Annotated in this window: 103 protein-coding genes and 1 pseudogene (1 of these 104 running past the window's edge); 39 read left to right on the plus strand and 65 right to left on the minus strand. The window is 73.4% G+C overall.

Translation table 11 applies throughout. From position 1 onward, the window contains the following. Nucleotides 1–228 precede the first annotated feature (228 nt). The 3 genes from CLV34_RS15660 to CLV34_RS15670 are packed head-to-tail and all read right to left on the minus strand — an operon-like array spanning nt 229 to nt 2,629. Nucleotides 229–1,083, minus strand: coding sequence for a 5-oxoprolinase subunit C family protein (locus tag CLV34_RS15660; protein WP_100351256.1), 855 nt, complete (start codon nt 1,081–1,083; stop codon nt 229–231). Next, nucleotides 1,080–1,847, minus strand: coding sequence for a 5-oxoprolinase subunit B family protein (locus tag CLV34_RS15665; RefSeq protein WP_245859298.1), 768 nt, complete (start codon nt 1,845–1,847; stop codon nt 1,080–1,082). The genes CLV34_RS15660 and CLV34_RS15665 overlap by 4 nt, the downstream gene beginning before the upstream one ends. Next, entirely contained in the window at nt 1,844–2,629 is a 786-nt protein-coding gene (locus CLV34_RS15670; RefSeq protein WP_100351257.1) for a LamB/YcsF family protein, read from the minus strand. Before CLV34_RS15670 ends, CLV34_RS15665 begins: the two co-directional genes overlap by 4 nt. Nucleotides 2,630–2,703: 74 nt before the next feature. On the opposite strand from CLV34_RS15670, the gene CLV34_RS15675 reads away from it, so the two are divergent. Together CLV34_RS15675 and CLV34_RS15680 are read left to right on the plus strand one after the other, a co-directional pair. After that, nucleotides 2,704–3,273 carry a GNAT family N-acetyltransferase gene (locus CLV34_RS15675; protein ID WP_100351258.1) on the plus strand — a complete coding sequence of 190 codons (570 nt, stop codon included), beginning with the start codon at nt 2,704–2,706 and terminating at the stop codon, nt 3,271–3,273. Further along, nucleotides 3,270–4,151 carry a dihydrodipicolinate synthase family protein gene (locus CLV34_RS15680; RefSeq protein ID WP_100351259.1) on the plus strand — a complete coding sequence of 294 codons (882 nt, stop codon included), beginning with the start codon at nt 3,270–3,272 and terminating at the stop codon, nt 4,149–4,151. Before CLV34_RS15675 ends, CLV34_RS15680 begins: the two co-directional genes overlap by 4 nt. Before the next feature lie 25 nt (nt 4,152–4,176). Here the strand turns inward: CLV34_RS15680 and ligA are convergent, their stop codons facing one another. Further along, nucleotides 4,177–6,714 (minus strand): NAD-dependent DNA ligase LigA, encoded by a 2,538-nt coding sequence (gene ligA / locus CLV34_RS15685; RefSeq protein ID WP_100351260.1) that lies wholly within the window; start codon nt 6,712–6,714, stop codon nt 4,177–4,179. Between the two features lie 174 nt (nt 6,715–6,888). Between ligA and CLV34_RS15690 the strand changes: the two genes are divergently transcribed. After that, nucleotides 6,889–8,970, plus strand: a complete 2,082-nt coding sequence (locus CLV34_RS15690) for a prolyl oligopeptidase family serine peptidase (protein WP_245859299.1) — start codon at nt 6,889–6,891, stop codon at nt 8,968–8,970. A 24-nt stretch (nt 8,971–8,994) separates the two neighbouring features. On the opposite strand, the gene CLV34_RS15695 is transcribed toward CLV34_RS15690, so the two are convergent. From CLV34_RS15695 to CLV34_RS15715, 5 genes are read right to left on the minus strand one after another with little or no spacing between them, the layout of a single operon-like run. Further along, nucleotides 8,995–10,017 carry a squalene cyclase gene (locus CLV34_RS15695; protein ID WP_100351341.1) on the minus strand — a complete coding sequence of 341 codons (1,023 nt, stop codon included), beginning with the start codon at nt 10,015–10,017 and terminating at the stop codon, nt 8,995–8,997. Beyond that, nucleotides 10,014–10,541 (minus strand): hypothetical protein, encoded by a 528-nt coding sequence (locus CLV34_RS15700; RefSeq protein ID WP_100351261.1) that lies wholly within the window; start codon nt 10,539–10,541, stop codon nt 10,014–10,016. Before CLV34_RS15700 ends, CLV34_RS15695 begins: the two co-directional genes overlap by 4 nt. Nucleotides 10,542–10,591: 50 nt before the next feature. Further along, a complete protein-coding gene (locus CLV34_RS15705; protein ID WP_100351262.1) occupies nt 10,592–11,641 on the minus strand; it encodes a uroporphyrinogen decarboxylase/cobalamine-independent methonine synthase family protein in 1,050 nt (349 codons plus the stop codon). Then, the gene (gene mnmA / locus CLV34_RS15710) at nt 11,638–12,789 is read right to left on the minus strand and encodes a tRNA 2-thiouridine(34) synthase MnmA (protein WP_100351263.1); all 1,152 of its coding nucleotides are present in this window, start codon (nt 12,787–12,789) and stop codon (nt 11,638–11,640) included. The genes CLV34_RS15705 and mnmA overlap by 4 nt, the downstream gene beginning before the upstream one ends. Then, the gene (locus tag CLV34_RS15715) at nt 12,789–14,000 is read right to left on the minus strand and encodes a cysteine desulfurase family protein (protein ID WP_100351264.1); all 1,212 of its coding nucleotides are present in this window, start codon (nt 13,998–14,000) and stop codon (nt 12,789–12,791) included. Before CLV34_RS15715 ends, mnmA begins: the two co-directional genes overlap by 1 nt. A gap of 72 nt (nt 14,001–14,072) precedes the next feature. Here CLV34_RS15715 and CLV34_RS15720 point away from each other — a divergent pair, with 72 nt between their 5' ends. Further along, nucleotides 14,073–14,954 (plus strand): LLM class flavin-dependent oxidoreductase, encoded by an 882-nt coding sequence (locus CLV34_RS15720; RefSeq protein ID WP_245859300.1) that lies wholly within the window; start codon nt 14,073–14,075, stop codon nt 14,952–14,954. 7 nt (nt 14,955–14,961) lie between these two features. Here CLV34_RS15720 and CLV34_RS15725 read toward each other — a convergent pair whose 3' ends face one another. Further along, complete coding sequence (locus CLV34_RS15725) at nt 14,962–15,597, minus strand: nucleotidyltransferase family protein (protein WP_100351265.1); 636 nt, start codon at nt 15,595–15,597, stop codon at nt 14,962–14,964. Continuing rightward, on the minus strand, nt 15,594–17,039 hold the full coding sequence (locus tag CLV34_RS15730) for an amidohydrolase family protein (protein WP_245859301.1): 1,446 nt from the start codon (nt 17,037–17,039) through the stop codon (nt 15,594–15,596). Before CLV34_RS15730 ends, CLV34_RS15725 begins: the two co-directional genes overlap by 4 nt. A gap of 295 nt (nt 17,040–17,334) precedes the next feature. Between CLV34_RS15730 and CLV34_RS15735 the strand changes: the two genes are divergently transcribed. Genes CLV34_RS15735 through CLV34_RS15760 form a run of 6 tightly spaced genes read left to right on the plus strand, consistent with a single transcriptional unit; the run spans nt 17,335 to nt 22,456 of the window. After that, a complete protein-coding gene (locus CLV34_RS15735; protein ID WP_100351266.1) occupies nt 17,335–18,375 on the plus strand; it encodes an ABC transporter substrate-binding protein in 1,041 nt (346 codons plus the stop codon). Between the two features lies 1 nt (nt 18,376). Continuing rightward, nucleotides 18,377–19,198, plus strand: coding sequence for an ABC transporter ATP-binding protein (locus tag CLV34_RS15740; protein ID WP_100351267.1), 822 nt, complete (start codon nt 18,377–18,379; stop codon nt 19,196–19,198). Then, complete coding sequence (locus CLV34_RS15745; RefSeq protein ID WP_245859302.1) at nt 19,195–20,052, plus strand: ABC transporter permease; 858 nt, start codon at nt 19,195–19,197, stop codon at nt 20,050–20,052. Before CLV34_RS15740 ends, CLV34_RS15745 begins: the two co-directional genes overlap by 4 nt. Further along, nucleotides 20,049–20,906 (plus strand): ABC transporter permease, encoded by an 858-nt coding sequence (locus CLV34_RS15750; protein WP_100351268.1) that lies wholly within the window; start codon nt 20,049–20,051, stop codon nt 20,904–20,906. The genes CLV34_RS15745 and CLV34_RS15750 overlap by 4 nt, the downstream gene beginning before the upstream one ends. Beyond that, nucleotides 20,906–21,958, plus strand: a complete 1,053-nt coding sequence (locus CLV34_RS15755; RefSeq protein ID WP_100351269.1) for an XdhC family protein — start codon at nt 20,906–20,908, stop codon at nt 21,956–21,958. Before CLV34_RS15750 ends, CLV34_RS15755 begins: the two co-directional genes overlap by 1 nt. A gap of 9 nt (nt 21,959–21,967) precedes the next feature. Continuing rightward, the gene (locus CLV34_RS15760) at nt 21,968–22,456 is read left to right on the plus strand and encodes a DUF6941 family protein (RefSeq protein WP_100351270.1); all 489 of its coding nucleotides are present in this window, start codon (nt 21,968–21,970) and stop codon (nt 22,454–22,456) included. A gap of 31 nt (nt 22,457–22,487) precedes the next feature. Here the strand turns inward: CLV34_RS15760 and CLV34_RS15765 are convergent, their stop codons facing one another. After that, nucleotides 22,488–23,765 (minus strand): MFS transporter, encoded by a 1,278-nt coding sequence (locus CLV34_RS15765; protein WP_211289499.1) that lies wholly within the window; start codon nt 23,763–23,765, stop codon nt 22,488–22,490. A 65-nt stretch (nt 23,766–23,830) separates the two neighbouring features. On the opposite strand from CLV34_RS15765, the gene CLV34_RS15770 reads away from it, so the two are divergent. Continuing rightward, entirely contained in the window at nt 23,831–24,508 is a 678-nt protein-coding gene (locus tag CLV34_RS15770) for a GntR family transcriptional regulator (protein ID WP_100351271.1), read from the plus strand. Between the two features lie 43 nt (nt 24,509–24,551). Here CLV34_RS15770 and CLV34_RS15775 read toward each other — a convergent pair whose 3' ends face one another. The 9 genes from CLV34_RS15775 to CLV34_RS15815 form a co-directional block, all read right to left on the minus strand. Then, nucleotides 24,552–24,788: a P-loop NTPase family protein gene (locus tag CLV34_RS15775; RefSeq protein ID WP_100351272.1), complete on the minus strand. Its 237-nt coding sequence runs from the start codon at nt 24,786–24,788 to the stop codon at nt 24,552–24,554. Nucleotides 24,789–24,796: 8 nt separating this feature from the next. Then, a complete protein-coding gene (locus CLV34_RS15780) occupies nt 24,797–27,658 on the minus strand; it encodes a molybdopterin-dependent oxidoreductase (protein WP_100351273.1) in 2,862 nt (953 codons plus the stop codon). After that, nucleotides 27,655–28,491, minus strand: coding sequence for an FAD binding domain-containing protein (locus tag CLV34_RS15785; protein ID WP_100351274.1), 837 nt, complete (start codon nt 28,489–28,491; stop codon nt 27,655–27,657). The genes CLV34_RS15780 and CLV34_RS15785 overlap by 4 nt, the downstream gene beginning before the upstream one ends. 230 nt (nt 28,492–28,721) lie before the next feature. Next, a complete protein-coding gene (locus CLV34_RS15790; RefSeq protein ID WP_100351275.1) occupies nt 28,722–29,699 on the minus strand; it encodes a molybdenum cofactor biosynthesis protein MoaE in 978 nt (325 codons plus the stop codon). Then, nucleotides 29,696–30,220, minus strand: coding sequence for a cyclic pyranopterin monophosphate synthase MoaC (moaC, locus tag CLV34_RS15795; protein ID WP_100351276.1), 525 nt, complete (start codon nt 30,218–30,220; stop codon nt 29,696–29,698). Before moaC ends, CLV34_RS15790 begins: the two co-directional genes overlap by 4 nt. After that, nucleotides 30,217–32,391, minus strand: a complete 2,175-nt coding sequence (locus tag CLV34_RS15800; protein WP_100351277.1) for an ATP-binding cassette domain-containing protein — start codon at nt 32,389–32,391, stop codon at nt 30,217–30,219. Before CLV34_RS15800 ends, moaC begins: the two co-directional genes overlap by 4 nt. Beyond that, nucleotides 32,388–33,320 carry an ABC transporter permease gene (locus tag CLV34_RS15805; protein WP_100351278.1) on the minus strand — a complete coding sequence of 311 codons (933 nt, stop codon included), beginning with the start codon at nt 33,318–33,320 and terminating at the stop codon, nt 32,388–32,390. The genes CLV34_RS15800 and CLV34_RS15805 overlap by 4 nt, the downstream gene beginning before the upstream one ends. A 10-nt stretch (nt 33,321–33,330) precedes the next feature. Beyond that, nucleotides 33,331–34,194, minus strand: coding sequence for a molybdate ABC transporter substrate-binding protein (gene modA, locus CLV34_RS15810; RefSeq protein WP_100351279.1), 864 nt, complete (start codon nt 34,192–34,194; stop codon nt 33,331–33,333). Then, nucleotides 34,191–34,589, minus strand: a complete 399-nt coding sequence (locus CLV34_RS15815) for a TOBE domain-containing protein (RefSeq protein WP_100351280.1) — start codon at nt 34,587–34,589, stop codon at nt 34,191–34,193. Before CLV34_RS15815 ends, modA begins: the two co-directional genes overlap by 4 nt. A 135-nt stretch (nt 34,590–34,724) precedes the next feature. Between CLV34_RS15815 and moaA the strand changes: the two genes are divergently transcribed. Then, nucleotides 34,725–35,798 carry a GTP 3',8-cyclase MoaA gene (gene moaA / locus CLV34_RS15820; protein ID WP_100351281.1) on the plus strand — a complete coding sequence of 358 codons (1,074 nt, stop codon included), beginning with the start codon at nt 34,725–34,727 and terminating at the stop codon, nt 35,796–35,798. A 1-nt stretch (nt 35,799) separates the two neighbouring features. Next, nucleotides 35,800–36,105: a MoaD/ThiS family protein gene (locus CLV34_RS15825; protein ID WP_100351282.1), complete on the plus strand. Its 306-nt coding sequence runs from the start codon at nt 35,800–35,802 to the stop codon at nt 36,103–36,105. 33 nt (nt 36,106–36,138) lie between these two features. Here CLV34_RS15825 and CLV34_RS15830 read toward each other — a convergent pair whose 3' ends face one another. Together CLV34_RS15830 and CLV34_RS15835 are read right to left on the minus strand one after the other, a co-directional pair. Then, nucleotides 36,139–37,470: a phosphotransferase gene (locus CLV34_RS15830; protein ID WP_100351283.1), complete on the minus strand. Its 1,332-nt coding sequence runs from the start codon at nt 37,468–37,470 to the stop codon at nt 36,139–36,141. Between the two features lie 70 nt (nt 37,471–37,540). After that, nucleotides 37,541–38,701: a winged helix DNA-binding domain-containing protein gene (locus CLV34_RS15835; RefSeq protein WP_100351284.1), complete on the minus strand. Its 1,161-nt coding sequence runs from the start codon at nt 38,699–38,701 to the stop codon at nt 37,541–37,543. Nucleotides 38,702–38,825: 124 nt separating this feature from the next. Here CLV34_RS15835 and CLV34_RS15840 point away from each other — a divergent pair, with 124 nt between their 5' ends. The 3 genes from CLV34_RS15840 to CLV34_RS15850 all read left to right on the plus strand — a co-directional run bounded on the left by CLV34_RS15840 (nt 38,826) and on the right by CLV34_RS15850 (nt 41,190). Then, nucleotides 38,826–39,155, plus strand: coding sequence for a VOC family protein (locus tag CLV34_RS15840; RefSeq protein WP_100351346.1), 330 nt, complete (start codon nt 38,826–38,828; stop codon nt 39,153–39,155). A 113-nt stretch (nt 39,156–39,268) separates the two neighbouring features. Then, entirely contained in the window at nt 39,269–40,447 is a 1,179-nt protein-coding gene (locus CLV34_RS15845; RefSeq protein ID WP_425436260.1) for an IS30 family transposase, read from the plus strand. Nucleotides 40,448–40,584: 137 nt separating this feature from the next. Beyond that, nucleotides 40,585–41,190, plus strand: coding sequence for a recombinase family protein (locus CLV34_RS15850; RefSeq protein ID WP_100351286.1), 606 nt, complete (start codon nt 40,585–40,587; stop codon nt 41,188–41,190). Nucleotides 41,191–41,578: 388 nt separating this feature from the next. Here the strand turns inward: CLV34_RS15850 and CLV34_RS17245 are convergent, their stop codons facing one another. Beyond that, the gene (locus CLV34_RS17245; protein ID WP_281255213.1) at nt 41,579–41,707 is read right to left on the minus strand and encodes a hypothetical protein; all 129 of its coding nucleotides are present in this window, start codon (nt 41,705–41,707) and stop codon (nt 41,579–41,581) included. Between the two features lie 16 nt (nt 41,708–41,723). Here CLV34_RS17245 and CLV34_RS15855 point away from each other — a divergent pair, with 16 nt between their 5' ends. Together CLV34_RS15855 and CLV34_RS15860 are read left to right on the plus strand one after the other, a co-directional pair. After that, nucleotides 41,724–41,909 carry a hypothetical protein gene (locus CLV34_RS15855; protein ID WP_100351287.1) on the plus strand — a complete coding sequence of 62 codons (186 nt, stop codon included), beginning with the start codon at nt 41,724–41,726 and terminating at the stop codon, nt 41,907–41,909. A 34-nt stretch (nt 41,910–41,943) separates the two neighbouring features. Next, the gene (locus CLV34_RS15860; RefSeq protein ID WP_100351288.1) at nt 41,944–42,519 is read left to right on the plus strand and encodes a VanZ family protein; all 576 of its coding nucleotides are present in this window, start codon (nt 41,944–41,946) and stop codon (nt 42,517–42,519) included. Nucleotides 42,520–42,990: 471 nt separating this feature from the next. On the opposite strand, the gene CLV34_RS15865 is transcribed toward CLV34_RS15860, so the two are convergent. Beyond that, nucleotides 42,991–43,998 (minus strand): electron transfer flavoprotein subunit alpha/FixB family protein, encoded by a 1,008-nt coding sequence (locus CLV34_RS15865; protein ID WP_100351289.1) that lies wholly within the window; start codon nt 43,996–43,998, stop codon nt 42,991–42,993. 11 nt (nt 43,999–44,009) lie between these two features. After that, nucleotides 44,010–44,843, minus strand: a complete 834-nt coding sequence (locus CLV34_RS15870; RefSeq protein WP_100351347.1) for an electron transfer flavoprotein subunit beta/FixA family protein — start codon at nt 44,841–44,843, stop codon at nt 44,010–44,012. Between the two features lie 158 nt (nt 44,844–45,001). Here CLV34_RS15870 and glgX point away from each other — a divergent pair, with 158 nt between their 5' ends. The 3 genes from glgX to CLV34_RS15885 all read left to right on the plus strand — a co-directional run bounded on the left by glgX (nt 45,002) and on the right by CLV34_RS15885 (nt 49,699). Continuing rightward, the gene (gene glgX, locus CLV34_RS15875; protein ID WP_245859303.1) at nt 45,002–47,227 is read left to right on the plus strand and encodes a glycogen debranching protein GlgX; all 2,226 of its coding nucleotides are present in this window, start codon (nt 45,002–45,004) and stop codon (nt 47,225–47,227) included. 72 nt (nt 47,228–47,299) lie between these two features. Continuing rightward, complete coding sequence (locus CLV34_RS15880; protein ID WP_100351291.1) at nt 47,300–47,956, plus strand: Type 1 glutamine amidotransferase-like domain-containing protein; 657 nt, start codon at nt 47,300–47,302, stop codon at nt 47,954–47,956. Nucleotides 47,957–48,013: 57 nt separating this feature from the next. Beyond that, entirely contained in the window at nt 48,014–49,699 is a 1,686-nt protein-coding gene (locus tag CLV34_RS15885) for an FAD-binding dehydrogenase (RefSeq protein ID WP_100351292.1), read from the plus strand. Nucleotides 49,700–49,772: 73 nt separating this feature from the next. Here the strand turns inward: CLV34_RS15885 and CLV34_RS15890 are convergent, their stop codons facing one another. Beyond that, a complete protein-coding gene (locus CLV34_RS15890) occupies nt 49,773–51,407 on the minus strand; it encodes a hypothetical protein (protein WP_157803888.1) in 1,635 nt (544 codons plus the stop codon). A 266-nt stretch (nt 51,408–51,673) separates the two neighbouring features. Here CLV34_RS15890 and CLV34_RS15895 point away from each other — a divergent pair, with 266 nt between their 5' ends. From CLV34_RS15895 to CLV34_RS15905, 3 genes are read left to right on the plus strand one after another with little or no spacing between them, the layout of a single operon-like run. Then, entirely contained in the window at nt 51,674–53,998 is a 2,325-nt protein-coding gene (locus CLV34_RS15895; RefSeq protein WP_100351294.1) for an alpha-1,4-glucan--maltose-1-phosphate maltosyltransferase, read from the plus strand. Continuing rightward, a complete protein-coding gene (gene treS, locus CLV34_RS15900; protein ID WP_100351295.1) occupies nt 53,995–55,821 on the plus strand; it encodes a maltose alpha-D-glucosyltransferase in 1,827 nt (608 codons plus the stop codon). The genes CLV34_RS15895 and treS overlap by 4 nt, the downstream gene beginning before the upstream one ends. A gap of 26 nt (nt 55,822–55,847) precedes the next feature. After that, entirely contained in the window at nt 55,848–57,278 is a 1,431-nt protein-coding gene (locus tag CLV34_RS15905; protein ID WP_245859305.1) for an aminoglycoside phosphotransferase, read from the plus strand. 25 nt (nt 57,279–57,303) lie between these two features. Here the strand turns inward: CLV34_RS15905 and CLV34_RS15910 are convergent, their stop codons facing one another. Further along, nucleotides 57,304–58,146: a LacI family DNA-binding transcriptional regulator gene (locus CLV34_RS15910; RefSeq protein WP_245859306.1), complete on the minus strand. Its 843-nt coding sequence runs from the start codon at nt 58,144–58,146 to the stop codon at nt 57,304–57,306. Between the two features lie 30 nt (nt 58,147–58,176). Further along, nucleotides 58,177–60,750 carry a glycoside hydrolase family 2 protein gene (locus tag CLV34_RS15915; RefSeq protein ID WP_100351297.1) on the minus strand — a complete coding sequence of 858 codons (2,574 nt, stop codon included), beginning with the start codon at nt 60,748–60,750 and terminating at the stop codon, nt 58,177–58,179. A gap of 140 nt (nt 60,751–60,890) precedes the next feature. On the opposite strand from CLV34_RS15915, the gene CLV34_RS15920 reads away from it, so the two are divergent. From CLV34_RS15920 to glgB, 9 genes are all read left to right on the plus strand, one after another. Then, nucleotides 60,891–63,116 (plus strand): alpha-galactosidase, encoded by a 2,226-nt coding sequence (locus CLV34_RS15920; protein WP_100351298.1) that lies wholly within the window; start codon nt 60,891–60,893, stop codon nt 63,114–63,116. A gap of 1 nt (nt 63,117) precedes the next feature. Then, the gene (locus tag CLV34_RS15925; protein WP_245859307.1) at nt 63,118–65,148 is read left to right on the plus strand and encodes a beta-galactosidase; all 2,031 of its coding nucleotides are present in this window, start codon (nt 63,118–63,120) and stop codon (nt 65,146–65,148) included. Nucleotides 65,149–65,303: 155 nt separating this feature from the next. Next, complete coding sequence (locus CLV34_RS15930) at nt 65,304–67,016, plus strand: ABC transporter substrate-binding protein (protein WP_100351299.1); 1,713 nt, start codon at nt 65,304–65,306, stop codon at nt 67,014–67,016. Between the two features lie 31 nt (nt 67,017–67,047). Next, on the plus strand, nt 67,048–68,037 hold the full coding sequence (locus tag CLV34_RS15935; RefSeq protein WP_100351300.1) for an ABC transporter permease: 990 nt from the start codon (nt 67,048–67,050) through the stop codon (nt 68,035–68,037). A 27-nt stretch (nt 68,038–68,064) separates the two neighbouring features. Beyond that, a complete protein-coding gene (locus CLV34_RS15940) occupies nt 68,065–69,042 on the plus strand; it encodes an ABC transporter permease (RefSeq protein ID WP_100351301.1) in 978 nt (325 codons plus the stop codon). Next, nucleotides 69,039–70,016, plus strand: a complete 978-nt coding sequence (locus CLV34_RS15945) for an ABC transporter ATP-binding protein (RefSeq protein ID WP_100351302.1) — start codon at nt 69,039–69,041, stop codon at nt 70,014–70,016. Before CLV34_RS15940 ends, CLV34_RS15945 begins: the two co-directional genes overlap by 4 nt. Then, nucleotides 70,013–70,822 carry an ABC transporter ATP-binding protein gene (locus CLV34_RS15950; RefSeq protein ID WP_100351303.1) on the plus strand — a complete coding sequence of 270 codons (810 nt, stop codon included), beginning with the start codon at nt 70,013–70,015 and terminating at the stop codon, nt 70,820–70,822. Before CLV34_RS15945 ends, CLV34_RS15950 begins: the two co-directional genes overlap by 4 nt. A gap of 27 nt (nt 70,823–70,849) precedes the next feature. Continuing rightward, on the plus strand, nt 70,850–72,139 hold the full coding sequence (locus CLV34_RS15955; RefSeq protein ID WP_245859308.1) for an ROK family transcriptional regulator: 1,290 nt from the start codon (nt 70,850–70,852) through the stop codon (nt 72,137–72,139). Nucleotides 72,140–72,201: 62 nt separating this feature from the next. Then, nucleotides 72,202–74,421 carry a 1,4-alpha-glucan branching protein GlgB gene (glgB, locus tag CLV34_RS15960; RefSeq protein WP_100351305.1) on the plus strand — a complete coding sequence of 740 codons (2,220 nt, stop codon included), beginning with the start codon at nt 72,202–72,204 and terminating at the stop codon, nt 74,419–74,421. Between the two features lie 19 nt (nt 74,422–74,440). On the opposite strand, the gene CLV34_RS15965 is transcribed toward glgB, so the two are convergent. Genes CLV34_RS15965 through CLV34_RS15975 form a run of 3 tightly spaced genes read right to left on the minus strand, consistent with a single transcriptional unit; the run spans nt 74,441 to nt 77,603 of the window. After that, nucleotides 74,441–75,379, minus strand: coding sequence for a co-chaperone YbbN (locus tag CLV34_RS15965; RefSeq protein WP_100351350.1), 939 nt, complete (start codon nt 75,377–75,379; stop codon nt 74,441–74,443). 20 nt (nt 75,380–75,399) lie between these two features. Further along, nucleotides 75,400–76,452 carry a DUF8094 domain-containing protein gene (locus CLV34_RS15970; RefSeq protein WP_100351306.1) on the minus strand — a complete coding sequence of 351 codons (1,053 nt, stop codon included), beginning with the start codon at nt 76,450–76,452 and terminating at the stop codon, nt 75,400–75,402. Then, a complete protein-coding gene (locus tag CLV34_RS15975; protein WP_100351307.1) occupies nt 76,449–77,603 on the minus strand; it encodes a hypothetical protein in 1,155 nt (384 codons plus the stop codon). Before CLV34_RS15975 ends, CLV34_RS15970 begins: the two co-directional genes overlap by 4 nt. A 358-nt stretch (nt 77,604–77,961) precedes the next feature. Between CLV34_RS15975 and CLV34_RS15980 the strand changes: the two genes are divergently transcribed. Together CLV34_RS15980 and CLV34_RS15985 are read left to right on the plus strand one after the other, a co-directional pair. Further along, nucleotides 77,962–79,380 (plus strand): coiled-coil domain-containing protein, encoded by a 1,419-nt coding sequence (locus CLV34_RS15980; RefSeq protein WP_100351308.1) that lies wholly within the window; start codon nt 77,962–77,964, stop codon nt 79,378–79,380. Nucleotides 79,381–79,534: 154 nt separating this feature from the next. After that, nucleotides 79,535–79,816: a hypothetical protein gene (locus CLV34_RS15985; RefSeq protein ID WP_211289504.1), complete on the plus strand. Its 282-nt coding sequence runs from the start codon at nt 79,535–79,537 to the stop codon at nt 79,814–79,816. 57 nt (nt 79,817–79,873) lie between these two features. On the opposite strand, the gene CLV34_RS15990 is transcribed toward CLV34_RS15985, so the two are convergent. The 3 genes from CLV34_RS15990 to CLV34_RS16000 are packed head-to-tail and all read right to left on the minus strand — an operon-like array spanning nt 79,874 to nt 81,871. Further along, nucleotides 79,874–80,680, minus strand: a complete 807-nt coding sequence (locus CLV34_RS15990) for an alpha/beta fold hydrolase (protein WP_100351309.1) — start codon at nt 80,678–80,680, stop codon at nt 79,874–79,876. Then, nucleotides 80,677–81,546, minus strand: coding sequence for an alpha/beta hydrolase (locus CLV34_RS15995; RefSeq protein ID WP_245859309.1), 870 nt, complete (start codon nt 81,544–81,546; stop codon nt 80,677–80,679). Before CLV34_RS15995 ends, CLV34_RS15990 begins: the two co-directional genes overlap by 4 nt. A gap of 31 nt (nt 81,547–81,577) precedes the next feature. Then, the gene (locus CLV34_RS16000; protein ID WP_100351310.1) at nt 81,578–81,871 is read right to left on the minus strand and encodes a hypothetical protein; all 294 of its coding nucleotides are present in this window, start codon (nt 81,869–81,871) and stop codon (nt 81,578–81,580) included. A 145-nt stretch (nt 81,872–82,016) separates the two neighbouring features. Between CLV34_RS16000 and CLV34_RS16005 the strand changes: the two genes are divergently transcribed. From CLV34_RS16005 to CLV34_RS17145, 3 genes and pseudogenes are all read left to right on the plus strand, one after another. After that, a complete protein-coding gene (locus CLV34_RS16005) occupies nt 82,017–83,021 on the plus strand; it encodes an FKBP-type peptidyl-prolyl cis-trans isomerase (RefSeq protein ID WP_245859310.1) in 1,005 nt (334 codons plus the stop codon). Between the two features lie 133 nt (nt 83,022–83,154). Next, a pseudogene (locus CLV34_RS17140) lies at nt 83,155–83,637 on the plus strand (DinB family protein); the annotation flags it as partial. A 108-nt stretch (nt 83,638–83,745) separates the two neighbouring features. Beyond that, nucleotides 83,746–84,255, plus strand: a complete 510-nt coding sequence (locus CLV34_RS17145; protein WP_157803889.1) for a phosphoribosyltransferase — start codon at nt 83,746–83,748, stop codon at nt 84,253–84,255. Between the two features lie 260 nt (nt 84,256–84,515). Here CLV34_RS17145 and CLV34_RS17295 read toward each other — a convergent pair whose 3' ends face one another. From CLV34_RS17295 to rpmE, 25 genes are all read right to left on the minus strand, one after another. Beyond that, complete coding sequence (locus tag CLV34_RS17295; protein WP_157803890.1) at nt 84,516–84,764, minus strand: 3,4-dihydroxy-2-butanone-4-phosphate synthase; 249 nt, start codon at nt 84,762–84,764, stop codon at nt 84,516–84,518. Nucleotides 84,765–84,973: 209 nt separating this feature from the next. Continuing rightward, nucleotides 84,974–85,495, minus strand: coding sequence for an SLATT domain-containing protein (locus CLV34_RS16020; RefSeq protein WP_100351312.1), 522 nt, complete (start codon nt 85,493–85,495; stop codon nt 84,974–84,976). A 76-nt stretch (nt 85,496–85,571) separates the two neighbouring features. Continuing rightward, entirely contained in the window at nt 85,572–86,066 is a 495-nt protein-coding gene (locus CLV34_RS17370) for a type II CBASS E2 protein (RefSeq protein ID WP_483869220.1), read from the minus strand. Then, nucleotides 86,041–87,240 (minus strand): nucleotidyltransferase domain-containing protein, encoded by a 1,200-nt coding sequence (locus CLV34_RS16030; protein ID WP_100351314.1) that lies wholly within the window; start codon nt 87,238–87,240, stop codon nt 86,041–86,043. Before CLV34_RS16030 ends, CLV34_RS17370 begins: the two co-directional genes overlap by 26 nt. A 627-nt stretch (nt 87,241–87,867) precedes the next feature. Beyond that, nucleotides 87,868–88,848, minus strand: a complete 981-nt coding sequence (gene nrdF / locus CLV34_RS16035) for a class 1b ribonucleoside-diphosphate reductase subunit beta (protein WP_100351315.1) — start codon at nt 88,846–88,848, stop codon at nt 87,868–87,870. A 185-nt stretch (nt 88,849–89,033) separates the two neighbouring features. Continuing rightward, nucleotides 89,034–91,190, minus strand: coding sequence for a class 1b ribonucleoside-diphosphate reductase subunit alpha (nrdE, locus tag CLV34_RS16040; protein WP_281255214.1), 2,157 nt, complete (start codon nt 91,188–91,190; stop codon nt 89,034–89,036). Next, nucleotides 91,187–91,618 carry a class Ib ribonucleoside-diphosphate reductase assembly flavoprotein NrdI gene (gene nrdI, locus CLV34_RS16045; RefSeq protein WP_100351316.1) on the minus strand — a complete coding sequence of 144 codons (432 nt, stop codon included), beginning with the start codon at nt 91,616–91,618 and terminating at the stop codon, nt 91,187–91,189. Before nrdI ends, nrdE begins: the two co-directional genes overlap by 4 nt. Nucleotides 91,619–91,712: 94 nt before the next feature. After that, complete coding sequence (gene nrdH / locus CLV34_RS16050; RefSeq protein WP_100351317.1) at nt 91,713–91,958, minus strand: glutaredoxin-like protein NrdH; 246 nt, start codon at nt 91,956–91,958, stop codon at nt 91,713–91,715. A 628-nt stretch (nt 91,959–92,586) separates the two neighbouring features. Continuing rightward, the gene (locus CLV34_RS16055) at nt 92,587–93,855 is read right to left on the minus strand and encodes an N-acetylglucosamine-6-phosphate deacetylase (RefSeq protein ID WP_100351318.1); all 1,269 of its coding nucleotides are present in this window, start codon (nt 93,853–93,855) and stop codon (nt 92,587–92,589) included. Nucleotides 93,856–93,921: 66 nt separating this feature from the next. Next, complete coding sequence (gene nucS, locus CLV34_RS16060; RefSeq protein WP_100351319.1) at nt 93,922–94,617, minus strand: endonuclease NucS; 696 nt, start codon at nt 94,615–94,617, stop codon at nt 93,922–93,924. 81 nt (nt 94,618–94,698) lie between these two features. After that, entirely contained in the window at nt 94,699–95,115 is a 417-nt protein-coding gene (locus CLV34_RS16065) for a DUF2550 domain-containing protein (protein WP_100351320.1), read from the minus strand. A gap of 44 nt (nt 95,116–95,159) precedes the next feature. Further along, on the minus strand, nt 95,160–95,459 hold the full coding sequence (locus tag CLV34_RS16070; protein ID WP_100351321.1) for a F0F1 ATP synthase subunit epsilon: 300 nt from the start codon (nt 95,457–95,459) through the stop codon (nt 95,160–95,162). A gap of 44 nt (nt 95,460–95,503) precedes the next feature. Next, nucleotides 95,504–96,985 carry a F0F1 ATP synthase subunit beta gene (atpD, locus tag CLV34_RS16075; RefSeq protein WP_100351322.1) on the minus strand — a complete coding sequence of 494 codons (1,482 nt, stop codon included), beginning with the start codon at nt 96,983–96,985 and terminating at the stop codon, nt 95,504–95,506. Between the two features lie 99 nt (nt 96,986–97,084). After that, the gene (locus CLV34_RS16080; protein ID WP_100351323.1) at nt 97,085–97,981 is read right to left on the minus strand and encodes a F0F1 ATP synthase subunit gamma; all 897 of its coding nucleotides are present in this window, start codon (nt 97,979–97,981) and stop codon (nt 97,085–97,087) included. Between the two features lie 4 nt (nt 97,982–97,985). Then, nucleotides 97,986–99,611: a F0F1 ATP synthase subunit alpha gene (gene atpA, locus CLV34_RS16085; RefSeq protein ID WP_100351324.1), complete on the minus strand. Its 1,626-nt coding sequence runs from the start codon at nt 99,609–99,611 to the stop codon at nt 97,986–97,988. A 92-nt stretch (nt 99,612–99,703) separates the two neighbouring features. Continuing rightward, nucleotides 99,704–100,531, minus strand: a complete 828-nt coding sequence (locus CLV34_RS16090; protein WP_245859311.1) for a F0F1 ATP synthase subunit delta — start codon at nt 100,529–100,531, stop codon at nt 99,704–99,706. Beyond that, nucleotides 100,531–101,133 carry a F0F1 ATP synthase subunit B gene (locus CLV34_RS16095; RefSeq protein WP_100351325.1) on the minus strand — a complete coding sequence of 201 codons (603 nt, stop codon included), beginning with the start codon at nt 101,131–101,133 and terminating at the stop codon, nt 100,531–100,533. The genes CLV34_RS16090 and CLV34_RS16095 overlap by 1 nt, the downstream gene beginning before the upstream one ends. Beyond that, nucleotides 101,133–101,381, minus strand: coding sequence for an ATP synthase F0 subunit C (gene atpE, locus CLV34_RS16100; RefSeq protein WP_100351326.1), 249 nt, complete (start codon nt 101,379–101,381; stop codon nt 101,133–101,135). Before atpE ends, CLV34_RS16095 begins: the two co-directional genes overlap by 1 nt. Nucleotides 101,382–101,451: 70 nt before the next feature. Continuing rightward, nucleotides 101,452–102,261, minus strand: a complete 810-nt coding sequence (gene atpB, locus CLV34_RS16105) for a F0F1 ATP synthase subunit A (protein ID WP_170044724.1) — start codon at nt 102,259–102,261, stop codon at nt 101,452–101,454. 244 nt (nt 102,262–102,505) lie between these two features. Further along, entirely contained in the window at nt 102,506–102,949 is a 444-nt protein-coding gene (locus CLV34_RS16110; protein ID WP_100351327.1) for a Cg1360 family ATP-synthase-associated protein, read from the minus strand. Next, entirely contained in the window at nt 102,946–104,079 is a 1,134-nt protein-coding gene (locus CLV34_RS16115; protein WP_100351328.1) for an MraY family glycosyltransferase, read from the minus strand. The genes CLV34_RS16110 and CLV34_RS16115 overlap by 4 nt, the downstream gene beginning before the upstream one ends. Then, entirely contained in the window at nt 104,076–104,741 is a 666-nt protein-coding gene (locus CLV34_RS16120; RefSeq protein ID WP_100351329.1) for an L-threonylcarbamoyladenylate synthase, read from the minus strand. Before CLV34_RS16120 ends, CLV34_RS16115 begins: the two co-directional genes overlap by 4 nt. A 71-nt stretch (nt 104,742–104,812) precedes the next feature. Then, nucleotides 104,813–105,745 carry a peptide chain release factor N(5)-glutamine methyltransferase gene (gene prmC / locus CLV34_RS16125; protein ID WP_100351330.1) on the minus strand — a complete coding sequence of 311 codons (933 nt, stop codon included), beginning with the start codon at nt 105,743–105,745 and terminating at the stop codon, nt 104,813–104,815. Beyond that, nucleotides 105,738–106,838, minus strand: a complete 1,101-nt coding sequence (gene prfA, locus CLV34_RS16130; protein WP_100351331.1) for a peptide chain release factor 1 — start codon at nt 106,836–106,838, stop codon at nt 105,738–105,740. Before prfA ends, prmC begins: the two co-directional genes overlap by 8 nt. A gap of 102 nt (nt 106,839–106,940) precedes the next feature. After that, nucleotides 106,941–107,156, minus strand: a complete 216-nt coding sequence (gene rpmE, locus CLV34_RS16135; protein WP_100351332.1) for a 50S ribosomal protein L31 — start codon at nt 107,154–107,156, stop codon at nt 106,941–106,943. A gap of 161 nt (nt 107,157–107,317) precedes the next feature. Between rpmE and CLV34_RS16140 the strand changes: the two genes are divergently transcribed. Next, nucleotides 107,318–108,586 carry a glycosyltransferase family 4 protein gene (locus tag CLV34_RS16140; protein WP_100351333.1) on the plus strand — a complete coding sequence of 423 codons (1,269 nt, stop codon included), beginning with the start codon at nt 107,318–107,320 and terminating at the stop codon, nt 108,584–108,586. Nucleotides 108,587–108,683: 97 nt separating this feature from the next. Here CLV34_RS16140 and rho read toward each other — a convergent pair whose 3' ends face one another. The 5 genes from rho to lysA all read right to left on the minus strand — a co-directional run. Beyond that, nucleotides 108,684–110,831, minus strand: a complete 2,148-nt coding sequence (gene rho, locus CLV34_RS16145; protein ID WP_211289512.1) for a transcription termination factor Rho — start codon at nt 110,829–110,831, stop codon at nt 108,684–108,686. A 241-nt stretch (nt 110,832–111,072) separates the two neighbouring features. Then, entirely contained in the window at nt 111,073–111,990 is a 918-nt protein-coding gene (gene thrB / locus CLV34_RS16150) for a homoserine kinase (RefSeq protein WP_100351355.1), read from the minus strand. After that, the gene (thrC, locus tag CLV34_RS16155; RefSeq protein ID WP_100351335.1) at nt 111,990–113,072 is read right to left on the minus strand and encodes a threonine synthase; all 1,083 of its coding nucleotides are present in this window, start codon (nt 113,070–113,072) and stop codon (nt 111,990–111,992) included. The genes thrB and thrC overlap by 1 nt, the downstream gene beginning before the upstream one ends. Beyond that, nucleotides 113,069–114,376 (minus strand): homoserine dehydrogenase, encoded by a 1,308-nt coding sequence (locus tag CLV34_RS16160; RefSeq protein ID WP_100351336.1) that lies wholly within the window; start codon nt 114,374–114,376, stop codon nt 113,069–113,071. The genes thrC and CLV34_RS16160 overlap by 4 nt, the downstream gene beginning before the upstream one ends. A 69-nt stretch (nt 114,377–114,445) precedes the next feature. Continuing rightward, a protein-coding gene (gene lysA / locus CLV34_RS16165; RefSeq protein ID WP_100351356.1) for a diaminopimelate decarboxylase crosses the window boundary here: on the minus strand, nt 114,446–115,343 show its 3' portion. Its footprint extends 479 nt past the window's final position; the window shows 898 of its 1,377 coding nt (coding positions 480–1,377); its start codon lies beyond the right edge, outside the window; it ends in the stop codon at nt 114,446–114,448.

A 115,343-nucleotide genomic window follows, 5' to 3' on the forward strand; every position in this document is an offset into this window, starting at 1 on the left:
GGCCGTCCAGCTCGTCCGTTCCTCCCTGCCGGGGCAACAACGAGTACGTTACACACCCCCCGACCCCACCGTCAAAACGCCCCGTCAGCGGGCCGCCCGGACCCGTCCGCCGCCACCGAGCAGTCGCCGGGCCGGCCTCGACGGTCCCCGGCGACGGGCCTCGCCGCCGCGCGCGGGTGCCCGGGACGGTTCGCTCCCGGCCTCCTCCGCTGACGCGAGCCAAAGCATTCACTCGAGCTCGAGAAAGACCTCGTCGCCCGGGCGCGCCTGGGCGAGCCGGTCCACGTCGTCCTCCCCCACCACGCCGAGCACGGGGTATCCGCCGGTCACGGGGTGGTCGGCGAGGAACACGATCGGCATCCCGTCCGGTGGGACCTGGACCGCTCCACGGACGACGCCTTCGGAGGGGTACTCGTCGTGGCGCCGACGCGGGACGGGCCGCCCGGTGAGACGGACGGCGGTCCGGTTGCTGTCCTGCCCGACGACGTAGGGCGCGGAGCGCAGGACGGCCGCGACGTCCTGCGCGAACCACTCGTCCCGTACACCGCGGGCGAGGCGCACGGACGCCGACGCGCTCCGAGCGCGCCCCGGGGTGGGGACCTGTGCGACGACCGGTCCGTCCGGCGACGGCACACCCACCGGGAGCAGGTCGCCGGTCCGCAACGGGTCAGGGCCCAGGCCTGAGAGCAGGTCCGTCGACCTCGAGCCGAGCACGGGCGGGACCGCGATACCGCCCCGGACGCCCACGTAGGTCCGCAGCCCGGTCGTCGGCAGACCGAGGACGAGCTCCTCGCCCGCCCGCGCCAGGAGGACGGCCCACGTCCCGACCGGCACTCCCCCGAGGTGCGCCGCGGCAGGCGCACCGGTGAGGACGAGCACGTGGTCGTCGAGGAACCGCACCCGGAGACCGCCGAGGGTCACCTCGATCGCGGCGGCGCCGTCCGGGTTGGCGAGCACCCGGTTCGCCAGCCGCAAGGCGCCCCGGTCGGCGGCACCGGAACGCGGCACGCCCCAGGCCGCGGCCCCGGTCCGACCCAGGTCCTCGACCAGGGCGAGCGGTCCGGGCGCCAGCACCTCGATCATCCGGGCCGCCGCCCCGCCGCGCCGCCCCGCGCCACCGAGCGGTGGTCGTCCACCGGGACGAAGCGGACCGGTCGCCCCGGCTCGACCAGCGCGGGCGGTACCCGCGCGACGTCGAAGAGCTCGAGCGCGGTACGCCCCAGCAGGCGCCACCCGCCGGGGCTCACCCGGGGATACACGGCCGTCATGCCGCCGGCCACGGCGACGGCGCCGGCCGGGACCTTCGCGCGCGGGGAGTCGAGGCGAGTCGCCACGATCCGCGGGTCGAGGCCGCGCAGGTACGCGAAACCCGGTGCGAACCCCACGAACGCCGCCATGTACGTCCGCGCCGCGTGCCGCGCCACGAGCTCGTCGACGGTCAGCTCAGAAGCCTGGGCCACGTCGACCAGGTCCGGGCCGTCGTAGACCGTCGGCACCTCGAGGACGTCGGGGCTCCCCGCGGCCCGCTCGACGGTCCGCGTCACCAGACCCGTCGGGGCACCTGTCGTCGCGCCCGCCGCGGGAGCCGATGTCACGGAGAGGAGCGCCGCGCGAGCCGCCGCGGCGACCGCCGCGACGTCCACGTCGGCCGCACGCCGACCGTCGGCGAAGATCACGAGGACCGTGCACGCGGCCGGGACGACGTCCGCGACCGGGAGGCCCGGGAGCGCGCGGACGGCCGCCGCGACGGCGACCACGCGCGCCGGGTCGTCGGAACCGACGTCGACCATGACCGCACCGGGGCCGAGGCGGCGCGCCGTGGCGTCCACCGCCGGTCCGCGGGTCACCGGGCGACCTGGACCGCCGGGCGGACCAGGACGCCGGTGTCGTCGAGCGCCGTGCGGACGGCACGCAGGACGTCCAGCGCGCCGGGCGTGTCCGAGTGCACGCACACGCTGTCGACGGCGGCGCGAACCGGCGAACCGTCCGAGGCGTCGACCACCCCGTCGGTCGCCAGACGCACCACGCGTGCCGCCACCAGCGTCGGGTCCGAGATCACGGCGCCGGGCCGGCCGCGCGGTACGAGCGTCCCGTCGGGCCGGTACCCGCGGTCGCCGAACGCCTCCGTGAGCTTGCGCACGCCCAGATCGGCCGCGAGGCGCAGCACCGCCGAGCCCGGGAGACCCATCAGCGGGAGGGTGGCACCGAGGTCGACGACCGCGTCGACCACCGCGGCCGCGTGCACCTCGTCGTGGACGATCCGGTTGTACAGCGCACCGTGCGGCTTGACGTAGGCGACCCGGGTCCCGGCCGCTCGGGCGCAGGCGTCCAGAGCACCCACCTGGTAGACGACGTCGTCGCGCAGCTCGGTCCGGGACGCGGCGACGTAGCGCCGGCCGAAGCCCACCAGGTCGCGGTACGCGACGTGCGCACCGACCGCGACGCCGCGCGCGGCCGCCGCCTCGCACACCCGGCGCAGCAGGCTCGGGTCGCCCGCGTGGAAGCCGCAGGCGACGTTCGCGCTCGAGACCAGGTCGAGGAGGGCGACGTCGTCGACCAGGCTCCACCGGCCGAAGCCCTCGCCCAGGTCCACGTTGAGGTCGACGACAGGTCCTTCGTGCTGTGCCACCCGCCCATCATGCCGGTCGCGGACCGTCGCGTCCGGTGCGACGGCGCGCGACCGGACGCCGGTAGGTTGGCCGCGTGACCGCTCCCGACCCGCAGCCCGTCGTCCGTCCTGCCACGACGGACGACCTGGAGGCCCTCGCCGACGTCGCCGCCGCGACCTTTCCGCTCGCGTGCCCGCCGGGCACCACGCCCGAGGACGTCGACGCGTTCGTCGCGGCGCACCTGAGCCGCGAGCGCTTCACCGCCTACCTCGGGGACGAGCGGCGGGACGTGCTCGTCGCCGTCGAGGGCGGCGGGGACGGTGGCGAACCCGGCACCGTCATCGGGTATGCCATGACCGTCGCCGGCGAGCCCGCGGACGCCGACGTCGGTCGCGCCGTCCGGGCCCGTCCCACGCTCGAGCTCAGCAAGCTCTACGTGCTGCCCGGCCACCACGGCGCCGGCGTGTCCGCCGAGCTGGTCGCTTCCGTCCTGGAGTGCGCGCAGGTGCGCGGGGTCGCATCCGTGTGGCTCGGCGTCAACCAGCTCAACGTGCGCGCCCAGCGGTTCTACACGAAGTCCGGGTTCGCGCGGGTGGGCACCAAGACGTTCCAGGTCGGCGACCAGCTCCACGACGACTACGTGATGGAGCGGGTCGTCCGGTGAGGGCGTTCACCGGCCTCCTGGCGTACCCCATCACCCCGCTGAGCGAGGACGGGGGCCCGGACCTCGACGGTGTGGTGGAGCTCGTCGGCCGGGCGGGTGCCGCCGGGGTCGACGCCGTGACCATGCTCGCGTCGAGCGGCGACGGGCGGGCGTTCGACACGGGTGAGCGCGACGCGGTCGTCCGCTCCGCCGTCGCCGCCGCGGGCCGCATGCCGGTGCACGTCGCCGTGAGCGCGGTGGGCACCCGCGAGGTGCTGGCCCACGCGCGTGCGGCCGAGAGCGCCGGTGCGAGCGGGCTGCTGTGCGCCCCCTTCGCGTACGCGCCGCTCCTCGACGACGAGGTGGTAGGGCTCGTCCGCGCGGTCGGTACCGTGTCGGCTCTCCCCCTGTGCTTCTACAACAAGCCCGTGCAGACGCAGTACGACGTGCCGGCGCGGGTGCTCGGGGAGCTGCACCACTCGACGACGCTCGTGGCCGTCAAGGACCCGGCGGCGACGGCCGCGCGACCGGGCGGACGCGTCGCCGCGCTGCACGCGAGGGTTCCCGGGCTCGTCGTCGGCCTGTCGGGGGACGCCGCGCTCGCCGGCACGGCCGAGCCGGCCGACGCCTGGCACACCGGGCTCGCGGCGCTCCTGCCTGCCGAGTACGCGGCGATGCGACGCGCGCGGGTCGCCGGTGATCCCGGGCCGGACGAGACCCGGTCGTGGCTGGCGTCGCTCGTCGCCGAGGTGCTGACCCTGCGGCCCGTCCCGGCGCTGCACGTCCTGGCGAACCTGCTGGGCGTCCCGACCGCGCCTCCGCGCGGGCCGTGGCTGCCGGCGACGGACGACCAGGTGGCGCGGCTCCGCGCGGTCGTCGAGCGGCGGCCCGTCGGCTGATCCGGTCGACGGGCGACAGCGTCGGTCAGGCGTCGGAGTCGGGGAGGACGGCCGACGGGCCGCCCTCGAGGAGTCGGACGAAGCCCTCCTCGTCGAGGATCGGCAGACCGAGGTCGCGTGCCTTGGCCTCCTTGGAGCCCGCGTTCTCGCCGACGACCACGAAGTCGGTCCGCTTCGAGACCGAACCCGCGGACTTGCCGCCGGCCGCGAGGATCGCCTCCTTCGCGCCGTCGCGCGTGAACCCTTCGAGGCCGCCCGTGACCACGACCGTCAGGCCCGCGAGCGGACCCGTCGGCTCGACGCCCGCCGCCGCGCGCTCGGCCATCGCCTGGGGGCCGGGGTGGCCCGGGGTCGCGAACCGCACGCCCGCCGCGCGCCACGAGTCGACGATCTCGACGTGCCAGTCCTCGGTGAACCAGCCGAGCAGCTCCTCGGCGATGACCGGGCCGACGCCCGCCACCGCGGACAGCTCCTCGAGCGAGGCGGCCCGGATCGCGTCGAGCGAGCCGAACCAGTCCGCGAGCGCCCGCGCGGCGACCGGACCCACGTGCCGGATGTTGAGGGACACGAGCTGGCGCCACAGGTCCTTGGTCTTGGCGCGCTCGAGCTCGTCGAGCAGGGTCTGCGCGTTCTTCGTGGGGCCGTAGACGGGGTGGTCCTTACGGACGCCGGCCGCACGCCGCTCCGCGGCGGTCATCGACTCGGTGCCGGGCGGGTAGGTCCTCTCGACGACGCGCTGGAACGGGCGCACCACCTTCGCCGTGAAGGACGCTCCGTCCGCGGTCTCCAGCTCGGCGCACTCGCCCACGCCGTCGTGCGGGCGCGGCAGACCCGTCTCGAGGTCGCGCACCACGACGCGGATGGGCAGGAGCTGGTCGAGCGTCAGGCCGAACAGACCGGCCTCCGTGACGAGCGGGGGCGTCGCCGGCTCGAGCGGCTGCGTCAGAGCCGCCGCCGTCACCTCGCCCAGCACCTCGACGTCCAGGCCGCCGCGCGAGCCGATGTGCTCGACCCGCCCGCGGACCTGCGCCGGGCACGACCTCGCGTTGGGGCAGCGCAGGTCGACGTCGCCCTCCTTCATGGGCCGCAGCGGCGTGCCGCACTCCGGGCACTCGGACGGCATGACGAAGTCGTGCCGCGGGTACCCGTCGTCGGCAGCGGCGAGGACTGGGCCGAGGATCTCCGGGATGACGTCGCCCGCCTTGCGGAGCACCACGACGTCCCCGACACGGACGCCCTTGGCGCGGACGACGTCCTGGTTGTGCAGCGTCGCCTGGCGCACCGTCGAGCCGGCGACGAGCACCGGCTCCATCACGGCATAAGGGGTGGCGCGGCCCGTACGCCCCACGCCGACCTGGATCGCGACCAGGCGGGTGTTGACCTCTTCCGGCGGGTACTTGTACGCGATCGCCCAGCGCGGCGCGCGGCTGGTCGTGCCGAGGCGCCGCTGGTCCGCCAGGGCGTCGACCTTGACGACGATCCCGTCGAGCTCGTGCTCGATCGAGTGCCGGTGGACACCGAAGTGCTCGATCATCGCGACGACGCCGGCGACGCCCGGCACGACGCGGTTGTGCGGCGACACGGGCAGGCCCCACGCGGCGAAGTGCTCGTAGGCGTCCGACTGGCGCTCGAGGACGGTCGTCTCGCCTGCGGTCCACTGCAGCGCGCCGAGACCGTGGACGTAGAGGCGCAGCGACTCGACCCGGGCGAGGCCCGCCTCGAGGTCGAGGCCCTCCTTCTTGTCGAGGAGCTGGCGCAGCCCGCCGGCCGCGGCGTTCCGGGCGTTCGCGAACGTCGGGAACCGGCGCTCCGCGGCCGTCCGGGCGCGGGGCTCGTCGAACGCGCGCGACCCCGCACGGTCACGCGCGTGGGCGAGCGCCCTGTCTCGCAGCTCGACCTGGAGCGCGTTGAGCCGCTCGAAGGACGCGGTCGGGATGAAGATCTCGCCGCGCACCTCCACGACCGCGGGGTGTCCCGTGCCCGCGAGCCGCTGCGGGACGTCCGCGATGCGCAGCGCGTTCACCGTCACGTCCTCGCCCGTGCGCCCGTCGCCCCGCGTGGCGGCACGCGTGAGCCGTCCGTCCTCGTACACCAGGGCGATCGCGAGACCGTCGATCTTCACCTCGGCCAGGTAGCCCACGTCGGCCGGGGCGCCGGGCGCCGCGTCAGGCCCGTCTGCACCCTCCGTGGTGCCGCCGGACAGGCCGAGGTCGCGCGCCACACGCGCGTCCCAGTCGCGCAGCTCGTCGACCGAGAAGACGTTGTCGAGCGACAGCATCTGCTCGAGGTGCTCGACGGTCGCGAAGCCGGCGGCCGCCCGGCCGCCCACGCGCTGCGTCGGGGACTCCGGGCTCGCGAGCGCCGGGTGCGCGTCCTCGAGCGCGGCCAGCTCGCGCATCCGCACGTCGTACTCCGCGTCGGACACGAGCGGCGCGTCGCTCTCGTAGTAGGCGCGCTGGTCGGCCTCCACCAGGTCGCGCAGCTCGGCCCAGCGGCGCTGAGCCGCCTGCTCGTCGAGCTCCGCGGGGGACAGAGGGGTCGCCGGAGTGGTCGTGTCGCTCACGGGTCCATCTTGGCGGACGTCGCCCACACGCGGACGACGAAGAGTCCCGTCCGTGTGCGGGACGGACGGGACGCGGTCCGCCCGCCCGCACGGCCGCCGTGGTCGCAGACCGCGTGCGCGAGCCGTGGCGTCGACGATCCCGCTGCTGTCGACCCGGCGCAGTACGTTGTGGGCGTGACCACGACACCCTCCGACGACCCGTACCGCTGGCTCGAGGACGTGGACGGGGAGCGTGCGCTCGCCTGGGTCCGCGAGCGCAACGCGCACGCCGAGTCCGTCCTCGCGGCCGACGACGACGCCCGACACCTCGAGGCCGAGATCCTCGCCGTCCTCGACTCCCCCGAGAAGATCCCCGACGTCTCCTGGATCGGCGGGCGCCTGTACAACCTGTGGCGCGACGAGGAGCACCCGCGCGGGCTGTTCCGCCGCACGACCCCCGCGTCGTACCGCACCGAGCACCCCGTCTGGGAGACCGTCCTCGACCTCGACGCCCTCGCGTCCGCAGAGGGCGAGAGCTGGGTCTGGCACGGTGCGAGCGTCCTGCGCCCGCACCACCGGCGTGCGCTCGTCGACCTCTCGCGCGGCGGGTCGGACGCCGACGTGACCCGCGAGCTCGACCTCGAGACGGGCGAGCTCGTCGCGCCCGAGGACGGCGGGTTCTACCGCCCGGAGGCGAAGGGCGGGCTCAGCTGGGTCGACGAGGACGCCGTGTTCGTCGCCACGGACTTCGGTCCCGAGCCGGACGGCACCCCCACCGTCACCGAGAGCGGGTACCCGCGCGTCGTCAAGCGGTGGCGGCGCGGCACACCGCTCGCCGACGCCGAGACGGTCTACGCGGGCGAGACGAGCGACCTGTACATCTCCGCGTACCGCACGCACGACCCGGGCTTCGAGCGCGAGTTCGTGTCCCGAGCCCTCGCGTTCTACCGCGCGGAGCTGTACTGGCTGTCGCCGGGCGGGCTGGTGCTCGTCGACGTGCCCGAGTCCGCCGAGGCGGCCGTCCGTCGCGAATGGCTGCTCGTCGAGCTGCGCGACCCCTGGGAGACGGGTGGCCGGACCTACGCGGCCGGCTCCCTGCTCGCCGCCCGGTTCGACGACTTCATGGCGGGATCCCGGGACCTGACCGCCCTCTTCGAGCCGACGCCGACGACGTCGCTGGCCGGCGCCACCTGGACGCGGCACCACCTCGTCGTGAACGTGCTCGAGGACGTCGTGAACCGGCTGCACGTGCTCACGCCGCCCGGTGCCGACGCACCCGCCGGCCAGGCGTGGGACCGACGGGACGTCGCGGGCCAGGTCGAGCTCGCTACCACAGGCGTCCGGGCGGTCGACGCCGTCGAGCGCGACGACGTCTGGCTCACCACCACCGGATACCTCACGCCGACCACCCTCGCGCTCCTCGACGTCGCCGCACCCGGTGCGGCCCCTGAGCCGCTCAAGGCCATGCCGTCGTTCTTCGACACCGCCGGGCTCACGGCGAGCCAGCACTTCGCGACGTCGGCCGACGGCACCCGCGTGCCGTACTTCCAGGTCGGCCGGCGCGACCTGCCCGCGGACGGCACCGCGCCCACGCTGCTCTACGGGTACGGCGGGTTCGAGATCTCGCTCACGCCCGGGTACTCCGGCACGCTCGGGCGCGCCTGGCTCGCACGCGGCGGCGTCTACGTCGTCGCGAACATCCGCGGCGGCGGCGAGTACGGGCCGGCGTGGCACCAGGCCGCGCTGCGCGAGAACCGGCACCGCGCCTACGAGGACTTCGCCGCCGTCGCACGCGACCTCGTGGACCGCGGGGTCACGACGCCCGACCACCTCGGCGTCCAGGGTGGCAGCAACGGCGGGCTGCTCACGGGGAACATGCTCACGCAGCACCCCGAGCTGTTCGGCGCGGTGGTCGTGCAGGTGCCGCTGCTCGACATGAAGCGGTACACGCACCTGCTCGCGGGGGCGTCCTGGGCCGCCGAGTACGGCGACCCCGACACGGACGACTGGGAGTTTCTCCGGACGTTCTCGCCCTACCACCTGCTCCGCGACGACGTCAGCTACCCGCCCGTCCTGTTCACGACGTCGACCCGCGACGACCGCGTCCACCCCGGCCACGCCCGCAAGATGGCCGCAGCGATGCTCGCCGCAGGCCACGACGTGACGTCCTACGAGAACATCGAGGGCGGTCACGGTGGGGCGGCGACCAACGCGCAGGCCGCGCACATGGCCGCCCTGGCGTACCGGTTCCTGCACGACCGGCTCGCCCAGGACTGACCGCCGGCTGACCGCGGCCGCTGCTCAGGCGGTCGCCGCGTCCCACCAGCGCAGCACCCGCAGCGCCTGCATCGTCAGCCACCGCGACGGCTCCCCCACGCCGTCCTCGACGCCGAACCACGTCCGCCCGCGCAGCTCGCGCTCGAGCGCCCAGCGGCCGTCGGGCCGCCGCTTGCCGCGCAGGACGTCGACCGCCCCGGCGAGCCGCGGGTCGGGTCGCGGGTCGGGCACGGCGTGCGACGCGCCGTCCGGCGCCGCGCGGTCCAGGGCCGCCGCGACCCGGAAGTGGTCCAGACCGCGCAGCACGTCGTGGTGGAAGCGCGCCGGGTGGTGCAGCAGCAGGTACGAGGGATCAGCCGGCTCGCCGGTGCTCGCGCGGCGGAACAGGCCGCGCGCGAGGAGGAACTCCTCGCCGCTGCGGCGCGCCGCACGCGTCGCAGCCGTCCCCCCAGTCGCCGCCTCGAAGGCTGCGAGGCCCTCGAGGACGTTGATCGTCGAGTCGAACGACGAGCGCACCGACCCCTCGGCCCGCTCGCAGTTCCATCCGCCGTCCGGCTGCACCTCGCCCGCGAGGCGCTCGGCCAGCGCCGACATGTCCACACCGAACCAGCAGCCGTCGGCGAGCGTCCGGCCGTTGATGCACTCCTCGACCTCGCCGTCCCAGAACGGCTGGTCGCCCTCGTCCCAGCGGGCGTTCGCTCCGACGAGCCGCACCGTGCGCCGCGCCGCGTCCGACGCCGGGTCGAGGCCCAGGTCGCGCAGGTCGTGGACCGCCCAGGCGGTCGCCGTCCACGGCTGGCCCTCGTCTTCCCACTGCCGGCGCGTGAAACCGCTCGGGAAGAACGCGCCGCCCGCCCACAGCCCGTCGTCGTCCTGGAGCGCCAGCAGGCGCGCGCCCCAACCCTCGGTCGCGACCCGCGCTCGCTCCGCGCGCCACACGTCCTCCGGGGCGTCGAGCAGGTCGCGCAGCACCTGCCAGCGCACCGCCGGGTCTCCCTCGAGCAGCCAGCCGACGACCTCGTCCGGTACGGGCGCGGGGGCGGTCACGACCAGCCCCGTGGGAGCGGACGTGCCGACGGACGACGCCGCACGATCCCCAGCGGCGGAGCCGTCCACGCGGCCAGGAGGAAGCACAGCGGGAGCTGCAGGGTCAGGACGCCGAGCAGCAGCGCCACCAGGCCGTACTGGACGGGCGACCGGGTCTCGTCGACGAACCCGTTGCCGAACGCCAGCAGGACGGTGACGACCCCGAACACGACCGTGCACAGGATCGCGACCGTCCACCGGGACTCGAGCGGCGTCGCCCAGAGCCACACCGTGACCAGCGCACCCACGACGAACGGCAGGACGAACGACGACGCGAGGAACCAGTCGTCCGCGAACGCCACCCACCGCGCAGGGGCGATCCCGAAGAACCCGCCGCCCGTGAGCGGGAACCCTTCGCGCCACCGGGTGAGGACGGCGGCGCCGCCCCCCAGCAACCAGGGGCCGAACGCGACGAGGGCGGCGAACAGCACGATGCGCAGCGCGCGCGGCAGGCCGCCGGTGGGCTCGTGCCCCGTCGACACCATGGGCATAGCGTCCCCCGGTGCCGCTGCCTGCGCCTGCGGAACGCCCGGCCTCACCCGTCGGCCCGCTCCGCGACGACCGCCGCGACGCGGACGAGGGTCGCCAGGTCGCCGCGCGCATCCTGCAGCGACCGTGCCGTCGGCGACGGGACGGGCCCGGCGAGCGAGGGCGCGCTCTCGGTGGCGCGCACCACGACGTCCGCGAGACCGGCGAGCGGCAGCCCGACCCGGCGCCACGGCACCGTGAGCGCGTCCGCGACGCGTCCCACGTCCGGCCCCGCGCACTGCGACACCACCGCGCGCGGCAGGCCGGCCCAGAACGTCCGGCCGCGCTCGACGAGCCGCGCGACCGTCTCCCAGGTCCGTTCGTCCCACCGGCCGACGTCGAGCCCCACACCGTCTGCGCCGGCGAGCACCGCGGGCGCGACGCCCGTCCATGCCGCGCCGACGTGCACGGCCGACGTCGCGCCCGCGGCCGCGACCGCGCCCAGTACCGGGCGCAGACCCTCGACGAGGTCGGGCCCGGGCACGGCCCGCAGGCGCGCATAGCCGGAGAAGGTCGGCAGCGCCCCGGCGCCCACCGGGGCGAGCAGCGGCTCCTCGACCTGCACGACGACGTCGACCACCCCGGGCACCTGGGCACGGACGTCCGCGACGAGCTCGCGGACACCTGCTCCGAGCGCCTCCGCGACCTCGGCGGCCGCGCCCCGGTCCGCGAGGACGCGGTCGCCGCGCGCCAGGTACAGGGTCGCGGCCGTCGTCCACGGGCCGAGGACCGACAGGGTCAACGGGCCGTCGTAGCCGTGGGCCGCGACGGACAACGCCGTGAGGTCGTCGCGCAGCGCGTGCCGAGCGCGCCGCTGGTCGGCGCCCGGTCGGTCGGCCAGCTTCCAGCCGTGGGGGCCGAGCTCGACGGCCAGCTCGCCGAGCAGTGCGGCGGTGCGGCCGACCGCGTCGGAGCCCGCTCCGCGCGCCGGGAGCTGGACGACGAACGGCAGCCCGTCGACCCCGAACGGCGTGTCGACCAGGTGCTCGAGGACGGCGAGCTGCGCGTCGAGCGGCTCCGTCCCGGGGAACGGGCCGCCACCGGTGACGCGGGTCATGCGGTGCGGGCCGGCGCGGTGCGGGCCGGTGCGCGTCGGGCCGACGCGACGGTCGCCTGGCCGAGCACGCGCGTCCCGGAGTACACGACGAGGGACTGGCCGGCGGCGACGCCGCGCAGGCGCTCGCCCGTGAGCTCGCACTCGAGCGCGGGGGCGGTGCCGGCGGCGTGACCTGACCGGACGCGGACGCGCGCCGGGACCGGCGCGCCGTGCGCCCGGACCTGGACCTCCGCGTCGAGCCAGTCGTCCGCGGGGACGTCCGCGGCGAGCCACACCGTGCGCTCCCCCGCGATCTCGTCGACCGTGAGCAGCTCGGCCGGTCCGACGACGACCGTGTTCGTCGCAGGCTGCACGTCGAGCACGTAGCGGGGCCGGCCGTCGGGCGCGGGCCGGTCGATCTTCAGACCCTTGCGCTGGCCGACCGTGAACGCGTAGGCGCCCTCGTGCTCGCCGAGCACCTCGCCGTCGGGCGTGACGATCTCACCGGGCCGCTCGCCGAGCCGGTCGCGCAGGAAGCCGGGGGTGTCCCCGTCGGCGACGAAGCAGATGTCGTAGGAGTCGGGCTTCGCGGAGACCGACAGGCCGCGCTCCGCCGCAGCCGCGCGGACCTCCGCCTTCGACGCGAACCCGCCGAGCGGGAACATCGCCCGGGCGAGGCGCCCGGGACCCATCACCGCGAGGACGTAGGACTGGTCCTTCTCGGTGTTCGGCGACCGGTGCAGCTCGTGGACCGTCCCGCCCGCGGCCTCACGGGCGACCAGCCGTGCGTAGTGACCCGTCGCGACGGCATCGAAGCCCAGCGCGGTCGCCTTGTCGAGCAGCGCCTCGAACTTGATGTGCTCGTTGCAGCGCACGCACGGGTTGGGCGTGCGGCCCGCCTCGTACTCGGACAGGAAGTCCGCGACGACCGTCTCCTCGAACCGCTCCGACAGGTCCCAGACGTAGTACGGGATGCCGAGGACGTCGGCCGCGCGGCGTGCGTCGCCCGCGTCCTCGATCGAGCAGCAGCCGCGCGAGCCGGTGCGGAACTGGTCGCGGCTGCGCGACAGCGCCATGTGGACGCCCACGACCTCGTGGCCGGCCTCGACCGCGAGCGCGGCCGCGACCGCCGAGTCCACGCCGCCCGACATGGCGGCCAGGACGCGCATCACAGCCCCCCGGCCGACACGAGACCCGCGGCACGGGCACGCTCGACGACGCCCGGGAGGACGTCGAGCACGAGGTCGACCTCCTCGTCGGTGCTCGTCGCGCCCAGCGAGAACCGCAGCGCACCCCGCGCGTCACGCTCGGGGACGCCCATCGCGAGCAGGACGTGCGAGGGCCGCGGGACGCCCGCCTGGCAGGCCGAGCCCGTCGAGACCTCGACGCCCGCGGAGTCCAGGAGGTAGAGCAGGGAGTCGCCCTCGCAGCCCGGGAAGGTCAGGTGCGCGTTGCCCGGCAGGCGGGCGGCGGTGCCGTCCGCGGCGAGCGACAGGTCGGCCGGTCCGCGCAGCACCGCGTCGGGGACCCGCTCGAGGACGCCCGCGACGAGCCGGTCGCGCAGCGCGGCAAGCCGTAGCGCCCGCTCGGGCCGGGCCGCCACCGCGTCCTCGACGGCGACGGAGAACGCACGGATCCCGGCGACGTCCAGGGTGCCGGAGCGCACGCCGCGCTCCTGCCCGCCGCCGTGCAGCACCGGGGTCAGGTCGAGGTCGCGGCGCGCGACGAGGGCGCCCGTGCCGACCGGGCCGCCCAGCTTGTGGCCCGTGACCGTCATCGCGTCGAGGCCCGACGCCGCGAAGTCGACGGGCAGCTGCCCGGCCGCCTGGACGGCGTCGGCGTGCACAGGGACGCCGTGCCGGTGCGCGAGCTGGACGACGTCGCGCACCGGCTCGACGGTCCCTACCTCGTTGTTCGTCCACATGACGGAGACGAGCGCTGTCTCGTCCGCGTGCGCTGCGAGCTCCTCCCGGAGGGCGTCGAGGTCCAGAACCCCTGCGGCGTCGACGGGCAGCAGCACGATCTCGGCGCCCGCGTGCTCGGCCATCCAGAACGCAGGGTCCAGCACCGCGTGGTGCTCGACCGCGGACACGAGGATGCGTCGGCGCTCGGGGTGGGCCGTCCGGCGCCCCCAGAACATGCCCTTGACGGCGAGGTTGTCGGCCTCCGTGCCTCCGCCCGTCAGGACGACCTCCGACGGGCGCGCGCCCAGCGCGGCGCCGAGGCGCTCGCGCGACTCCTCGACCGTGCGCCGGGCGCCGCGTCCGGCGGTGTGCAGCGACGACGGGTTGCCGACGCGCGCCAGCTCCTCGGTCATCGCCGCGAGGGCCGCCGGGGACACCGGCGTCGTCGCGGCATGGTCGAGGTAGGCACGGGTCACGGCACCAGTCTACGAACCGCGCCGCGACGCTTCGGTCCGGCCTGTGTCGGAGGCGGCGTGCACGATGGCTCCATGACCGACGTCGCGGTGATCTTCCTCCCGTCGTGGCCGCCCGAGCGGCTGCTGCCCGTCGCACGTGCCGCGGAGGCGGCCGGCGTGCAGGAGCTGTGGCTCTGGGAGGACTGCTTCAAGGAGGCGGGGATCGGTGCGGCGGGCGCGGTCCTCGGGGCGACCGAGCGGCTGCGCGTGGGCATCGGCGTCCTTCCTGTGCCCCTGCGCAACGTCGCGCTGACCGCGATGGAGGTCGCGACGCTCGCGCGCGCGTTCCCCGGACGCCTGGTGCCGGGCGTCGGGCACGGCGTCCAGGAGTGGATGGGCCAGGTCGGCGCGCGCGTGCCGTCGCCGCTGAGCCTGCTGCGCGAGCACCTGACCGCGCTGCGCGCCCTGCTGGCCGGCGAGCGTGTCACCGTCGACGGACGCTACGTCCACCTCGACGACGTCGCGCTCGACTGGCCCCCGACGACCGTGCCCCCGGTGCTCTCCGCCGCGACCGGCCCCCGCACGCTCGAGCTCGTCGGGCAGGTCGCCGACGGGGTGGTGCTCACCGGCGACCACTCCCCGGGCTCGGTGCGGCGGCTGCGCGACGCGGTGGAGGACGCGTGGCGGGCCGCGGGCCGCGCCGGCTCGCCGCACGTGGTCGTGAACGTCGCGACCGTCACCGGGCCGGGTGCGCGGGAACGTCTGGCGAAGGCGACCGACGGCCCCGACGCCGACCTCGAGGCCGGCGCGGGCGCCGCCGGCGACGTGACCCAGATGGTCGAGGCGCTGGCCCGCTACGTCGACGCGGGTGCCGACACGCTCGCCCTGACGCCCGCGATGGACATGCCCGCGGAGGACGCCGAGGAGTTCGTGCGCTTCGTCGGCGAGGAGGTCGCGCCGCTGCTCGGCCGGTAGTCCGGGGCTACCCCGCCCGACTGTGGTCGGTCTGGCCGCTCTGGTCGGTCTGACCGTCGACGTCGTGGCCGTGCCACAGGTCGTCGCACGGGACCTCGAGCACACGCCGCGTCACGAGGTACGGCCGGGCGCCGACGTCGCCCGCGACCGAGGCGAGCAGGGGCGCCCAGTGCGCGCGACCGATCAGCACGGGGTGGCCCGGGCGTCCGCCGTAGGTGGCCTGGCGCAGGCAGCCGGGCGTCGCACCCGCGACGACGCGCCCGACCGCCTCGGCGGCCAGGTCGGGGACGTCGACGGTCGCGACGACGACCGCGCGGGTCGCCGCCCCGAGCCGCCCGCCCGGGTCGAGGCCCACCGCGGACAGCGACGTCAGCGCCCGGCGCAGCGACGCCGACACGCCGTCGGGCCAGTCCGGCACGTGCACGACCTGCGCCCACCCGGGGACGAGCGCGGCCGCCTCGTCGCGCCCCGCGCCGAGGGCCACGACCACCCGGTCCGCTCCCCCGCCGCGCAGCGCCCGGGCCACGCGCTCGACCCACGGCGTCCCGTCCGCTGTGCGCGCGAGCGCCTTCGGGCCACCGAACCGGGTCCCGGCACCGGCGGCCAGCACCACCCCGACCACCGCGCCCGCCGCCCGGCTCACGCGCTGACCTTCCGTCCGCGCACGTACACGGCCTCGATCGACGCCTCCCGCATGCCCAGGAGCAGGGTGAACAGCGTCTGGGCGGTCGCCTCGACCGGGTCGTCCGACCGGACGCCGTGGCGCAGCGCCCGCGCGAGCGTGGGCTGCCGGTCGGGGTCGACGAGCACCAGGTCGGCCTCCTTGCCGACGTCGAGGTTGCCCGTGAGGTGCTCCTGGTCGAGGGCACGCGACCCGGCGAGCGTCGCGAGGAACAACAGCTCGGCGGGCTCGATCGCGACGCCGGCCTCGCCCTGCTCGCTCATGTGGACCTTGAAGCAGTCCGACGCGACCCGTGGCAGCAGCCACTCGTCGCCCGCCCCGACGTCCGACGCGAGCGCGACGTGCACGCCCGACGCGGCCGTCCGGCGCCACGGCATCGTGCCGGACCCGAGGAACAGCTGGGACGTCGGGCAGTGCGCGATCGACGAGCCGGTCTCCGCGAGCCGGGCGAGCTCGCCGTCCTCGCAGTGGACCCCGTGCGCGAACACGCTGCGACGCCCCAGCAGACCGGGACGCCGCGGCACGTCCGGGCCGTGGTGGCCGCCGTCGTACGCGTCGAGGTAGCGCGCGACGCCGAACTGCTCGCGCACCGCAGCGCACTCGCCCCACGGTCCGCCGTCGTTCTCCGACAGGTGCGTGTGCACGTAGACGCCGCGGCGCGACACGTCGGCGTAGAGGTCGCCGAGCGCGTCGAGCGTGCGTGGCGTGACCGACAGCGCGAAGCGCGGGACGAGCGCGACCTGCAGCATCGCGTCCCGCTCGGCCGTCCCGGGCCGGGGGTCGACGCCGTGCCAGCGCTCGATCTCGACGCGGGCCAGGCCGCTCACGGCGTCCTCGCTCGTGAGCAGCGGCTTGGCGGAGTCCGGGCCGACGGTCTGGATGCCGCGCCCCGAGACGGTCCGCAGACCGTGCTCCAGGCTCTGGGAGAAGAGGGCGTCCTGCGCGTGCAGGAACGCCGACCCGAAGACCATCGCGGACGTCGTGCCGGCCGCGACCCGCTGCTCGCAGAAGTCCGTCGCGATGCGGTCGGCCACCTCGGGGTCCTGGAGCCGCGCCTCGGCCGGGAAGATGCAGCGCTCGAGCCAGTCGAGGAGCTGTCCGCCGCCGTACGCGTCGACGGAGTACGTCTGCGCGAGGTGCAGGTGCGTGTCGACGAAGCCCGGCAGGACGAACCCCGTCCGGCGCCGCGGCCGCGCGGCGTGCTCGGCTGGCAGGTCCGCCCGGTGCCCCACCCAGCCCACGCGGCCCGAGCCGTCGACCGCGACCGCGCCGTCGGGCAGCGACACCAGGGCGTCGTGCACCTCGGGGGGAGCCGGGCTGCCCGACACGTGGAGCACGTGACCCTCGACCACGAGCCCGTCCACGGGGCCGTCCACCGGCCCCGGACCACTCTTCTGCTGCACGGTGCGCACCCCTTCCCGGGGAGCCCGCCACCGGTCCGCTCCCGCCTGCGCGCCACGGTAGACGCGTCGTGTTACGCGCCGATGCCGTTTCGCGCCCGGTTCGTTACGCCCGGGAAACGCCGCCGGTGGACGGCCGGAAACACGGGCTGCCTAGCGTCTGGCACGTCGACCACGGCAGCCCCTGGGCCCTGCCGGTTCGGCCCTCACCCGTGGCCTGCGGCACCCGCAGCCCACCGACAGACAGGAGTGCCCGGTGCAGAACACCCTCCGTTCCCGCCGTTCCCACCGTTCCCGCGTGCTCGCCCTGACCTCCGTGGTCGCCGGCGCGGCGCTCGCCCTGAGCGCCTGCTCGAACTCGTCCGACGACGACGCCGCGGCCGGCGGCAGCACGGCCTCCGGGCCCGCGGACTACGGCGACCTCGCCGTCCAGCTCTCCTGGATCAAGAACTCCGAGTTCCTCGGCGAGTACATGGCCGACACGAACGGCTACTACAAGGACGCCGGCTTCTCGAAGGTCAACCTCGTCGCGGGCCCGTCGACCGGCGTCGCCGAGCTCGTCTCGAAGAAGGCCGACGTCGCCCTCTCGGACGCGGTGTCCGTCGGGACGGCCGTGGCCAACGAGGACGCGCCCGTGAAGATCATCGGGACGACCTACCAGAAGAACCCTTTCACGGTCCTGTCCCTCAAGGACGGCGCGAACATCTCCACGCCGCAGGACCTCGTCGGCAAGAAGATCGGCGTGCAGGACTCGAACCTGTCGCTCTTCCAGGCGCTGCTCGCGGCCAACGGGATCGACAAGAGCAAGGTCACGGTCGTGCCCGTGCAGTACGACCCGTCGGTGCTCACGAACGGCGAGGTCGACGGGTACATCGCGTACCTGACGAACGAGTCGATCATCGTCGAGAACGAGGGTCACGCCGTCACGAACCTGCCGTTCGCGGACAACGGCCTGCCGTTCGTCGCCGAGACCTTCACGGTCACCGACGACTCGATCAAGAACGACCGGGCCGAGCTCGAGGCGTTCCTCACGGCCGAGATCAAGGGCTGGAAGGACGCGCTCAAGGACCCCGCCGGCGCGATCGCGGTCGACCAGAAGTCGTACGGGCAGGACCTCAAGCTCGACGCGAAGACCGAGGCCCAGTCGGCCGACGCGCAGGCGAAGCTCATCGAGTCGGACGACACCACGACCAACGGCCTGTTCACGATCTCCGACGAGCTGCAGCAGGAGACCCTGAAGTCGCTCGAGGGCGCCGGCCTCAAGCTCGAGGCGTCCGACCTGTTCGACATGTCGCTGCTCGACGACGTCTACAAGGCTCACCCGGAGCTGAAGGGCTGACATGACGACCGACGTCACCACCGGTGCCCAGGGCGTGACCGCCCTGGGCACCGGGGTCCAGATCTCCGGGCTGTCGAAGGTCTTCAGCATGGGCGCCGGGGGGCGTCGCAGCGTGACGGCCCTGCAGGACACCGACCTGCACACCGAGCAGGGCAGCTTCCTGGCCCTGCTCGGCCCGTCGGGCTGCGGCAAGTCGACGATCCTGCGGATCCTCGCCGGGCTCGAGAAGCCGACCAGCGGCACCATCCGCGTCGACGGGAAGTCGCCGACCGAGCTCCGCAGCGGCCACGAGCTCGGCATCGCGTTCCAGGACTCCGCGCTCCTGCCGTGGCGCAGCGTCCTCGCGAACGTCCGGCTGCCGTTCGAGGTGGCCGGCGTGCCCGTCGACCACGCGTACGTGCGCGAGCTCATCGCGCTCGTCGGGCTCGAGGGCTTCGAGAAGGCGAAGCCGGCGCAGCTGTCCGGCGGCATGCGGCAGCGCGTCTCGATCGCCCGCGCGCTCGTCCTCAAGCCGTCCGTGCTGCTCCTCGACGAGCCGTTCGGCGCGCTCGACGACATGACCCGGCAGCGGCTCAACCTCGAGCTGCTGCGCATCTGGACCGAGAAGCCCGCGACCACCCTGCTCGTCACGCACGGCATCTCGGAGGCGATCTTCCTGTCCGACCAGGTGGCCGTCATGAGCCCCCGGCCGGGCCGCGTCAAGGAGGTCATGACGATCGACCTGCCGCGCCCCCGCCTGCCCGAGATGCAGCGCACCCCGGAGTTCCACGCGTACGTCGACCAGGCGTCGGAGCTGCTGTTCGGCACCGCGGAGGACGCGTGAGCGCCGCCGCCGAGCCCGGCCCGGTCCGGCCGGCCGCCGGAACGCCCGGACCGCGCGAGCGGCGCCACCTGCCGCCGTGGGCCGTCGGGCTGCTCGGCGCCGTCGCGCTCGTCGCGGTCTGGTGGATCGGCGCGCTCACCGTGTTCGCGGACGTCGGTCCCGGGCACGCGCAGGCCATCCCGACGCCGTGGCAGGTCGTCCAGCAGTGGGCGGACGACGGCTGGGAGTTCTACCGCCGCAACTTCCAGGTCACGCTCGCCGAGGCCGGCCTCGGGTTCCTGTGGGGCAACGGCGCGGCGCTCGTCCTGTCGGCGCTCGTGCTCGTCGTCCCGCGGCTCGAAGGGGCCGTCACGCAGATCGCGATCATCACGTACTGCGTGCCGATCGTCGCGATCGGGATCCTCGTGAGCATCATCATCCCCGCGCCCGAGGTCGGTCACCCCGCCGGGACCGCCGTGTTCCTCGCCGCGCTGAGCTGCTTCTTCACGACCGTCGTCGGGACGCTGCTCGGGCTCAAGGCGGCCGACCGGTCGTCGCTCGACGTCGTCGCCGTCCTCGGCGGCGGACGCCTGCGCCAGCTCGTCAAGGTCCGGCTGGTCGCCGCCCTGCCGTCCGTGCTCACGGCGCTGCAGATCGCCGTGCCCGCCGCGTTCCTCGGCGCGATCCTCGGCGAGTACCTCGGCGGCGTGGACGTCGGGATCGGCCCCGCGATGACCAACGCGCAGAACACCCTGAACGCCGCGCGCGTCTGGGGCCTGGCCCTGGCGTCCGGCGCCGTCGCGATGATCGGGTACCTGCTCCTGGGCCTCGTCGCCCGGTTCGTGACCCCCTGGACCCGCGGGAGGACCGCATGAGCAGCTCCGCCACCTACGAGCTCGCGCTCGTGCGGCGCCGCGTGCGGCGCCAGGCCGCCCGGTCCGTCCTCGGGGCCGTCGGACGCAGCCTCCTGACGTTCGTCCTCACCGTCGCCCTCGTCCTCGTGATCTGGTGGGGCGTCCTCGCGGTGTTCCACGTCGACCCGTTCGTCGCGAAGAGCCCCGCCGACGTGTGGGAGTACCTCGTGACGTCACCGCGGGCCGCCGAGCACCGGGCGGACGTGCTCGACCCGCTCGGCACCACGCTCGTCGACGCGCTCATCGGGTTCACCGCCGGCCTCCTCGCCGCCCTGGTCGGAGCCACCGTCTTCCAGCTCTCGAAGGGCGTGGAGAACGCGCTCATGCCCGTCGCGATGCTCCTGCGGTCCGTGCCGCTCATCGCCATGGCGCCCGTGATCATCATGATCTTCGGGCGCGGGACGGCCGTCGTCGCCGTGATCGGCGGGATCGTGGTGCTCTTCCCCGCGCTGGTGACCATCGCGTACGGGCTCAAGCAGGCGCCGCCCGCGTCGACCGACCTCGTGCACGTCTACGGCGGCGGGTCGTGGTCCGCGCTGCGCAAGGTCGCCCTGCCCGCGTCGCTGCCCTCGTTCTTCGCCGCCGTCCGCATCTCGGTGCCCGGCGCGATCACGGGAGCCCTGCTCGCCGAGTGGCTCGCCACCGGGACGGGCATCGGCCACGCCGTGAGCGAGGCCAAGACCCAGGTCCAGTTCTCGTTCCTGTGGTCGTCGGTCGTGGTCGTCACCGCCGTCTCGCTCGTGCTCTACAACCTCGTCGCCCTGCTCGAGAGCATCGCGCTCGCTCGCGCCGGCATGAAGCAGACGCAGGTCTGATGCTCGAGCTCGCCGCCCCGGTCCTCGAGCGTCTCCGACGCGGCGAGCCCGTCGTCGTCGCGACCGTCGTGGGGGTCCACGGCAGCGCACCGCGGCCGGTCGGGGCGGCGATGCTCGTCGACGCGTCCGGGGCCGTCGTCGGGTCCGTGTCGGGTGGGTGCGTCGAGGCGGCCGTCCACCAGGCGGCGTGCGAGATGCTGGCGACCGTCACCGGGCCGGGCGCGGGGCGAGCGCCCGAGCAGGGCGCCGGGCAGGTGTGCGGGTTCGGGTACGACGACGAGCTCGCCTGGACCGTCGGGCTCTCGTGCGGCGGGCAGGTCGACGTCGCCCTGACCCCCCTGGGGGTCACCGGTCCCGTCGACCCGGGCGTCGTCCGGGCCTTCGAGCTCGCGGCCGCGGGAGAGGCGGCCGCGGTGGACGTCGTCGTGCGCGGGCCGGGAGCCGGAACCGTCCGGTCCGCGCACGCGACGGACGTCCCCACCCCGGGCGACGCCGTGCGCGTCGCCGTCGAGGCGGCGCCGCGGTGCGTCGTCGTCGGCGCCGCGGACGTCGCCGGGGCCGTGTCCGAGCTCGCGGCGTTCGCCGGCTTCCGCGTGACCGTGGTCGACGCCCGGGCCACGTTCGCGACGCCCGCACGGTTCCCGGCCGCGTCGGAGATCGTCGTCCGGTGGCCGCACGACCACCTGCGCGCCGAGCAGGACGCGGGCCGGCTGGACGCGCGGACCGTCGTCGTCGTCCTCACGCACGACGCACGGTTCGACGTCCCCGCGATCGAGGCGGCGCTCCGGTCGGACGCCGGGTTCGTCGGGGCGCTGGGGGCGCGCGCGACGTGCGCGCGGCGCCGCGACGCGCTCCTCCGGGCCGGTCTGACCGCCGCCGAGCTCGACCGGTTGCACGCCCCCCTCGGCCTCGACCTCGGCGGCCGGTCCCCGCAGGAGACGGCCGTGTCCGTGCTCGCGGAGGTCGTCGCCTGGCAGCACGGCCGCTCGGGAGAGCCGCTGCGGGAGACGTCGGGCGCCCTGCACGGCGCGGTCCCGGAGGCCGCGCGCTAGGGTCGGACGATGAAGCCGTCATCGCCGACCGAGCTCACGTCACCCGTGCTGTTCCTCGCCGACCACGCGGCGGTCGAGAGCGGCAAGCTGTACGTCAACGGCGGGTGCTGGAACCGCCTGACGTTCCCCGACTTCCCCGCGAGCGTCACCTTCAGCGTGGTCGCCGTCATCCTCGTGCCGTGGCGCGACACGTCCTCGCACGAGTTCACCGTCCGGTTCGAGGACCCCGACGGCAGCCCGCTCGGCGCCGTGCTGAGCGGTGAGCTGACCGCCGGCACCCCCGACGACGCCCACGCCGGCGACCCCACGCTCGTCCCTATCACGGCCGTGATCGACCACTTCACGGTCGAGCGGCCCGGCGACTACACCGTCGTCCTGGAGGTCGACGGCGAGCGCAAGAACGACTGGTCGTTCCGGGTGCTGCACCTCGTCGAGGACGACGGCCACGGCGGCGCGTTCCCCGACCCCAGCGACCCGACGAACCTGCCGTTCGGCTGACCGCCCCGCGCCGCTCGCACGGCATCACGGCTCACGCATCGTCGCGGTCGCGCCGCGGGATCAGCCGCCACGCCGTCGCCGGGGCGAGGGCGACGAGGGCGAACGTCAGCGGGAAGCCCATCCCGGCGACCCCCGCACCGACGACGGGCCCGACCGCCGACGCGGCGAGGAACTGTCCCGTGTTCTGGATGCCGAGCGCCCGCCCCGACCACGACGACCCCGCGGCCTCCGCCACCGACGTGTACGCGAGGCCGTTGTCGGCGACGCTGACCGTCGTCGCCACGACGAGGAGCGCGGCGCCCGCCGCGGACCAGCTCAGCGCGCCGGCGAGCGCCAGCGACGCCATGAGCACGACGCCGCTCGCCGCGACCCAGCGCAGCACGCGCACACGGCTTCCGACGCCGTCGCTCAGGGCGCCGACGCCGATGCGTCCGACCGCGCCGACGACCTGGGCCAGCCCGATGACGACGCCCGCCGCGGAGGTCCGCCAGCCGAGCTGCGTCACGAGCCACACCATCCCGAACGTCGAGAGCGTGAACTGCGGCAGCACGAGCAGTGCGGACAGGGCGTGAACCCGGACGAGGAACGCATCGCGGCGGTAGGGGTTGGCGGGTGCCGGGTCGGCCGTCGCGCGGGCAGCCGCCCCGGGAGGCGCGCTGCGCGGCGGGTTGCGCACGACGACCGCGCACGCGACGGCCAGCACCGCGAGCACGGCGGCCGCGACGACGAGCGGTCCGGCGACCCCGTGCGCGGACGCGAGCGCGGGCACCGCGAGCGCCGCGGCGGCCGCGCCGAGCGGCTGCGACATCTGCCGGATCCCCATGGCGAGGCCGCGCCGCGACCGGGGGAACCAGCCGACGACGACCCGTCCGCTCGCCGCGTTGGTGCTCGCGGCGGCTGCACCGGCCAGGCCGAACATCACGCCGAGACCCGCGAGCCCGTGCACCGGGAGCGTGGCGGCGGCGACGACGGCCGCGAGCGCCAGGCCTCCGGCGATGACGCCACGCTCGCCGCGGCGGTCCGCGAGCGCACCCCACGCGACGAGCGTCAGGACCATGCCGAGCGTCGGCGCGGACGCGAGCAGGCCAGCGCGCACCAGCGGGACGCCCTGCTCGACGTGCAGCAGCGGGATGAGAAACACGGGGATGCTCACGAGGAACGTCCCGGCCGCCTGCGCGGCCACACCGAGCGCCAGCATGGCCCACGCGGCGCCGGCGACGCGGTCGCGTGCCGGCTCGGGCGTCGCGCCGAACCCGGCGGGCTTCTCGTGCGGTGAGGGGGCTGTGGTCGGGACGGCCGGGGTCGTCATGGCACTCCTTCGCCGGTGTACGATCTGGGATACCACATTGGTATACCACCAGTCGGAGGAGCCCGATGAGCCCGTCCGCCCAGCAGTCCGCCTACGACGCGCTCCGGGCCGCGATCCTGTCGCTCGACCTCGCCCCGGGCGAACGGCTCAGCGAGCGCGGGCTCGAGGACCGGCTCGGCGCGTCGCGCACCCCGATCCGCGCCGCCCTGCTCCGCCTGCAGAGCGAAGGCCTCACACGTCGCGACGGCGGCTGGCAGGTTGCGCCGATCGACGTCGCCGAGGTGCGCTCCGCCATGGAGTACCGCGAGGTCGTCGAGGCGGGCGTCGTCGCGCTCGCCGCCCGGCGGGCGTCCGACGACGACCTGCGCGCGCTGCTCGCCGTCGCCGCGGGCAGCGGGGACGACGGCCAGAGCGCGGTCCTGCAGGACGGCACCGAGTTCCACGGCGCGCTCGCCGCGCTCACCGGCAACGCGTTCCTCGTCGCCGCGATCACCGACGTCCTCACGCGCCTGCACCGGACGCGGTGGCTCGAGGCACGCAGCGCCGCGGCACGCGCCACCGCCCGCGCCGAGCACACGGCGATCGTCGAGGCGCTGCTCGCGCGGGACGGCGCGCTCGCCACCGAACGGGTCGTGGCGCACAGCCGCGGGACCCGTGACCGCCTCCTCGCGATGCTCGACGCGGAACGGCAGCGCCTGCGCGGGACCGGGGTCGCGATCGTGGAGAGCACCGCGAGCCCGTGAGGACAGGAGCGACGGACCCCGCGACGAGCTCGCTCGCGGTGCGTCAGGGACGGACGACGACCGGACCCAGCCGCCGCTGGATGCTGCGCAGCCGCCCGAGCGTGCCCGCGTCGTCGTAGCCGGTGGTGGTCTGCCAGTCGGTGCCCGAGCCGTGGACGTCGCTCACGAACGCGATCTCGGCGGCCACGAGAGCCGACGCGGTCAGCCCGCGCAGGCCCGGGCCCACGATCTCCAGGTCGCGCAGGAACCAGGTGAGCCGCGCGGCCGGCCGGGGGGCCATCCTGCCAGTCAGCCCTGCAGCATCCGCCACACCCGGTCGCGGCTGAACGGCGACTCGGTCGGCCGCACGCCCACCGCGCGACGGATCGCGTTCCCGACCGACGCGACCACGGGGTTGAACGGCGACTCGCTCATCGACTTGGCGCCGAACGGTCCGAGGTCGTCGGACGTCTCCGCGAAGTAGACCTCCGTGTGCGGCACGTCGGCGAGCTGCGGCACCCGGTAGCCGCGGAAGGCCGCGTTGACGACGCGTCCCTCGTCGAGCAGCACCTCCTCGAGCAGCGCGCTGCCGAAGCCCTGCGCGACGCCGCCCTCGACCTGCCCGCGGCACTGCTCCGGGTTCATCACCGTGCCCGCGTCGGCGGCGTGCACGGACTGCAGGACCCTGACCTCGCCCGTCCGGACGTCGACCGCGACCCGCACGGCGTGGACATCGAACGCGAGCGAACGCAGGACGCCGTCCTCGCGCCCCTCGGCCAGGATGCCCGGCGCGTCGCCCACGTCGTCGCCGAAAGCGCCCACGAGCGTGCCGAGGACGACGACGCCGACCGGCGTCGCGACGCCGTCCGGCCCGAGCGTGCACTCGCCGACCGGGACGCGCATGAGGGACGCCGCGTGCTCGACGAGGCGGGCGTGCAGCGCGAGCGCGGCTGCGTGCACCGCCTTACCGGCGACGGTCGTGCCCGCGGACGCGAACGCCCCGGTGTCGTACGACGTGGCGTCGGTGTCCGACTGGTGCACGCGCACCCGGTCGGGCGTGGTCGCGAGGGCCGTCGCGGCGATCTGCGTGTGGACGGTCGTCGTCCCGTTGCCGAACTCGGCGGTCCCGACGCCGATCTCGTAGGTGCCGTCGCCGCGCAGGGTCACGGACGCGACGGCCCGGTGCCCGAACGGCGCCATCGTCGCGATCATGGCCGCCGCCATGCCCTCGCCGACCCGCCAGTGGTCCCCCGCCGGGACGGGCAGCGGGACCGACCCGTCCGGCGCGGGCTCGCCGGCACGGCCTCGCGCCAGGGCGTCCTGGGCGAGGTCGAGGCACTGGTCGAAGCCGTACGAGCCCCAGGCGAGGTCGACCTCGTGGTCCTCGTCGGTCGTGCGCACCGGGTCGCCGGGCCGCACGGCGTTGCGGCGCCGCAGCTCGAACGGGTCGAGGTCGAGGCGCAGCGCCAGCTCGTCGAGCGCCGACTCGACACCCAGCGCCACCTGCCCCAGCCCGTACCCACGGAACGCGCCCGACGGCGGGTTGTTCGTGTACACGGCGGTGCCGTCGACGCGGACGTCCGTGAACCGGTACAGCGAGATCGACTCCGCGACCCCGTGGAACAGCACGCCGCGCGAGTGGTTCCCGTACGCGCCCGCGTCGCTCAGCACGTCCACGTGCAGCGCCGTGAGGGTGCCGTCGGACCGGGCGCCCACCCGGACGCGGACCCGCATCGGGTGCCGGAACGTCGTCCGGACGAACTCCTCCTCACGCGTCATCTCGTACACGACCCGGCGCCGCAGCCGCAGCGCCGCCGCGACCACGACGTCCTCGGTGAGCATCTCCTGCTTGCCGCCGAACCCGCCGCCCACGCGCGCCGTGAGCACGCGCACCGCCTCGGGTTCCAGGTCGAACACGCGGCACAGCTCGTCCCGCACCAGGAACGGCACCTGCGACGACGTCCGCACCACGAGCCGGCCGTCGTCCGCGAACCACGCGACCGACCCGTGCGTCTCGAGCTGGGCGTGCGCCACGCGCTGCGTGCGCCAGGTCCCCTCGACCACGACGTCCGAGCCCGCGAGCGCCGCGTCCACGTCCCCGCGCTCGGCGTGGTGGTCGACGACGACGTTGCGGGCGGCGTCGTCGACGCGGTCGGCCGGGGTGCGGTCCGGGTGCAGGACGGGGGCGCCCGGCGCGCGGGCCTCCTCGGGGTCGAACACGGCAGGCAGCACCTCGTACTCCACGTCGACCGCGGCGCACCCCGCCTCGGCCGCCGCCGGCGACGACGCGACCACCACCGCGACCCGCTGACCCACGAACCGGACGGTGTCGTCCAGCAGGACGGTGTCGTCGGGGTCGTCGACGCGGTGCTCGTGCCGCCCCGACGAGTACCGGAACGCGGGCGCGTCCTTGTGCGTCAGGACGAGCTCGACGCCCGGTACCCGCTGCGCGCGGCTCGTGTCGATCGCCGTGATGCGCGCGTGCGGGTGCGGGCTGCCGAGGACCTTGACGTGCAGCGCGTCCGACAGGTCGAGGTCCATCGTGAACGGCTCCCGGCCCGCGACGACGCGCCGCGCGGCGGGCGGGTGCACCGATCGGCCGACCGCGGCGTCGGGCGCCGCCGTCGCCGGACCCCCGCCCGGGCCGCGGGGCGTGGGCGCCGCGTGGGTGCACGCCAGCCGCTCCCCCGCGCACGACGCCTCGACGCCCGCCCGCACCGCGTCCTCGACGGACCGGTACCCGGTGCAGCGGCACAGGTTGCCCTTGAGGCGGCGGGGCAGGTCGTCGAGGTCCTCCGGGCCGAGCGTCGACGCCGTGACCACCATGCCCGCGGTGCAGAACCCGCACTGGAACCCGAACCGCTCGACGAAGGCCTCCTGGACGGGGTGCAGGTCGTCCGGCTTGCCGAGCCCCGACGCCGTCGTGACCTCCTTGCCCGCCGCGCGCGCCGCCGGGAACAGGCACGAGTGGACCGGCAGCCCGTCGACCAGGACCGTGCACGCGCCGCAGTCCCCGGAGTCGCAGCCCTTCTTGACGTCGTCGTAGCCGTGCTCGCGCAGCAGCGTCCGCAGGCACTGGCCCGGGCGCGGGGTGACCTCGCGCGTCCAGCCGTCGACCGTGACGCGGAGGCTGCCCGGACCTGCGCCGCGCCGCCCGCTGCCGCCGGTCACGCCGCCACCTGCGAGCCGTCGGGCTCACGGAGCTCACGGAGCTCGCTCAGGACCTCGTCCGCGAGGACGGCGCTCACCCCGCGCCGCCAGTCGGCCGGGCCGTGCGGGTCGGTGAAGTAGGCGTCCACGGCCAGCACGTCGTCGCGCACCGCGCCCGCCTCGGGCAGCGCCGCGTACCGGAGCACCACCGGGCGGCTCGTCGCGGCCGTCACCGTGAGGACGAACGCGCCGTCCTCGTCGAGGCGCCCGATCACGACCGCGCCCGAGCGGCCGTGCGCGCTCAGCGCGATCTTGCGGAACGCCGTGCGCGCCCGCAGGGCGCGTCCCGGGATCTCGACCGCCCGCAGCACCTCGCCGGGCGCGAGCGTCGTCACACCGTTGCCGACGACGAGGTCCGCCACCGCGACCCGGCGCTCGCCGCCCTCGGCGGGCCACAGCACCGCCTCCGCGTCGAGCGCGGCGCACAGCGACACCAGCGCACCCGCCGCGAAGCCGTTGCAGACGTTCCCGCCCACGGTCGCGAGGTTCCACACCTTGAACGACGCCAGCAGCGCGTGGCAGCACTGCCCGAACAGCGGGTGCGCCCGCCAGTCGTGCGCCGCGGGCATCCGTGCCAGCTCCCCGACCCGGCACGTCGCCGCGACCCGCAGCCCGTCGAGCGTGCCCTCCCACGGGACCCAGCCCATGCCGGTGACGTCGACCAGTCCGGTGACACCGGGCTGCGGCTCCGAGAACATCCACGTGCCGCCCGCGACGAACCGCTCCCCCGGCGCGAGCACGAGGTCCGCGCGCTCGTGCGCCCGCCGGTACGTCTCGACGGTGACCAGGTCCACGCCGCCTCCTCGCTCCGCCGATCCGGCGGGCAGGAGCGCCGGTCCGGGTGCGCCCAGTGAAGCGCGCCGACGTGTCAGGGGTGTGACGCGGGCGTCACGGGCGCTGGTCGAGAACGTCTTCCAGGCCCCGCGAGCACGTGTTCCGAGCCCGTGGATCGTGGTGTAGGGGCCCGGATCACAGGTTCGGCGAAGGGGGTGGGGCGCGAGCCGACGGGAGACGGCCGTGGCAGTCAGCCCAGCGAGCCGACCCACTCCGCGGAGCCGTCGTCGAAGAACTGCTCCTTCCAGATGGGCACGCGGTGCTTGACCTCGTCGACGAGCGCCTCGACGGCGTCGAACGACGCGCCCCGGTGCGCGGACGCGACCGCGGCGACGATCGCGACGTCACCGATCCCGAGGTCGCCGTACCGGTGCACGACGGCGAGCCGCACGTCCGGGTGCGCGCCCGCGACCTCGGCCGCGACGTCGGCGATGACGGCCGTCGCGTCAGGGTGCGCCTCGTAACGCAGGCGCTCCACACCGCGCCCTTCGTCGTGGTCGCGGACCAGGCCCGTGAACGTCGCGACCGCGCCGCACGTGGCGTCGGCGACCAGCGCGACGAGCTCGTCGAGGACGCCCGTGAGCGAGGCGTCGACCACCTCGGCCCGCAGCACCCGTTCGGGAGCCGGGACGAGCCCCGCGGCGTCGGACGGGCGCTCGTGGTCGCCGCGAGCGCCCCCCGCGACCTGGTCGACGGCGTGCCCGAGGACGTCGTCGAGCACGGCCAGCCCGTCCCGCACGCCGCCAGGCGACCCGGGCAGGTTGACGACGACCGTGCGTCCGGCGACGCCGGCGAGGCCGCGGCTCAGCACCGCGGTGGGGACGACGTCCGCACCGCGCGCACGGATCGCCGCGGCGAGCCCGGGGAGCTCGCGGTCGAGCACCGCGGCGGTCTGCTCGGGCGTCGCGTCGGTCGGTGAGACGCCCGTCCCGCCCGTCGTGAGGACGACCTCGACCCCCTGCGCCACGAGGTCGCGCAGCGCCGCGCCGACGGCGTCGCCGTCCGCGACCACCCGCACGGGACCGACCTGCCAGCCGCGCTCCACGAGCCAGGCCGCGATCACCGGGCCGGTCGTGTCCACGGCGAGGCCCTGGGCGCCGCGCGTCGACGCGACGACGACTCCCGCCGCCCCGCGCGCCGGGGGCCCGGCGTGCGCCGCGCCGCTCACGCCTGCTCCTCGCGGACCCACGTGCCGGTCGTGCCGCCCGACTTCGCGACCACCTGGACGTCCGTCAGCACGGCCGCCCGATCGACGGCCTTGATCATGTCGTAGACGGTCAGACCCGCCACGGTCACGGCGGTCAACGCCTCCATCTCGACCCCCGTGCGGGACGTCGTGCGGACCGTCGCGGACAGCGCCACGTGGTCGCCCGACGGGACGACGTCGACGTCGACGCCCGAGATCGGCAGCGGGTGGCACAGCGGCACGAGCTCGTGCGTCCGCTTCGCCGCGAGGATGCCCGCGACCCGCGCGACCGCGACCGCCTCACCCTTCGGCAGGTCGCCCGTCGCGATCCGCGCCACGACATCGGGGCGCGTGCGCAGCACCGCAGTGGCGGTCGCCTCGCGGGCCGTGACGTCCTTCGCGGACACGTCCACCATGTGCGCTGCGCCGTCGGCCCGGTAGTGCGTCAGGCCGCCCGCACCGTCCCTGTCGTCCGCGTGCGTCGCGCGCGTCTCGTCCGTCATGCGATCTCCCAGACCTCGACCTCGTCCCCCGCCTCGAGGCGTCGGACGCCGACGGGGACCTGCACGAGGAGCGTAGCCGCGGCGTAGCGCGCCACGAGGTGCGACCCCGGACCGCCGACGAGCACGACGCGCCCGTCCGCGTCCAGCGCGCCCCGGCGCACCTGGTGCAGGTGCGGCGGCGAGTCGAGCGGCTCGGCGAGGGTCGCCGTCCACCGCCGACGCTCGGCCGGGACGAGCCCCGCAGCGCGGGCGAGGACCGGCCGCAGGAACGTCTCGAACGAGACCAGCGCGCTCACGGGGTTGCCGGGGAACGCGACGACAGGGACCGCGGTGCCCTCCGCGTCCGCGGCGACCCGGACGGTGCCGGCGCCCTGCGGGCCGCCCGGCTGCATCGCGACGTGCCCGAACCAGACGTCCCCCGCCCCGAGCGTCTGCCGCACCACCTCGTACGCGCCCGCGCTCACCCCGCCCGACGTGACGACGACGTCCACGTCCGCTGGCACGTCGGCGAGCGCCCGGGCCAGGGCGTCGTCGTCGTCGGGCACCACAGCCGTCGTGACCCGCGCGCCGACCTCCCGGAGCGCGGCCGCGAGCGCCGCGCCGTTGACGTCCGGGACCTGCGCGGGACCGAGCGACGCGCCGGCCGGGGCGAGCTCGGACCCCGTCGAGACGAGCAGGACGTGCGGCGCACGCCGCACCGCGACCTCGGCGACGCCGGCGGCGACCAGCGCGCCGAGCCGCGCCGGACCGAGCCGCTCCCCCGCCCGCACGACCACGTCGCCCGCCGCGAGATCGCTGCCCGTGGGACGCACGTACGTGCCCGGGGCGAGCGGGTCGCGGACACGCACCACGGACCCGGGATCGACGAAGCGAGCGGGGTCGGCATCTTCCACGCGCAGCACCACGTCGGCGCCGGCGGGGACGGGCGCACCCGTCATGATCGGCGCGGCCGTGTCGGGCTCGAGCGGCGCCGGGACCGTGCCCGCGGGAACGGGGTCGACGACCCGGAGCGCGACCGGCCGGTCCGGCGTCGCGCCCGCCACGTCGGCGGCGCGGAGCGCGTACCCGTCCATCTGCGAGTTCTCGAACACGGGCGAGGGCAGGGCCGCGACCGCGTCGCGCGCGAGCACCGGGGAGCCGTGGGCACCGGTGAGCAGGTCGGCGACGGCGACCACCTCGTCGCCGCGCGTCGCCAGGGCTGGCTCGACGAGCGCCGCGACGCGGTCCGCGTGGTCGGCCACGGTGCGGGGACGGTCGACGTGCTCCTGCTCGTCCTCCTGCTCGTGCGCGGGGCGCGCGGCGGACGGCTGCGGCCCGGGGGCGTGGGAGTCGGTCACATCGACGATCGTGCCAGGTGCACGGTCGGGCGTGGTTGCGGCGCCGTGCCGGGGGCGGTGCGGCGGGTCGTGCGGGTCGGCCACGTCGAGCCACGGCATCCCGGCGAGGAACGCGCTGTGCCGGGCGCCGAGCACCGCCCGGACCGGCCCCTGGTCGACGGCCCTTCCCCGCTCGATCACGACGACGTCGTCGGCGAGCGCGAGCACGTCGTCGAGGTCGTGCGTCACGACGACGGCGGTGAGCCCGCGGAGCACGTCCGCGACGACGCGGCGCAGGCGCGGCACGGACGGCTGGTCGACCGCCACGAACGGCTCGTCGAGCAGCACGACGTCGGGCGCGGCGGCGAGCGCCCGGGCGAGCGCGACGCGCTGGGCCTGCCCGCCGGAGAGCGAGCCGGGGCGGCGGCGCGCGAGCGTCCCCGCGCCGACGACGTCGAGCCAGTGGTGCGCCTCCGTGCGCGCCGTCCGGCGTGACGTCCCGGCCGACCGCGGGCCGAACGCGACGTTGCCGGTGCACGTGAGGTGGCCGAACAGGACGGGACGCTGCTCGAGCAGGCCCACGGCGCGGCGGTGCGCCGGGACGAGGACGCCCGTGGCGGTGTCGGTGAGAGCGCGCTCGCCGACGGCCACGCGCGCGACCGGGGGCACGTAGAGTCCGGCGACGGTCTGCAGGAGGGTCGACTTGCCGGCGCCGTTGGGCCCGACGACGGCGAGCGTGCGCCCCGCGGCCACGGTCACGTCGAGCCGGACGTCGCGACCGGCGTCGTCGATCGTGACCACGAGCGCGGACGCGGCGGGCGAACCGGACGGCGCGGCGGGCGAGCGGGGGGTCATGCGCGGTCCTTCGGTGCGGGGGCGTCGGCGGCGTGGGCCGAGGGCGGGTCGTCGGACAGGGTGTCGGACGAGGTCTCGGCGCCGCGCAGGCTCGTGCGCACGCCCGCGCGCAGCGACGACGTGCCGCCCGCCGCGTACACGACGAGGACGATCACGACCGCGACCCCGACGAGCAGCATGGACAGCGCGACGGCGGCGTCGGGGTCGACCTCACGCTGGAGGTACACCTCGAGCGGCAGGGTGCGGGTGACACCCTGGAGCGAGCCCGCGAACGTCAGGGTGGCCCCGAACTCGCCGAGCGACCGGGCGAGCGCGAGGAGCGCACCGGCTGCGAGGCCGGGCGCCATGGCGGGCAGCGTGACGTGCGTGAACACGCGCCCTGGCCGCGCACCGAGGGTCGCGGCGGCGCGCTCCTCGCGGTCGCCGCGCACGCGCAGGGCTCCCTCGACGGACAGCACGAGGAACGGCATCGCGACGAACGCCTGGGCGATCACGACCGCCGTCGTCGAGAACGCGACGGTGATCCCGAGGTGGCCGAGCAGCTCCCCCACCGGGCCCCGGCGCCCGAACGCGGCGAGCAGCGCGAGGCCCGAGACCACGGGCGGCAGCACGAGCGGGAGCAGGACGACCGCACGCACGACCTCCTTGCCCCAGAACCGCGACCGGGCGAGGACCACCCCGACGGGCACGCCGAGCACGATGACGACGGCCGTGGCCACCAGCGCCGTCTCGACCGAGAGCCGCAGGGCCGCGCGCGAGCTCTCGTCCGTCACGAGCGACCAGAACTGTCCCCACCTGACGCGCGACGCGAGCACGACGACGGGCAGCACGAGGTACGCCACCCCGAGCGCCCCGAGCACGAGCACCCAGGCCGGGGCGCGCGGTCCGACCACGCGCCCCCGGCCCTGCGGCGTCGGCGGGCGCGTCACGGTGCCGTCGTCACTTCGCGGTCGCACCGGGCGTGACGTTCGGGGTGCGCGGCACCCCGCTCCTCGTCGGCTCGCCGAACCCGGCGTCGGCGAGCACCTGCTGGCCCGCGTCGGACAGGACGTACGTCTCGAAGTCCTCGGCGAGCCCCGTCTTGCCGCCCTTCACGGGTGCGATCGGGTACGTGTTGACGACCGACTTCGACTCGGGGAAGTCGACCCGGGTGATTGACCCGGGGTCGGCCGCGAGCGCGCCCTGCGCGTCGGTCACGTAGACGAGACCGGCGTCGGCCTCGCCCGAGGTGACCTTGGCGAGCACGTCGGTGACCTTCGACTCCTCGCTCACGGGCGCGATGGTCACGCCCGTGACCTGCTCGAGCTGCGTCGCGGCCGCGCCGCACGGCACCTGCGGCGCGCACACGACGACCTTGAGGTCGGGGTTCGCGAGGTCTTGGAACGAGGTCACGTGGCCGGGGTTGTCGGACGGCGTCACGATCGTCATGGTGTTCGACGCGAACGCCTGGGGGGTCTGCGCGGTGAGGCCGGCATCCGCGAGCGTGTTCATGTTCGCCTCGTCCGCCGACGCGAAGACGTCGGCTGGCGCTCCCTCGCTGATCTGCGAGACGAGGTCCGACGAGCCCGCGAACGACAGCTGGACGTGGACGCCGGGGTGGTCCTTCTCGAACCCGTCGGCGATCTCGGTGAACGACGTCGTGAGCGAGGCCGCCGCGAAGACCGTGAGCGTCTGGGACGAGCCCGCCGTCTGCGTGCCGGACGCGCTCGAGCCGCTGTCTTCGGAGCTGCTGCAGGCGGCGGTGAGCACGAGCGCCGCGGCGCCGCCCAGAGCGAGGACGCCGCGCAGGGTGGGGGTGTTCATCCGAGTCCCTTCGGGGTGTCGATCATGACCGACGTCGCCTTGACGACGGCCGTGGCGAGCGTGCCGACCTCGAGCCCCAGCTCGTGGGCCGACTCCGCGCTGATGAGCGAGACGATGCGGTGGGGTCCGGCCTGGACCTCGACCTGCGCCATGACGCCGTCGACGGTGACCGCGGTGACGAGGCCGACGAACCGGTTGCGGGCAGACCCGGCGCCGCCGTCGCCGGGTGCCCCGGACCGGTCGCGGAGGTACGTCGCGAGCGATGCACCGTCGAGGACGAGGTGGCCGGAGGCGTCCGTGGAGCCGTCGATCGACCCCGCGGCGACCTGTCGTCGCACGGTGTCGTCGCTGACCCCGAGGAGGCGTGCGGCCTCGTGGACCCGCAGTTGCGTCATGAGGAGGACTCTAGCGTCGCACCTGCGGCTTGGAAGCAACTTCCCGCATTGCGAAGAGGCGACGTTCCGCCGATCGACGCCCGCTTTGCCCCGACCCGCGGCCGGAGCATCCGTGATCCGGGGCACAATCGGTCCATGGCCGCCGTCGTCTCGCTCGGGATCCCGCAGGTCGCGGGGCGCACTCCCGCACGCCCCGCCTCGGTCACCGACCCCGGGCTCGTCGACCGGTTCGGCCGCGTCGCGACGGACCTGCGCGTGTCGCTGACCGATCGCTGCAACCTGCGCTGCACGTACTGCATGCCCGCCGAAGGGCTACCGGCCCTCCCCCGCGACCAGGTCATGACCCGCGACGAGATCGTCCGGCTGGTCCGCGTCGCGACCCGCGACCTCGGCGTCCGTCAGGTCCGGTTCACCGGTGGCGAGCCCCTGCTGCGCGGCGACCTCGTCGAGATCGTCCGCGGCTGTGCCGAGCTCCCCGACCGCCCCGAGATCTCCCTGACCACCAACGCCGTCGGGCTCGACCACCGCGCGCAGGCGCTGCACGACGCGGGCCTCGACCGGCTCAACATCTCGCTCGACTCGCTCGACCCCGGCACGTTCGAACGGCTCGCCCGACGGCCCTTCCTCGACCGCACCCTTGCCGGCATCGACGCCGCCGCACGCGCGTTCGACCAGGTCAAGGTGAACACCGTGCTCGTCCGGGACGTCAACGACCACGAGGCCGCCGACCTGCTCGCCTGGTGCCTCGCACGCGGCCTCGAGCTGCGCTTCATCGAACAGATGCCGCTCGACGCCGACCACGCGTGGTCGCGCGGCACGATGATCACCGCGGCCGAGACCCGCGACCTGCTGTCCGCGCGGTTCGGCCTGACGCCCGACGAGGAGCCCCGCGACGGCGCGCCCGCCGAGCGGTACCGCGTCACCGCCCCCGACGGCACCCCGCTGGGCACCGTCGGCATCATCGCGTCCGTCACCGAGCCGTTCTGCGGCGACTGCCGCCGCACGCGGCTGACCGCCGAGGGCGCGGTCCGCGCCTGCCTCTTCGCGCACACCGAGACCGACCTGCTCGGCCCGCTGCGCGCCGGTGCGAGCGACGCCGAGATCGCCGACCTCTGGCGCGCCGCGATGTGGGGCAAGAAGCGCGGGCACGGCATGGACGACGCCGGGTTCCACCAGCCGGAGCGCACCATGAGCGCGATCGGCGGCTGAGATGACGACCGTGCCCATCGTGCCGAGCGCCGCGACCACCCGCGTCCACGTGCGGGCGTTCGCCGCCGCTCGCGCCGCCCTCGGCGCACCCGCGCTCGACCTCGACGTGCCCGCGCGCGACGCACGCGCGGGACACGTGCCCGCGACCGTGCACGACGTGGTGGCCGCCCTGCTCGCCCGGGTGCCGGACGCCGCCGACGTCGTCGCCCGCTGCTCGGTGCTCGTCGACGGCACCCGCTCGGACGCCGACGCCCCCGTGCCCGCCGGTGCGGTGATCGACCTGCTCCCGCCCTTCGCGGGCGGGTGACCCGTCCGGCGGCCGTCCGACCCGTACCGGCCGTCAGCCCCCCGTGACCTCCAGCAGGCGCTTCGACCAGAACAGCACGCCCCCCGCGAACAGCACGCGCTCGTCCTGCTCCACGGCGCGCAGCAGCCACGCGGACGTCACCAGCTGGTACGCGGCACCGAGCACCAGCGCGTGACCGAACAGGGCGTCGACGTCGACCGCGTCGGCCAGGTCCCACGCCTCCGCAAAGGTGCTCCGCGCCGCCGCGAGCTCGTCCGGCTCGACGTGCGAGAGCCACAGGTCGGCGTCGACGAACGGGTGCCCGACAGCGGCGTCGGACCAGTCGAGCAGGCACGCCGTACCGTCCGGGCGCAGCCCCGCGTTCGCGGGGTGCAGGTCGCCGTGCACGACGGTCTCCGGGATCCCGGTCGCGGTGATCGCCGCGGCGGCGTCCTCGACTGTCGGGGCGACGACCCGGAGCCTGTCGAGCGCACCGGCCCCGAGGGCTCGCGACGGGACGAGCCGGCCCGCGGCCCCCACCACGTCGAGCACGTCCGCGACGTCGTGCGCCAGCGTGCTCGGGCCGCGCACCGCGGCACCCGCCGCGACGACCTCGTCCGTCCGGCCCGCCCACGCCCGCTGGACGGCCGCGAGCGCGCGCAGACCTGCCGTGTTCGCCGCACGGACCTTCGCGTCGACCGGCCCGATGCCCGCGTCCGCGAGCAGCAGCCACCCGCGCTGCGGGTCCGCCGCGAGGGGGGACGGCAGGTGGTCGGGTGTGCGCGCCGCGAGGAGGGTGGTGAGCGCCGGCTCGGCGCCGAAGTAGGGCGTCACCGCCTTGGCGAACAGCGCGCCCCGGTCCGTCGGCACCCGCAGCACGAGCGAGATGCTCCACTGCTGGACGACCTCCGGCGCGCCCGTCGGGACCGCTCCCGACGCCCGCACCTGCGCGTCGACCCACGCGAGGAACGGCACGATGCCCCCCGGTCGCGCCCAGGGCGCGCGCTCCGCCGGGACGGGCGCCCCGCCGAGCTCGGCGAGCCACCGTCCGACCGCGCCACGCAGGCCCTCGGGCACCGCGAGAGCCGCCGGGTCGACGTCCCGAGCCGGGAGCCAGACATGTCCCGCCGGCGGATCGCCCGGCAGCGCGTCGAGCACACGCAGGACGTACCGGTCGCCGTCGTCCCCCTCCGCGCGACCCGCGCTGCGCAGGTAGCGGACGTCGCCGAGGAGCTCGGCGACCGGGCGGAGCACGTCGGGGACCTCGGCCCCGCCGTCCGTCGTGACGACGGGCAGACCGGCGCGGCCGTCGGTTCCGGGCCGGCGCACGAGCACCGCCTCGCCGGACGGTGCGGGCACGAGCAGGAGCTGGACGTCGTGGGGCACGCTCGGACGCTACCTGCTCGGGTGGGGGCGGGCGCCGCGCGGGCACCACGAGTGCTCCGGGCCGGGCGCCCTACGCGTCGTCCGCGGGGACCGCCAGCAGCGCCTCCACCCGGTCCACCTCGTCGGCGAGCTCGTCGACCTCGGCGCGGGTCGGGGTGCCGAACAGGTCGAGGTCGACCTTGCCCTGCGGCGTCGCGCGCCACAGCCCGGCGAGCGTCCCGTCGAGGAACACCGTCGCCGCGGTCCCGCCGTTGCTCCCGGCCCACCGCGCCCGAGCCTCGGGCGTCGTGGCGCGGTCCCGGCCCGCGTGCGCGATGAAGACGTCGTCGTAGGTGCCGAGCAGGCGCGCCGGCGCAGGGAGGTCGGGGTCTGCGAGCGGCAGGCCGGCGAGATCGTGGACGGTCTTGCCGTCCTCGGTCCGGTACGTGACGACCTCGTCCCCGAGCGCTTCGACGAGCGCCCGCGCGCCCGTGATGCCCGACCACGCGGTGAAGTCGGCGGCTGACGCCGGGCCGTACGCCGCGAGGTAGCGGCGCACCACGCCGGCGCCCGCGGCCCGCGTCGCGTCGGGATCGGAGTGGGATGCGTCGGCGCCGGGTGCGTGGGAGCCGGCGAGGGCGAGCCCCGTCCACCGGTCGAGCGTCTGGTAGACGACGCCACCGGAGCGCGCCCACAGGGCGCGCGGCGGCACCTGGACGAGCGGCTCGACGTACCGCAGGACGTTGACCAGGGCGCTGCCGGGCACGTCCGGGAAGCGCTCCTCGAGCGCCCGACCGAGCGCGCCCACCCGCAGAGGCCCGTCCTCCAGGACCTCCCGGCCCGCCCCGCGGACGGACGCGACGGGCAGGTGCGCGGCCGCGTGGGCGTTCCCGGCCGTCCGACCGGCGCGGTCGAGCAGCGGCCGGACCAGCGGGCGCAGCAGCACGGCGTCCTGCGGGGTGACGAGCCGGATCGTGCCGCGCTGGAGCAGCACCCGCACGAGCCGCCGGTCCGCGAGCGCCGCCGACGCCGTCCGCGGGTCGAAGCCGTCGAGCCGGGCGGCGAGCCCGAGGTAGGGCGGCAGAGGGTCCTGTGCCTGGAGCCCGACGAGGTGGCGCGACATCGACTCGGCGTCCGCGGACGGGTGGCCCGCGGGGACGCGTTCGTGCAGGTGCTGGCGCTGCCAGAGCGTCCGCCGCAGGACCCGCTCGGACACCGTGCCGGGCCTGCCGACGTGCTGGATCGGGGTCACCCGTCCAGGCTAGGTGGGATCACCGACACGCCGCCGTCACGGCGGGCCGTCACGTCCTGTGCGCGCGGCGCGTCACACCTTCGACAGGGTGGCCGCCGGCCGCCCCCACCCCAAGGAGACGAGCATGAGTCCCACGATCCGCGCCCAGGTCGTCCCGGTGTCCGACATCGCCGCCGCGAAGGCCGTCTACACCGCGCTCTACGGCGAGCCCCACACGGACACGCCCTACTACGTCGGCTTCGACGCCGGCGGCTTCGAGGTCAGCCTCGCCCCGGGCGACACGTCAGGCGGTCCGGTCGCGTACGCGGACGTCGACGACCTCGAGGCCGCGCGGCAGGCGCTGCTCGACGCGGGCGCCACCGAGCGCACGCCGCCCCAGCCCATCGGCCCGGAGGCGCGCGTGTGCGTGCTCGACGACGCCGACGGCAACGCGATCGGCCTCCGCGGCAAGTAGCGCGCGAGCGGGCGCCTCTTCCCGCCGAACGGGCGGTGATCCACCGGAAACGGTGGCGGTCTCAACCCACCAACGCACCGGGTCCGGCGAGGATGGCGTCTGTGGAGGTGGGCGTGGGTTTCACGGTCGAGCAAGAGCACGTGTTGTGGGAGCGGTGGCGGGCGGGTGACTCTGCGAGGCTGATCGCGCGGACGATCGGGTCGAACCTGGATGCGGTGCGCCGCTTCCTGAGTGCGACGGGCGGCGTGCGTCCTGCGGCACGTCGCCGTAGTCCTCGGCATCTGAGCTCTGCGGAGCGCGAGGAGATCTCGCGTGGGATCGCGGCGGGTCTGTCGGCGCGGGCGATCGCGGAGCGGATCGGGCGGCCTTCGTCGACGGTGTCTCGCGAGATCTCCCGCAACGGCGGCCGCGAGGCCTACCGCGCGGCTACCGCTGACGCGGCGGCTTGGGACCGTGCGAGAAGGCCGCGTCCGTCGCGCCTGGCCTCGAGCCCCGCACTGCTCGCGCTGGTTCGCGGGAAGCTGGACGCGGACTGGTCGCCCCAGCAGATCGCGATGTGGTTGCGGCACCAGCATCCCCACGATGCGTCGCGCCGGGTGTCGCACGAGACGATCTACCGCAGCATCTACGTCTCCGGGCGGCGCGAGCTCGGGCCCGCGCAGGCCAGACGGTTGCGGTCTGGGCGCTCGGTGCGTCGCCCGCGCGGGAAGCAGCAGTCGCACGGACGCGGGCGGCTGCGGAACATGGTCTCGATCCATCACCGGCCAGCCGTCGTCGCCGAGCGGGCCGAGGTCGGGCACTGGGAAGGCGACCTCGTGATGGGATCGCGTCCCTCGGCCGTCGCCACGCTGGTAGATCGCAGCACGAGATTCGTGCGGGTCGTGCCGCTACCAGACGGCATCAAGGCTGACGCGGTGCGCCGCGCACTCATCCGGAACCTGTCAGACCTTCCACCGGCCTTGAGGCGTTCGCTGACCTGGGACCGCGGCCGCGAGATGGCAGAGCACCAAGAACTGGCCGCAGAGCTCGGCATGGACGTCTACTTCTGCGACCCCCGGAGCCCGTGGCAGCGTCCGAGCAACGAGAACACGAACCGGTTGCTGCGCCAGTACCTACCCAAGCGCACCGACCTGCGCCCCTACTCCGCACGCGACCTGGACGACATCGCCCACCGGATCAACACCCGACCCCGCCAGGTCCTGGACTGGTCGACCTCGCACGACCTGTTCTGGCCGTTGCTGCTCGCCGCACGCGGGGCGGACGTGAACGCGTCACCGGCGGGTGTCGCGTAAGGCGATCCCTCACTGGGACACCGGGCGGGTGCCGCCCGCCATGGCTCGTCCCGCGAGATCGCGCCATTCTCGGATTCCCGTAAGACCCGCCCTTAAAACTGCCCGTTTAAGGGGTGGCAAACGCTACAGTCACGCTCATGCTCATCGGCTACGCCCGCGTCTCGACCCTCGTCCAAGACGTGACTGCGCAACGCGACGCTCTGCGGGCCCTTGGCGTGGCCGACGACAGCATCTATGTCGATCACGGCCTCACCGGGACGAATCGCGCACGCCCCGGCCTGCGTGAAGCACTCGCCGCGGTCCGGGCCGGCGACACGCTGGTCGTCACCAAGCTCGACCGCCTTGCCCGCTCGCTGCCCGATTCACGAGACATCGCCGACGAGCTCACCCGCAAGGGAGTCGCTCTCTCACTGGGCGGCAGCGTGTATGACCCGAGCGACCCCGTGGGTCGCCTGCTGTTCAACGTCCTCGGCATGGTCGCCGAGTTCGAAGCCGACCTGATCCGCATGCGCACCCGCGAGGGCATGGCCGTCGCCAAAGCGAAAGGCCGACTCCGGGGCAAGAAGCCCAAGCTCAGCCCCGCGCAAGCCCGGCACCTCGTCGCCCTCCACCAACAAGGCAGCCACACCAGCGCTGAGCTTGCGGAGCTGTTCCAGGTCGCACGGTCCACCGTGTACCGCACCATCCAACGCACCGGCGGACCCGCAACGACGCCGACCAGCCAGCAGCCGTCCACGACATAGATCCGTCCCTGGCGGGCGGCGCATCCACCCTGCTGCGTCGCTGCCCCTCACGCTGCGGCGCGCGCGGGGCTTTCGTCAGGAGTGAGTGCGCTCTGGCTTCTGGCGCCGCCCCCACACTTGTCGCCACTGGTCTAGGTGTGGTGGCTCATGAGGTGTCACGGTGACGGGTGAAGTTCACGGGGTTACGGAAGTCCGCGACCAGATTTGCCCTACTGAGGGCACGACCATGATAGAACTTCCTCGCCGGGGGCCAAAGGGTGCATTCCGGTTCGGGGCCCGGGGCGTTCCCTGGCCTGAGCTCGACTCTCACAAAGGAGTGTCAGTAGATGCGCAATACCAAGCGGGCAACTGCGATCGCAGGTGTGGCCCTGATGCTGTTCGGTATCGCCTAGCCGGCCTTCGCCGCCGACCCGAAGTACGACTTCACCGCGAAGTTCAAGTACAGGCTCACCTCGGACGGCTTCCACTCTGGCAAGGGAACGAACACGTTCTCCTTCACCTGCACGGCAGGGAACAAGCAGCAGTACTCGGTCGTGTTCTACCGCGAGAAGGTGCTCGGCGACGACAAGGCAGGGACGCTCACCCTGACCTGCGACACCAGCAAGCCTCAGAGCGGCACGTGGACTGCTCCGGCGAGCGACGACTACCACTTCGTGATGACGAAGTCGGACAACGACGTCTATATCGTCGGGAGCGGCTACGACCAGCACCCGAGCTGATCCCAACTCCGGTCGATAGGTAGGAGGTCACCCAGTGACGCAGATTTGGCGCATCTACAACGGCTACATACCTTTCATGCTCGTCGGGCTCGCCGTGTGGGCCGCGACCGGCTATGTGGTATATCGGGTTCGGGTGCGACGAGGTCAGCCGCGAGCTGCGGAGCGGACGGTTGGCGACTTCCTGCTTTCGGCGTACATCCTTGGGCTGCTGGTAGTCACCATGGGGCCATCGTCGGGCGCGGAGCGCTCGGTTGAACTGATGCCGGGCAGCAGCTTGATGGATTTTGTCCACAAGCCCGACATCACTGCACCGCTGGTCGAGGTTCTCCTGAACATCGCCATGTGGATCCCTCTGCCAATGCTCGTGGGCTACCGGTTCCCAAAGCTAGGGGCATGGCCGCTGCTTTGGGTCGCGGTCGTCGGCGCCACAACGCTTGAAGTGCTGCAACTGATCCTTGGCATCGGGCGTGCAACGAGCGTGGACGACGTGCTCGCCGCAGCCCTCGGGGCTGGGATTGGGCTGGGCTTGCGAGCGTTGTTTCGCTCCGGGCGCGGACGGAGAGCTGGCCACGACGAGGTGCGGGGCGAGGGTGCTACCGCGTCGGCATAACAACCGAGATTCGAGCACCTGACACCAAGTCGAAGGAGGAAGGTGACGCCCCCGCGGGCATCCGCAGGGGCGCCACCTCGCCGTGTGCCGCGACGGCCCAGACCTTCGGCACACCAGCGCCGTGGGTTCCGTCGGTGGCGAACAATGGTCCGGCCGGACTTCCTCCCTTGAACAGCCCGCGAGACGCGCACACCTAAGGGCCGAGCAACCCTCTCAAGCGGCCAATAGATCGGGCGCAAATTCCGTCCGGACCCGCCGCGGAGGCTCGATCACACGCCATTGACGTTAGTAGCTCTCCAACCAGGTGTCCCCCGTTGGCGACTTCAGCGTCGGACCATTCACCGGAACGCAAGACATGTCGGCAACGACGGTAGTGAACCGACCTGGTCTCCAGCGATGCGTTGGTGGGTTGATGCCACCGTCGTTTCGGGCGGATCACCGCCCGTTCGGCGGGGAGGGGGGAGGCGGGGACTACCGGCCCTGGTGCTCGCGGATGCGGGCCGCCGCCTGCGGCAGCACCTCCGCGAGGTCGCCGACCACCGCGAAGTCGCTGATCTCGAAGATCGGGCACTCGGGATCGGCGTTCACGGCCACGATGACCTGCGACGCCTGCATGCCGCCGCGGTGGTGCGGCGCGCCCGAGATCCCGGCCCCGACGTAGAGGCGCGGCGCGACGGTCACGCCGGTCTGGCCGATCTGCGCGTCGTGGCCGATCCAGCCCTCGTCGACGCAGTCGCGCGTCGCACCGACGGCCGCACCGAGGGCGTCGGCGAGGTCCTCGACCGGGGTGAAGTCGCCGAACGTGCCCCGACCCCCGGCGACGACGACCGCGGCCTCCGCGAGCGCCGGTCGGCCCGACGCTCCGGCCACCACGTGCACCTCGCGCGACGTGGGCACCGACGCGAGCGCCAGTGCCGACGGGCTCACGTCGAACCCCTCGACGTCGACCTCCACGGGTGCGTCGGCGGGCGCGGCGACGACCGCGTTGGCGCGCACGGTGACCACGGCCTTGTCGGTCACGACCTCGCAGACCGTGTCCCACGACCCGGCGAACACGCGCTTGCCGCCGACGACGTGCCCGTCGTCGGACGTCGTGACGGACGCCGCGTCGACGATCAGCCCGGCACCCGTGAGCCAGGCGAGGCGGGCCGCGGACTCCTTGTTGGGGAAGGTCGCGGTGAGCAGGACGACGTCCGCGTCCGACACCTCGACGGCCCGGGCGAGGACCTCGGCGACGAGCGGGGTGGACGTCGCGGCGGCCTCGGCTCCGAGCGACCCGCCGCCCTTCGCCTGCCGGACGAGCTCGACGCCGTACGAGCCGAGCTGCGCGAGCGTGGCGACGCTGGGCGACCCGATGCTCACGGCCTCGACCCGTCCCAGCTCGCGGGCGACGGTGAGGAGCTCGAGCGCGGAGCTGGACAGCTCGGTCAGGGGCGTGTCGAGCAGGACGAGGACGGTGCGGTTGTGCTGCGGTGCCATCGGGACGCCTCTCAGACCAGCTCGTTGCGGATGAGGTACTCGGCGAGCGCGATGCCGCCCTCGCCCTTGTCGACGACGATCTCCGGCTCGGGCCGCTCGGGCCGCGGCTCGGCGGAGAGCGTGCGGGTGCGCGGCGTCGTCAGCGTGGCGACGTCGAGGCCGAGGGACCCGGCGGCGTCCGCGACCTCCGCGAGCGACCAGACGTCCACGTTCTTGGTGCGCGCCGCCATGATGAGCTTGAAGTTCGGGAACCGCGGGTCGTTCGCGTGGTCCGTGACGGACACGACGGCGGGGCGCGGGACCTCGACCTGCTCGGTCGCGCCGTCGAGCTCGCGGGTCGCGCGCAGCACGGGCGCCCCGGAGGCGTCCTGCGCGAGCTCGAACGCGGTGACCAGGCCGACGGCGGGCCAGCCGAGCGCGGCCGACGTGATCGTCGGCACGACCGACCCCAGGCCGTCGAGCGCCGCCATGCCGGTGAGCACGAGGTCGACGGGCCGCTCCGCGGCGAGCGTCGCGACGGCCACGGCCACGGCGCCGGCGGTCGCGAAGTAGTCGGCGCCAGCGAGCGCGTCGTCGGTGACGCGGACCGCCCGGTCGGCGCCGAGCTGGTAGGCCTTGCGGAGGGCCTGCTCGGCGTCCGCGGGACCGACGGTGAGCACGACGACCTCGCTCGCGGCGCGGTCCTCCTCGCCGAGGGCCTCGACGAGGCGCAGGGCCGCCTCGACGGCGTTCTCGTCGAGCTCGTTGAGGGTTCCGTCGTCGCTCGTGCGGACGACGCGCCCGTCCACGAAGCCGCGGTCGGACTGGATGTCGGGCACGTACTTCACGGCGACGACGATGCGCAGGGCGCTCATGCCGGGCTCTCCTCGCGTTCGACCGGGACCGCGCCGGGGTCGGCGGCGGTCGGGACGCCACGAGCCTACCGGCGCGGTCCGCGGCGCGGACGTGTGCCCGCTGGACGGACGCGCGTGACCTCGGTCCCGTCGCTGGCACACTGGGACGCGTGCACCCTGGTCAGCAGCACGTCGCCACACCGCCGCTCGGAGTCCACGTCACGCCGGACGGGATCACCGTCGCCGTCGCGGCGCCGCGTGCCGACGCGGTCGACCTCTGCCTCCTCGACGACGACGGCACGGGCGGCCTGACGGAGCGGCGGGTCGAGCTTCGCGGGCCGAGCTTCGGCGTCTGGTGGGCCCGTGTGCCGGGCGTCCGGCCGGGGCAGCGGTACGGGTTCCGGGTGCACGGGTCGTGGAACCCCGCCCGAGGGCTGCTGCACAACCCGGCCAAGCTGCTCGTCGACCCGTACGCGCGCGGGCTCGCGGGCACCTTCGACCACGCTCCCCAGGCGTACGGGTACGTGGCGCAGGGCGTCCCCGGCAGCGTCTCGGGCGACGCCGCGGGCGCGGCCGACCCGCGGGACTCGGCGCCGCACGTGCCGCACTCGGTCGTCGTGGACGTCGCGGCGGTCCGCGAGCGCACCCCTGACCCGGCCGCGAACCGGCCCGCGGTGGCATGGTCCGACACGGTGCTCTACGAGGCGCACGTGCGCGGCCTGACGATGCTGCACCCGGGCGTCCCGGACGAGCTGCGCGGGACGTACCGCGGGCTCGCGCACCCCGCCGTCGTCGAGCACCTCGTGCGTCTCGGCGTCACGACGGTCGAGCTGCTGCCCGTGCACGCCGCGGTCGACGAGCCGCACCTCGTCGCGAAGGGCCTCACGAACTACTGGGGCTACAACACCCTCGGGTACTTCGTGCCGGACGCGCGGCTCGCGACGGCGGCGGCGCGCGACGCCGGTCCGGGCGCGGTGCTCGCCGAGGTCCGCGAGGCGGTGCACGCGCTGCACGAGGCCGGCATCGAGGTCGTCCTCGACGTCGTCTACAACCACACGTGCGAGGCCGGGGCGGACGGTCCGACGCTGTCGTGGCGCGGGCTCGACAACGTCGGCTACTACCTGCACGACGGCGGCTCCCCCGCGCGCCTGTTCGACACCACCGGGTGCGGCAACACGCTGGACTTCCGGCGGCCCCGCGTCGTGCAGCTCGCGCTCGACTCGCTCCGGTACTGGGCGGACGTCGTGGGCGTCGACGGGTTCCGGTTCGACCTCGCCGTGACCCTCGGGCGCTCCTGGGACGGCTTCGACCCGCACCACCCGTTCCTCGTCACCCTCCAGGCGGACCCGTCGCTCGCCAACCTGAAGATGATCGCCGAGCCGTGGGACCTCGGCCCGGGCGGCTGGCAGACGGGCGGGTTCCCCGCGCCGTTCGCGGAGTGGAACGACCGGTTCCGCGGCGCGGTGCGGCAGTTCTGGCTGTCCGACGTCGCCGGGCTGCAGGCGGGACACCTGCCGCACGAGGGCGTGGGCGACATGGCCACGCGGCTCGCGGGGAGCGCCGACCTGTTCGGGCACAGCGACCCGCCGCTGCTGCGCGGGCCGGTGGCGTCGATCAACTTCGTCACCGCGCACGACGGCTTCACGCTGCGCGACCTGGTGACGTACGACGACAAGCACAACGAGGCCAACGGCGAGCACGGCCGCGACGGCACGAGCGACAACCGGTCGTGGAACCACGGGCTGGAGGGCGACGGGCTGGTCGGGCTCGCCGACACGGTCCGGCGCGAGCAGCTGCGCCGCCGGTCGATGCGCAACCTGCTCGCGACCACCGTCCTCGCGGCGGGCACGCCCATGATCACGGCGGGCGACGAGTTCGGGCGCTCCCAGGGCGGCAACAACAACGCGTACTGCCAGGACAACCCCGTGTCGTGGGTGTCGTGGGACCTCGCGCCCTGGCAGCGCGACCTGCTCGAGCACACGCGCACCCTGCTGGCGCTGCGTCGCGACAACCCGGCGTTGCGGGTCGACGCGTTCTACCGCGGCCGGCCGCTGCCGGGGGACGAGCCGACCCAGCCCGACCTGTCGTGGTTCGACGCCGCGGGCGAGCCGCTCACCCGCGACGACTGGCAGGACCCGTCGCTGCGCACCCTCCAGATGCTGCGGCGCACGCCCGTCGAGGGCTCGGAGCACGTGCTCGTCGCGTTCAACGGCACGCTGCACCCGGTCGAGCTCCGGCTCGCCGGCGAGGGCAACACCGACCGCTCGTTCCGCCGCGTCTGGACGTCGCTGGGTGACGCCATGCCGGCGTCGCAGCGCGTCGAGCGCGAGCCCGGCGACTTCGTCGTGCTGGATGCGCTGTCGTTCGTCGTGTACCTGGCGGCGCCGCGCGGATGAGCAGGCGATGAGTCGCCGGGGCGACGGCGGTCCACCCTCTGTTCCCGTCCGCGCTCACCACCCGAGGTCGTCATGAAGCTGCTGCTCACGTCCGGCGGTGTCACCAACCCGAGCATCCGTGCGGCGCTCGACGACCTGCTCGGCAAACCGATCGCCGACTGCCGCGCGCTGGTGGTGCCGACCGCGCAGTGGGGGCACCCGATGTGTGGGCCGGAATCGGTGCGGGACCTCGTCGCCGCCACCCCCGACTTCGGGTCCTTCACCGGCCTGGGCTGGGGGTCGCTCGGTGTCCTCGAGCTCACGGCGTTGCCCAGCATCGGCGCCGACCGATGGGTCCCGTGGGTCCGCGAGGCCGACGTGCTGCTCGTCGACGGCGGCGACGCGACGTTCCTGGCCCACTGGATGCGGGAGTCCGGGCTGGCCGACCTGCTCGGCTCGTTGCCCGACGCGGTCTGGGTGGGCGTCAGCGCCGGCAGCATGGTCATGACGCCACGAGTCGGCGAGCACTTCGTCGAGTGGGCTGCCGCGCCGGACGACCGCGGGCTGGGCGTCGTCGACTTCTCGATCTTCCCGCACCTGGACGCCTTCCCGACCAACACGGTCGAGCACGCCGAGCGCTGGGCAGCCGACATCGGCGGGCAGGCCTACGCGATCGACGAGCAGACGGCGATCCGCGTCGTCGACGGACGGGTCGACGTGGTGTCCGAAGGACGCTGGCTCGCGTTCTGACCGGCGCCTGTCGACACACCCGCGACCCCGCACGTTCGGCAGGTAGCATCCGCGACCATGAGCGACAACGCCGCGCCCACGCCCCTCGACACCGACGTCGTCGTCATCGGCGCGGGCCTCTCCGGCCTCGTCGCGGCGACCGAGCTCACCGCTGCGGGACGCCATGTCGTCCTGCTGGACCAGGAGCCGGAGGCGAGCCTCGGCGGTCAGGCCTGGTGGTCGTTCGGCGGGCTGTTCCTCGTGGGGACGCCCGAGCAGAAGCGGCTGGGCGTGCGCGACAGCGCCGACCTGGCGTTCCAGGACTGGCTCGGCTCCGCGCAGTTCCAGCCCGGCGCCGAGCGCGGCGAGGGCCCGGACCGGCACGGTTACGCCTGGGCGCGCGCGTTCGTCGACTTCGCCGCGGGCGACATGCGGTCGTGGCTGCACGACAAGGGGGTGCGCTGGTTCCCCCTCGTGCAGTGGACCGAGCGCGGCGGGTACCTCGCCGACGGGCATGGGAACTCCGTGCCCCGCTTCCACATCACGTGGGGCACCGGGCCGGGCGTCGTCGCACCGTTCGTCGCGGCGGCCCGTGCCGCGCAGGCCGCCGGCCTGCTGGACCTGCGGTTCCGACACCGGGTGACCGACCTCGTCGTGACCGACGGCGCGGTGACCGGCGTGCGCGCCGAGGTCCTCGCACCCGACGCGGCGGAGCGCGGGGCGCCGTCGTCACGGGACGTCGTCGGCGACGTCGAGATCCGGGCGTCCGCCGTGGTCGTCGCGTCCGGCGGGATCGGCGCGAACCACGACACCGTGCGCTCGCGCTGGTCGCCCGAGGCGGGCACCCTGCCGGCGCGCATGCTGTCAGGCGTCCCCGACTCGACCGACGGCCTCCTGCTCGACGTCGCCCGCGGCGCGGGGGCGGACCTCGTCCACGAGGACCGCATGTGGCACTACCCCGAGGGCATCCCCAATCACTCCCCCGTGTGGACGGACCACGGCATCCGCATCCTGCCCGGCCCGACGTCGCTGTGGCTCGACGCCGACGGGAACCGCTTCCCCCAGCCGCTCTACCCCGGGTTCGACGCCCTCGGCGCGCTGCAGCACGTCACACGCCGCGGCGACGACCACTCCTGGTTCGTCCTCAACCGCCGGATCATGGAGACCGAGTTCGCCCTCTCGGGTTCCGAGCAGAACCCCGACCTCACGGGCAAGGACGTCAAGCTCCTGTCCAAGCGGGTGCTGCCTGGCGCCGTCGGCCCGGTCGCGGCGTTCGCCGAGAAGTCCCCCGAGTTCGTGTTCGCGAAGACCCCGGCCGAGCTCGCCGCCGGGATGAACGCCCTGACGGGCGACGACCGCATCGACCCCGCCCGCCTCGCGCACACCGTCGCCCTGCGCGACGCACAGGTGCGCAGCGGCCTCGGCAAGGACCACCAGGTCGTCGCGACCGCCATGGCCCGCCGGTTCAAGGTCGACCGGCTGATCCGCGTCGCGCCCCCGCGCCCGCTCACCGAGCCCAAGGACGGGCCGATGCTCGCCGTCCGCCTGTCCGTGCTGACCCGCAAGACGCTCGGCGGCCTGCACACCGACGCCGAGGGCCGCGTCCTGCAGGCCGACGGGTCCGTGCTCGACGGGCTGTGGGCCGTCGGCGAGGCCGCCGGGTTCGGCGGCGGTGGCGTCCACGGGCACCGCGCCCTCGAGGGGACGTTCCTCGGCGGCTGCCTGTTCACCGGGCGGACGGTCGGGCGGGCGCTCTCCCGCTGACCTCGGACCGGTCAGTCGTCGACAGGTCCCGCGTCCTCGTCCGACCTGGCACTCCCCATCTCGCGCACCGATCTCACCCCGTGCGCGCCGAGCCGTCCGCGGCGACCACCACCCGCGCCGCGCCGGACCCGACGATGCTCCATGCCCCGTTGCCGTCCGGCCCGTCGGGTGCGTCGGGCGTCGCGAAGCGCGCGTACGCGAGCACCTGATAGGTGCCCGCCGGCAGATGCGTCGCCCCCTCCGGGTCGCAGTGGTCGGTCGTGTCCCACCGCGCCGTCAGATGCAGGACGTCGCCGGACCGCATGGTGCGGTACCCCAGCCCGCGCTCCTCCGGACCGACGCCGACGATCACGCCGTCCCGCACCCAGGCGACAGCCATCCGGGTCGGGGCGGCGACCCGCACCGGCTGGGCTGGCTCGATCAGCAGGAGCTGGTAGGTGTACCGCGTACCACTCGAGCCCACGTCCACCCGTGCCGGCTGCAGGGAGACCTGCATGCGGTCCGCGATCCGTGCCTCGAAGTCGTCCACGCTCTCGCCGCACGCGAGCTCGGAACCCGTCAGCCATGGCGGCTGGTAGCCGAACGGCTGGTCCGACAGCACCCTCAGGGGCACCGGATCCGACACGACCCAGTGGTTGCCGTCCGGCGACGAACCGACGGCGACCACGTCGTAGAGCTCGTCGTCGGCACTCCAGCCGTCGTCCTCGCACGGGTCGAACGTCCTCTCGTGCGGCACGTCGCCCGCCGCGCCGTCAAGGTCGCGCGCGGCGCTCTCGTCCCCCGTCTGCACCCCGTGCGCGACGATGACTCCGTCCCGCGTCACGACGACGGTCACGGACATGGCGGCGCCTCCCAGCAGGCGGTGCTGCTCGGACGTCAGCCCGTCCTCGAGCGCGTAGGTGCCGCGCCACGTCCCTGTCGAGCGGATCGTCGACACGGAGCTGCGCACCGTGAGGCCCTCGTCGCTCCCCAGGGCGGGGTCTGCGGCCGGACGGTCGCCGCACCGCGTGGGTGCGGGGCGGCGGCTGGCCTCCGTGGCCCGGACACCCGCGCCGGGGTGCGCAGCGCCACGGCCCGGCACCACGAACGACGCGGCTGCCACGACCGTCACGAGACCCACCACGGACGCGACGACGAGCGTGGCCCGCCGCCGGGTGCGTCGGCGCCCCAGACGCACCCTCTCGGCGGCCGCGCGTGCCAGCCCGGTCGTGATGCCCGTCGTTCCGGCCGGGGCGACGGCGTCGAGCACGCTCCGGGTCGTGGTGCCCGCGGCCTCCAGACCCGTGTCACCCGCCCGCCAGGACTCCTGCACGTCGTCGGCCGACACGCCCAACGAGCGCGCCACGTCGTCGGAGCCCCACCCGTCGGCCCGCAGAGCGAGCGCCGCGCGCACGCCGGGAGACAGGTCGTGCCAGGCGGTGCCGCCGCCGTCCGCGCCGACCGGGACGGGGAGGTCCTGCGCCGCCACCACGGCTCGGAGCACCGGGGCGATGACGAGCTCGTCGACGTCGTCGGTCAGCACCGCGACCTGCTCGCCGCCCCGCGCCGCGACCGTGAGCGGCGACCCGTGCCGGAACACCTGCGCGAGGGCCACGACGAGGGCCTCGCGCCCGCCCTCGGCGGAGCCCGCGACGACGGCCGCGAACCGGGCGAGCCCGTCGCCCCGCTCCTCGACGACCTCCTGGAGGTCGTCCTCCCACTGCGACACGCGCGACCCCCTGGTGTACGCCGGGCGGCCGCCGACCGGCGTCGCCCGGGGCACAGAGTGCCACGCCCCACCCGGTCCACGCGAGCACCGACCCGCGGAGGGCCGCCCGACGGCCGTTCAGGCGCCCGCCGACCCGGCGCCCGGGATAGGTTCGGTACGTGACCAGCGAACGACGCCCTGCTGACAGCGCGACCGCCCGCGGCCGCACCGCTCCGCCGCGCCGGCCGAACCCGCCCCGGCCGCGCCAGGCTCCCGCCGAGGCCCCCATGGAGCAGGCCGCGCCCGTCCCGGAGCCCGACGCCCCGTCCGTGCCCGCGGTCCGACGGGCGCCGCGCCGGGTGGCCGCGGCCACCGAGCCCGGGCCCGCGGTGCAGAGCACGTCCGCCGCTCCCCCCACCCCGGCTGCCAGCGCACCCGCGAGCGCCCCCGCACCGACCACCCCGGCACCGACCAGCCCGGCCGTCCGCGCGACCGCCCCCGTCGAGGACGCCGAGCGGGCGACGTCGTCGTCGCACACGACCGGTCCCGGGTTCCCCGCCACCACCACCTGGACGGGCGCCCCGGGGATCGGTCGCATCCCCGTCGTGGACGTCGCGCCGACGATCGCGGAGGGGCGCTGGCCCGCGAAGGCCGCGGTCGGCGAGCTCGTCCCCGTCGACGCGACCGTCTTCCGCGAGGGCCACGACGCGGTGTCCGCGACCGCGGTGCTCGTCGCGCCCGACGGCACGGACCGGTTCCGGTCCACGATGACCGACATCGAGCCGGGGCTCGACCACTTCCGCGGCTACGTGTCGCCCGACGAGCCGGGCACGTGGGGCCTGCGCGTCGAGGGCTGGTCGGACCCGTACGCGACGTGGCGCCACGACGCCGAGATCAAGATCGGCGCCGGGATCGACGTCCAGCTGATGCTCGACGAGGGCAGCCGCGTCCTGGACCGGGCGGTCGAGGTGCCGGGCCACGCGCCCGCGGACGAAGAGGTGCTGCGCGCCGCGGCCGCAGCGCTCGGCAACAGGGCCCTGCCGCCGCAGGTGCGGCTCGCCGCGGCGACGTCGGACGAGGTCGCCGCGGCGCTGACCCGCAACCCGCTGCGCGACCTCGTGTCGCCGTCGCCGACGTACCCGCTCGTGGTGGACCGTCAGCTCGCGCTCGCGGGCTCCTGGTACGAGCTGTTCCCCCGCTCGGAGGGCGCGCGCCGGGCCGCCGACGGCACGTGGGCGTCGGGCACGTTCGCGACGGCCGCGGAGCGCCTGCCGGCGGTCGCGGCGATGGGGTTCGACGTCGTGTACCTCACGCCGATCCACCCGATCGGCACGACGTTCCGCAAGGGCCGCAACAACTCGCTGACGCCCGTCGAGGGCGACCCGGGGTCGCCGTACGCGATCGGCGCCCCCGAGGGCGGGCACGACGCCGTCCACCCCGACCTGGGCACGATGGACGACTTCCGGGCGCTGGTCGCCCGCGCGCGCGAGCTGGACCTCGAGGTCGCGCTCGACCTCGCGCTCCAGTGCTCGCCCGACCACCCGTGGGTGCACGAGCACCCGGAGTGGTTCACGCAGCGGGCCGACGGGTCGATCGCGTACGCGGAGAACCCGCCGAAGAAGTACCAGGACATCTACCCGCTGAACTTCGACAACGACCCCGAGGGCATCTACGCCGAGGTCCTGCGGGTGGTGAACGTGTGGATCGACGCGGGCGTCACGGCGTTCCGGGTCGACAACCCGCACACCAAGCCGCTGCCCTTCTGGGAGCGTCTGCTCGGCGAGGTGCGGCGCACGCACCCCGAGGTGCTGTTCCTGTCAGAGGCGTTCACCAAGCCGGCGATGATGCGGACGCTCGCGGCGGTCGGGTTCCACCAGTCGTACACGTACTTCACGTGGCGGAACACGCGCGACGAGATCGCCGAGTACCTCGAGGAGGTCTCGGGGCCGCTCGGCTCGGTCATGCGTCCGTCGTTCTGGCCGACGACGCACGACATCCTCCCCCCGTACCTGCAGCACGGCGGGGCCGCGGGCTTCGCGGTCCGGGCGGTGCTCGCCGCGACCGGCTCCCCCACCTGGGGCGTGTACTCCGGCTACGAGCTCGTCGAGAACGTGCCGCGTCCCGGCGTCGAGGAGCAGATCGACAACGAGAAGTACGAGTACCGGCCGCGCGACTGGTCGCGCGGCGACGACCTCGGCATCTCGCTGCTGCTCGGGCGGCTCAACGAGATCCGCCGCGACCACCCGGCGCTGCGCCAGCTGCGCAACCTCACCGTGCACCCGACGACGAACGACCAGGTGCTCGCCTTCTCGCGCCGCGTCCCGCCGACGTCGGAGACGGGGGCGTCCACAGGCACGAAGGCGGACGCCGTGGGCGACACGGTCCTCGTGATCATCAACCTCGACCCGCACTCCGTGCAGGAGTCGACGGTCGAGCTCGACGCGGCGGCCCTCGGCCTGCACCCCGAGCAGATCGTGGACGATCCCTGGGACCCGGTGATCGAAGCCCACGACGAGCTCTCGGGCTCGACCTACCGCTGGGGCCGTCACGTGTACGTGCGGCTCGAGCCCGACGTCCGCGTGGCCCACGTGGTGCATGTGAGGAACGCATGAGCGCGCAGTCGACGGGACCGCACGGCACGAGCGCGGCCCACGGGCCCAGCAGTCCGCCGACCGCCCCGATCCCCACGTGGGCGCTGCCGCCGCGCCCGCAGCCGACGACGCCCGGCCTGGAGCGCCGGGGCCTGTCCGACGACCCCGAGTGGTACAAGTCCGCGGTGTTCTACGAGGTGCTCGCCCGCGCGTTCTCCGACTCGGACGGCGATGGCACAGGCGACCTGCGCGGACTCATCGAGCGGCTCGACTACCTCGAGTGGCTCGGCATCGACTGCCTGTGGCTGCCCCCGTTCTTCCCGTCGCCCCTGCGCGACGGCGGGTACGACGTGTCCGACTACACGGCGATCGCGTCGCAGTACGGCACCATGGCGGACTTCCTGGAGCTCGTCGAGGCGGCCCACGAGCGCGGCATCCGCGTCGTCATCGACATGGTCATGAACCACACGTCCGACGCCCACCCGTGGTTCCAGGCGTCGCGCAACGACCCCGACGGGCCGTACGGCGACTTCTACGTCTGGAGCGACGACAACACCGCGTACCAGGACGCGCGGATCATCTTCACCGACACGGAGACGTCGAACTGGACGTTCGACCCGGTCCGCAAGCAGTACTTCTGGCACCGGTTCTTCTCGCACCAGCCGGACCTCAACTTCGAGAACCCGCACGTCGCGGACGCGATCCTCGACGTCGCGCGGTACTGGCTGCAGGTCGGCGTGGACGGGTTCCGTCTCGACGCGGTGCCGTACCTCTTCGCGGAGGAAGGCACGAACTGCGAGAACCTGCCGCGCACGCACGAGTACCTGCGCCGCCTGCGCCGGATGGTCGACACCGAGTTCCCGGGCCGCATCATGCTGGCCGAGGCGAACCAGTGGCCGAACGAGGTGGTGGAGTACTTCGGGGAGCCCGACGAGCCCGAGTGCCACATGTGCTTCCACTTCCCGGTCATGCCGCGCATCTTCTACTCGATCAAGGACCAGCGCGCGACGCAGCTCATCGACATCCTCGCCGACACCCCGGAGATCCCGGTGCCGGGCGGCCAGTGGTCCACGTTCCTGCGCAACCACGACGAGCTGACCCTCGAGATGGTCTCGACGGAAGAACGCGCGGCCATGTACGGCTGGTACGCCCGCGACCCGCGCATGCGCGCCAACATCGGGATCCGGCGCCGCCTCGCGCCCCTGCTCGACAACTCCCGCAAGGAGATCGAGCTCGCGCACTCGCTCCTGCTCTCGCTGCCGGGCAGCCCCTGCCTGTACTACGGCGACGAGATCGGCATGGGCGACAACATCTGGCTGCCCGACCGCGACGCGGTGCGCACCCCCATGCAGTGGACGCCCGACCGCAACGCCGGGTTCTCCACCGCCGACCCCGGCAAGGTGTACCTGCCGCTGGTGCAGTCCCTCGTGCACCACTACTCGCACACGAACGTCGAGGCGCAGCTCGCGCAGCCGACGTCCCTGCTGCACTGGGTGCACGGCATGCTGCGCGTCCGCAAGCAGCACCCCGCGTTCGGCAAGGGGACGTTCGTCCAGGTGCCGGCGGACCACGAGTCCGTCTTCGCGTACCTGCGCACGACGCCGGACGAGACCCTGCTCTGCGTGGTGAACCTGTCCGCGACCGCGACCGCCGCGACCCTGGACGTCTCGGGGCACGCGGGGGCGCACCTCGCCGACGTGTTCGGAGGCGCGACCTTCCCCCAGGTCGCGGCGGACGGCACCGTCGGCGTCACGCTCGGCGCCCGCGACTTCTACTGGCTCTCGCTCACGCCGGCCCCCGACGCCGCGCCGTCGGCCGACCGCACCGACGGGAGCCGCCGGTGACAGGGGCGGTGACAGGCGCCGCCGACGTGCCCGCCACGCTGGACGACCTCCTCGCGACCTGGATGCCGACGAGGCGCTGGTACCCGGCGAAGGGTTCGGGCGCAATCCCCGTCCCGGTCGCCGTGCTGCCGCTCGGCGGGCCCGAGGACCGTCGGGCGGACGACCTACCGGTGGGCCGGGCGGACGCTGGGGTCGTCGTGGAGGCGCACCTGCTGCGCCTGACCGACCCGGGCAGCGCGGACGACGAGGTCTCGGGTCCGCTGCTGCACGTGCCGCTCGTGCTCGTCCCGGCAGACCGCGCCGAGCCGGTCGAACCGCCCGACCCCACGGCCCTCGGGACGATCGAGCGGGACGGTCGGAGCTACGTCGTGCACGACGGGCCGGCGCACGCCGCGTACCTCGCTCACGTCGTCGGGGCGGCGACATGGGTCGGCGACCCGGTGCGCGGCGCCGGGGACCTCGCGGACGCGCGCGTCATCGCCGGGGAGCAGTCCAACACCTCGGTGATCCTGCCGCGGCTCGCGGGCGGCGCAATCCTCAAGGTGCTGCGGACCGTCGCGCCCGGACCCAACCCCGACCTCGACGTGCCGCGGGCGCTCGCCGCGACGGGGTGGGACGGCGTCCCCGCGCCGCTCGCCTGGACGTCGATGCCCGCTGCGCCCGGCGCGGGACCCGACGACGAGGTCGTCCTGACGATCTGCTCCGCGCTCGTGCCCGGCGCCGACGACGGCTTCGAGCGGGCGTGCCGCGCCGCGCGCGACGGCGTGCCGTTCACCGCGGACGCGGCCGCCCTGGGCGAGCTCGTGGGCACCCTGCGTGACCGGCTGCGCAGCGCGTTCGGCGACGCCGGTCCGGTCGACGCGTCGTGGCTCGTCGCCGACCTGCGCGCTCGTGCCGCCCGCGCGGTGGCCGACGCCGCGCCGCGGCTCGACGACCGGGTGCCCGGGATCGCCCGGCTGCACGACGCCCTGGCCACCGATCTCGCCACGGCCGCACACCGCACCACGGCCGACGATCTGCCGGTCCTGCAGCGCGTCCACGGCGACCTGCACCTCGGCCAGGTCCTGCACGGCGACGACGGGTGGCGCGTCCTCGACTTCGAGGGCGAGCCGATGCGTCCCGTCGCGCAGCGCACCCGACCCGACCTCGCCCTGCGGGACGCAGCGGGCATGCTGCGCTCGTTCGACTACGCGGCGGCGGTCGGCGGCACGCGCGACCCCGGGTGGGCGCAGGACGCCCGGACCGCGTTCCTCGACGCGTACCGCGCGGTCGGTACGGACGCCGACGGCGGAGCACCCGCCGCGGCCGAGCGCCAGACTCCTGCCCTGGACGACCACCTCCTGGCCGCGCTCGAGCTCGACAAGGCGCTCTACGAGGTCGTGTACGAGGTCCGCAACCGTCCGGCGTGGGTCGAGATCCCGCTCGCGGGCGTCGACCGGCTGCTCCGCGCGACCTGAGCACCCCGTCGCGCGGAACCCGGGCTCAGCGGGTCGGTGCCGGTCCGGTCGACCCGCGCTCGACGAGGACGTGCGGCGGGGCGGTCCGGTCCTCGACGGGCCCGCCGTGCAGCAGCTCGCGCGCGACCGCGCCGACCCGCACCCCGATCTCGTGCACGTCGACGCTGAGCACCGTCAGGGGCGGGGTGGTCAGCCGGCACAGCACGGAGTCGTCCCACGCGACGATCGACAGGTCGTCCGGGATGCGCAGCCCGAGCGCGGTCGCGACCTCGACGCCGGCCGCGGCCATGACGTCGTTGTCGTAGACGATCGCCGTGGGCCGTGGCGACGCGGCGAGCAGCTCGCGGGTCGCGCGGGCGCCCTCCTCCGCCGTGTAGTCGGCCAGGGCGGTCACGGTGGTCGCGCCCGCGGCGGCGCAGCGCTCCGACAGCTCGGCCGTGCGGGCGCGCGTGTGGAGCAGCTCCGCCGGCCCGGCGACGCGCCCGACGCACCGGTGCCCGAGGGCGAGCAGCCGGTCCGCGGCGACGCGCGCCGCTGCCGAGTCGTCGGCGGACACGTGCGGCGCCGTCGTGCTCGCGGACGCCGGCAGGAGTACGACCGCGGGCAGGCCGAGCGCGTCGAGGAGGGCGGGTCGCGGGTCGTCCGGGGCGAGGTTGACGAGCACGACGGCCGCGACCGACCGGTCGTGCGCCCAGCGGCGGTACGTGGCGTGCTCCTGGTCGTGGTCGGGGACGCACTGCAGCACCACGGACCGGCCGTCCTGGGCGAGCTCGTCCTCGATGCCGTACGTCAGCTCGACGTGGAAGGGCTCGAGCCCGAAGGGCATGTGCGCCCGCACGAGCACGAGACCGACCGGGCGAGTGTCCACGGCGACCAGGATAGGCGGGCCCGGCGCCCGTCAGGCCTGTTCGGGGAGGCGCGTCGCGACGACCGCGTTCGCGGTCCGCAGGACGCGGGGGTCGACCAGGCGTGCCGCGTCGGCGGTCGTGAGGCCGCCGCCCCGCACCCGGAAGGTGTGGGTCCACCCGGCGGCGAGGTCCACGACGCCGCTGTCCACGGTCGCCTCGGGAGCGACGCGGTCGACGAGCAGGGTCACGCCGCGCGCGAGCGACGTGGCCGCCACCAGCACGTCCACGCCGTCGTCGGCCGCACGCACGCCGGCGACGAGCGGGCTCGGGTCGAGCTCGACGTCCACGTCCTCGGCGAACAGGTGGACGGTCCGGACGTCGTCGAGCACGGCGGTGAGCACCTCGTCGGCGGGGACGGCCACGGCGGCGACGGTCTCGGGCACCGGGACGATCGCGACGGAGCGCGGCGCGACCGACACGGACACGTCGCGGGCGGCGAGCTCGTGGCCCGCGAGGGTCGTCCGCGCCACCGCGAGCGCCCCCTCCCAGGGCTGCGCCGTGTCGTTGACGACCGCCACGACCAGGGCGCCGTCCCGCGCGTGCACCGACACGGCCCGGTCGGCGTAGGCGCGGGCGAGCGCGTGCCACAGGGGCTTGGGGCGGCCGTCGCCGTCGACCGCGGCCCACGACGTGACGGGCCAGCAGTCGTTGAGCTGCCAGACGATCGCGCCGGCGGTGCGCGGCCACCACGACCGGTAGTGCTCGACCGCGTACGTCACCGCGCGGGCCTGGTTGAGCTGCGCCGCCCAGGCCCAGGTGTCGAAGTCGTCGGGCACGCCGAGGTGCGGAGCCATGCCTCGGTCGAGCTTGCCGTCGCCGTCCTCGGCCTTCTGGTGCAGGCGCCACACCGGGTCGGACGTGGACCAGGTCCCGTCCGCGGGCTGCACGGCCCGCTCGAGGGTGGCCCATGTCGGGGGCGCCTGGAAGCCGAACTCCGAGCAGAACCGCGGGACGTCGTCCCGGTAGCGGTGGTAGTCGACCCGGTTCCACACCTCCCACTCGTGGTGGGTGCCGTGGTCGGGGTCGTTGGGGTGGCGCTCCCCGGGCGCGGCGCCCGGCGAGTACGGGCTGCCGGCCGAGTAGGGCCGGGACGGGTCGAGCTCGGCCACCACGGACGGGAACAGCTCGGTGTAGTACCCGTAGCCCCACGTCGCGCCGTCGAGCTCGTCCTGCCAGCCCCAGTCCATGAAGCCCCAGAGGTTCTCGTTGCCGCCGTTCCACAGCACCAGCGATGCGTGCGGCATGAGCCGGACGACGTTCTCGCGCGCCTCGGCCTCCATCTCGGAGCGGTGCGGCTCCTCCTCCGGGTAGGCCGCGCACGCCAGCAGGAAGTCCTGCCAGACCAGGACGCCACGCTCGTCGCACACGTCGTAGAAGTCGTCGGACTCGTAGATCCCGCCGCCCCACACGCGCAGCAGGTTCATGTGCGCCCCGAGCGCCTGGTCGACACGGGCGGCGAGCCGCTCGCGCGTGATGCGCGTCAACAGGTGGTCGTCGGGGATCCAGTTGGCCCCCCGGACGAACACGGGCTCGCCGTTGACGAGGATCGTGAACCGGGTGCCGTGCTCGTCGGCGCCGGTGTCGAGCGTGACCGTGCGCAGCCCGACGCGGCGCGACCAGCGGTCGAGCACCGTGTCGTGGGCGGCCTCGGCCGTCGCGACCTCGACGGTCAGGTCGTGCAGCACAGGGTCGCCGTGGCCGACCGGCCACCACAGCTGCGGGTCGTCGACGTCGAGGACGAGCGTCGCGGTGGTGGCGTGCGGGGCGACCACGACGTGGCCGGCGACGTCGTCGGCCGTGCCGTCGGTGTCGTCCGGGCCTGCGGCGCCGCGCAGCGCCGCGCGGACGGTCAGCGGGGTGTCGTCCGCGGTCCCGAGCCCGGAGCGCTCGACGTCCACGTGGACGGTCACCGTGGCGCTCGCGTGGTCGTCGGCGACGGCGACGACGGGTCGGACCTGCGCGATCCGCGCGATCCGCCAGCGCTCGACCCGCACCGGCTTCCACAGGCCTGCGGTCTCGAGGTCGGGCCCCCAGTCCCAGCCGAACGAGCAGGCCATCTTGCGGACCATGTTGATCGGGCGCGGGTACGCGGCCGGGCGCGCGCCGATGCGGGCCGCCTCGGCCTCGCCGACCTCGACGGCCGGCTCGATGTCGACGACGAGCACGCGCTCGGTGCCGTCCGCAAGGTCGCGCACGTCGTAGCGGTACGACCGGTGCATGTTGGCCGTGCGGCCGAGCTCGCGGTCGCCGAGCCGGACCGTGGCGCACGTGTCGACGCCCTCGAGCAGCAGGTCGACGCGTTCGTCCTCGGCGGCGGGGTCGAGGGTGAGCGGCGTGCTCCACGACCAGGCGGTGTGCCGCATCCACGCGAGGTCGTCCTCCGCGGTGCCGACATAGGGGTCGACGATCAGGCCGGCGTCGAGCAGGGCGGTGTGCGAGGTGCCGGGGACGACGGCCGGGACGTCCGCGTCGACCAGCTCGCCGACCAGCGAGGTCGGGACGGGACCGCGGGTGGCGCGTACCGTCCAGGACGTGAGGTCCGTGCGGACCAGACCGTTGATCATCGTCGACCAGCTCTCGTTCCGGGGGCGTGCAGGAGTGCGTCCGGAGGGACGCGTGGGTGGGGGCCGTGGCGGCCGTCGCCGAGAAGACGATACTTTGATCGACGATCAAAGCAAGTCCCTCTCACGGCCGAAGGAGACCGATGAGCAGCAACGGTGCGACGGTGCACACGACGGACCACCTCTCGATGATCCACCTGCGGGCGGGGGGCGTCTCGCTCCTGCTCGACCTCGACGACGACCGGCTCCCCCAGGTCGTCCACTGGGGGGCCGACCTCGGGGAGCTCGACGACGACGGCGCGCGGGCCGCCCGGGACGTCGCCCGCCTGCAGCCCGTCGGCAACCCCGTCGACGGCGCGATGCGGGTCTCCGTCGTGCCCGAGCAGTCCGCCGGCTGGCTCGGCACCCCCGGCCTGGCCGGCAGCCGCGCAGGCACCGACTTCTCGCCGTCCTTCCGCGTGCACCGCGCCGCGCTCGAGGACGCCCCCGCGGGCTGGCTGCACCGGGTCGTCGTCGAGGCCGCCGACCCGGTCGCCGGGCTCGGGCTCGTCGTCGAGATCGAGCAGTCGGCCGCGGGCGTCGTGCGCCAGCGGGCACGCGTCGTCTCGACCGTGCAGCCGGCCGCCGGGCGCGACCCGTACACCGTCGACCGCCTGCTCGTCGCCTACCCGGTCCCGGGACGGGCGGCCGAGCTGCTCGACTTCACGGGCCACCACATGCGCGAGCGCTCGCCGCAGCGCAGCCCGTTCGGCCACGGCACGCACCTGCGCGAGTCGCGGCGCGGACGCACCGGGTACGACGCCGCGTTCGTGCTCGCCGCCGGGACGCCAGGGTTCGCGCACCGCGCCGGCGAGGTCTGGGCGGTCCACACGGCGTGGTCGGGCAACCACGTCTCGCTCGCCGAGCGCAGCTACCACGGCGTCGGGCTGCTCGCGGGCGGCGAGGTGCTGCTCCCCGGCGAGATCACCCTCGACGCCGGCGAGACCTACGCGTCACCCTGGGTCTACGGGACCTACGGCACCGGGCTCGACGAGGTGTCCGCCCGCTTCCACGCCACGGTCCGTGCCCGGCCGCGGCACCCCGCCTCGCCACGCAAGGTCGTCGTCAACACCTGGGAGGCCGTGTACTTCGACCACGACCTCGAGCGTCTCACCGCCCTGGCGCGGGCCGCGGCGCGGGTCGGCGCGGAGCGGTTCGTCCTCGACGACGGCTGGTTCGGCGCGCGGCGCGACGACCGCCGCGCCCTCGGCGACTGGTTCGTCTCCCCCGACGTGTGGCCGGACGGGCTCGGCCCGCTCGTCGACGTCGTCCACGGCCTCGGCATGGAGTTCGGGCTGTGGGTCGAGCCCGAGATGGTCAACGAGGACTCCGACCTCGCCCGCGCGCACCCGGAGTGGATCATGGGCCCGGTCGCGAGCGCCCCGGACGCGCCCGGGCGGCTCCCCCGGCCCGCTCGCAACCAGCAGGTCCTCGACCTCGGCAACCCGGACGCCGCGGCCTGGCTCCTGGACCGCCTCGACACCCTCCTGACCGAGACCCCGGTCGCGTACCTCAAGTGGGACCACAACCGCGACCTCGTCGAGGCCGGGCACCGCGCGACCGGCCGGCCGGGCGTGCACGACCAGACCGTCGCGACCTACGCCCTGCTCGACGAGCTGCGCCGACGACACCCGGGCGTCGAGATCGAGTCCTGCTCGTCGGGCGGCGGACGGGTCGACCTCGAGATCCTGGAGCGGACGGACCGCGTCTGGGGCTCGGACTGCATCGACGCGGTCGAGCGCCAGCAGATCCAGGGCTGGACGAACCTCCTGGTCCCCTACGAGCTCGTGGGGGCGCACGTCGGGGCGCCGGTCTCGCACACCACCGACCGGGACCTGCCGCTCGCGTTCCGGGCGGCGACCTCGTTGTTCGGCCACTTCGGCATCGAGTGGGACCTCACGCGCGCGTCCGAGGAGGAGCTCGCCGAGCTCGGCGCGTGGGTCGACCTCTACAAGGAGCTGCGCGGCCTGCTGCACACGGGGACGGTCGTCCACGCGGACGTCGTCGACCCCGCGTACGCGCTGCACGGGGTGGTCGCACCCGACCGCTCGGACGCGGTGTTCGCGTGGGTCGCGACAGCGTCGTCGGCGTCCTACCCGGTCCCGACGGTCACGCTCCCCGGGCTCGACCCGGACGGCGTCTACCGGCTGCGCCCGCTCGGTCCGACGGGCCCGGTGCCGGGCATCGCGAGCCGGTGGGGCATCGAGGTGCCGTGGTGGACGCCGGACGGGCTCGAGGTGCCGGGGGTGGCGCTCGCGCGGGTGGGCGTGGCGCTCCCGGTGCTGTTCCCCGAGCGATCCGTGCTCCTGCGCGCGACGCGGGTGCGCTGAGGTGGCGGGCCTGGCGCGCGGCCTCGTGCGCGGACTGGCGTACGGCGGCGACTACAACCCGGAGCAGTGGTCCGACGACGTGGTCGCGGAGGACATGCGGCTCATGCGGCAGGCGGGGGTCAACCTCGTCTCGCTGGGCATCTTCTCGTGGGTGGTGCACGAGCCCGCGGACGGCGAGCTCGACTTCTCGTGGCTCGACCGGACGCTCGACCTGCTGCACGCGCACGGCGTCGCCGTGGACCTCGGGACCGGGACGGCGTCGCCGCCCATGTGGCTGCACCACGCGCACCCTGAGATGCTCCCGCAGGACGGGTCGTGGGAGCCCCTCGCGCCGGGCGGACGGATGGGCTGGTGCCCGTCGTCGCCGGTCTACCGGCGGTACGCGCTGCGGCTCGTCGAGCGCCTGGCGCAGCACGTGGGCGACCACCCGGCGGTGGTGCTGTGGCACGTGTCGAACGAGTTCGGCGGCGGGAACGCGCGCTGCCACTGCCCGGAGTCGGCGCGGGCCTTCCGCCGCTGGGTCGAGCAGCGCTACGGCACGGTCGACGCCCTCAACGCGGCGTGGGGCACGTCCGTGTGGGGCAACCGGTACACGGCGTTCGAGCAGGTCACGACGCCCGCGGGGCGCACGACGCACAACCCGGGCCACCTGCTCGACTTCGAACGGTTCAGCTCGGAGGCGCTGCTCGCCCACCACCGGGCCGAGCGCGACGTGCTGCGCCGCTGGTCGTCGCGCCCGGTCACGACGAACTTCATGGTCGGCTTCGGCCCGGACGTCGTCGACTACGCCCGCTGGGCGCCGCACGTCGACGTGGTGTCGAACGACCACTACACGCACGGCGACGACCCGTGGCGGCACGAGGACGTCGCGTTCGCGGGCGACCGATCGCGCGGCATGTCGGGCGGGCGGCCGTGGCTCCTCATGGAGCACGCGCCGTCAGCGGCGAGCTGGTACGCCGTCAACCACGCGAAGGCGCCGGGCGAGCTCGCGCGGCACGCGCTGGGCCACGTGGCGCGCGGCTCGGACAGCGTGCTGTTCTTCCAGTGGCGGGCGGCGCCCGCGGGCGCGGAGCAGTTCCACTCGGCGATGGTGGGGCACGCAGGCGAGCGCTCCCGCGTGTACCAGGACGTGGTCGCGCTCGGCGACCTGCTGGGCCGCGTGGGCGAGCTGGCGGGCTCGACGGTCGTGGGGGCGCGCGTCGCGCTGCTGCACGACGACGAGGCCGGCTGGGCCCTGCGCGGCGGGCTGCGGCCCGTCAACGGGATGCCGTACGCCGAGACCGCGCGGGCGTTCCACACCGAGCTCTTCACGCGCAACGTCACGACGGACGTCGTGCCGCCGTGGGTCGACCTGGACCCTTACGACCTCGTGGTCGTGCCGGGCCTGTTCCTCGTCGCGCCCTCGACCGCGAAAGCGGTCGCGGCGGCCGCCGCGCGGGGCGCGACCGTGGTGGTGACGTGGTTCTCGGGGATCGTCGGACCGACGGGGGCGGTCGTCACGGGTGGTCACCCGGGAGCGTTCCGAGACCTCCTGGGCGTGCTCGGGGACGAGTTCGTCCCGGTGGACGACGGCGTCCCGGTGCCGCTCGACAACGGCTGGGTCGGTCGCCGCTGGAGCGAGCTCGTGGCGGCGGACGACGCGGACGTGGTGGCCCGGTTCGCGGACGGCACCGCAGGCGGGGGTGCGGCGGTGACGCGCCGCGAGGTCCCCGGCGGCGGGACGGCGTGGTACGTGGCCACGGACCTCGACGAGGCGTCGCTCGGCGACCTCGTGGAGCGGCTGCTCGCGGAGGCGGGCGTGGCACCGGTGACGGACGCGTCGCCGGGCGTCGAGGTGGTCCGCCGGGCGTCGGCGGACGCGTCCTACCTGGTGGCGGTCAACCACGACACCGGCGCGCCGGGCTGGGTCGCCGCGCACGGGACCGACCTGGTCACGGGCGACCGGCACCGCGGACGCGTGCCGCTGGCCCTGGGCGGCGTCGCGGTGGTCCGCGAGGACGCGGCGCCCGGGTCACGATCCGACGACCAATAATGAGAAACCGTTGTCCAAACCCTTGCGCGACTAACTTTGATCGATTACAAAAGTCCCCAGACGCCCGACGGTGTACCGGTGGCTCGACGTGGATGCCCACGGTGCCGGACGTCCACCCAGCGCCACGATGTCGTGGCACGAGACAAGGGGACCCGATGAAGCTCCTCCCGTCCGGGCGCCGTTCAGGGCGCCGCACCCTCACGCTCGTCGCAGCAGGCTGCGCCGCGGCGCTGACCCTCGCGGCGTGCTCCGGCGGGTCGTCGTCCGGCGACTCCACCGGCGGTGGCGACGCCAAGAACTCGTCCGTCACGATCGCCGGCAACAACGGGGCGATGACCGAGAACTTCAACCCGTTCATGGCCGGCACGGCCCTCGCGGGCACGCTCGGCGTGATCTACGAGCCGCTCTACTACTACAACCTCGCGTCCGACCAGAAGCCGCAGCCGCTGCTCGCGACCGGCTTCTCGTGGAACGACGACGGTACCCAGCTCACCATCACGACCCGCGACGGCGTCAAGTGGTCCGACGGCGAGCCCTTCAGCGCGAACGACGTCGCCTACACCTTCAACCTCCTGCACGACACGCCCGCGCTCAACACCTCGGGGCTCGCCGCGACCGCGAAGGCCACCGACGACCACACCGTCGTCCTCACCTTCAAGGGCACCTCGTACATGCAGGAGCCCAGCATCCTCGGCAACCAGGCGATCGTGCCCGAGCACGTCTGGAAGAACATCGCCGACCCGACCAAGGACATCAACAAGAACCCCGTCGGTACCGGCCCCTACATGTTCAAGTCGTTCACCCCGCAGAGCTACGTCCTCGAGAAGAACCCGAACTACTGGGAGGCCGGCAAGCCCGTGATCCAGCAGGTCCGGTACATCTCCCTCGACACCGCCGACGCCGCGTCCGCCGCGCTCACCGCCGGACAGGCCGACTGGATGAGCTCCTTCCTCCCGGGCCTCGACCAGCTCCTCAAGGGCCACCAGGAGCTCAGCTACGTCAACACCCCGGCGCTGACCACCTCGGTGTTCACCTGCTCGAGCACCGCGCTCGGCTGCAAGGGCCCGCAGACCGACCCTGCCGTCCGCCAGGCCATCTACTACGCCATGGACCGCACGCAGCTCAACAAGCTCGCCGGCGGCGGCTTCGCCGGCGAGGCCTCGCCGACGCTGCTCCTGCCCGACCGCGACGCGTCCTGGATCGCCGACCCCGCGAACGTCACCACCCCGCAGTCCGCGGACACGGCCAAGGCGGACCAGATCCTCGACGCCGCCGGCTGGACCAAGGGCTCCGACGGCATCCGCAGCAAGGACGGCCAGAAGCTCTCCCTGACCATCCAGACCGTCTCGGGCTGGAGCGACTACATCTCGATCAACGACACGCTCAAGCAGCAGCTCAAGGCCGTCGGGATCGACCTCAAGCCCGTCCAGCTCGCCTGGAACGAGTGGAACGCCAACGAGACGAACGGCACCTACCAGCTCTCGCTCGACTCGATCGGTCTGGGCGCGTCCAGCAACCCGTACTTCACCTACGAGGGCAAGTACGACTCCGCCAACACCGCGAAGGTCGGCGAGTCCGCCGCGGCCGGCAACTCGGGCCGCTACAGCAACCCGACCGTCGACAAGGCGCTCGCGACCGCCGGCGCCACCAACGACGAGGCCGTGCAGAAGGCGCAGTACGCGATCGTCCAGCAGGAGGTCGTCAAGGACATGCCGTACATCCCGATCTACATCAACTCGGCCCTCACCGAGTTCAACAACACGCGGGTCACCGGCTGGCCGACGAACGACAACAAGTACGCGTTCGCTGCCACCTGGAAGGCCTGGGACAACGGCATCGTCCTGAAGAACCTCACGCCGGCGAAGTGACCGGACCGGCGCCGAGGAGCGGAACACACCGATGAAGACACTTGCACGCAGGCTCGGGTTCTACGTCGTCGCCCTCTGGGCGGCCGTCAGCCTGAACTTCCTGATCCCCCGGCTCATGCCGGGCAACCCCGTCGACATCATGCTCTCGAAGCTGGCGCAGCACGGGCCCGTCACGCCCGCCACGCGCCAGTCCATCGAGCTGCTCCTCGGCGCCGACTCCGGCGAGCCCCTGTGGAAGCAGTACGTCGAATACCTCGGCCAGCTGCTCCACGGGGACCTCGGCATCTCGGTGTCGCAGTACCCGACACCGGTCACGACCGTCATCGCGCAGACCCTGCCGTGGACGATCGGCCTCGTCGGCCTCGCGACCGTCGTCTCGTTCGTCCTCGGGGTCGGCCTCGGGACGCTCGCCGGCTGGAAGCGCGGGTCGTGGCTCGACTCGTTCATCCCCGTCACGACGATGTTCCAGTCGATCCCCTACTTCTGGCTCGCCCTGATCCTGCTCTACCTGTTCGGCAGCGTGTGGATGATCTCCCCGCTCAACGGCGGCTACGACGTGTACGACACCATGCCGGGCTGGAACCTCCCGTTCATCGGCTCGGTGATCTCCCACGGGATCCTCCCCGCGGCGACCATCGTCATCTCGTCCGTCGGCGGCTGGATGCTCGGGATGCGCAACATGATGGTCTCGACGCTCGCCGAGGACTACATCGTCACGGCGGAGGCCAAGGGCCTGCGCCCGGGACGCGTCATGCGGACGTACGCGGCGCGCAACGCCGTCCTGCCGTCGGTCGCCGGGTTCGCGATCTCGCTCGGCTTCGTCGTGGCCGGCTCGATCGTCACCGAGTCCGTCTTCTCCTACCCCGGCATCGGGTCGGCCCTCATGGGCGCGGTGGGGTCCAACGACTACGCGCTCATGCAGGGGATCTTCCTCGTCATCACCCTGTCGGTCCTCGGAGCCAACTTCGTCGTCGACCTCCTGTACGCCGTCATCGACCCACGGACCCGGCAGCGCGGCTGACGCCGGCCCGGAGCAAGGAGGCTCCCCATGTCCCTCATCCTCACCGAGTCCACCCGGCCCGAGGCCGTCGAGTCGACGGAGCACGTGCCCGGCGCGGCACCGCGGCGCCGCCGGTTCCGTCCGCGGCTCACCGTCAAGCTCGTCGTCGGCGTCACCATCGTCGCCGTGATCGGCCTGTTCGCGATCTTCGGACCGATGGTCGTCCAGGACCCGTCCGCCATCTCCGACGTCGGCCTCCAGCCGCCCGGTGACGGCCACCTGCTCGGCACCACCCAGACCGGTCAGGACGTCTTCGCGCAGCTCGCCTACGCGTCCCGCGGCTCGCTGACCATCGGCGTCGTCGTCGGCGTCCTCACGCTCCTGCTGTCGTCCCTGTTCGGGATCGTCGGGGCGTACGCGGGCGGCGTCACCGACGAGCTGTTCAACCTGTTCACCAACATCGCGCTCGTCATCCCCGGCCTGCCGCTCGTCATCATCATCTCGAGCTACGTGCCGAACAAGAGCGTGTGGCTCATCGCGGTCGTCCTCGCCATCACCGGCTGGGCCGGGTCCGCCCGCGTCATCCGGGGGTTCACGCTCTCGGTGCGCGGTCGCGACTACGTGCTCGCGTCCAAGGTGGCGGGCGAACGGACGTGGCGCGTCATCCTCGTCGAGATCCTGCCGAACCTGCTGCCGCTGCTCGCCTCGCAGTTCGTGTTCGCGACCGTGTTCGCCATCCTCGGCGAGGCCGGCCTGTCGTTCCTCGGCCTCGGCGCCACCAACTCGTTCACCTGGGGCACGATGCTCTACTACGCGCAGAACGGCCTCGCGCTGCGGCTCGGCGCGTGGTGGTGGTTCGTGCCGCCGGGCCTCATGCTCGCCGTCTTCGGCGCCGCCCTGTCGCTCATCAACTTCTCGATCGACGAGGCCATCAACCCCAAGCTGCGCAGCCAGACGCGCTCGCAGCGCAAGAGCTGGCGCCTGTCCGAGGCGCAGCTCGAGGACGTCAAGGAGGACTCCCTGTGAGCGCGCCCACCGCGACGCCGACCCGTTCGGCGGCGCCGACCGGGCCCGTCGTCCTCACGCTCGACGACGTCAGCGTGGACTACCTCGTCGAGGAGCCCGTGCACGCCGTGCGGAACGTCTCGCTCCAGCTCGGCCGCGGCGAGGTCCTCGGCCTCGCCGGCGAGTCCGGGTGCGGCAAGAGCACCCTCGCGTACGCCGTCACGCGGCTGCTCAAGCCGCCCGCCGTCATCACGAGCGGGACGATCGAGTTCCAGTCGCGCGAGGGGTACGCCGTCGACCTGCGCGCGCTGCACGGCGAGGACCTGCGCCGGTTCCGCTGGGACAAGGTCGCCATGGTGTTCCAGGGCGCGATGAACTCGCTCAACCCCGTCATCGCGATCCGTGCGCAGCTCGAGGACGTCTACCAGACCCACCGCCCCGAGATGGGCAAGCGGGAGCGGCGGCAGCGCGCCGGCGAGCTCCTCGAGCGCGTCGGCGTCGACCGGTCACGGCTCCGCTCGTTCCCGCACGAGCTCTCGGGCGGCATGCGCCAGCGCGTCATGATCGCTATGGCGCTCGCCCTCGAGCCGCAGGTGCTCATCATGGACGAGCCGACCACCGCGCTCGACGTCGTCGTGCAGCGCGAGATCCTCGACGAGATCTCGCGCCTGCGCGACGAGCTCGGCTTCGCCGTCGTGTTCATCACGCACGACCTGCCGCTCCTCCTCGAGATCAGCGACCGCATCGCCGTGATGAAGGACGGGCGCATCATCGAGCTCGCCGACGCGCGCACCCTCTACACGCAGCCGCAGCACGAGTACACGCGCACCCTGCTCAGCTCGTTCCCCAGCCTCACCGGCGAGCGCGGCGCGTTCGTCCGCACCGGCGTCGACGAGACCGGCGCCACGACGTCCGGGACGACCGACACGCCGGTGGCGGCGGCCGAGGAGCCGGACCAGAGCGCACCCGCACCCCACGAGGAGGACGAGGCATGACCACCATCGAGCTGCGCGGCGTGTCCAAGGAGTACAAGGTGCGCGACGGCTGGCGCGGCGGCACGACGCTGCGCGCCGTCAACGACGTGAGCCTGACGCTCGAGCCCGGCCGGACCGTCGCGCTCGTCGGCCAGTCCGGCTCGGGCAAGTCGACCATCGCGAAGATGCTGCTCCAGCTCGAGCAGCCCACGTCCGGCCAGATCCTGCTCGACGGCAAGCCGCTGTCGCGTCGGCGCCGCGACCGGTCCGCCTACCGGCACCAGGTGCAGATGGTGTTCCAGGACCCGTTCGCGTCCCTCAACCCGTACCACACCATCGAGCACCACCTGGAGCGCCCGGTCCGGCTGCACCACCCCGAGCTGTCGTCGGACGCCGTCCGCGAACGGGTCCTCGACCTGCTGCGCCGCGTGCGCCTCGACCCGGCCGAGCAGTTCGCGGTGCGCCGCCCCCACGAGCTGTCCGGCGGGCAGCGCCAGCGCGCCGCCATCGCACGGGCCCTCGCCCCCGAGCCCGGGATCCTCGTCGCCGACGAACCCGTCTCCATGCTGGACGTCTCGATCCGCCTCGGCGTGCTGAACCTCCTCGGCACGCTGCAGCGCGAGGAGAACCTCGGCGTCCTGTACATCACCCACGACCTCGCGACCGCACGGCACTTCTCCGACGAGATCCTCGTGATGTACAAGGGCGACATCGTCGAGCGCGGCCCGGCCGACCGCGTCATCCTGGAACCCCAGCACGAATACACTCGGCTTCTCGCCGCGGCCGCACCGAACCCGGAGCGTCGGCTCGCGGAGCTCTCGGCCTGACAGCAGCCCCCGATGGAAGGAGTGCGCGTGACGGTCCCCCGCGGGGGCCCGGTGTCGACCCACGCGAACAGCCGGTCCGTCATCCTCGATGCGGTCCGCGCTGCGGGGACGATCAGCCGGGTGGAGATCGTGCGGCAGACAGGACTGACCGGCGCGACGGTGTCGACCGTCGTCCGGCGCCTCATCGACGAAGGCATCGTGGCCGAGATCGGGACGGCGGAGTCGACCGGCGGCAAGCCGCGGACCATCCTGCGGCTCGAACCGTCGGCCCGCTACGCCGTGGGGGTCCACCTGGACCACGGCGGCGTGACCTACGTCGTGACGGACCTCGCCGGCGAGATCGTCGCGCGCACCCGGCGCCCAGGCATCGGCGACGCCGGACCGCAGGACGTCGTCACCCGGATCACCGGCGAGATCGGCGCGCTCGTGGCCGTCGCCGGCGTCGCGCGCAGCCGTCTGCTCGGGGTGGGCGTGTGCCTGCCCGGCCCGGTGTTCCAGACGCCCGCGGACGCCGTCGTCCCGCCGACGATCGCGCAGTGGTCCGACTTCCCGCTCCGCGACGCGCTCGAGCGGTCCGTCGGGCTGCCGACCCTCATGGACAACGACGCGACCGCGGGCGCCCTGGGCGAGCACTGGGCCCGCGGCGTCCCCGGGTCGGTGTGCTTCGGCGCCGTCTACATGGGCACCGGGATCGGGGGCGGACTCATCGTCGGCGGCGTCCCGTACTGGGGCGCGAGCGGGAACACGATGGAGATCGGCCACGTCTGCGTGGACCTCGACGGTCCGCCCTGCTGGTGCGGCAACCGCGGGTGCGTCGAGGCGCTCGCCGGCCCCGCGACGGTCGTCGCCGCCGCCCGCGCCGCCGGGCTGCTCGACGGGCCGGCCCGGTCGGTCGTCGCGGACTTCGCCGCGGTCGCGCGCGCCGCCTCGCAGGGCGACGACGCCGCCCTCGCCCTCCTGCAGGACTCGGCGCGCTACGTCGCCGTGGCCGCGCACACGATGGCGACCGTCATGGACGCCGACCACGTCGTGCTCACCGGTCCCTCGTTCGGGGCCGCCGGTGCGATCTACCTGCCGGTGGTGCGCGAAGAGCTCGAGAAGCGCTACTTCGCGCGCGGCACCCACCCCGTCGGCGTCACCATCTCGCAGCACGCGTACGAGGCCGCCGCCGTGGGCGCGGCTGCGATGGTCCTCCAGACCGAGCTCGTCCCGCGACAGCTCGGCATCGTGCTGCCCGCCGCAGGACGACTGGACACCGCGACCACCGCGGTCCGGCCCCTCCAGGACGCGCCCGGGCCTGCGAGCGCCGCCGGCTGACCGCCGACCCCGCAAACACGCTCAGACTTTCGAGCACCCGCGGTCCGTGGCACTGTTTGACCATGTCAGGCGACCCCCACGACGAGCCCCTCGTCCACCTTCCTGCCGACGCGGCGACGCTTTCCGCCGTGGCCCAGGGACGGCACCACGACCCGCACGTCGTCCTCGGCCCGCACCTGCACCCCGGGGGCGACCGGGCGACCGTCCGGGTGCTGCGCCCCCTGGCCGACGAGGTGACGGTCCTCGCGGACGGCGCGGAGCACGCCGCGCAGCACGAGCACGACGGCATCTGGGTGACCGTCGTGGCGGCGCCCGGCGGGCACTCCCCCGACTACCGCGTCCGCGCGCGCTACGGCGAGGTCGACGTCCTCGAGGACGACCCGTACCGGTTCCTGCCCAGCGTCCGCGAGATGGACCTGCACCTCATCGGCGAGGGCCGCCACGAGGAGCTGTGGCGGGTCCTCGGCGCGAACCTCCAGGCGTACCCGTCGGCCCAGGGCGACATCCACGGCACGGCGTTCGCCGTGTGGGCGCCCAACGCGCAGGCGGTGCGCGTCGTCGGCGACTTCAACGTGTGGGACGGGCGGCGGCACGCCATGCGCTCGCTCGGCTCCAGCGGTGTGTGGGAGCTGTTCGTCCCGGGGCTCGGCGCGGGATCGCTGTACCGGTTCGAGATCCTCACGCGCGACGGGTCGTGGGTGCGCAAGGCCGACCCGATGGCCAAGTACGCGCAGGTCCCGCCCGAGAACGCGAGCGTCGTCGTCGAGTCGCGCTACACGTGGGACGACCACGAGTGGCTGCAGCGCCGTGCGGCGACCGACCCGCACGCCGGCCCGATGAGCGTCTACGAGGTGCACCTGGGGTCGTGGCGCAAGGGCCTGTCGTACCGGCAGCTCGCCGACGAGCTCACCGCGTACGTCACCGACCTCGGGTTCACCCACGTCGAGCTCATGCCCGTCGCCGAGCACCCGTTCGCCGGCTCGTGGGGGTACCAGGTCACCGGCTACTACGCCCCCACCTCACGGTTCGGGCACCCCGACGACCTGCGGTACCTCATCGACCGGCTCCACCAGGCCGGCGTGGGCGTGATCGTCGACTGGGTGCCCGCGCACTTCCCGCGCGACGAGTGGGCCCTCGCCCGCTTCGACGGCACCCCCCTGTACGAGAACGCGGACCCCCTGCGCGGCGAGCAGCTCGACTGGGGCACGTACGTCTTCGACTTCGGCCGCAACGAGGTCCGCAACTTCCTCGTCGCGAACGCCACCTACTGGCTCGAGGAGTTCCACGTCGACGGGCTGCGCGTCGACGCCGTCGCGTCGATGCTCTACCTCGACTACTCGCGCGGGGCCGGCCAGTGGCGGCCCAACATCCACGGCGGACGCGAGAACCTCGAGGCCATCGCGTTCCTCCAGGAGGCCAACGCGACCGCGTACCGCCGCACCCCCGGCGTCATGATGATCGCCGAGGAGTCGACCGCGTGGCCCGGCGTCACGAAGCCCACCGACGCCGGCGGCATCGGCTTCGGGCTGAAGTGGAACATGGGCTGGATGAACGACACCCTGCGGTACGTCGCGGAGGAGCCCATCAACCGGCGCTACCACCACAACCTGCTGACGTTCTCGCTCGTGTACGCCTACTCGGAGCAGTTCGTCCTGCCCATCAGCCACGACGAGGTCGTGCACGGCAAGGGGTCGCTCGTCGGCAAGATGCCCGGCGACCTGTGGCAGAAGCTCGCGAACGTGCGCGCCTACCTCGCCTACCAGTGGTCGCACCCCGGCAAGCAGCTCCTGTTCATGGGCTGCGAGATGGCGCAGTGGGCCGAGTGGTCCGAGGAGCAGGGCCTCGACTGGGCCACGCTCGGCGACCCGGGTCACGCGGGCGTCCTCGAGACCGTGCGCGACCTCAACCGCGTCTACCGGGACCACCCGGCGCTGTGGGAGCTCGACCACGACCCCGCCGGGTTCCAGTGGATCGAGGCCGACGACGCCGGGCACAACGTCATCGTCTACGTGCGCCGCGACCGGGCCGGCCGCGAGGTGCTCGTGGCCGTGAACTTCTCGGGCGTCCCGCACGAGCAGTACCGCCTCGCGCTGCCGTCCGGCGGCACGTGGACCGAGGCGCTCAACACCGACGCGACGACGTACGGCGGGTCGGGCGTCGGGAACCTCGGCCGCGTCACCGCGACCGGCGAGGGGCACAACGGGTTCCCGTTCTCCGCGTCCGTCCGGCTGCCGCCGCTCGGCGCGATCTTCCTCGTCCACGACGCCCCCGCCGCCGACTGAGCCCGCCGATCAGACGACGTCAGTACAGCGCGCTGAGCAGGATGCCGCGCGCCTTCGGTACGCGCGGGTCGGTGGGGCCGACGATCTCGAAGTAGTCGAGCAGGCGGACGCGCAGCCGCTCCCGGTCGTCGCCCGACGTCGCACGGACGAGGTCGAGCAGACGGCCGAACGCGTCGTCGACCTTGCCGCCGGCCAGGTCGAGGTCGGCGACGTCGAGGGCTGCCGACACGTCGTCCGGGGCTGCGGCGGCCGCCGCCCGGACCGCCTGCAGGTCCATGTCGCGCGTCCGCACGAGGAGCTCCATCTGCGCGAGGCCGGCCTTCGCGTCGGTGTCGCGCGGGTCCTCCTTGAGCGCCTGCCGGTACGCCTGCGCGGCGCCCTCGAGGTCGTCGCGCTCGATCGCGTCGTACGCCGCCTGGTGCAGCGGGGGCAGGGGCGGCAGCTCCGGCTCAGGTGCCTCCTCGGGGACCGCACCCGCGGCGCCCGGGGCACGGCCCGTGACACCGTTCTGCTCGGCCGCCGCGAGGAGCTGGTCGAGCACCTGCGCGACCTGCTCGGCGTCCGCCTCGCCCTGGAACAACGGGATCGGCTGCCCCTGCAGGACCGCGACGACCGTCGGGGCGCCCTGCACCTGGAACGCCCGCGCGACCGCCTGCTGCGCGTTCACGTCCACCCGGGCGAGCTGGAAGCGGCCCTGATAGCGGTCCGCCAGGGCGCCGAGCAGCGCCGCCAGACGTGCGTTGGCCTCGTCCGTCGGCACCCACAGGAGCACGACCACCGGGAAGCGCGCCGAGCTCTCCACGAGCGACTGGAACGACGCGTCCGTCACGTCCACGACATACCCGGACGCGACCGGCGCGCCGCCGTCCTCACCGGGCGGCGGCACCGTCGGACGCTGCAGCGCCGACAGGTCCACCGCACCGCGCACGTCGAACTGGGGTCCGCTGGGCTGGCTCATGCCGACCATCCTAGGGGCGGTCAGCCCGCCGAGACGGAGACCGGGACCTGCTCCACGCCGAGGACCGTCGGCTTCGCGGCAGCACCGGTCGCCCCCTTCGCGGGCACGTGCACGGCGACCACCACGCGGTACACGACGTCCAGCTCGTTCGTCGGAGAGTCCTTCCCCATGAGAGCCCGCTGCGTCGAGTTCGGTGCCGTGATCTTCGCGCCCTTCTCGGCCGCGATCTTCTCCTTCTGCGTGACGCCCGCGAACACGACCGCGCCGCCGTCCTCGGTCCGCGACGCGACGAGCCACTTGCCGGCGCTCAGCGACATCGAGTAGGAGCCGTCGGCCTTCTTGAAGTCCGCGTTGGAGGTCCAGCTCTTCGCCGCCGCCGCGACGGTCGACCGGTACGCGTCCGAGCCGAACTGGTCCGCGTACTTCGACTTCGAGCCCTTCTGGACGACGTCGAGGTAGCGCGTCACGACCGTACGCGGGGCCCACAGCAGCGACGTGTCGTCCGACGCGAGGTTCTCCGCGCCCTGCTCCGCCGTCGCGAACTTGGGCATCGTCGTGCCGGGGAACAGGCGCACCCACCCCCACAGCTGGTAGTCGTCCCGTGCGCCCGCCTGCCGCATCACCATGAGGCGCGGGGGCTCGTCGCTCTGGGGCGGGGACGACACCGCGAGCGCCGCGCGCGGCCAGCCTGGGGTCGACGGGACGACGATCGCCTGGACCTGGGTGGGCAGGTCCGTCACGTCGGCGTCCGACTTCTTGACCTTGGCGACGGTGAGCTCGGACGTGCGCATCGCGAGCGCCGGTCCGGTCAGGCGCGACTCCAGCGCCTTGGGGTCGCGCTTGCGGTCGGCGACGTCGAGCACCGACCCGATCTTGCCGAGGACGGCGGTCTCCTGGTCGACCGTGAGGTCCGCGCCCGTGGTCGGCGCAGCGGCCGCTCCGGGCGTGGGGACCGGGTCGGAGCAGCCGGCCAGCACCGCGCCCGTCGCGAGGGCCGCGGTCAGGGCGAGCGCCCCGGCGCGGGCACGGCGAGCAGTCGGGCGGGCGGTCGAGGGGGTCGGGCGCGGGCTCATGCGCGGCCTCCGTCCTGCGTGTCGTTCGGGGTGCTCTGCGGGTCCGGACGCAGCGGCGACCACACCACGGTGGGCGCCGGTGCGTGCCCAGCGCCGCGGGTGGGCTGCTGCGGGGCGGGCGTCTGCGCGGTCGTCTGTGCGGCACGGACCGATGCGCGCGTCCGGGCCGGGGGCTGCGGGACGGTCGTCCTGACCGGCGCGGCGACGGGCTGGGGCGCGACGTCGGGCAGGTCCTCGGTCCCGGTCGGCGGGATCCGGGCCGGGACGTTCCAGCGCCGACGCCACGCGTCGGCCGCGCCACGCGTCTCCTCGGGCACCTGGATCGCCACCGTCTCGGCGGGTGCCTCGGCGACGGGGGCGCGCTCGGGGGCCGGGTCGGGACGCCGGCCCTTTCCCTTGCCGCCCTCGCGCTGGATCCGGTCGGCGTGCTCACGCAGCTCGCGGCGGGTCATGGTCGCGGTCGCGCCCTGAGGGGCGTCCGACGGGCGACGGACCGCGGCCCGTGCCCGGCGGGAGCGCACCCGGGCACGACCCACGGCGAGGACGACCGCACCGGCCACGACAAGGACCAGGCCGACGAGCACCAGCGGCCACAGGTAGGGGGTGGTGACCGTGCGGTCCCACGTGAGCGCGAGGGTCGGCAGCTCGGCGTCGTCGCCGACGCCCGCGACGAGGACCGTGGTCCCCGCCGGCACGTCGGACATCCTGAGCGACGCGCTGCCCGTGCCCTCGACCTCCTGGAGCCACATGTCGGAGCCCCGCGGGTCCGGTGCCGCGGCGGACGACGCGCGGGCGGGCGCGCCCGTGCTCGCCGACGTGCTGAGCCGGTCCCAGGTGGTCAGTCCGTCGACGGTCACGAGGGGGTCGCTGCCGACCCATCCCGCAACGTCGGCCGTGCGGCCCACGGCGACGACGACGTCGCCGCCGTTCGGCGACGTCGCGGTGAGCGCCACCGTGTCGTCGACGAGGTCGAGGACGCCGGGGGCCGTGGTCAGCAGGGTCGCGGACGACTCCGAGGAGTCAGCAGCGACGGTCGACGTCGTCGCGGTGACGGTGGGGCTGGTGCGCCAGACCGTCGCGGACGCGACGCCCAGCGTGACGGCGACGAGGCCACCGACGACCAGCAGGGCGCCGAGGATGCGGTGCAGCACGCGGCTCCTTCCGTAGAGCGGGGTTCCGACCAGGATAGGGGCGAGGCGCGCCCACGCCAGAGCCCCGGGAGGGTCGGACGGCTCATTCGCTACGAGGGGCCGCACGTTCGTCCACACCTTCTTCACGACAGCCGTCACGACAGCCGTCACCGCAGCGTCGGGCGGACGACGCGAGCGGTCCCCGTCTCGCAGGTGGTCCTTGCCGCCGCCCGGTGCGTCCGATGTATCCTCGGCGAGGAGCACGAGCACCCGAACCGCACGCCCCACCGGTGGTCTGCCGATCGGTCACGCGACCCGTGATCGCGCCGGGGGGCGCAGCGCCCGGACGGCCCCGCTACCCCACGCCCCAGGAGGACACGTGTCCGACGAGCAGTCCCTGTTCCCGATCGTCATGCGCGGCTACGACCGCGGTCTGGTGGAGAGCCGGATCTCGAGCCTCGAGAAGGCCCTCGACGAGGCTCGGCGCGACGTCGACACCCTCGACGGCCGGGTCCAGCAGCTCAGCTCCGAGCTCGGCGACGCGCAGCGCCAGGTCAAGGAGTCGGACCGCCCGAGCTACTCCGGCCTCGGCTCGCGGATCGAACAGCTGCTCCGCACCGCCGAGGAGCAGTCGTCCGACATCCTCGCGCAGGCCAACCAGCAGGCCGCCGACGTCATGGCGCGCGCCAACCTGGCCGCCGGTCAGATCCGTGGCCGTGCCGACTCGGAGGCCGCCGAGCTGCTCGCCGACGCGCGCCGCGAGTCCGAGGAGGTCCGTTCGTCCGCGGCCGCGGAGGGCGAGACCACGATCGTGAACGCCCAGGCCCGCGCCGAGGAGCTCGTCGGGTCCGCGGAGCGCGAGGCCGCCCGCATCCAGAGCGCCCTCGCCACCGAGACCCAGGACCGCCGCACGACGCTCGAGAACGAGCTCGCGCAGAAGAAGGCGGTCGTGGAGCGCGAGACGACCGAGCTGCGCGTCACCACCGAGAACGACGCCGCGGCGCTGCGCGCCCAGGTCGCGGAGGAGACCGCCGCCCTGCGCGAGGCGGCGGAGCGCGACACCACGGACCTGCGCGAGCGCACCCGGGTCGAGGTCGAGCGCCAGCTCGCCGAGGCGAAGCGTCAGGGCGCCGAGGCCGCCGCTGCCGTCACCACCGAGATGGAGGCGTTGCGCGAGCAGGCGCGGGTCGCGCTCGCGGAGTCCGAGCTCGCCGTCGCGGCACGGCGCGAGGAGGTCGAGCGCGAGGTCACCGAGCGGCACGCCGCGTCGCAGGCCGAGACCCTGGCCCTCGTGTCGGCCGCCGAGGCGCAGGCCGCCGAGGCCGAGGAGCGCGTGTCCACCGCTCTCGAGCAGGCGGAGAAGGTGCGCCGCGACTCCGACGACTACGCCAAGGACCTGCTCGCGACAGCGCGGCAGAACGCCGACCGGATCCTCGCCGACGCCCGCACGTTCGCGGAGCAGACCGTCGCGGACGCCACGCTCGAGGCCGAGCAGCAGCGCCTCGCCGCGACGCGCCAGCTCCAGGACCTGAGCCGGCAGCACGAGTCCGTCACGACGTACCTCGACGAGCTCCGCACGCTCCTCGCGGACCGGGTGGACGTGCCGGCGCGGTCCTCCGCCGGGCTGACCCCGCCGGCGCCGAGCGGGACGCGCGCGCAGCAGGCCCGTGCCGCGGCCACGCAGGTCGACGCGCCGGACGTTCCCCCCGCCCCGGAGGCGGACGACCTGGACGCCACGGTCGAGCTCGACAAGGTCACGCCGCCGCCCGCCCCGCGCGAGGAGAAGTCCCACGCCTGACCCGGACGCCGCCCGGGCGGAACGCGCCGCCCGGGCCGAGGTCGCGGCGCAGCACCAGGCCCGGCTCGACGCGGCGCGCGCCCGTGAGGCGACGGCCGCGCGAGCGCTGCTGCAGCGGTTCGTCACGGCTGCCGTCGCCGGCGGCCCGGAACCCGTGCCGCTGCGCGTGACGGTCGCCGGGCGCTCGCGCAGCTACCGGACGCCCTTGCAGGGCTGGTACGTGCGCAACGACCGGACGATGGCGGTCGGCACGGACGGCGAGCTCTACGTGCTGTCCGGTCCGCGCACGTGGACGGGGACGCTGCGCGGCGTCACCCCGCGTCCCGTCGACGAACCGCCGCTCGTCCTGGGCGCAGGCTCGCGCGACGGCGAGTCGATCGACCTGGACGCCGCGCTGCGCCGCACCCTCGGGCGCGACCTGCCGCCCGAGGGCTGAACGTCCGGCGCTCGCTCACAGGCTCACCGGCGCGCCTCAGCGCGCCGCGGGCGCACGTCAGCGGGTGACGCGTGCGTGCAGCCGGGCGAGGGCGCCGGCGACGTGCTCGGGCTCCTCGACCGCGGCGAGGTGACCGGCGTCCGGCACGAGCACGAGCGCGGCCTCGCTCGCGTCGTGCGACGACTCCACGAGGTGCTCGGCCTGCTCGATCGGGGTGAGCTCGTCCTCGACGCCGACGACCACGCTCACCGGCCCCCCGTACGCCGCGAGCACGGCGGTCCGGTCGGGGCGGGACGCCATGGCCCGCTGTGCCCACGCGACCGCCTCGGGTCGCTGCTCCTCGATCCACGCGCCCACCTCGGCGACCAGGTCGGGTCGCGTCGCCCGGGACGTCTCCCCGAGGAGCGCCTCCCGCATCCCGCGCACCGGCGCCACCGAGCCGGTGCGCTCCGCCTCGTCGGCGATGCGGAGACGGTTGTCCCGCGCCTCGGGGGCGTCCGCGACGCTCTTGGTGTCGACGAGCCCGAGGGCGGCGACCAGCCCCGGGTGGCGCTCGGCGAGCGCCAGCGCGACGTACCCGCCCATCGACATGCCTGCCACGACGGCCCGCTCGACGCCCCGCGCGGCGAGCGCCTCTGCGACCGCGTCGGCGATCCCCTCGATGCTCGGCTCGGACTCGGTGAGGAGCGCGTCGCCGAACCCGGGGGCGTCCGGCGCGACGACCGCCAACCCGTCCGGCAGGAACCGGGCCACCTCGTCCCACATGCGGTGGTCCAGCGGGAAGCCGTGCACCAGGACGAGCGGCAGCCCGTCGCCGGCACGCAGGTCGTGGAGCACCACCTCGGGCGTCTCGCTCGGGCTCATGCGCTTCCTCCTCGGGTGTCGGTCGTGCTCCGGTAGGCGTCGTAGCCGGCCGCGTCCGCCGCGGCGGGGTCGGCGTCGTCCCGTCCCGACGCGTCGGGACGCGCGCCGGGCGACGCGAGCGCGCCGGCGGCCGTCGTCGCGGGCTCCGCGCCGTCCCAGGTGGTCGGCAGCGGCAGGGGGCACGCCGGGTTGGTCACGCGGACGATCTCGTCGAGGACCCGCCGCACCTGCGGCTCCCCCACCCACAGGTGCTTCGCGCCCTCGACCGCGATCACCTGGGCCTGCGGGACGCGCGCGAACCGCTCCCGCGCCGCGTCCGGCCGCAGGTAGTCGTCGTGCTCGGGCACGAGGACGACGAGCGGACGGCCAAACGCTGCCCACGCGTCGAGCTCGGCGTCGGTCGTGCGGTGCAGCGGCGGCGACAGCAGGATCGCGCCCTCGACCGCCGGGTCCGCGCCGTGCTTGAGGGCGAGCTCGGTGCCGAACGACCACCCGACGAGCCAGGGGTGGGGCAGGTCCCGGAACTCGGCGAGCTCGATCGCCGCCGCGACGTCGTAGCGCTCGGCGTCACCGCCGTCGAACGTCCCCTCGCTCGTGCCGCGCGGCGACGACGTGCCCCGCGTGTTGAAGCGCAGGACGGCGAGGTCCGCGAGCGCCGGGAGCCGCCACGCCGCCTTCCGGTACACGTGGGAGTCCATGTACCCGCCGTGCGTGGGCAGCGGGTGCAGGGTCACGAGGGTGGCGACGGGGTCACGGTGGGCCGGGAGCGCGAGCTCGCCGACGAGGGTCAGGCCGTCGGCGGTGTGGAGCTCGACGTCCTCGCGACGTGCGGGCAGGACCGTCAGGGACCGGATCGGAGTGCTCATCGGGTCGAGCCTACGACCTCGCGGAGAGGGGTCAGCGGCGACGGCCGCGCGCCTGCCAGCAGCTCGTGTGCCAGTGCCGGCGGTCGTCCACGGCCGACTCGGCGCCGAACCAGTCGTCGGCACGCCACGTGACGAGGTGCGGGGTGCCGGGCGGGATCGTCTGCCGGCAGCCCGGGCACGTGTACGACTTGTCGCCGGACCGCACGCTCCGGACGTTCCACTCGCCGTCCGGTCCGGACTCGCGGTCCTGGCCGCCGCGGGCGCGCGTCACGTCGAGCGGGCGGTGCTCGGTGCTGTGGCGGCGGGAGCGACGGGACGTGGGCACGTGCCGATCCTCCCACGCACGGGCGCCCCGACGCCGCCGGTGCGCGAGCGAGCCCGACCCGGACAGCCTGCTCACAGCGACTGCCGGTACCCTGGCGCGAGCCACGCGGGGCCGCGCCCCGCCGTCCACCCGAAGGGCATCCCCCGTGAAGAACCGCACCGTGCTGCGCGCGCGCTCCGCCGTCGGCCTCGCCGTCGTCGCCCTCGCCGGCTCGCTGACCCTGGCCGCCTGCTCGAGCGACGACGACTCGACGTCGACGCCGACCTCGTCGTCGAGCGCTACCTCCGCTGCTCCCGCCGCTGCGACGCCGAGCGCCGCCGACGTGGCGGCGGTCGGCAAGATCACGGTCACCGGCGCCGCAGGCAAGAAGCCGACCGTGACGCTCCCGACCACGCCGTTCACCGTGACGGCCACGACTGCACGACGCGTGAGCGACGGCACCGGCGCCGCGCTGAAGGACGGCCAGATCCTCACGATCCGCGAGTCCGTCGTGTCGGGCGCCGACGGCAAGGCAGGCGGCGACAACTACTCCGGCGATCCCGAGACCGTCCAGTACCTCTCGGCGCAGTTCCCTGCGACCCTCACCGCCGCGTTCGACGGCGCCAAGGTCGGCGCTCGCATCGTCGTCGCCAGCCCGTCGACCGGCACCGACGGGACCTCGACCACCACCTACGTCTCGGCGATCGAGGTGACCGGCGCGAAGGACGCCCGGGCGGCCGGCACCGCGGTCACCCCGAAGGCAGGGTTGCCGACCGTGACCCTGGCGAGCGACGGGGAGCCGTCGATCACGATCCCGAAGGGCTACACCGCGCCGAAGTCGCTGGTCGTCCAGACCCTGATCAAGGGCGACGGCCCGAAGGTCACGGCCACCGACACGGTCCTTGCCCAGTACTCCGGGTGGACGTTGGACGGCAAGTCGTTCGACTCCAGCTGGAAGACCGGCACTGCCGTGTCCTTCAGCCTCGCGGGCGGCGTCATCGAGGGATGGACGAAGGGACTCACCGGGCAGACCGTCGGTTCGCAGGTCGAGCTCATCATCCCGGCCGATCTGGCGTACGGCGACAACCCGCCGTCGGGATCTGACATCCCGAAGGGGGCCACGCTGATCTTCGTCGTCGACATCCTCGGGGCGCAGGCCGCCACCAGCTGAGCCACCTCGACGCGAGGGCCGGGTCTCCCAGACGGGCGGCCCGGCCTTCGCGCGTCTCTTCATTTCCACGCGCCTCACCTCGTCGCTGTCGCCCTCCGCAGCGGCCGGCGCGGGACGCGGCTAGCGTGCTGTCATGACGACGAGCGAGGGGGCGGCCGCGCCGTCCGACCCGAAGACCGTCCTTCGCCGGTACCTGCAGGGTGGCCGGGACGCCCTGCTGTGGAAGCTCGAGGGGGCGTCCGAGCAGGACGTGCGACGGCCGCTCACGCCGACGGGGACGAACCTGCTGGGCCTGGTCAAGCACGTGGCGTCGACCGAGGCCGGCTACCTGGGTGAGGTGTTCGGGCGTCCGTTCCCGGAGCCGCTGCCCTGGATGGACGACGACGCCGAGGACAACGCCGACATGTGGGCGACGGCGGACGAGTCGGTGGCCGACGTCGCCGATCTGTACCGGCGCGTGTGGGCGCACTCCGACGCGACGATCGAGGCGCTCGACCTCGAAGCCGCCGGGCACGTGCCCTGGTGGGACACCGACGACGTGACCCTGCACCGGGTGCTCGTGCACGTGATCGCCGAGACGCACCGGCACGCGGGGCACGCCGACATCGTGCGCGAGCTGGTCGACGGGGCGGTGGGCCTCCGCGACGGTGTGTCGAACCTGCCCGACCACGACGCCACGTGGTGGGCGTCGTACCGGGCACGCCTGGAGTCTGTCGCGGAGGCGGTGGGCCGTGGCGGCGACGGCAAGGACGCCCGGGAGATCCTCACCTGGGACCTGTTCGGCCGGGCGGCCCGCGAGCTCGCAGAGCAGGTCGTGGCGAGCGGCTGGCTGCCCGACGTGGTGGTGGCCGTCGCGCGCGGCGGGCTCGTCCCCGGGGGTGCGGTGGCGTACGCGCTCGGGTCGAAGGGCGTCGGCACGCTCAACGTCGAGTTCTACACCGACATCGGCCAGACCCTCGCCGACCCGCGCGTGCTGCCGCCGTTCATGGACACGGGCGACATGGGCGGTCAACGGGCGCTCGTCGTGGACGACGTCGCCGACTCGGGCCGCACCCTCGACCTCGTGCTGAAGATGCTGACGGGCCACGGCGCGGAGGTGCGCTCTGCGGTCCTGTACACGAAGCCGCGGTCGATCGTGCGGCCCGACTACTCGTGGCGCGACACGGACCGCTGGATCACGTTCCCGTGGTCGGCCGAGCCCCCGGTCGAGGGTGCGGGCGACGCCGTGGGCTGACCGATGCGCTGCACTGCTGCCGCTGTGTCGATCCTCCTTCTCGATGTCTGGACGAGAACCACGCCGTCCGCTGTGGGCGAGGTCGCTGCTCGGACTCGGGTGTGACACTCAGGAAGCTCCAACAGATCCTGAGTCACCCCGACGGGAGCCGGGCCCTCCGCCGTCGCCACGATCCCGTCGTGGTCGAGTACGACCTACTTCCGGTGGCGATTCTTGCGCGACAGTCGACCCGCGCCCACGGGCCGAGGTAGAGCGCGAGCTCATCGATCGAGATCTCGGACGAGCTCGTGCCGACGGGAAAAGCTGCGAAGACGGCCCCCTCGGAGCATCTCGCCGCGCCGGTCGGCGATCTCGCAGATGGCGCCCGCAGCCTCGAGCCCGGCAAGGCGCGCCAGGTCGATGGCCGCCTCGGTGTGGCCCGGCCTCGCGCGCACACCGCCGGGATCGGCGATCAGCGGGAACAGGTGGCCGGGCCGCACGAGGTCGTCGGCGACCGCCCTCGGCGCCAGAGGACGTTGATCGTGGCTGCGCGGTCGGCGGCCGAGTGGTGATCCGGCGGGTGGCGTCGACCGAGGCCGTGAATGCCATCCCTCAGCGACTCCTCGTTCGTCACGACGATCGGTGGCAGGTCGAGGAGCTCACGGACCGCCGGTTCGACCGCGTCGACCAACGAGCCCTTCGCAGGACGCTCGTACTTCGGCGGCCCGCCCGTGCAAGGTCAACGCTGGTCAGACTCGTGCTCGAAGTGGCCGGCGCTGATCTTGAGACGGGCGCGTCGCAGTGCGCGCTCGGACGTTGCGGGCGCGTCCTCATCGATCTTGGCCTTCTCGACAGCGATCTCCTTGACGAGGTCGCGCCAAGCCTGCGGGTCGGGCTCGAAGACCGTCGACAAGTCGAGGCGTACCGCCGCGCGCGCCCTCACTCGAAGCGCTCCAAGCCGCCGTGCAACGTTGAGATGGCGCTGCTCAGCATCTTTTGGCTTGAGGAACGTCAACAGGCCGGACGCGATTGCGGCGACCAGCGCCGCGATGCCGGTGACGGTGGGCGCACTCTTGGCGACGACCGTCGCAGCCGCGACGCTGGCAGCGATTGTTGACCCGAGGCCCAGCCACAGGTTGACGCGGGCATGGTTCTCGGCGTGGGCGAAGTGGACCTTCTCGGTCCAGAGCATGTCCTCGACCAGGTCTTCCAGCTCACGTTTGACTGTGTCGCGATACCCGTCGATGTCACCGTCCTGCATTGGTATGTACTACTCCTCTGGTCGTCGCGCGCCGCGGCCTCAAGGTGGCCGCAGCGTCATGAAAATGGCGGGGGGACTAGCGTCGAGTCCTTGGTAGCTCGACGGCCCCGCGTTCGGACGTTCTGCGCGCACCGTAGGAGTGCAGAACCCGAGACTGGGATTCGTCGTCCAGGCGATCCTGTCCGTCACCCCACCAGCGGTTAGTTGCGCGCCACAGTTCGTAATAGACGAGCCACTCGAGCGCCCAGGGCACAACGGTGTCGACGAAGAGCATGCCGGGGCGGAAGTCGCCGAACTCTGAGACGCAGAGACTTCCGTCGTCGTAGACGTGTGGCAGCAGCCCGTCGGAGTTCGGGACGAGCTGCGGCGATTCGACGCGCATTGTCGGGGTTCGAGCTGGCTCGGCTTCGAGGCGAAGGGTGTACTCCTCACTGGCGGGTACCGGTCGCACCCGCGCCGTCCAGACGAGACGACCGGGTGTGAGCTGAACTGTGCCTTGCGGGCATGCCCGGTTCAGGCAGAGCGCCTGGAGCGCGAAGTTGACGTCAGTGCGATGACGGGCCGCCTGCAAAGCCGTGTCTCCTCACCGGACGAGATTCAGTGACGACCGGCCCTTGCGACGCGGCTCCGAGGACGCCACCGGTATGCATCCGGAGGGCACCGTCGTGGCGTGCCGCGCCCAACTCGTCAGCCAGGCCGCGGCTGGCGCCACGCGCGAACCGACTCCCAAAGGCTGCCTCCAGCATGGGGATAGCGTGCTGAAGCCCCGACTTCACCTCGAAACCGGCGAACGCCTTCTCGGCAGCCCGGAGCCACTCGAAGAACAGAGCAGCACGCTGCGGTTCGGTCGCCCACGCGTCAGTGAAATTTTCGTCCAGCTGGGCAGGGTTCTGGAGGACCCACACGCCGTCGACCACGTCCAAGTACGAACCCATCTCGGTGGTCACCTGGCGCAAGGCGCCGTACAAGTCGGTTCCACCGGCGTACGCGAGCGCGGCGAGGGTCGTGATGACGATCGACGCCGGCCGGTCATCTAACCGGTCGGCGAAGTACACGTCACGGTGCCGCTTGAGCGCCTGCACGACCCTCTGGAGCACCGTGCGTCGACGCCATTGGGGGACGGCCTGGATATCGAGACGCTTCGCCTCGGCACGGTGCGCGAACTCTGCGACCCGGGACCGTCCGGCGAACCACGCGGCGTACCCACTCGGGTTCGACGCAAGCCACATTCGCACGTCTCGGTCGGGAATGAGGAGATCGTGAGACTCCGGGTTCGGGATCGCGGGGAGGACGTCCATGTGCATCTCCGGCCAAGTCAAGGTCCAGCAGCGCGAACTCTCACCGACGTCCGGGTAGTTGCTGGCAGCGCTGTTCGCGTAGGTGCGGACCGCGTCACCGACTTCGCGCTTGAGCTCCTCCTGCGAGATCGAGCCTCGGATGACGTCCCGCACCGCGACAATGTCGATGTCGATCTCATCGTTCCGGCTGACGTTGCGAACGACTGTCCCGAGCTTGAAGGAACCCTGCGAGAACACAGCGTTGCTGCCGTGCGTCGCCGCCCAACGTTCGTCGAGAAATGTTGCCAGCTCTTCGTAGCGCTGCACGGCGAGGTCGTGCTCCGCTTGCGTGATGTCGAGTTCTGCGAGGCCTTCGCCGAGCAACTGGTCGAGCCCGCCGAGCGCCGGCCGATCGAGGTCGCGTTCGCGGTCGAAGATCCCGAACGCCGTACTTGCGGTGGTGGACACTTGCGTCTCCGTTCTGGGTGGAAGAGACCACCCACTGAGGGAGACACGGCGCGCAGCCGGGGTGCTCACGCACAGATTTCTGTGCCATGATGCTGCCAAGTTCGCCAGAACTTTCGGCAACGCGTCGCGTCTTCGGATGTAGTTGTCACAGCGGGTCGGGTGTTGGAGCACCCGGCCCGCTTCTCGTTCCCGGCATCGAATGCCGACGGTACAATTGTTCGATCCCATTCTGGCACTCGCGCCCCGAGAGTGCCAGCGTCGAACGACACTTCTGTGATTTACGTCGCTGCCGCCACCGCCGAGAGGTCGAACGAGTCGCGCCGCAGCCCTCGATCGGCGCCGGTTGCGACCCGCGTGTAGGTGCTCCGGCTGCCGATGGTTCGGTCCTAGTTGTCACGTCGTGCTCGACGCCTGCTCGACTTGTTTCGCGCCGCGTGACGCACGGGCCCTGCCTTGCCGTCGTTCGGCGCCTGGCAAGACACATCAGACCCGACGGCAGCGGACGCTCGAGCGCCAATGTCCGTTGACCGTGTCGTTTGGAGATCCAGCGTTCGCTGGCAATCTCCAGACAACACTGTCGACTCCCGATCGCGGGCGTCATCGACCCGCTGACCGGCGCTTCGTGCCTCAGAACTCCCAGTCCTCGTCCTCCGTCGCGACGGCCTTGCCGATGACATAGGACGAACCCGAGCCGGAGAAGAAGTCGTGGTTCTCGTCGGCGTTGGGGCTGAGCGCGGACAGGATCGCGGGGTTGACGTCGGTCTCGTCCTTGGGGAACAGCGCCTCGTAGCCCAGGTTCATGAGGGCCTTGTTGGCGTTGTAGCGCAGGAACTTCTTGACGTCCTCGGTGAGGCCGACGCCGTCGTAGAGGTCGGCCGTGTACTGGACCTCGTTCTCGTAGAGCTCGAACAGCAGCTCGTACGTGTACGCCTTGAGCTCGTCGCGCTCGGCGGCGCTGACCAGCTCGAGGCCCTTCTGGTACTTGTAGCCGATGTAGTACCCGTGCACGGCCTCGTCGCGGATGATGAGGCGAATGAGGTCGGCCGTGTTGGTGAGCTTCGCGCGGGACGACCAGTGCATGGGCAGGTAGAAGCCCGAGTAGAACAGGAACGACTCCAGCAGGGTCGACGCGACCTTGCGCTTGAGCGGCGAGTCACCGTGGTAGTACTCGAGGACGATCTCGGCCTTGCGCTGCAGGTTGGGGTTCTCCTCCGACCACCGGAACGCCTCGTCGATCTCCTGCGTCGAGATGAGCGTCGAGAAGATCGACGAGTACGACTTCGCGTGCACCGACTCCATGAACGCGATGTTCGTGTACACGGCCTCCTCGTGCGGCGTCAGCGCGTCCGGGATGAGGCTCACCGCACCGACGGTGCCCTGGATGGTGTCGAGCAGCGTGAGTCCCGTGAAGACGCGCGTGGTGAGCTGCTGCTCCTCGGGCGTGAGCGTGTGCCAGCTCTGGATGTCGTTCGACACCGGCACCTTCTCCGGCAGCCAGAAGTTCCCGGTCAGGCGCTCCCAGACCTCGAGGTCCTTGTCGTCCTGCAGCCGGTTCCAGTTGATCGCGCTGACGCGATCGATGAGCTTGAGCTTCCCCGTGGGTGACATGTCGTTCTCTCCTACCCCGACGACGAGTCGAAGTGCGCTGTGGTGCCCGGCAGACGGCTGCGTGGGCCCGGATGGATGTCCTTGTCGCGAGGCTGGCGGGGGCTGGCGGGAGGCCGTGAGGGACGAACGGCCGGATGGTGACTCGCGACAAGGACATCCATCCGGGACCGCCCGACCCTACGACGTCACAGCATGCAGCTGACGCAGCCGTCCACCTCGGTCCCCTCCAGCGCGAGCTGTCGGACCCGGATGTAGTACAGCGTCTTGATGCCCTTCTTCCACGCGTAGATCTGCGCGCGGTTCACGTCGCGGGTGGTCGCGGTGTCCTTGAAGAACAGCGTGAGCGACAGCCCCTGGTCGACGTGCTGCGTCGCGGCAGCGTACGTGTCGATGATCTTCTCGTAGCCGATCTCGTACGCGTCCTCGTAGTACTCGAGGTTGTCGTTCGTGAGGTACGGCGCCGGGTAGTAGACGCGCCCGATCTTGCCTTCCTTGCGGATCTCGATCTTCGACGGCACCGGGTGGATGGACGACGTCGAGTTGTTGATGTACGAGATCGACCCGGTGGGCGGCACGGCCTGCAGGTTCTGGTTGTACAGCCCGTGCTCCTGGACGGACGCCTTGAGCTCGCGCCAGTCGTCCTGCGTGGGGATGTGCACGCCGGCGTCGGCGAACAGCGCGCGGACGCGGTCGGTCGCCGGCTCCCAGGTCTGCTCGGTGTACTTGTCGAAGTACTCGCCGCTCGCGTAGGACGACTTCTCGAAGTTGTAGTACTTCTGCCCGCGCTCGACGGCGAGGCGGTTGGACGCCCGCACCGCGTGGAAAGCGACCGTGTAGAAGTAGATGTTCGTGAAGTCGACGCCCTCGTCGGAGCCGTAGTGGATGCGCTCGCGGGCGAGGTAGCCGTGCAGGTTCATCTGGCCGAGGCCGATGGCGTGCCCGAGGTCGTTGGCGCGGCGCACGGACGGCACCGAGTCGATGGCGGTCTGGTCGGCGACGGCCGTGAGGGCGCGGATCGCGGTCTCGACGGTCTGCGCGAGGTCGGGCGAGTCCATCGTCTTGGCGATGTTGAGCGAGCCGAGGTTGCACGAGATGTCGCGACCGATGTGCGAGTACGACAGGTCGTCGTTGAACGTCGACGGCGTCGAGACCTGCAGGATCTCCGAGCACAGGTTCGAGTGCGTGACCTTGCCCTCGTTGGGGTTGGCCCGGTTCACCGTGTCCTCGAACATGATGTAGGGGTAGCCCGACTCGAACTGCAGCTCGGCGAGCGTCTGGAAGAACTGGCGCGCGTTGATCTTGGTCTTCTTGATGCGCGCGTCGTCGACCATCTCGTAGTACTTCTCCGTGACGGAGATGTCGGCGAACGGCTTGCCGTAGATGCGCTCGACGTCGTACGGCGAGAAGAGGTACATGTCCTCGTTCTTGCGGGCGAGCTCGAACGTGATGTCGGGGATCACGACGCCCAGCGACAGCGTCTTGATGCGGATCTTCTCGTCGGCGTTCTCGCGCTTGGTGTCGAGGAACCGCATGATGTCGGGGTGGTGCGCCTGCAGGTACACCGCGCCCGCACCCTGGCGGGCGCCGAGCTGGTTGGCGTACGAGAAGGAGTCCTCGAGGAGCTTCATCACGGGGATGACGCCCGACGACTGGTTCTCGATCTTCTTGATGGGCGCGCCGTGCTCACGGACGTTGCTGAGCAGGAGGGCCACACCGCCGCCACGCTTGGAGAGCTGCAGCGCGGAATTAATTCCGCGTGCAATCGACTCCATATTGTCTTCAATTCTCAGGAGAAAGCACGAGACTGGCTCGCCGCGCTGCTTCTTGCCCGCGTTGAGGAATGTCGGCGTCGCGGGCTGGAACCGCCCGGAGATGACCTCCTCGACGATCTCGATCGCGAGCGTCTCGTCGCCGGCGGCGAGGCTGAGGGCGACCATGCACACGCGGTCCTCGAACCGCTCGAGGTAGCGCTTGCCGTCGAACGTCTTGAGCGTGTAGCTCGTGTAGTACTTGAACGCGCCGAGGAACGTGTCGAACCGGAACTTCTTCGAGTACGCGAGCTCGAACAGCCGCTTGACGAAGTCGCGCGAGTACCGGTCGAGCACCTCGCCCTCGTAGTAGTCGTGCTCCACGAGGTAGTCGAGCTTCTCGTCGAGGTTGTGGAAGAACACCGTGTTCTGGTTCACGTGCTGCAGGAAGTACTGCCGCGCGGCCTGCCGGTCACGGTCGAACTGGATGTTCCCGTCCGCGTCGTACAGGTTCAGCATCGCGTTGAGCGCGTGGTAGTCGAGCTCCACGCCGCCGGGGACCGCGACCTCGCCGGGCGCGGTCGCGATGCTCACGCCGGGATCTGCTGCTGTCGTTGCCAAAATCGTCCCAATCCGTCGCGGACGCGTGTGACGTCCTCGGCTGTTCCCAGGAGTTCGAAGGCGTACAGGTACGGGACCTGGCACTTCGCGGAGATGATGTCGCCGGCGACGCAGTACGCCTCGCCGAAGTTGGTGTTGCCCGCCGCGATGACGCCGCGGACGAGCGACCGGTTGTGCGGGTCGTTGAGGAACCTCACGACCTGACGCGGGACCGCGCCGCCCTCGTTGCCGCCGCCGTAGGTGGGCACCATGAGCACGTACGGCTCGTCGACGGTGAGGAAGCCGTCCGTGGGCCGGGTCGGGATCCGGTGCACCCCCATGCCCCGAGCCTCGAGACCGAGCCGCTGCACGAAGCGGTGCGTGTTCTCCGAGACGCTCGAGAAGTACACGAGGTCACCCATGGCCGTGCCTCCTGCAGACGGGCTGGTGGGTTCGCGGCGTCAGCCGCTGGTGCCCGTCCGGGCCGGTGCGCCGGCACCGGCCCGGACGGGAGTCTCAGGCCCCGACGGGGGCGATCTTCGCGGCGAGCGCGCTGATCTGGTCGGGGCGGAAGCCCGACCAGTGCGTCTCGTCCGTGACCACCACGGGGGCCTGCATGTGACCGAGACCACGCACCAGCTCCAGCGCCTCGGCGTCCTGGCTGATGTCGACGACCGTGTACTCGAGGCCCTTCTTGTCCAGGGCCCGGTAGGTCGCCTCGCACTGCACGCACGCCGGCTTGCTGTAGACGGTGATGCTCATCTCGTCAGTCCCCTCTGGTGACTCGCCGTTCGACGGCTGCTCTTCGTGTCTTCACGCGGTGACCGGGCGCCCTGGTGGGTCGCTGCCCCGCTGCCCCGCTCCACGAAGGAGGGAGGTGGAAGGCGGGAGGCCCTCTGACCAGGCACGACACCGGTGAAAGTACATCCGTGTCATTCGATCGAGGCGACAGGTGCCCCTCGATGAGAAAACACTACACCTGGGGTCCGACAGGCGCGCACCCACTACATGTCGTGGTCGGAGTTCACCCATGTCACGCTCCAGGACAGCTCGGCGCCGCCTCTCGGCGCCTCCGGGACGGCTCTCGGGACAGCGTCTCACCCGCCTCCGACACACCCGCATCCACCGGTCGGACGGCCGGAATCCGCCGTTCCGATCGCTCGCGCACAGGCTGTGGAAACCACTCGTCCACAGCCTGTGCGCGCGTCCTCCAGGCCCGCGCGCACCACCCGCCGTGCCGCTTTGCGGCATGTCGTGAGACCACCAAAACGCCCCGAAACGACGCCGCCCGAAAACCCGAAAGAGATCGAGCCCCCGGCGTGTCGCGCCGCCCGGCGTGTCGCGCGGGCACGCGTGTCCCCGCCCGTGCAGGTCCGACCCGGGCGACGGCTCAGCCCGCGACGCGCTCCCCGCCACGGAGCACGGAGACCACCTGCAGGTCGGCGTCCGTCACGACGACGTCCGCGCGCCGCCCGGCCTCCAGCGCACCGACGTCGGTCCGCCCCAGCACGCCCGCCGGCGTCAGCGAGGCGGCACGGACGGCGTCGGCGAGCGGAACGCCCGCGATGACCGTGTGCCGCACGACGTCGAGCAGGTGCGCGGTCCCGCCGGCGATCGCCCCGCCCCCGGGGTTCGCCGCGTCGGCGAGACGCGCCACGCCGTCCGCGACCACGACGGCCATCGGGCCGAGCTGGTACGAGCCGTCCGGCATCCCGGCCGCCGCCATCGCATCCGTGACCAGCATGATCGCGTCGGCGCCGACGAGGTCGAAGACCGTCTTGACGACGCCCGGGTCGAGGTGCGTGCCGTCGCCCACGAGCTCGACGACGAGCTCGCCGCGAGCCGCCGCGTCGAGGCAGCCGGCGATCGGTCCGGGGTCACGGTGGTGCAGCGGGCGCATCCCGTTGAACAGGTGCGTCGCGGTGAGCCGTCCGCTGCGAGCGTCCTCCCCCGCCCGGGCGAGTGCGGCGGTACCGGCCTCGACGGCCGAGCGCACGGCGTCCCAGTGCGCGTCCGTGTGCCCGATCGAAGGGATCGCACCGACCTCGACGAGCGTGTCGATCACGCCACCCGGTTCCTGGACGCCCGCAACCTCGGGGGCGACCGTCATCGTCACGAGGTGCCCGCGCGCCGCCTCGGCGATCGCGCGCACCAGCTCCGGGTCGCCGGCGAGCATGTCGGACGGGTTCTGGGCGCCGCAGCGCACCTCGGACAGGAACGGGCCCTCGAGGTGGATCCCGGCGACCTCCCCCGCGTCGGCGAGGTCCGCGAGAAGCCCCACGCGCCGCAGCAGGACGTCCCGCGGGGCGGTCACGAGCGACGCCACGATGCTCGTGGTGCCGTGCCGACGGTGCTCGTGGACCGCGAGCAGGGCCGTCTCGGCATCGTCGGCGTCGGGGAAGCTCGCGCCGCCGCCACCGTGGTCGTGGACGTCGACCAGGCCCGGCAGGAGGGTCGTCCCCGCGACCGGGAGATCGGCCGCAGCCAGGGCGTCGGCGAACCCGGCGTCCGACGCGTCGTCCGCCGCACCGACCCACGCCAGCGTGCCGCCGTCGACGACCACCAGGCCGTCCTCGATCACCTCCCGCGGCAGGACCACGCGGCCACGCAGGCCGAAGGGGGCGGACGGGGACGGAGCAGCGTCGGCGGTGTGCGTCATGGGCCCATCCTCCCGCACTCGGCAGGAGTCCTCACATTTCGATCCGGCCGTGCGGCGAGGCGCTGATCAGAAGAGGCGGGAGTCCACGTCGTCGACGCCGCGCATCGCGTCGTAGTCGAGCACGAGGCACGCGATGCCGCGGTCTGTCGCGAGGACACGCGCCTGGGGCTTGATCTCCTGCGCGGCGAACACCCCGCGCACCGGGCGCAGCAGCGGGTCGCGGTTGAGCAGGTCGAGGTAGCGCGTGAGCTGCTCGACGCCGTCGATGTCACCACGACGTTTGATCTCGACGGCGACCGACGCTCCCACCGCGTCGCGCGCCAGGATGTCGACCGGGCCGATCGCCGTCGGGTACTCGCGACGCACCAGCGAGTGCCCGTCGCCGAGCAGCTCGATCTGCGCCGCCAGCATCTCCTGCAGGTGTGCCTCGACACCGTCCTTGACGAGGCCGGGGTCGACGCCCAGCTCGTGCGCCGAGTCGTGGTGCACGGCGTGGATCTCGATCTCGAGGCGGTCGTCCGACTTGTGGTGCTGGACGGTCCACACCTGCGTCACACCGGTCGACGCCTGCTCGGGCGACGGCTCGAGCGTCAGCAGGGTGCAGGGCGGGCTCATCCAGTTCAGCGGCTTGTACGAGCCGCCGTCGGAGTGCAGCAGCACGCTCCCGTCGGCCTTCACCACGATGAGGCGGGTGGCGAACGGAAGGTGAGCGGTCAGGCGCCCGCTGTAGCGGGCGGAGCAGTCGGCGACCACGAGGCGCACGGTCGGGATCCTCCAGAGATGCAGGTCTGGCGATGAAGGTCTCGCGACGGAGGTCGAGAGGGAAAGCTCTGGACGACCGGCCTAGACGACGACGCCGAAGCGCGTCGGAGGGGCGGCCTCGAGCCACGACGTGAGGCCGGCGTACGCGCCCGCGGACATCGTCAGCTCGAAGGCGGTGCCGTCGTGCTCGCAGCGCACGACGTAGAGGTCGGGGCGCGACCCGGCGTCGAGCGCGACCCGGCCGAGCACGACCAGGGAGTCACGCCGCCACGTGCGCTTCGCACGGGGCACGAGCGACCAGCAGCGCCACCAGTCGACCCGCTCGCTCCGGAACTGCGCGAAGCCCAGCGAGACGTGCGCGCCGTGCCGCGTCCGGGTGCGGTACCCGCACTCGAAGGTGCCCGTGCGCGCCGCGAGGCTCCGCAGACGGAAAGCCCCCAGCCCGAGCACCACCAGGGCTGCGACCAGCAGCACCAGCAGTACCCAGACCAGGGGCATTCCGTTCTCCGTCCAGCTCGCTCCGGCCGAGGCCGGGTGGTGCCTCAGTGTCGAGCAGATCCCGCAGGACCCGCTGCCGCGACGTCCCGGACGACGACGCCGTCCACGACCGCGGTCACGGTGTTCGAGTCGACGGAGATGAAGCCACCGTCCACGTCGGCCTCCACCGAACCGCCCTCGGCGAGGCGGATGCGGATGGTGCCGGGCTTGAGCACCGAGAGCAGCGGCGTGTGCCCGGCCATCACGCCGACCTCACCGTCCGCCGCGGGGGCGACGACGAGGCGCGCCTTGCCGGACCACACGGTCCGGTCCGCCGCCACGAGGTCCACGTCGAGTTCTGCCACAGCTCGTTCCTTTGCTAGATCCTGGTCCGATCAGGAAGCAGGCGTCAGACGCCGTACTCCTTCTGGATGCGAGCCCAGTTGCGCTCGAGGTCCTCGAGGCCACCGATGTTGAAGAACGCCTGCTCGGCCATGTGGTCGAACTCGCCCTCCGCGATCTTCTTGAAGGCCTCGACGGTCTCCGAGAGCGGCACGGTCGAGCCGGCCACACCGGTGAACTGCGTCGCCATGTACGTGTTCTGCGAGAGGAACTGCTGGATGCGACGCGCACGCGCGACGGTCGTCTTGTCCTCTTCGGAGAGCTCGTCGACACCGAGGATCGCGATGATGTCCTGGAGCTCCTTGTTGCGCTGCAGGATCTGCTTGACCTGCGTCGCGACCTCGTAGTGCTCCTTGCCCACGTAGCGCGGGTCGAGGATGCGGCTGGTCGACGACAGCGGGTCCACCGCGGGGTACAGACCGCGCGACGCGATCTCACGGGAGAGCTCGGTCGTCGCGTCGAGGTGCGCGAACGTCGTGGCCGGCGCCGGGTCGGTGTAGTCGTCCGCGGGCACGTAGATGGCCTGCAGCGACGTGATCGAGTGACCGCGCGTCGAGGTGATGCGCTCCTGGAGCACACCCATCTCGTCGGCGAGGTTCGGCTGGTAGCCCACCGCGGACGGCATGCGGCCGAGCAGCGTCGACACCTCGGAGCCCGCCTGCGTGAAGCGGAAGATGTTGTCGATGAAGAGCAGCACGTCCTGCGACTGCACGTCACGGAAGTACTCCGCCATGGTGAGCGCCGACAGGGCGACCCGCAGACGCGTGCCCGGCGGCTCGTCCATCTGGCCGAACACGAGGGCCGTCTGGGCGATGACGCCCGACTCCGTCATCTCGTCGATGAGGTCGTTGCCCTCACGGGTGCGCTCGCCGACGCCCGCGAACACCGACACACCGTTGTGGTTGTTGGCGACGCGGTAGATCATCTCCTGGATGAGGACGGTCTTGCCGACGCCCGCACCACCGAAGAGGCCGATCTTCCCACCCTGGACGTACGGGGTGAGCAGGTCGATGACCTTGATGCCGGTCTCGAACATCGTGGTCTTCGACTCGAGCTGGTCGAAGGCCGGGGGCTTGCGGTGGATCGGCCAGCGCTCGGTGATCTCGATCTTCTCGTCCGGCGTGGCGTTGAGGATCTCACCGGTCACGTCGAAGACGTGGCCCTTGGTGACGTCGCCGACGGGCACCGAGATCGGCGCACCGGTGTCGGTGACGATCGCACCGCGGACGAGGCCGTCCGTCGGCTTGAGCGCGATCGCACGCACCAGCGAGTCACCGAGGTGCTGGGCGACCTCGAGCTTCAGGGTGAAGGCCTTCTCGCCCTCGCCCTGCGACGTCAGGTCGATCTCGACCGTCAGCGCGTTGTAGATGTCGGGGATGGCGTCGACGGGGAACTCGATGTCGACGACGGGGCCGATGACGCGGGCGACGCGACCCCGGGCGGGGCCGTTCGCGTCCTGGGCCACGGTCTCCACGGTGGTGGCGGTCATTTCTGGCCTCGCTTCACTGTGCCTGGGGTCCGGGGGTAGGAGCCCCGGGCGGGAACGATGGTCTGACGGTGGTGCTGCAAGAGGGTGCTCATCGGCGTGTCACGAGGCAGCGAGCGCATCGGCACCCGACACGATCTCGCTGATCTCCTGGGTGATGTCCGCCTGACGGGCCTGGTTCGCGAGCCGCGTGTACGTGCGGATCAGGTCCTCGGCGTTCTCGGTGGCCGTGTGCATGGCCCGCTGCCGCGCGGCGAGCTCGGAGGCAGCCGACTGCAGGAGGCAGTTGTAGATCCGCGTGCGGACGTAGCGCGGGAGCAGTGCGTCGAGCACCGCGTCCGCGGACGGCGCGAAGTCGTACACGGGGAGGATCTCGCCCTCCTCGGCGGGGACGACGTCCTCGACGACCTCGAGCGGGAGCAGCCGGATCACGCGGGGGTTCTGCGTGACCATGTTGACGAACTGCGTGTACACCACGTGCAGCTCGGCGACACCGCCCTGGTCGGCCGGGGCGCGGAACGCCTCGAGCAGGGTCGTGGCGATCGCCTCGGCCTGCTCGGTCGTCGGCGCGTCCGAGCCGCCGGTCCACTGCGCGGCGACGTCGCGCCCACGGAAGGCGAAGTACGACACCGCACGGCGGCCCGACACGTAGAACCGGACGCTCTTGCCCTGCGACTCGAGGTGCGTCGCGAGGCGCTCGGCCTCACGGATGACCGACGCGGAGTACGCACCGGCCATGCCGCGGTCGGCCGCGACCACGAGGATCGCGACCTCGTTCGTATCGTCGCGCTCGGTCGTCAACGGGTGCCGGACGCTGGCGTGCGTCGCGACTGCCGAGACGGCCCGCGTGATGGCTCGCGTGTAGGGCGTGGAGTCCGTGACGCGGTCGCGAGCCTTCCCGATGCGCGAGGCAGCGATGAGCTCCATCGCGCGGAAGATCTTCTTCAGCGACTGCGTCGACTTGATCCGCGCCTTGTAGACGCGCTGGGAACCGGCCATGGAATCAGGCCTTCTTCTGCCGGACGATCTGCTCCTGCTGGACCTCGACCGTCTCCTCGTCGTCGCCGCCGACGAGCGGCGTGCCGTCACCCTTGAGGAAGCCCTCGCGGAACGCGTCGACCGCGTCGGCCAGCTTCTCCTCCGTCGCGCTCTCGAGCTTGCCCGACTCACCGATCGTGCTCAGCACGTCGGAGTTGCGGCGCAGGTGGTCGAGGAGCTCGGACTCGAAGCGCCGCACGTCCTCGAGCGGGACGTCGTCGAGCTTGCCCTTGGTGCCGGCCCAGATGGACGCGACCTGGTCCTCGACCGGGTACGGCGAGTACTGGCCCTGCTTGAGCAGCTCGGTGAGGCGGGCACCCCGGGTCAGCTGGGCGCGGGACGCGGCGTCCAGGTCGGACGCGAACATCGCGAACGCCTCGAGCGAGCGGTACTGGGCGAGGTCGATCTTCAGCGTGCCGGAGACCGCCTTCATCGCCTTGACCTGAGCCGAGCCACCGACGCGGGACACCGAGATGCCGACGTCGACGGCGGGCCGCTGGTCCGCGTTGAAGAGGTCCGACTGGAGGAAGATCTGGCCGTCGGTGATCGAGATGACGTTGGTCGGGATGTACGCCGACACGTCGTTCGCCTTGGTCTCGATGATCGGCAGACCGGTCATCGAGCCCGCGCCCAGCTCGTCCGAGAGCTTGGCACAACGCTCGAGCAGACGGGAGTGCAGGTAGAACACGTCTCCCGGGTACGCCTCACGGCCCGGCGGGCGGCGCAGGAGGAGCGACACGGCGCGGTAGGCCTCGGCCTGCTTCGACAGGTCGTCGAAGATGATCAGGACGTGCTTGCCCTCGTACATCCAGTGCTGGCCGATCGCGGAGCCGGTGTACGGCGCGAGGTACTTGAAGCCGGCCGGGTCGGAGGCCGGAGCCGCGACGATCGTCGTGTACTCGAGCGCTCCGGCGTCCTCGAGGGCGCCACGCACGGAGGCGATGGTCGAACCCTTCTGGCCGATCGCGACGTAGATGCAGCGGACCTGCTTGTCCGGGTCGCCCGAGTCCCAGTTGGCCTTCTGGTTGATGATCGTGTCGATCGCGATGGCCGTCTTGCCGGTCTGGCGGTCGCCGATGATGAGCTGACGCTGGCCGCGACCGATCGGGATCATCGCGTCGATCGCCTTGAGGCCGGTCTGCAGCGGCTCGTGCACCGACTTGCGCTGCATGACGCCGGGCGCCTGCAGCTCGAGGGCGCGGCGGCCGACCGTCTCGATCTCACCGAGGCCGTCGATCGGCGTACCGAGCGGGTCGACGACTCGACCCAGGTAGCCGTCGCCGACCGCGACCGAGAGGACCTCTCCGGTGCGGCGGACCTCCTGGCCCTCCTCGATCCCGGTGAACTCGCCGAGGACGACGACACCGATCTCGCGGACGTCGAGGTTCAGCGCGAGGCCGAGCGTGCCGTCCTCGAAGCGGAGGAGCTCGTTCGCCATCGCGCCGGGCAGGCCCTCGACCTGCGCGATGCCGTCGGCGGCGAGGGTCACGCGACCGACCTCTTCGGCCACCGCGTTGTCGGGCTCGTAGGACTTCACGAAGCTGTCCAGCGCGGCGCGGATCTCGTCCGGCCGGATCGTCAGCTCAGCCATGGGGTCTCTCCTGTCGTCACCGCACAGGGTGTGCGGTCGAGATTCTGGGTGGTCGCCGACCGAGGCAGTCGGTGGCGTCCGTCGGGTCGGTGTCAGCCGGCGAGCCGTCGGCGCGCGTCGCCGAGCCTCGCGAGCATGGTGGCGTCGATGACGTCGGCACCGACCTGGATGCGCAGACCGCCGACGACGGCCGGGTCGACGGTCACGTTGAGCTGGACCGGGCGTCCGTACGCGCTCTCCAGGAGAGCGCCGAGACGCTCGCGCTGGGCCGCGGACAGCTCGACGGCGCTCGTGACCGACGCGACCAGCCGCTGCCGCAGCGCGGCCGCGACGTCGGCGTAGGACAGCAGGTTCGGCACGAAGCGCCGTACGCGCAGGTTGGTCGTGGCGCGGTGCGCGAGGAACAGCGTGACCTCGTCCACCTTGCCCGCGAACAGGTCCTCCACGAGCGCGTTGCGCGCCTCGACGGGCGCGCCGTCGTCGGACAGCGCGATCCGCGTCGCCCGCTCGGTGGTGAGCAGGCGTGTGATGCGGAACAGCTCGTCCTCGACGGTCACGAGCGCGTCGCGCGCGGCGGCACCCGACAGGACGCTGGTGAGCGCGAGACGCTCGACCGCGTGGCCGAGGTCGGCCTCCTTGGCCCAGCGCCGCTGCACGAGGTCGCGCACCACGTCCACGACACGTGCGTCGAACGCCCCGAGCAGGCCCGCTGCGAGGTCCGCCTTGACGGCCCCCGGCAGGGTCGGGTCGCTCAGCGTCCGACGCAGGCCGGCCGACGAGCCGAGGGCGTCCGTGACGGCGAACAGCTGTTCGCCGAGCTGGATGCCTTCGGTCCCGGCCGCACGCAGCACGGGCTCGTAGACCGACTGCGTCTCGGCGAGGGAGGCGCCGGACTCGCCGCGCATCGCACCGTCCGCCATCACGCGTCCTTGCCTGCTGTGCCGCTCGTGAGAGCGGCACCGGTCGTGCCCTGCGCCTCGAGCTCGTCGAGGAAGCGGTCCACGACACGGCTCTGACGGGCCGAGTCCTCGAGCGACTCGCCGACGATCTTGGAGGCGAGCTCGGTCGCGAGCGCGCCGACGTCCTGACGCAGCGACACGGAGGCCGCCTGACGCTCGGCCTCGATCTGGCGCTGCGCCGACTCGACGATGCGGTCCGCGTCGGCCGAGGCCTTGCGACGCAGGTCCTCGACGATGGCGCCACCCTCGGCGCGCGCCTCCTCGCGGATGTGCGCGGCCTCGGTGCGGGCCTCCTGGAGCTGGCGGCTGTACTCCTCGAGCGCAGCCTTCGCCTCCTCCTGGGACTTCTCGGCCTTGGCGAGGCCGCCCTCGATCTTCTCGGCACGCTCGTCGAGGATCGCCTGGAACTTCGGCATCACGTACTTGATGAAGAAGAAGCCCAGGATCACGACGATGACGAGCGACCAGACGATGTCGTACGACTCGGGGAGCAGCGGGTTGGGCTCTGACTCCTCGGCCGTGACCGCCCCGCCGAGGGCCGTGGCGAGCGTGAGGCCCGTCATCACTTCAAGAAGAACGGCGTGACGATACCGAGGAGCGCGAGCACCTCGATGAAGGCCAGACCGATGAACATGGTGGTGCGGAGCTGGCCGGACATCTCCGGCTGGCGCGCCATGCCCTCGATCGTCTTACCGAAGAGGATGCCGAGGCCGACACCCGGGCCGATGGCCGCAAGGCCGTAGCCGACGGTCGAGAGGCTACCGGTGACTTCGGCGAGAATCGTCGTGTCCACTGGGATGGTTCCTTTCATCAGCGCGCCCCTCGGCGCGAGGATCGTGTGCGGCGGTCCGATGTCCGGTCCGACGCGGTCGGTCGAAGGCTCAGTGCTCCTCGGCCGACGACATCTGGATGTACAGGGCAGTGAGGATCGCGAAGACGTACGCCTGCAGCGCCGCCACGAAGATCTCAAGAAGGAAGAACGCGAAGCCACCGGCGAAGGTCACGACGCCGAAGACCTTGAGGCCGCCCTCCGCGGAGAACAGCAGGTACTGCGTGCCGGCGAAGCACAGAGCGAGCAGGAGGTGCCCGGCCATCATGTTCGCCAGGAGCCGGATCATCAGCGTCGCGGGACGGATGATCACGAGCTGGAGGAACTCGATCGGCGTGAGGAGCAGGTACAGGCCCTTGGGGACGCCGGCCGGCAGGAGGTTCACCTTGAGGAACTTGCCGAGGCCGAGCTTCTTGATCCCCGCGCCGAAGTACATGACGTACGCCCACAGCGCGAAGATCAGCGGAAGACCGATGACCGACGTGCCGGCGATGTTGAGGAACGGGATGACGCCCGTGATGTTGAAGAAGAAGACCGAGCAGAAGATCGCGGTGATCAGCGGGACGTACTTCTTGCCGTCCTTCTCGCCCAGCGTGTCGTAGGTGATCGAGTAACGACAGAAGTCGAGGATCCACTCGATCGCGGCCTGGAACCGGCCGGGGACGAGGGTGGCGCGCTTCGCTGCGATACCGAAGACGAGCAAGAGCGCGATCAGCGCGACGAACCGGACCAGAGTGATGCGGTTGATCTCGAACCACGTTCCGTCGAACCAGATGGCCGGCGGGAAGAAGTCGTCAATGCTCGGGGCATGGAAGCCGTCACTCTCCGCGGCGAGGATAGGCGTCGTCGCAAGGAAGGTCACGGAGTGCTCCTGGTGGTCGTGTGGTCGCGACGCGAGCGCGTGCCAGCCGGGCTGATGACTCGAAGCTGGGCACGACGTCGGACCTGGCCGTCATGGATGATGCAATCGTAGACCATCGCGCCGCATGGTCAGGACCGCCTAACCCGCTTGGATACCCGCCCGATCGTTGCAGCGGAGCGGTTCCGGGCGATCGAGGCGGATCGGGCGGCCCGAACCGCCGGAGTTCCGCAGGATCCCGCAGGAATCAGCGGGGATCGACGTACGGGATGCGCGCCCGGCGCACCGCGAGTGTGTCGAGCACCACAGACCCGAGCACCCCCACGATGAGCACGACGCCGAACACCGGCTTGTTGTAGAAGTCCATCGACTGCAGCACGAGCAGCAGGACGAACAGCACGATCATCTTGGCGAGCCACGAGCCCGCGACGACGGCGATGAGCGCCTGCGGGCTCGAGTCGGCGGTCCGCCACATCGACCACACCGTCGTGCCGGAGAAGATCACGGCCACGCCCACGCCCATCAGCGCGCCCCACACCCCGGCGAGGCCGTCGACGACCGCGCCCACGACGACGCCCGCGACGGCGAGCACGGCGAGGAACACCAGGACGTCGCGCAGCGCGGTGCGGAACAGCGAGCGGGCGGCGTTGGGGCTGATGCGCGAGGCACCCTGGGGGTCGTCGGGGGTCATGCGGTTCCTCCGGGCGAGTCGGGGTGGCGTCGGGCGCGGACCTTGCCGCGCAGCGGGCCGAGGGTGAGGACGAGGGCGAGCAGCACGGCCACCACGAGGCCGACGGCGACGCGACGGGCGGGCCACACGGCCAGCGCCGCGGCACCGAACGCGAACACGGCGGTCCACAGGTACATGATGAAGACCGCGCGTCCGTGGGAGTGCCCGAGCGCCAGCATGCGGTGGTGCAGGTGCATCCGGTCGGGGTGGAACGGCGACTTGCCGGCCGCCACGCGCCGGACGACCGCGAGCGTCATGTCGACGAGCGGCACGAGGATCACGGCGAGCGGCAGCAGGATCGGGATGAAGGCGGGGAGCTGCTGCCCCGTCGACACCTTCTCCGGGTCGATCTGCCCGGTGACCATGATCGCGCCGGACGCGAGCGTGAAGCCGAGCAGCATCGACCCCGAGTCGCCCATGAAGATCTTCGCCGGGTGCGCGTTGTACGGCAGGAAGCCGAGACACAGGCCGACGAGGATCGCGAGCACGAGGCTGGCACGGTTCGAGTAGTCGGTCGGGCTCACGTCCTGGGTCAGCAGGTACGTGTAGAGGAAGAAGGCGCTGCCGCCGATCGCGATGACGCCCGCCGCGAGACCGTCGAGCCCGTCCACGAAGTTCACGGCGTTCATCGCCATGACGATGACCAGCACCGTCACGAACATCGACACGCGGGCCGACGCGATCGTCACGCCCCCGATGGGCACGGAGATGAGCTGGACGCCCTGCCACGCGACGTACCCGGCGGCGACCGCCTGGCCGGCGAGCTTGACCATCCAGTCGAGGTCCCAGATGTCGTCGGCGACGCCGATCGCGCAGACCAGTCCCCCACCGACGACGACGGCCCAGATCTCCTGCCCGCCGGAGCCCGCGAACGTCGACGCGAGGAACGGCGCGCCCGACGCGAACGTCACCGCGACGAGCAGCCCGCAGAACATCGCGAGACCACCCAGCCGGGGCGTCGGGACGGTGTGCACGTCCCGCTCACGGACGGCGGTGATCCCGCCGGAACGCAGCGCCACCCACCGGGCGAACGGGGTCGTCAGGAGCGTCACGACACCCGCGACGAGCAGCAGGAGGAGATAGACCCTCACGGGGCGGTCGCACCGCCGTCCGGACCCTCCCCGAGGCCGAGGACCGACGGCACGACGGCGCGCAGCTGCTCGAGCGTGATCGCCCCCTGGCGCACCACCCGGAAGCGGTCACCGGTCGCGTCGACGATCGTCGAGGCGACGCCGCCCGGCGCGTCGCCGCCGTCGAGGTAGACGGCGACGGACGCGCCGAGCTGGTCGCGCGCGTCCGCGGCCGTCGTGGCCGCGGGGCTGCCCGTCCGGTTGGCGCTGGAGACGGCCATCGGGCCCGTCCGGCGCAGGAGCGCGAGCGCCCCCTCGTGGTCGGGCATGCGCAGCGCGACCGTCCCGTGGGTGTCGCCGAGGTCCCACGCGAGCGAGGGCTGCGCGGTGAGGATGATGGTGAAGCCGCCCGGCCAGAACGCCTCGACGAGCGCGCGCGCGTCGTCGGGGACGTCGGTGGCGAGGCCGTCGAGCGTGCGGGCGTCCGGGACGAGCACGGGCGGCGGCATCTGCCGGCCACGGCCCTTCGCGGCGAGCAGCGCCGCGACCGACTCCGGCAGGAACGCGTCGGCGCCGATCCCGTAGACGGTGTCGGTCGGCAGGACGACGAGCGCACCGCGCGAGACCGCGTTCACGGCCTCGTCGACGGCCGGCCCGCGCGTCGCCGCGTCCCGGACGTCCATCAGCGGAGACTGCGGGGACTGCGAGCTGGGCCCCGTCGGTCCCGTCGGCCCGTTCGGTGCGGTCGGTGCGGTCACAGCGCAATCCTCCCACGCCGCGCGACGACCATCCGCGGCCGCCCGGTGAGGTCCGGCAGCGTCCGGACGTCGGTGAACGCGTCCCCCGCAGGCGTCCGGGTGCCCTCGACGAGTGCACGCGCCGACGCCGCCTGGACCTCCGCGTGCTCCATGACGAACGTGCCGCCGTCGCGCAGCAGGCGCAGTGCGGCGCGCGCGACGCCGCGGGGCACCTCGAGGCCGTCCGGGCCGAGGCCGTAGAGCGCCACGGCGGGGTCGTGGCGGGCGACCTCGGGGTCGACGGGCACCGCGTCGGACGGCACGTACGGCGGGTTCGAGACGACGACGTCGCACGTCCCGTCCAGGGCCGTCAGCGCGGTCCGTGCGTCGCCCCGCACGAGGTGGACGAGCGGCGGCGCACCCGGCGCGCCGGAAGTGGTCCCGACGCGCTCGACGTTGCGGCGCGCCCACGTGTGGGCGTCCGCGTCGAGCTCGACGGCGTGCACGACGGCGCCCGGGACCTCCGTCGCGACCGCGAGCGCGATGGCGCCCGAACCGGTGCACAGGTCGACGACGACGGGCGTGCGCCCGGCCGCCACGGCCTCCTGGGCGGCGTCGATCGCGACCTGGGCCACGACCTCGGTCTCGGGTCGTGGCACGAAGACGCCCGGGCCGACGGCCAGCTCGAGGTGGCGGAACGGCGCGGTGCCCGTGAGGTGCTGGAGCGGCTCGCGGCCCGCCCGGCGCGCGACGAGCCCGTCGTACGCCGACGCGACCGCGCCCGGGACGGGCTCGCCGAGGATCGCCGCGCGGCGTACGTCGGCGACCTCGCGGGCCCAGGCGTGCGCGAGCAGGAGCTCCGCGTCGGTGCGCGGAGCGGCCACGCCCGCGCCCGCGAGCGCCGTCACCGCGGCCCGGACGAGCGACCCCGCCCGGACGTCCTCAGGCACCTGCGGCCGCCAGCCGCGCCGCCTCGTCCGCGTCGATCGCGGACCGGACCACGGGCTCGAGGTCACCGTCGAGCACCACGTCGAGGTTGTACGCCTTGTACCCCGTGCGGTGGTCGGCGATGCGGTTCTCGGGGAAGTTGTACGTCCGGATGCGCTCGGAGCGGTCGACGGTGCGCACCTGTGAGCGTCGGATGTCGTTCGCGGCGGCCGCCGCGGCCTCCTGCTGCGCCGCGAGCAGGCGCGCGCGCAGGACGCGCATGGCCTGCTCGCGGTTCTGCAGCTGGGACTTCTCGTTCTGCATCGACACGACGATGCCGGTGGGCAGGTGCGTGATGCGGACGGCAGAGTCGGTCGTGTTGACGGACTGCCCGCCGGGCCCGGACGACCGGTACACGTCGATGCGCAGGTCGTTCGGGTCGATCTCGACCTCGCCCGCGTCCTCGACCTCGGGGAACACGAGCACGCCCGCGGCGGACGTGTGGATGCGGCCCTGGGACTCGGTGACGGGCACCCGCTGGACGCGGTGGACACCGCCCTCGTACTTGAGGCTCGCCCAGACCCCCTCCTCGGGCGCCACCGAGCCCTTCGCCTTGACCGCGACCTGGACGTCCTTGTACCCGCCCAGGTCGGAGTCGGTCGCCTCGAGGATCTCGGTCTTCCAACCGCGCCGCTCCGCGTAGCGCAGGTACATGCGCAGCAGGTCTCCCGCGAACAGGGCGGACTCCTCGCCGCCCTCGCCGGCCTTGATCTCGAGGATGACGTCGCGGGCGTCGTCGGGGTCGCGCGGGACGAGGACGCGCCGCAGCCGCACGGCCGCGGCGTCCTCGTCGTCGCGCAGGGCGGGCAGCTCGGCGGCGAGCTCCGCAGCCTCGTCGCCCTCGGCCAGCTCGACGAGCTCGGTCGCAGCGGCGGCGTCGTCGGAGGCCTGCCGCCAGGCACGGTACGCGCCGACGACCTGGCCGAGCTCCGCGTAGCGACGCCCGAGCGTGCGCGCGCGGGACGCGTCGGCGTGGACGGCGGGGTCGGCGAGCTGCGCCTCGATGTCGGCGTGCTCGTCGAGCAGCGGCAGGACGGCGGCGAACGGGTCGCTCACGGGCGCTCCTTGCGGGGACGGGTGCTGCGGGTGGTACAGACGGGCAAAGCAACAGCGCCGGCGGTCCGAGGCGAACCCTGGACCACCGGCGCTGTGATGTCGCTACTTGCCGTCGCGCTTGCCGTAGCGAGCCTCGAACCGGGCCACGCGGCCACCGGTGTCGAGGATCTTCTGCTTGCCCGTGTAGAACGGGTGGCACGCGTTGCACACGTCGGCGTGGATCTCGCCGGACGTGGACGTGCTGTGCGTGGTGAACGTGTTCCCGCAGGTGCAGGTCACCTGGGTCTCCACGTACTCGGGGTGGATCTCGGTCTTCATGGTGCTCCTCTGGGTTTCGTCCGCCGGGTCGTGCCTCGCGGGACGCGAGCACGTGAACCGGGGGCCAGCCAACAGACCATTGTGCCAGAACCCGGCGCCGGACCTGAAATGCGGTACCGCCTGCGCAGGACGGCAGCCCGGACCTCCCTAGACTGGTCACGATGAGCGACTCCCCCGCACCCCTGACCGTCGGGCTGCTTCTCGACGACTCCCTCGACCGCCCCGACGGCGTGCAGCAGTACGTCCTGACGCTGGGCGCCTGGCTGGTGGGTCGCGGTCACACGGTGCACTACGTCACCGCGTCGTCCGAGCGCACCGACCTCGTCAACCTGCACACCATCGGCCGCACGTTCGACGTCCGGTTCAACGGCAACCGGCTCGGCACCCCGCGTCCCGTGGGGCGCGCGAGGGCCGAGGCGCTGGTGCAGGAGACGGGGCTCGACGTGCTGCACGTCCAGATGCCCTACTCCCCCTTCCTGGCGGGCCGCGTCATCTCCGCGGTGCCCGACACGACGGGCGTCGTCGGGACCTTCCACATCTACCCGCAGTCGCGGCTGGTCGCGGCCGGCACGCGCACGCTCGGAGCGCTCGAGCGCCGCCGCCTGCGACGTTTCGACGACGTGCTCGCCGTGTCGCAGGCGGCGCAGGAGTTCGCCCGCCAGGCCTTCGGGCTCGAGACGCAGGTCGTGGGCAACCCCGTCGACGTCGAGCGGTTCATGCCGCCCGCCGACGCACCCCTCGTCCCGCACCACCACGACGGCGACGGGGCGCCGCGCGTCGTGTTCCTCGGTCGGCTCGTCGACCGCAAGGGGCCCAAGGAGCTCCTCAAGGCGCTCGTCCGGCTGCACGCGGAGCAGCCCGGCCTCGCGTGGCGCGCCACGATCGCCGGGCGCGGGCCCCTGCTCGACGACCTGCGCGCACGTGCCCGCAAGGGCGGCGTCGAGGACCGCTTGACGTTCCCCGGCTTCGTCGCCGAGGAGGACAAGGCGCACCTGCTCGCGTCCGGGGACGTCGTGGCGCTGCCGTCGACGGGCGGAGAGAGCTTCGGCATCTCGGTCGTGGAGGCTCTCGCCGCGTCGACGGGCGTGGTGCTGGCCGGCGACAACCCCGGCTACCGGACCGTCATGGAAGGGCTCGAGGAGCAGCTCGTCGTCCCCGACGACACCGAGTCGTTCACCGCGCTCCTCCGGCGCTGGGTCGAGGACCTCGAGGACGACGTGACCCGCGAGGAGACCGTGCTGCGTCAGCACCAGACCGCCGCGCGGTTCGACGTCGACGTCGTCGGGCTCCAGGTCGAGGCCGCGTACCAGCGCGCGCTCGCGGCCCGGCGACCTCCTGAGCCGGACGCCGGCGGTGCGGGTGCGGACGAGAACCTCGGCCCGGAGTCGAGCACGACGACCGCCGGCGCCGTCGCCCCTGACCGCCCCTGACGCTGTCCACGCACGACGCCGGACGCACGACGGCCCCCGTCCCAGCAGGGACGGGGGCCGTCGCGTCGGCCGCGGCGCGAGCCACGGTAGGAGGCGGTCAGATGGTGCGACCCGCGTTCTCCTCGCCCCAGCTGCCCGGGGTGGTCTTCTGGACCTGCAGGAGGAACTCGACGTTCGACTTCGTCTCCTTGAGCTTGCCGAGCAGCAGCTCGATCGCCTGCTGCTGGTCCAGCGCACCCATGACGCGGCGCAGCTTGTAGACGATCTGCAGCTCGTCGCGCGACATGAGGATCTCCTCACGCCGCGTGCCCGACGCGTTGATGTCCACCGCGGGGAAGATGCGCTTGTCCGCCAGCGAGCGTGACAGCCGCAGCTCCATGTTCCCGGTGCCCTTGAACTCCTCGAAGATGACCTCGTCCATCTTCGAGCCCGTCTCGACGAGCGCCGAGCCGAGGATCGTCAGCGAGCCACCGTTCTCGATGTTGCGGGCCGCGCCGAAGAACTTCTTCGGCGGGTACAGCGCCGCTGCGTCCACACCACCGGACAGGATGCGGCCCGAGGCCGGCGCCGCCAGGTTGTACGCACGCGACAGCCGGGTGATCGAGTCGAGCAGCACGACGACGTCCCGGCCGAGCTCGACGAGACGCTTGGCGCGCTCGATCGCGAGCTCCGCGACGATCGTGTGGTCCGACGCCGGACGGTCGAACGTCGAGGCGATGACCTCGCCCTGGACCGTCCGCTCCATGTCGGTGACCTCTTCGGGCCGCTCGTCGACGAGCACGACCATGAGGTGCACCTCAGGGTTGTTCGCCGTGATCGCGTTCGCGATCTGCTGCATGATGATCGTCTTGCCGGCCTTCGGCGGCGCGACGATCAGACCACGCTGCCCCTTGCCGATCGGCGCGACGATGTCGATGATGCGCGGCGTGAGGCGCGTCGCCTCCGGGTTCTCCAGGCGCAGCCGCTCCTGCGGGTACAGCGGCGTGAGCTTCGTGAACTCCGGGCGGTTGCGCGCCTCCTCGGGGTCCATGCCGTTGACCGTGTCCAGACGCACCAGGGCGTTGAACTTCTGGCGCGCGCTCGCGCTCGCACCCGGGTTCTCGCCCTCGCGCGGCTGACGGACCGCACCGGTGATCGCGTCACCGCGACGCAGGCCCGACTTCTTCACCTGGCCCAGCGACACGTACACGTCGTTCTGGCCCGGCAGGTAGCCGCTCGTCCGGACGAACGCGTAGTTGTCGAGGATGTCGAGCACGCCCGCGACGGGCAGCAGCACGTCGTCCTCGGCCAGCTCGATGTCGTCCAGGCTCGCGAGGTCGCTCGGCACGCCGCCGCGGCTGCGGCCGCGCTTGTTGCGGTCGCGGTTGCGCTCGCGTGCGCGCCGCCGGCGCCCGGGGCGCTCGTCGTCGTCGAAGGTGTTGTTGTTGTTGTTGCTGTTCCGGTTGCCCTGCTGGCCGCCCTGCTGGCCGCCACCGTGCTGGCCGCCGGACTGCTGGCCACCCGACTGCTTGCCCCCGGACTGCTGCCGGTTGCCCTGCTGGTCGCCGTCGGCACCCTGCTGGCCGGGCTGCTGACCGCCGCCCTGCTGACCGGACTGCTGGCCGCCCTGCTGACCCGACTGCTGGCGGTCACGCTGCCGGCGCTGGCCCTGCGGCCGGTCCGCGCCGTCGGCGTCCGCCGCACGGTCGCCGCCGTCCTGGCCGTCGACGCGCTTCGGGAGCGTGTCGAGCAGGTCGCTCGTGTCGGGCTTGCGGGACGCGCCCGCGCTGCGCTGCGAACGACGCGGACGACGCTCGCCCGCCTCGCCCGCCACGCCGTCCACGGCCGCGGCGGCACGGGCCGCGCGGTCGTTCGAGGTCTCGCCGTCGGCGAGCCGGACGTCGACCTGACGCGACGGCGTGTCGTTCAGGGCGGCGGCCACGGCGGCGGCCGCGCGAGCCTGCTCGCTCACGCCGGCGTCGGAGGTCGCCGGGGCGGCCTTCCGGCTGGTCTTGTCAGCCCCGGTGCCCTTGCGGGGACCGGCGGCGTTCGATGCGGAGCCCGGTGCGGAGCTCGACGAGGAGCCCCCGCGCGCCGACGAGATCGCGTCGACGAGGTCGCTCTTGCGCATCTTCGAGGTGCCCTTGACCCCGAGCCCGGCGGCCATCGCCTGGAGCTCGGGAAGGCGCAGCGAGGAGAGCGCGCCGGATCGGGCGGTGCCGCTCGCGCCCTGCGGCGCGGTCACGGCTTCGGTGGTTTCAGTCACGAAGGACCCTTCCCCCAGATGTCACGCCCGCTGCTCAGAGAGCGGGCACTCGGGTGGTCGGAGTGCGCGGGACCCGCGCACGAGATACATCCACGAACCTGCGTACGCCGACGTGGGCAGGTTCATGGGGAACGATCCCGAGTCGCCTTCGGCGCCTGTTCGGCGGACGTTCGACACGTCGGGTCGGGGACGTCAGGCGGTGGGATCTCCCTCAGTCTAGCACCGGCACACCGCCGTCCCGTCAGCACCGCACGACCGACGCGCCGTCGAGATCGAGCCCCGGGCGCAGCACGCGCCAGCGGGCCGTGTCGACGACGTCGGACAGGACCGCGTCCACCCGCGCGAGGTCGGCGCGGTCCGCCAGGACGAGCGCCGTCGGGCCAGCCCCCGACACCACGGCCGCGACACCCCGCGCCCGCAGCGCACCGACGATCCGGGCGGTCGCCGGCATGACGTCCGCCCGGTAGTCCTGGTGGAGCAGGTCGTGGGTGGCGTCGAGCAGCAGGTCGGGCCGGCGGCCCAGCGCCTCCACGAGCAGCGCCGCCCGGCCGGCGTTGACCGCCGCGTCCCGGTGCGGCACCTGCGCGGGCAGCACGCCCCGGGCACGTGCCGTGGCGAGCCGGGTCGCCGGGACGAGCACCGTCGCCACGACGTCCGGGTGCACGACGAGCCGCGCCGCGCGCGGCCCCTCGTCGCCCTGCCACGCGACGGTCGCCCCGCCGAGCACGGCGGGCGCCGCGTTGTCGGGGTGGCCCTCGATCTCCGTCGCGAGCATCAGGACGGTGTCGTCGTCCAGCGCGGAGGGGTCGCCGAGCAGACCGCGCGCTGCGACGAGACCCGCGACCGCCGCCGCGGCGGACGACCCGAGCCCGCGCCCGTGGGGGATCACGTTGCGGCAGCGCAGGTGCAGCCCGGTCTGCGGCGCCCCCACGTGGTCGAGGCCGATCCGCAGGGCCCGCGCCACCAGGTGCGACGCATCCGTCGGCACCTCGCCGGCGCCCTCGCCCTCGACCTCGACGACGACCTCGCCCGACGCGAGCGCCCGGACCTCGACCTCGTCGTGCAGCGCGAGCGCGAGGCCCAGGGCGTCGAAGCCCGGCCCGAGGTTCGCGCTCGTCGCCGGCACGCGCACCAGCACGTGGTCGGAGCCGAGCAGCATCACTCGAGCCCGAGGGCCGCGGCGATCGAGTACACGTCGGCGCCGATCCGCTCCGGCACGACATCCGAGCCGTCGGGGGTGCGCAGCGCCCACTGCGGGTCCTTGAGCCCGTGGCCCGTGACCGTCACGACGACGCGCGCGCCGGCCGGCACGAGGCCCGCCTCCGCCTTCTTGAGCAGGCCGGCGACCCCCGACGCCGACGCGGGCTCGACGAACACGCCCACCTCGGCCGACAGGACCCGGTGTGCCGCGAGGATCTCGTCGTCCGTCACCGACTCGATGAGGCCGCCGGACTCGTCGCGCGCGGCCTCGGCCTGCGCCCACGACGCCGGGTTGCCGATGCGGATCGCGGTCGCGATCGTCTCGGGGGCGTCGACGGGGTGCCCGAGCACGATGGGTGCGGCGCCCGCCGCCTGGAAGCCCCACATCTGCGGCAGGTGCGAGGCCGTGCCGTCCGCCGCGTACTCCGTGTAGCCCTTCCAGTACGCCGTGATGTTGCCCGCGTTGCCGACGGGCAGCGCGTGGATCTCCGGGGCGTCGCCGAGTGCGTCGACGACCTCGAACGAGGCCGTCTTCTGGCCCTCGATGCGGTCCGGGTTCACGGAGTTCACCAGCTCGACCGGGTACACCTCGGCGAGCTTGCGCGCCGCGACGAGGCAGTCGTCGAAGTTGCCGTCCACCTGGAGCAGCCGCGCGCCGTGCGCGACCGCCTGGCTCAGCTTGCCCATCGCGATCTTGCCGTCCGGCACGAGCACCACGCAGGTCATGCCCGCGCGCGTCGCGTACGCGGCGGCCGACGCGGACGTGTTGCCCGTGGACGCGCACACCACGGCCTTCGCGCCACGTCCCGCCGCGGCGGACATCGCCGTCGTCATGCCGCGGTCCTTGAAGGACCCGGTGGGGTTCATGCCCTCGACCTTGACGTACACGTCCGCGCCCGTGCGCTGCGACAGCGCCGGGGCGGCGACGAGCGGCGTCCCGCCCTCACCGAGCGTGACGACGTGCGTCCGGACGTGGTCCGGGAGCCGCTCGCCGTACTCGTGGATGATTCCGCGCCACTGGTGGGCGGGCTGGGGGCTCATCGTGCTCCTTCGACTCGGAGGGTGGACGTGATCTCGCGGACGACCGCGAGGTCGCCGAGCGACGCGGCGGTGGCGGCGAAGCCTGCCTCGGACGCGAGGTGCGTGGTGATGACGAGCTGGGCGAGCCCGTCGGCGGCGACCGGGGTCTGCCGGACGGACTCGATCGAGATGCCGGCGTCCGAGAAGGCCTGCGACACCTGCGCGAGCACGCCGGGACGGTCGGCGACCAGCAGGCGCACCTGGAAGCGCGTCTCGCTGCGCGACGGGTCGAGCACCGGCAGGTCCGCGTAGCGCGACTCCTCGGGGCTCTTGCCTCCGAGCACGCGGTGGCGGGCGGCGGACACGACGTCGCCGAGGACCGCGGACGCCGTCGGCGCACCACCCGCGCCGCGCCCGTAGAACATCAGCTCGCCCGCGGCGTCCGCCTCGACGAACACGGCGTTGAACGAGCCGCGCACGCCCGCGAGCGGGTGGTCCAGCGGGACCAGCGCGGGGTGCACGCGGACCGCGACCCCGTCGGCCGTCTGCTCCGCGATGGCGAGCAGCTTCACCGCGTGCCCGGTCTGGGCCGCCCACACGACGTCCTGCGCGGTCACGCCGGTGATGCCCTCGCGGTGGACGTCCGCGAGGCCGACCCGCGTGTGGAACGCCAGGCTCGCGATGATCGCGGCCTTCGCCGCCGCGTCGAAGCCCTCGACGTCGGCCGTCGGGTCGGCCTCCGCGTAGCCGAGCTGCTGCGCCTCCTTGACGGCCTCGTCGAGGTCGAGGCCCTCGGTGGCCATCCGGTCGAGCACGTAGTTCGTGGTGCCGTTGACGATCCCGAGGACGCGGCGCACCCGGTCGCCCGTGAGCGACTCGCGCAGCGGCCGGACGATCGGGATCGCGCCCGCGACCGCGGCCTCGTAGTAGACGTCGACGCCGGCGGCGTCCGCGGCGGCGTAGAGCGCCGGACCGTCCTCCGCGAGGAGCGCCTTGTTCGCGGTGACGACGCTCGCGCCGTGCCCGATCGCGGCGAGCAGCAGCGAGCGCGCCGGCTCGATGCCGCCCATGAGCTCGACCACGATGTCGGCACGGGCGACGAGGCCCTCGGCGTCGGCGGTCAGGAGCCCGCGGTCGACGGCCGCGCCCCGCGGCGCGTCCACGTTCCGCACGGCGATGCCGACGAGCTCGAGCGGCGCCCCGACGCGGGAGGCGAGGTCGTCGGACTGCTCGGTCAGCAGCCGCGCGACCTCGCTGCCGACCACCCCGCAGCCGAGCAGCGCGACACGGAGGGCAGGACGGTCGGAGGAGACGGGAGAGGCCACGCGCCACAGGATACGTGGCGCGTGGACCCGCGACAGCGGCCGCCCACCCAGCGGGCGCCCGCCCGCCGCTCAGCCCTGGTCGAGCGCGAAGAGGTCGTCGAGCGTCTCGCGCCGCACCAGCACGCGTGTCCCGCCGTCGCTCACCGCGACCACGGGCGGGCGGGGCAGCATGTTGTAGTTCGAGGCCATGGACCGGCCGTACGCGCCCGTGGCCGGGACGGCCAGGAGGTCGCCCGCGGTGACGTCTCCGGGCAGGTAGGCCTCGTGGACCACGATGTCGCCGCTCTCGCAGTGCTTGCCCACGACGCGCACCAGCACCGGCGCGGCGTCCGAGACCCGGTTCGCGAGCTCGACGTGGTACTGCGCGCCGTAGAGGGCCGGGCGGATGTTGTCGCTCATGCCCCCGTCCACCGAGACGTAGGTGCGGACGAACGTGCCGCCGTCGTCCGTCGTGCCGACGGTGATCGGCTTGACCGTGCCCACGGTGTAGAGCGTGACGCCCGCGGGCCCCACGATCGCTCGCCCGGGCTCGATCGAGAACCGCGGCAGCGGCGTGCCGAGCTCGGTGGCGATGCCCGCGACCGCGGTGGCCACGTCACCCGCCACCCGGGCCGGGTCGAGCGGGACCTCACCGGGCAGGTACGCGATGCCGTAGCCGCCGCCCAGGTCGACCTCGTCGACGAGGGCGCCCGCGCGGGCCGCGAGGTCCGCGCGCAGCCCGAGGACGACCCGCGCCGCGACGCGGAACCCGTCCGCGTCGAGGATCTGGGAGCCGATGTGGGAGTGGATGCCCAGGAGCCGCAGCTCCGGACGACCGACCGCGTCCACCAGTGCGTCGAGCGCCGGGCTCGACCCGTCCGCGCGGGGCGCGACCGACAGGCCGAACTTCTGGTCCTCGTGCGCGGTCGAGATGTACTCGTGCCCGCCCGCGTGCACACCCGTGGTGACACGCACCATCACCGGCGCC

Source organism: Luteimicrobium subarcticum (assembly GCF_002798015.1).
Lineage (GTDB): Bacteria > Actinomycetota > Actinomycetes > Actinomycetales > Cellulomonadaceae > Luteimicrobium > Luteimicrobium subarcticum.

What these genes read in the sequence shown, in the direction of transcription:
- CLV34_RS15660 (WP_100351256.1), bottom strand. Translation starts at nt 1,083, where the DNA reads ATGATCGAGGTGCTGGCGCCCGGACCGCTCGCCCTGGTCGAGGACCTG.
- CLV34_RS15700 (WP_100351261.1), bottom strand. Translation starts at nt 10,541, where the DNA reads ATGGTGTCGACGGGGCACGAGCCCACCGGCGGCCTGCCGCGCGCGCTG.
- CLV34_RS15705 (WP_100351262.1), bottom strand. Translation starts at nt 11,641, where the DNA reads ATGACCCGCGTCACCGGTGGCGGCCCGTTCCCCGGGACGGAGCCGCTC.
- mnmA (WP_100351263.1), bottom strand. Translation starts at nt 12,789, where the DNA reads ATGCGCGTCCTGGCCGCCATGTCGGGCGGCGTGGACTCGGCGGTCGCG.
- CLV34_RS15720 (WP_245859300.1), top strand. Translation starts at nt 14,073, where the DNA reads ATGACCGACGTCGCGGTGATCTTCCTCCCGTCGTGGCCGCCCGAGCGG.
- CLV34_RS15740 (WP_100351267.1), top strand. Translation starts at nt 18,377, where the DNA reads ATGACGACCGACGTCACCACCGGTGCCCAGGGCGTGACCGCCCTGGGC.
- CLV34_RS15750 (WP_100351268.1), top strand. Translation starts at nt 20,049, where the DNA reads ATGAGCAGCTCCGCCACCTACGAGCTCGCGCTCGTGCGGCGCCGCGTG.
- CLV34_RS15755 (WP_100351269.1), top strand. Translation starts at nt 20,906, where the DNA reads ATGCTCGAGCTCGCCGCCCCGGTCCTCGAGCGTCTCCGACGCGGCGAG.
- CLV34_RS15760 (WP_100351270.1), top strand. Translation starts at nt 21,968, where the DNA reads ATGAAGCCGTCATCGCCGACCGAGCTCACGTCACCCGTGCTGTTCCTC.
- CLV34_RS15765 (WP_211289499.1), bottom strand. Translation starts at nt 23,765, where the DNA reads ATGACGACCCCGGCCGTCCCGACCACAGCCCCCTCACCGCACGAGAAG.
- CLV34_RS15770 (WP_100351271.1), top strand. Translation starts at nt 23,831, where the DNA reads ATGAGCCCGTCCGCCCAGCAGTCCGCCTACGACGCGCTCCGGGCCGCG.
- CLV34_RS15775 (WP_100351272.1), bottom strand. Translation starts at nt 24,788, where the DNA reads ATGGCCCCCCGGCCGGCCGCGCGGCTCACCTGGTTCCTGCGCGACCTG.
- moaC (WP_100351276.1), bottom strand. Translation starts at nt 30,220, where the DNA reads ATGACGGACGAGACGCGCGCGACGCACGCGGACGACAGGGACGGTGCG.
- CLV34_RS15800 (WP_100351277.1), bottom strand. Translation starts at nt 32,391, where the DNA reads ATGACCCCCCGCTCGCCCGCCGCGCCGTCCGGTTCGCCCGCCGCGTCC.
- modA (WP_100351279.1), bottom strand. Translation starts at nt 34,194, where the DNA reads ATGAACACCCCCACCCTGCGCGGCGTCCTCGCTCTGGGCGGCGCCGCG.
- CLV34_RS15815 (WP_100351280.1), bottom strand. Translation starts at nt 34,589, where the DNA reads ATGACGCAACTGCGGGTCCACGAGGCCGCACGCCTCCTCGGGGTCAGC.
- moaA (WP_100351281.1), top strand. Translation starts at nt 34,725, where the DNA reads ATGGCCGCCGTCGTCTCGCTCGGGATCCCGCAGGTCGCGGGGCGCACT.
- CLV34_RS15825 (WP_100351282.1), top strand. Translation starts at nt 35,800, where the DNA reads ATGACGACCGTGCCCATCGTGCCGAGCGCCGCGACCACCCGCGTCCAC.
- CLV34_RS15840 (WP_100351346.1), top strand. Translation starts at nt 38,826, where the DNA reads ATGAGTCCCACGATCCGCGCCCAGGTCGTCCCGGTGTCCGACATCGCC.
- CLV34_RS15850 (WP_100351286.1), top strand. Translation starts at nt 40,585, where the DNA reads ATGCTCATCGGCTACGCCCGCGTCTCGACCCTCGTCCAAGACGTGACT.
- CLV34_RS15865 (WP_100351289.1), bottom strand. Translation starts at nt 43,998, where the DNA reads ATGGCACCGCAGCACAACCGCACCGTCCTCGTCCTGCTCGACACGCCC.
- CLV34_RS15880 (WP_100351291.1), top strand. Translation starts at nt 47,300, where the DNA reads ATGAAGCTGCTGCTCACGTCCGGCGGTGTCACCAACCCGAGCATCCGT.
- CLV34_RS15885 (WP_100351292.1), top strand. Translation starts at nt 48,014, where the DNA reads ATGAGCGACAACGCCGCGCCCACGCCCCTCGACACCGACGTCGTCGTC.
- CLV34_RS15895 (WP_100351294.1), top strand. Translation starts at nt 51,674, where the DNA reads ATGGAGCAGGCCGCGCCCGTCCCGGAGCCCGACGCCCCGTCCGTGCCC.
- treS (WP_100351295.1), top strand. Translation starts at nt 53,995, where the DNA reads ATGAGCGCGCAGTCGACGGGACCGCACGGCACGAGCGCGGCCCACGGG.
- CLV34_RS15915 (WP_100351297.1), bottom strand. Translation starts at nt 60,750, where the DNA reads ATGATCAACGGTCTGGTCCGCACGGACCTCACGTCCTGGACGGTACGC.
- CLV34_RS15920 (WP_100351298.1), top strand. Translation starts at nt 60,891, where the DNA reads ATGAGCAGCAACGGTGCGACGGTGCACACGACGGACCACCTCTCGATG.
- CLV34_RS15930 (WP_100351299.1), top strand. Translation starts at nt 65,304, where the DNA reads ATGAAGCTCCTCCCGTCCGGGCGCCGTTCAGGGCGCCGCACCCTCACG.
- CLV34_RS15935 (WP_100351300.1), top strand. Translation starts at nt 67,048, where the DNA reads ATGAAGACACTTGCACGCAGGCTCGGGTTCTACGTCGTCGCCCTCTGG.
- CLV34_RS15940 (WP_100351301.1), top strand. Translation starts at nt 68,065, where the DNA reads ATGTCCCTCATCCTCACCGAGTCCACCCGGCCCGAGGCCGTCGAGTCG.
- CLV34_RS15950 (WP_100351303.1), top strand. Translation starts at nt 70,013, where the DNA reads ATGACCACCATCGAGCTGCGCGGCGTGTCCAAGGAGTACAAGGTGCGC.
- glgB (WP_100351305.1), top strand. Translation starts at nt 72,202, where the DNA reads ATGTCAGGCGACCCCCACGACGAGCCCCTCGTCCACCTTCCTGCCGAC.
- CLV34_RS15965 (WP_100351350.1), bottom strand. Translation starts at nt 75,379, where the DNA reads ATGAGCCAGCCCAGCGGACCCCAGTTCGACGTGCGCGGTGCGGTGGAC.
- CLV34_RS15970 (WP_100351306.1), bottom strand. Translation starts at nt 76,452, where the DNA reads ATGAGCCCGCGCCCGACCCCCTCGACCGCCCGCCCGACTGCTCGCCGT.
- CLV34_RS15990 (WP_100351309.1), bottom strand. Translation starts at nt 80,680, where the DNA reads ATGAGCCCGAGCGAGACGCCCGAGGTGGTGCTCCACGACCTGCGTGCC.
- CLV34_RS15995 (WP_245859309.1), bottom strand. Translation starts at nt 81,546, where the DNA reads ATGAGCACTCCGATCCGGTCCCTGACGGTCCTGCCCGCACGTCGCGAG.
- CLV34_RS16020 (WP_100351312.1), bottom strand. Translation starts at nt 85,495, where the DNA reads ATGCAGGACGGTGACATCGACGGGTATCGCGACACAGTCAAACGTGAG.
- nrdF (WP_100351315.1), bottom strand. Translation starts at nt 88,848, where the DNA reads ATGTCACCCACGGGGAAGCTCAAGCTCATCGATCGCGTCAGCGCGATC.
- nrdI (WP_100351316.1), bottom strand. Translation starts at nt 91,618, where the DNA reads ATGGGTGACCTCGTGTACTTCTCGAGCGTCTCGGAGAACACGCACCGC.
- nrdH (WP_100351317.1), bottom strand. Translation starts at nt 91,958, where the DNA reads ATGAGCATCACCGTCTACAGCAAGCCGGCGTGCGTGCAGTGCGAGGCG.
- CLV34_RS16055 (WP_100351318.1), bottom strand. Translation starts at nt 93,855, where the DNA reads ATGACGCACACCGCCGACGCTGCTCCGTCCCCGTCCGCCCCCTTCGGC.
- CLV34_RS16065 (WP_100351320.1), bottom strand. Translation starts at nt 95,115, where the DNA reads ATGCCCCTGGTCTGGGTACTGCTGGTGCTGCTGGTCGCAGCCCTGGTG.
- atpD (WP_100351322.1), bottom strand. Translation starts at nt 96,985, where the DNA reads ATGACCGCCACCACCGTGGAGACCGTGGCCCAGGACGCGAACGGCCCC.
- CLV34_RS16080 (WP_100351323.1), bottom strand. Translation starts at nt 97,981, where the DNA reads ATGGCCGGTTCCCAGCGCGTCTACAAGGCGCGGATCAAGTCGACGCAG.
- atpA (WP_100351324.1), bottom strand. Translation starts at nt 99,611, where the DNA reads ATGGCTGAGCTGACGATCCGGCCGGACGAGATCCGCGCCGCGCTGGAC.
- CLV34_RS16090 (WP_245859311.1), bottom strand. Translation starts at nt 100,531, where the DNA reads ATGGCGGACGGTGCGATGCGCGGCGAGTCCGGCGCCTCCCTCGCCGAG.
- CLV34_RS16095 (WP_100351325.1), bottom strand. Translation starts at nt 101,133, where the DNA reads ATGACGGGCCTCACGCTCGCCACGGCCCTCGGCGGGGCGGTCACGGCC.
- atpE (WP_100351326.1), bottom strand. Translation starts at nt 101,381, where the DNA reads ATGAAAGGAACCATCCCAGTGGACACGACGATTCTCGCCGAAGTCACC.
- CLV34_RS16110 (WP_100351327.1), bottom strand. Translation starts at nt 102,949, where the DNA reads ATGACCCCCGACGACCCCCAGGGTGCCTCGCGCATCAGCCCCAACGCC.
- CLV34_RS16120 (WP_100351329.1), bottom strand. Translation starts at nt 104,741, where the DNA reads ATGGACGTCCGGGACGCGGCGACGCGCGGGCCGGCCGTCGACGAGGCC.
- rpmE (WP_100351332.1), bottom strand. Translation starts at nt 107,156, where the DNA reads ATGAAGACCGAGATCCACCCCGAGTACGTGGAGACCCAGGTGACCTGC.
- CLV34_RS16140 (WP_100351333.1), top strand. Translation starts at nt 107,318, where the DNA reads ATGAGCGACTCCCCCGCACCCCTGACCGTCGGGCTGCTTCTCGACGAC.
- thrB (WP_100351355.1), bottom strand. Translation starts at nt 111,990, where the DNA reads ATGCTGCTCGGCTCCGACCACGTGCTGGTGCGCGTGCCGGCGACGAGC.
- thrC (WP_100351335.1), bottom strand. Translation starts at nt 113,072, where the DNA reads ATGAGCCCCCAGCCCGCCCACCAGTGGCGCGGAATCATCCACGAGTAC.